This is a genomic window from Pseudomonas sp. FG29 (assembly GCF_057809355.1).
Map to the genome: position 1 here is coordinate 1 of NZ_JBMDJU010000003.1, position 115,343 is coordinate 115,343.

The window sequence follows — 115,343 nt, forward strand, 5'->3', positions numbered from 1 at the left end:
AACTGTTACCCATGTGCTTGAACCGATTTGTCACCTATGTGGGTGAGTCGTACCCCGGCAAGACCTTTTGGTTCCTTTTGGGGCGTTTGCCAAAAGGAACTCGCCCGAGGGGGCGAAACAAGATGGTTCAGGTAATGCCAGAGCGGCGCCGAAGTACAGAGCCTGAAACGCCCGAGTGGCTGCAAGCTCTTTCGCGGCTGAAGCCGCTCCCACAGGGTTATCTTCCGGCAACCACCTGCCCTGCCCGTGACAACGGCTATGGATGTTTCGCGGTTTCCGCTTACGCCTTGCAAGCAGCATAGGGGAGCGGTTCGGTGCAGGGTCTGAAACGTCCAAGTGGCTGCCGGTTCTTTCGCGGCTGAAGCCGCTCCCACAGGCTTATCTTCCGGCAACCATCTGTCCTGCCCGTGACAACGGCTATAGACGTTTCGCTGCTTCCGCTTACGCCTCGCAAGCGGCATAGGGGATGCGGTTCGGTGCAGGAACTGAAACGTCCGAGTGGCTGCCAGTTCTTTCGCGGCTGAAGCCGCTCCTACAGGGGTTCCGGTGTCTGCCTCGGCATCACGCGGCAGCAACGAAAAAGGCCGGTCTTGCGACCGGCCTTTTCATTCAACACCTCAGCTCACTCAGCCATTGCTGGGGAAGGCGAACTGCGCCGCTTCGTGGCTCTTGCGCGCCGGCCAGCGCTGGGTGATGGCCTTCTTGCGGGTGTAGAAGCGCACACCGTCAGGGCCGTAGGCATGCAGGTCACCGAACAGCGAGCGCTTCCAGCCGCCGAAGCTGTGGTAGCTGACCGGCACCGGCAGCGGCACGTTGACGCCGACCATGCCCACTTCGATCTCGTCGCAGAACAGCCGCGCCGCTTCACCGTCGCGGGTGAAGATGCAGGTGCCGTTGCCGTACTCGTGATCGTTGATCAGTTGCATGGCCTCTTCCAGGCTGCCGACACGGACGATGCACAGCACCGGGCCGAAGATTTCGTCGGTGTAGATGGTCATCTCCGGGGTCACCTTGTCGAACAGGGTGCCGCCGACGAAGAAGCCGTTTTCGTTGCCCGGCACCACCAGGTTACGACCGTCGACCACCAGCTTGGCGCCCTGCGCCACGCCGGCGTCGATGTAGCCCTTGACCTTGTCGCGCGCGGCGGCGGTGACCAGCGGGCCCATGTCCAGGCCGCAGGAGGTGCCGGCGCCGATCTTCAGCGCCTGGATCTGCGGGACGATCTTCTCCACCAACGCATCGGCGATCTGGTCGCCCACGCACACGGCCACGGAGATGGCCATGCAGCGCTCGCCGCAGGAGCCGTAGGCCGCGCCCATCAGCGCGCTGACGGCGTTGTCCAGGTCGGCATCGGGCATCAGTACGGCGTGATTCTTGGCGCCGCCGAGGGCCTGCACGCGTTTGCCGCGCTTGGTGCCTTCGCTGTAGATGTATTCGGCGATCGGCGTCGAGCCGACGAAGCTCAGGGCCTTGACCTCAGGCGCTTCGATCAGGCCGTCGACCGCGTCCTTGTCGCCGTTGACCACGTTGAGCACGCCCTTGGGCAGGCCGGCCTGGTTCAGCAGTTCGGCGATGAACAGGGTGGAGCTGGGGTCGCGCTCGGACGGCTTGAGGATGAAGCAGTTGCCGCAGACGATGGCCAGCGGATACATCCACAGCGGCACCATGGCCGGGAAGTTGAACGGGGTGATGCCGGCGACCACGCCGACCGGCTGCAGGTCGGTCCAGGCGTCGATGTTCGGGCCAACGTTGCGGCTGTATTCGCCCTTGAGAATTTCCGGGGCAGCGCAGGCGAATTCGACGTTCTCGATGCCACGCTTGAGTTCGCCGATGGCGTCCTCGATGGTCTTGCCGTGCTCGGCGCTGATCAGCGCGGCGATTTCGTTCTCGTTCTGCTCCAGCAGTTGCTTGAAGCGGAACATGATCTGCGCGCGCTTGGCCGGCGGGGTGTTGCGCCAGGCTGGGAAAGCGGCCTTGGCGGCGTCGATGGCCAGTTGCAGGGTGGCGCGGTCGGCCAGGCCGACCTGGGTGGTGGAGTCGCCGGTGGACGGGTTGAATACCGGAGCGGTGCGGCCGGTGCCAGCAACCAGTTCGCCGTTGATCAGGTGCTTGATTGTGCTCATTAGGTGCTCTGCTCGCTAAAACGGAAAGGGTTGGCGTTACCTGGGCCACCTGCGCGGCCCAGGACTCATGATGTTTTCAACTCGATCTCGATGAAGGCCACTTCGTGATCGCATGGATTGATGACGTTGTGCTCGGTGCCGATCTGCCGGGTGTAGCTCTGGCCCAGCACCAGTGGCGCACGCCGCTCGCCTTCAGGCGTCTCCAGCAGCAGTTCGCCGTTGGTGACCGGCACCACGACGTACTCCATACCGTGGCGATGCCAGCCGGTCTCGGCACCGGGGGCGAAGCGCCACTCGGTGACGACGACCTTGTCGGTATCGAGCTGAACCGTGGCGACAGCCTTCGCGCGCTCGCTCATCAGGCGATCCCGTTGAGGGCGTCACCGACAGCGTTGAATACGCGGTCGAGGTCTTCGATCTTGGCGTTGAAGGTTGGGCCGAACTGCAGGGTGTCGCCGCCGAAGCGCACGTAGAAGCCAGCCTTCCACAGGGCGATACCCGCCTCGTACGGGCGGATCACCGCATCGCCGTCACGCGGGGCGATCTGCAGGGCGCCGGCCAGGCCGCAGTTGCGAATATCGACCACGTGCTTGGCACCTTTCAGGCCATGCAGGGCGGCCTCGAACTTGGGTGCCAGCTCGGCGGATTGCTGGATCAGGTTCTCGCGCTTGAGCAGCTCCAGCGTCGCCAGGCCGGCGGCGCAGGCGACCGGGTGCGCCGAGTAGGTGTAGCCGTGGGTGAACTCGATCATGTGCTCCGGCGACGGCTGCTGCATGAAGGTGGTGTAGACCTCGCTGCTGGCGATTACCGCGCCGAGCGGGATGGCGCCGTTGGTGATCTGCTTGGCGACGTTCATCAAGTCCGGAGTGACGCCGAAGTATTCCGCGCCGCTCCACTTGCCCATACGGCCGAAGCCGGTGATGACTTCGTCGAAGATCAGCAGGATGTTGTGCTGGGTGCAGATTTCGCGCAGGCGCTGCAGGTAGCCCACCGGCGGCACGATGGCGCCAGCGGAGCCGGACATCGGCTCGACGATGACGGCGGCGATGTTGGAGGCGTCGTGCAGCTCGATCAGCTTGAGCAGTTCGTTGGCCAGCTCCACACCGCCGGTTTCGGCCATGCCCTTGGTGAAGGCCAGGTGCGGCTGCAGGGTGTGCGGCAGGTGGTCGGCGTCCATGAACTGGCCGTACATCTTGCGGTTACCGCCGATGCCGCCGAGCGAGGTGCCGGCGATGTTGACGCCGTGGTAGCCACGGGCGCGGCCAATGAACTTGGTCTTGGCCGGCTGACCTTTGAGGCGCCAGTAGGCTTTGGCCATTTTCACGGCGGTGTCGGCGCACTCGGAGCCGGAGCCGGTGAAGAAGACGTGGTTGAGTTCGCCTGGCATCAGGTCGGCGATCTGCTCGGCCAGTTTGAACGACAGCGGGTGACCATGCTGGAAGCCCGGCGAGTAATCGAGGGTGCCGAGCTGCTTGGCCACGGCCTCCTGAATTTCCTTGCGCGAGTGGCCGGCGCCGCAGGTCCAAAGGCCGGACAGGCTGTCATAGACCTTGCGCCCGGTATCGTCGGTCAGCCAGTTGCCTTCGGCGGCCACGATCAAACGTGGGTCGCGCTGGAAGGCGCGATTGGCGGAGAACGGCATCCAGTGCGCATCCAGCTTGAGCTGGCTGGCCAGGGACGGGGTTGCGGTCTGCGGCATGTTCATCGGGGTGGCCTCGGCAGTGGCGGCGTGATCAGGGGCAATGTGGGAGGGGCTTTAGCCGCGACTGTCGCCGCTGAAGCGCCTCCCACAGATACAACGTCTGTTGCCAGCAAAGGTGCCACGGGCATAGAGTCAGTAAAACAGTACTCTTCTTATCTTCAGTTCAAGGTTTACTAAACAAATGAGCAGCCGCCGTCCCGATACGCTGGCCCAGGTCAGCGACTTTGAAATCCGCCTGCTCAAGCTGTTTCGCAGCGTGGTGGAATGCGGCGGTTTTTCTGCGGCGGAAAGCGCCCTGGGGATCGGCCGCTCGGCCATCAGCCAGCAGATGAGCGATCTGGAGCAACGCCTCGGCCTGCGCCTGTGTCAGCGCGGCCGCGCCGGTTTCGCCCTGACCGAGGAAGGCCACGAGGTGTACCAGAGCACCCTGCAACTGCTGGCGGCGCTGGAGAGTTTTCGCACCGAGGTCAACGGCCTGCACCAGCACCTGCGCGGCGAGCTGAACATCGGCCTGACCGACAACCTGGTGACCATCCCGCACATGCGCATCACCAACGCCCTGGCGCGCCTCAAGGTGCAGGGGCCGGACGTGCGCATCAATATCCGCATGACGCCGCCTTCGGAGGTGGAACAGGGCGTGCTCGATGGCCGCCTGCACATCGGCGTGGTGCCGCAGGTCGGCGCCCTCTCCGGACTGGAGTACCAGGCGCTGTACGACGAGCGCTCGCTGCTTTACTGCGCGGTCGGCCACCCGCTGTTCTACGTCGACGACCAGCAGCTTGAAGATGAGAGGCTGAACGCTCAGGAAGCCATCGCCCCGACCTTCCGCCTGCCGCCCGAGGTGCAGAGCCACTACCAGGCACTGAACTGCACGGCCAGCGCCTCGGATCGCGAAGGCATGGCCTTCCTTATTCTCACCGGGCGCTATATCGGCTACCTGCCCGATCATTACGCCCAGGCCTGGGTGCAACAGGGCCGCCTGCGCGCGCTCAAGGCCAGCAGCCGCTATTACGACATCAACCTGGCGGCGGTGACGCGCAAGGGACGGCGCGCGCACCTGGTGCTGGAGAGCTTTCTCGAGACCCTGGCCGAGGCCTGAGCCTCGCACCAGCACAGGGCAACGCGCTGCAAAAAAGTGCAGCGCGCCCGGCAAGATCACTGCCGCATACAAAAGCGCGGTAGATCGTATCCAAAGCGTCCCGCGCATTGCGCCGCATCGATATAAAAACTGATCACCTGGACAGCTTCTTGCATTCGCGCCGTCAGCCGCTGCCGCCACCCCATAACCGGCAGCCCGACTCGACTCCCTGCCCCCTCCCGCAGGCCCACCGCGAGAATGCCATGAGTACCCAAGACACTCCCCACTCCGACCTGATCTATGGCCTGGATGATCGCCCGGCGCCGCTGCCGGCGTTTTTCGCCGCGCTGCAGCATGTGCTGGCCTGCTTCGTCGGCATCGTCACGCCGACGCTAATCATCGGCGGTGTGCTCGGCCTGCAGGAGCAACTGCCCTACCTGATCAGCATGGGTTTGATGGTGTCCGGGGTCGGCACGCTGATCCAGGCGCGCCGCCCATTCGGCATCGGTGCTGGGATGATCTGCGTGCAGGGCACCAGCTTCGCTTTCCTCAGCGCCGTGCTGGCGGCAGGCATGCTGGTCAAGGCGCGTGGCGGCAGCCCGGACGAGATTCTGGCGATGATCTTCGGCGTGTGTTTCTTCGGCGCCTTCATTGAGATGGTGCTGAGCCGCTTCATCGGTCGTTTGCAGCGTATCGTCACGCCGCTGGTGACCGGCATCGTCATCACCATCATCGGCATCAGCCTGATCAAGGTCGGCATCACCGACCTCGGTGGCGGCGTCAAAGCCGAGCACTTCGGCGCCCCGGCCAATCTGGCGCTGGGCGCCCTGGTGCTGGTCAGCATCATCGTGCTCAACCGCCTGAGTAATCCCTGGCTGCGCCTGTCGGCCATCATCATCGGCCTGCTGCTGGGCTCGCTGGTGGCCTGGCTGAGCGGCGTGCTGGTACCCAAGGCATTGCCGGATCTGCCACTGCTGAGCCTGCCGATCCCCTTTCGCTACGGTTTTGCCTTCGACTGGATGGCCTTCGTGCCGGTGGCGCTGATCTACCTGATCACCGCCATCGAAACCACAGGCGACCTGACCGCCAATTGCATGATCTCGCGCCAGCCGATCAAGGGCCCGCAGTACCTCGAACGCATCAAGGGCGGCGTGTTCGGCGATGGCGTCAGTTCGCTGATCGCCGCCGTGTTCAACACCTTCCCCAACACCACCTTCAGCCAGAACAACGGCGTGATCCAACTCTCCGGCGTGGCCAGCCGGCATGTCGGCTACTACATCGGCGCGCTGCTGATCGTGCTCGGGTTGTTCCCCGTACTGGGTGCGGTACTGCAGCAGATTCCCAAGCCGGTGCTGGGTGGCGCCACGCTGGTGATGTTCGGCACCGTGGCCGCCGCCGGCATCCGCATCCTCGCGCAGGCGCCGATGGATCGACGCAGCCTGCTGATCATGGCCACCAGCTTCGGCATCGGCCTGGGCATTTCCAGCCAGCCGGATCTGCTGAGCCAGATGCCCATCCTGGTGCAGAACGTGTTCGGTTCGGCCATCACCAGCGGCGGCCTGACCGCCATCCTGTTGAACCTGCTGCTGCCGCTGGAGCGCACCACAGCGCGGGCATGATGGCGCCATGGTTGGTCAATCCAACGTCGCCGGATTAATGACGGCAAGCTTCTTGCTGGCAACTGGCCAGAGCGTCGTTCACGGCGCTCGCCATCACCCAGGCGGTGCTCGTCTCGTCGTCAGGCGCCGTCATGTTTTCCAGGATTCCGAGGGGCCATGATGTTTTTCTTCAAACCGGTTCTGACCTTGATGAACCGCGCCCGCTACGCCCAGAAATTCCTGCTGATCTTCGCCGTGTTCATGCTGCCCTACTGCTGGCTGTCGACCAGCAAGCTGCTGGATGTCAGCCAGGTGCTGGAAGCTTCGCGCCATGAGCTGCAGGGCCTGAAGACACTGGAGCACTACCTGCCCGTCTACCGCCAGGCCCTGGAGATGGCAAGCATGCAGGTGGTCGGTTACGCCCGCATCAAGGACGACGCCAAGCAGGCCATCGAGCGCCAGACCCAAGCCTACCGGCAGCAGAGCCAGGCCCTCGACGCCTGGCTGCAGAACGGCCCGTTCGCCGACTTCGCCCTGGCCGACAGCGCCAACGGCGTAGAGCCGAACAAGCAGATCTCAGTGCAGGGCCTGAGCTCGCAGATGATGGAGCATGGCCGCTTCCTCAACGTGCTGACCGCCAACATGCGTGAAATCGCCGCCGTCTCGCGCCTGAGCCAGGACAGCGATCCGCGCGTCTACCGCAACCTCGACCTGCTGCTCAACGAGCTGCTGCCGCTGTACGAAACGCTCAATCAGACGCGCGCCTTCGCTGGCTACATGACGGCGTACGGCTTCCTCGAATCCTCGTCGCGGCCGACCATCATCAATCAGCTCAGCAGCCTCTCGCTCTATGCCGACAAGGCCCAGGGCAAGGGCAATGCCCAGGCGCGCCAGTTGATCGGCGAGGCCGCCAGCGCCGCCGCAGAGCGCTACAAACGCGAGATCGTCGACACCTACACACGCAGCGGTTACTTCGACCAGAAAGCGGTCGAGCAATGGTTGCAGCGCTACGATGCCTACGCGCCACAGATGGCCAGCCTCGACCAGGCCAGCCAGGTGCTGTTCGAGGACACCACCGCGCTGCTGCAGGCCCGCGCCGACGCCAACCTGCGGGCGCTGCTGCTGTGGGCCGGTACTCTGACCCTGGTCGTGGCGCTGCTGCTGTACCTGTTCATCGGCTTCTACCTGTCGGTGCGTGGCGCCATCCGCGACCTGACCAGCGCCACCCGGCGCATGGCCGAAGGTGATCTGCGCCAGCCGGTGAGCACCGCCGCCCGCGACGAACTGGGCGACCTGGCCAAGGACTTCAACGACATGCAGGCACGCATGCGCCAGCTCATCACCGAAGTGGTGCGCTTCTCGGAGACCACCCTGGGCAAGGCGCAGAGCGTTGCCGAAAGTGCCTCCACCAGCCAACGCAGTGTCGAACGACAGGCCAGCGAGCTGGAACTGATCGCCACCTCGATGAGCGAGCTGGTGAGCAACGTGCAGGAGGTCAGCCAGAACTCCCACGTCACCGCCGACAAGGCCAACACCGCCGGCGAGAAGTGCCGCGAGGGTCGCGTGCAGGTCGATCACGCCGTGGCGCGGATCAACCAGCTATTCACCGAGATGGATGAATCCATCGGTGCCATCACCTCGGTGGAGAAGGAAAGCCAGGAGATCGTCAAGGCGGTCGACCTGATCAAGAGCGTCGCCGAGCAGACCAACCTGCTGGCGCTCAATGCCGCCATCGAAGCGGCGCGTGCCGGCGAGCAGGGCCGAGGTTTTGCCGTGGTCGCCGACGAGGTGCGCAGCCTGGCGATACGCTCGCATGAGCTGACCGGCGAGATCGACCAGACCATCGGCCGCCTGCGCCAGCAGGTCGGCAATGCGGTGAAGACCATTCGCGGTAGCCACCAGAGCGCGGCGCAAAGCGTCGAGCAGGTGACGCTCACAGCGAATATCTTCGAGGCCATCACCGGTAGCATGGATCAGATCATCGATCACAATATCCAGATCGCGTCGGCCGCCGAGCAGCAGGCAGCGGTGGTACAGGGCGTGGAACAGAACACCCTGGAAATCAAGACGCTGAGCGAGAGCAACGCCCACGAGGCGCAGAGCACGGTACACGTCAGCGACGAGCTGAGCGGCATGACCCGTGACCTGCACGGGCTGATCGCTGCGTTCAGAGTCTGACGGCCGTACGGTTTTCCTGCCCCAACGCTTGTCACCCATGCGGCGCTGGGGTATCAGTGCACTCGCGCCGCCCCCTGATCAGTCCGGAAACGTCCATGACCTTTGAAGTCCACGCTCACACCGCCAACGGCAAACCTGCCGGTCGCATCCGCCAGAAGAACGAGGAGGCCATCATCAAGGCCGCCGAAGAAGAGTTCGCCCGGCACGGCTTCAAGGGCACCAGCATGAACACCATCGCGCAGAACGTCGGCCTGCCCAAGGCCAATCTGCACTACTACTTCAACAACAAGCTGGGGCTGTACCTGGCGGTGCTGAGCAACATCCTCGAACTGTGGGACAGCACCTTCAACAATCTGACCGCCGATGACGACCCGGCCGAAGCGCTGGAGCGCTACATCCGCGCCAAGATGGAGTTCTCCCGCCGTCAGCCGAAAGCCTCGCGCATCTTCGCCATGGAAGTGATCAGCGGCGGCGAATGCCTGTCGCAATACTTCAACCAGAACTACCTGGACTGGTTCCGTGGCCGCGCCGCCGTGTTCGAAGCCTGGATCGCCGCCGGCAAGATGGACGCCGTCGACCCCATGCACCTGATCTTCCTGTTGTGGAGCAGCACCCAGCACTACGCCGACTTCGCCTCGCAGATCTGCCGCGTCAAACAGTGCTCGCGCCTGACCAAGCAGGACTTCGAGGAAGCCGCCGACCAACTGGTGCACATCATCCTCAAGGGCTGCGGCCTGACGCCTGCAAACAAGGCTTCATAAGGGCGTCATATTCGCCCACTAGGCTGCCTCCACCTGTTGAGGAGAGCAGCCCTGATGGACAACAACCAAGAACTGACTGACCTGCAACGCCTGGTACTGAGCCGGCGTCGTTTCATCGGCACCGGCGCCCTGGCCGGCGCGGCCCTGTTCCTTGCCGGCAGCCCGCTGGGCCGCAGCGCCCTGGCCAATGCCATCAGCGCCAGCCCGCTGCTCGGCTTCGACAACATCGCCGCCAGTACCGCCGACACCATCACCCTGCCGCCAGGCTATCGCTTCGACGTGCTGATCAGTTGGGGCCAGCCGTTGCATGCTGACTCCACGCCCTATCGCGGCGACGGCAGCCACAACGCCAAGGAGCAACTCGGCCAGTTCGGCGAGAACAACGACGGCATGAGCTTCTTCCCCTGGCCGGGCGACGCCAACCGCGCGCTGATGGCGATCAACAACGAATACTGCAACTACCAGTACCTGCTGCAGCACGGCAAGCCGCCGCAGTCGCTGGACGACGTGCGCAAGGCCCAGGCTGCCGTTGGCGTCACCGTCATCGAGGTCAAACGTGATGCTGGCGGCGCCTGGCAGTTCGTCCAGGGCTCGCCGTACAACCGCCGCGTGCATGCCAACCTGGCCATGGAAATCAGCGGCCCGGCGCGTGGCCATGAGCTGATGAAGACCAAAGCCGATCCGTCCGGCATCGAAGTGCTCGGCACCTTCCAGAACTGCTCCAGCGGCATGACGCCCTGGGGCACCTACCTGACCTGTGAAGAGAACTTCACCGACTGCTTCGGCAGCACCGATGCCAAGCTGGCCCTGAGCCCGGCGCTCAAGCGCTACAGCGTCAACCTCGAAGGCGCCAGCGACAACCGTTGGCACCTGTTCGATGAGCGCTTCGACATCTCGCGCCATCCCAACGAGGTCAACCGCCACGGCTGGATCACCGAGATCGACCCGTTCGACCCAGACTCCAAGCCGATCAAGCGCACCGCGCTGGGCCGCTTCAAGCACGAGAACGCCGCCCTCACCGAAACCCGCGACGGCCGCGTGGTGGTGTACATGGGCGACGACGAGCGCGGCGAGTTCATCTACAAGTTCATCAGCCGTGACCGCCTCGACAAGCGCAACCCCAAGGCCAACCGCCACCTGCTCGATCATGGTGATCTGTACGTCGCCCACCTCGGCGGCGACGCCCAGCAGCCGCGCGGCGAAGGCAAATGGATCAAGCTCAGCTTCGGCGCCAACGGCCTGACCGCCGAGAACGGCTTCAGCGACCAGGGCGACGTGCTGATCCGCGCCCGCGCCGCCGGCAGCCACGTGGGCGCCACGCGCATGGATCGCCCGGAGTGGATCGCCATCAGCCCGAAAGATGGCCAGGTCTATTGCACCCTGACCAACAACGTCAAACGCGGCAACGAAGACCAGCCGGTGGACGGCGCCAACCCACGCGCCAACAACGTCTACGGGCAAATCCTGCGCTGGCGTGAAGCCGGTGACGACGCCGCTGCCGAGCGTTTCACCTGGGATCTGTTCGTGGTCGCCGGCAACCCCGTAGTGCACCCCGGCACGCCCAACGCCGGCTCGGCCAACGTCAACGCCGACAACATGTTCAACAGCCCCGATGGCCTCGGCTTCGACAAGGATGGCCGGCTGTGGGTGCTCACCGATGGCAACTACGGTGACAGCGGCGACTTCGCCGGCATGGGCAATAACCAGATGCTCTGCGCCGACCCGGTCAGCGGCGAGATCCGCCGCTTTCTGGTCGGCCCGCGCGGCTGCGAGATCACTGGTCTGGCCTTCGCCCCGGATCAACGCACGATGTTCGTTGGTGTGCAGCATCCGGGCGAAGACGGCAAGTCCAGCTTCCCGGATCACCGCGACGGCATGCGCCCGCGTTCCTCGGTGGTGATGATCCGCCGCGACGACGGTGGTGTGATCGGCGCCTGATAGCGAGCGCAATGAATGAGCGCCCGCCAGGCTTATACTGGCGGGCGTTTTCATTTGCAGACCCGGTTGCCATGCCCAGTACCCTGCTCGGCCCTTGCGAGTATCGCGAGGAAATCCGCAAGAGCCGCTTCCTCGCCCTCGCCGCCCCGGTGGCCAACGCCATCGAGGCTCAGGCCTTTATCGAACGTCACAGCGACCTGGCCGCCTCGCACAACTGCTGGGCGTGGAAGGTCGGCAACCAGTACCGCTTCAACGACGACGGCGAACCCGGCGGCACCGCTGGCCGGCCCATCCTCGCCGCCATCGAAGGGCAGGACTGCGACCAGGTGGCGGTGCTGGTGATCCGCTGGTACGGCGGCATCCAGCTCGGCACCGGCGGCCTGGCCCGCGCCTACGGCGGCAGTGCGGCCAAATGCCTGCAAGCAGGCGAGCGCCGCGAACTGATCGTGCGCCAGGCCTTCACTTGCCATTTGCAGTTCGCCGAACTGCCGCTGTTCAAGGCGCGCCTGCACGACTTCGACAGCCTGATCGAAGGCGAAGACTACGACGCCACCGGCGCCCGCCTGCACCTGGCCGTAGCGCCTACCGAGCGCGCAGAGCTGGAACGCCTGCTGGGCGATATCAGCCGTGGCCGCGAGAGCCTGAGCGCAGCTGAGTGACAGGTTGAGTGCGCTATGCTGACGTGTCCTTTTAATCCCTCAGGAGCCTGACATGACTGCGCCTCGATCCATCCTGATCATTGGAGCCTCACGCGGCCTCGGCCTTGGCCTGGCCAGTGAATTCGCCACCCAGGGCTGGGCCGTCACCGCCACCGTGCGCAGCGCCGCACAACAAGCGCCGCTGCAAGAGCTCGGCGCGCGCGTGGAACAACTGGAAATGACCGACCCGGCCAGCCTGGAACAACTCGCCGGCCGCCTGAACGGTCAGTTATTCGACGTCATCTTCGTCAACGCCGGTGTCGCCGGCCCCGACCACCACAGCACCGCCCAGGCCACGGCCGAAGAAATGGGCCAGCTGTTCCTGACCAATGCCGTCGCCCCGCTGCGCGTGGCCGAACGCCTGCTGCCGAACCTGAACGCCGAGCACGGGCTGATCGTATTCATGAGCTCGATTCTCGGCAGCATCGAGACTGGCGCCGGCATGGGCATGCCGCTGTACGGCGCCAGCAAGGCCGCGCTCAACCACCTCGTGCAGTGCTTCGTGCGTGGCCAGGACAACCCAAAACTCGGTGTACTGCTGATGCACCCGGGCTGGGTACGCACCGACATGGGCGGCGCCAACGCCCCGCTGGATATCGACAGCAGTTGCAAGGGCATGGTCGAACAGGTCAGCACCGCCGTCGGCCATCCGGGCCTGCGCTATCTCGACTACCAGGGCAATCTGCTGCCCTGGTAAGCATCGCCGTTCGATATCGGCCCGCGCCAGGCGGGCCGTACAGCTCTGCAGGAGAACAACAACGATGGAAGTTAGTATCGGTAATGACCCGGAGTTGATCCGCTTGGCTCAAGGTATCCGCTATCAGGTCTTCACCTGTGAACAACGGATTCCCGAAGAGTTGGATCTTGATGGATTGGATGAGACGTCCTTCCATGCGCTGGCAACAGAACAGGGTGAGCCTATTGCCACTGCCCGACTCACACTGAGAGAGGATGGGGCTTCTACCCTGGCCAGGGTGGCGGTCAGTGAGGCTTATCGGAGCGCAGGAGTTGCTTCGGCCGTTGTCCGGGCATTGATGCAGCATGCGCAAGAGATAGGCGCCACCTCCATTGAACTGCATGCCCACAGCCACCTGAAAGGCTATTACGAAAAGTTTGGGTTTGAGTTCATCAAAGAAGTTGAAATCGTCGGCGAACATCAACTCATTGAAATGCGGCGCCAACTCGCACGCACGTAGCGGCGTAAGGCGATAGCTCCCAGGCGCTAGTGTGAGGGCCATGCCGCCTCTCTACCGGGCCGGATAGGCTGTCGCCATTTCGCGGCAGCATGCGCAGCCAGAGAATACGTATACTTTGCGTGCTTCAAACACTCGCCGGACGCGAGCCTCCCACCACCGTCAATCGGAACCAGGTCAATGGACAACCTGTATAAGCCTCCCAAAGCCGAACTGCTGGACGAACAATCGCCCTCCCGTAACGCCTTCTTCGTTACCTCAGAGAACAAACTCTACCTGCTGAATTTCGCCACCTTTGGCCTGTACTCTCTTTACTGGTTCTACAAGCAGTGGGACAGCCAACGCGCCGCGATGCTGCCGCAACACATCATGCCGGCGGCACGTTCGCTCTTTCAGATTTTCTACACCCACTCGCTGTGCCGCCTGATCAGCGAGCACCAGCGACGCCAGGGGCTGGGATCTTGGGATTATTCGGGCACTGCCTGGCTCTATGTCCTGTTGCTCTTCGTCACCAATGGCCTGTCACGGGTGGATATCCAGAACAGTGCTCTCGACCTGCTGCTATTGCTCGGCTGCGTAATGGCGCCAGCCTTTCCTCTGGCGCAGATCCAGCGACAGGCCAACCAGGCCAGCGGTGATGAGGATGGGCAGAGCAATGCACGGATCAGCGGCCAGAACCTGCTGTTCATCATTCCCTGCGCCTTGCTGTGGATACTGGCTGTGGTGGGCATCTTTATCTGACGCCCGAATACAGTCAGTGCAGTTTTAGGGTGGATTGAGCGCAGTAAAAACCCTCATGACCACACCACTTGGGTATCGCGGCGCTTAATCCAGGCGACCTGCCGCCGGAAGGTCAGTCGCCTGGCTGGGGCGTCGCGCACCACATAAGGCTTTAGAACTGCGAATCACGGCTGAAGCCGCGCCTACACGAGTGCCGCCCACAACGTAGTAGCCGCACGCGCAAATACGGTGCATCTGCCACTGCGCACGCAGGAGCGCGCACCAATGGTGGGCGCCAAAACACTCGTGGTCGTAGGCGAGCCTCGTGCCAGCGCATTTTCTGACTCCATGGCCAGGTTTTTGCTTTAGCCCCGCTCAGTTCTATTCATGAGCGTTTTCCATGTCTGCCTCACCCGACTCCCCACGCTTGCAGCTCACTGCCATCAGCAAGCAGTACCCCGGCTGCCTGGCCAACGACCGTATCGACCTGGCCATCGCCCCCGGCGAGATCCGCGCCCTGCTCGGCGAGAACGGCGCTGGCAAGAGCACGTTGATGAAGATCATCTACGGCGTCACGCAACCCAGCAGCGGCGAGATTCGCTGGCAGGGTCAGGCCTTGAAGATGCGTGACCCGGCCATGGCGCGCAGCCTGGGTATCGGCATGGTGTTCCAGCATTTCTCGCTGTTCGAGACGCTGACCGTGGCCGAGAACATCGCCCTGGCCATGGGCGCGGAGGCCGGCACGCCCAAGCAGCTTGAGCCGAAGATTCGCGAGGTGTCGCAGCACTACGGCATGGCGCTGGAGCCAACCCGGTTGGTGCACAGCCTGTCCATCGGCGAACGCCAGCGGGTGGAGATCGTCCGTTGCCTGATGCAGGACATCCAACTGCTGATCCTCGACGAACCCACCTCGGTACTCACCCCGCAGGAGGCCGATGAGCTGTTCGTCACCCTGCGCCGCCTGGCCGCCGAGGGCTGCAGCATTCTGTTTATCAGCCACAAGCTGGGCGAGGTGCGCGCGCTGTGCCAGAGCGCCACGGTGCTGCGTGGCGGCCGGGTGTCCGGCCATTGCGTACCGGCCGAATGCTCGGATCTGGAGCTAGCGCGACTGATGGTCGGCGATGCCGAGGGGCTGGAGAGCACTTACCCGAAAGTCAGCGGCGGCCTGCCACGGCTGCGTGTCGATGACCTGAGTTGGCATAACCCCGATCCGTTCGGCTGCTCGCTGGAACGCATTCGTCTGGAGGTGCGCAGCGGCGAGATCGTCGGCATCGCCGGCGTGGCTGGCAATGGTCAGGACGAGCTGCTGGCCCTGCTCAGCGGCGAAACCCGCCTGCCGCGTGGCGAACGCGAGCGGGTCAGCCTGGATGCCGCGCCTGTGGCCAATCTGCACCCGGATGTACGACGCGCTCTGGGCCTGGCCTTCGTCCCCGCCGAACGCCTCGGCCATGGCGCGGTGCCGGAGATGAGCCTGGTGGACAACGCTCTGCTCACCGCCTTCGGCCAGGGCTTGGTCAAGGGTGGGCTGGTGCAACGCGGCAAGGTGCGGGCTCTGGCCGAGCAGATCATCCAACGCTTCGCGGTGAAGACGCCGGATGCCGACACCGCTGCACGCAGCCTGTCCGGCGGCAATCTGCAGAAATTTATCCTGGGCCGGGAAATCCTGCAGAACCCGAAACTGCTGGTGGCCGCGCACCCGACCTGGGGCGTGGACGTTGGCGCCGCTGCGGCCATCCACCGCGCGCTGATCGCCCTGCGCGATGCCGGCGCGGCGATCCTGGTGATCTCCGAAGACCTCGACGAGCTGTTCCAGATCAGCGACCGCATCGGCGCGCTGTGCAGCGGGCGGCTGTCGCCGCTGGCCGAGACCGCGCAGGTATCCACCGTGGAAGTCGGCCGCTGGATGGCCGGTGAATTCGATCAACCCGCCGCTGCTGCGGCCTGCTGACGGAGCCCGTCATGCTGTTATCCCTGGAACCGCGCGGCCAGGAGTCGCGCCCCATGCTCTGGCTGTCGCCGCTGTTGGCCGCCGTGCTGACGCTGCTCAGCGGCATGCTGCTGTTCACCCTGCTCGGCCATGACCCGCTGGAAACCCTGCACACCCTGCTCATCGCCCCGGTCAGTGACTGGTACGGTGTGTCCGAACTGCTGGTCAAGGCGCTGCCGATCCTGCTCTGCGCCCTGGGCCTGGCGGTGGCCTACCAGGCGCGTATCTGGAACATTGGCGCCGAAGGCCAGTTGCTGATCGGCGCCCTGGCCGGCAGCGCCATGGCCCTACAACTGATCGACTGGGAAAGCCGCTGGGCGCTGGCCTGGGTAGTGCTGGCCGGCACCGCTGCCGGTGCGTCCTGGGCCGGGCTGACCGCCTGGCTGCGCACCCAATTCAATGCCAACGAAATCCTCACCAGCATCATGCTCAACTACATCGCGCTGAACCTGCTGCTGTTCTTCGTGCATGGCCCACTGAAGGATCCAGCCGGTTTCAACTTCCCCGAGTCGGCGATGTTCGGCGATGCCAGCCGCCTGCCACTAGTCAGCGAGGACGGGCGCCTGCACGGCGGCCTGTACCTGGCGCTGCTGGCCCTGGTGGCGGTGTGGGTGCTGCTGCACAAGAGCTTTCTCGGCTTCCAGATCAAGGTGCTCGGCCTGGACAAGCGCGCCGCTGGTTTCGTCGGTTTTCGCGAGAAGCGCCTGGTGTGGTTCGCCCTGCTGGTCAGCGGCGCCCTGGCCGGTCTGGCCGGCGTCGGCGAAGTGGCCGGCCCCATCGGCCAACTGGTGCCGCAGGTCTCGCCCGGCTACGGCTATGCGGCGATCACCGTGGCCTTTCTCGGTCGTCTCAACCCGCTCGGCATCGTCGCCGCCAGCCTGCTGATGGCGCTGCTCTACCTAGGCGGCGAGAACGCACAGATGAACCTCAATCTGCCGCAGGCAATCACCCAGTTGTTCCAGGGGATGATGCTGTTCTACCTGCTGGCCTGTGACGTGCTGATCCTCTACCGGCCCCGGCTGAAGTGGAAATGGGCGAAACGCGAGCGCCTCGCTGAAGCGACCACCTGACTGAGGGAGGTGCTTTAGCCGCGACAAAAGCTCGCCGCTGAAGCGCCTCCCACAAAGCGCATGAATGCAAAGGAATCCCCATGGATCTCGATCTGTTGACCAATATCTTCTACGCCATGGCCCGCACCGGCACCCCGCTGCTGCTGGTGGCCCTGGGCGAGCTGGTGTGCGAGAAGAGCGGCGTGCTCAACCTCGGCCAGGAAGGCATGATGCTGTTCGGCGCGGTGATCGGCTTTATCGTCGCCTTCAGCACCGGTAGCCTGTGGCTGGGGGTGCTGCTGGCGATTGCCGCGGGCATGCTGTTGTCGCTGCTGTTCGCCGCCGTGGCGCTGGGCTTCAACGCCAACCAGGTGGCCACCGGGCTGGCCCTGACCATCTTCGGCGTCGGCCTTTCCACCTTCGTCGGCGCTGCCTGGGTTGGCAAGCCGCTGACCGGCTTCGAGCCCACCGTCATCCCGCTGCTGTCCGACATCCCACTGATCGGGCGCATGCTGTTCGCCCAGGATGTGCTGATCTACCTATCCTTCGCCCTCTTCGCGCTGGTGGCCTGGGTGCTGCTGAAAAGCCGCATCGGCCTGATCATCCAGGCCGTCGGCGAGAACCCGGACGCAGCCAGCGCCATGGGTCTGCCGGTGCTGCGCGTGCGGACTCTGGCGGTGCTGTTCGGCGGCGCCATGGCGGGCCTGGCGGGCGGTTACCTGTCGCTGGCCTACACGCCGATGTGGGCGGAGAACATGACCGCAGGGCGCGGCTGGATCGCCCTGGCGCTGGTGGTGTTCGCCAGTTGGCGCGTATTCCGTGTGCTGCTCGGCGCCTACCTGTTCGGCCTGGCCAGCATCCTCCACCTGGTGGCGCAGGGCATCGGCCTGTCGATTCCGTCGAACCTGCTAGCCATGCTGCCCTATGTCGCCACCATCGTGGTGCTGGTGCTGCTCTCGCGCGATGCGATCAAGACCCGGCTGTATGCGCCGGTGTCGCTGGGCCAGCCTTGGCAGCCGGGGCATTGAGGCTTAGCAGTTAATTAGTCGCGGCTGAAGCCCCTCCCACAGTGCCACACGCCCCCCGTGGGCGGGCTTCTGTGGGAGGGGCTTCAGCCGCGACAAGCTTTTTTCGGCTATACCTTTGTCACACCCTGATCGGTAGGCAAAGGAATGCCCCACTCATCCAGCTTGCGTGTCGGCCGTTTCTCGGAGCCGCAGCGTATCTACCTACTCACCGCAACGACAGAAGGCCGTAAAACACTGTTCACGGAATTCGCGCTTGCCCGCCTGGTCGTTGCCGAACTCAAAGCCACCCAGCAAGACGGCCTTGCTGATTCACTAGCCTGGGTGCTCATGCCGGATCACCTGCACTGGCTGGTCGCCTTGCAACAAGGCTCGATCAGCGACCTGATGCGGCGCATCAAGGGGCGCAGCGCCAAGCGAATCAACGCGTTGGTCGGCCATCAGGGAAAGCTCTGGCAGGATGGTTTTCATGACCGTGCGCTGCGCCGCGAAGAAGATGTTCTACCTGCCGCGCGTTACATAGTCGCCAATCCCTTGAGGGCGGGCCTGGTCTGCCGGGTTGGCGATTATCCATTGTGGGATTCGGTGTGGCTCTGAGATTGGGAGGGTCGCGGCTGAAGCCCCTCCCACAAAAGCCGATGCCACGGCGTCACATAACACCGTGGGAGGGGCTTTAGCCGCGACAGTTTTATTGCTCCTGATTTCTGAGTCAGCTACCTTCCCCAACACGTCGGACTCCGACGCACCTGGATCAGCAGACAGGGTCAACACTGAGCTGGCTTACCTGATATCAACCTCAGAGGAGCCTGCTCATGGCAGTTACCCGGATCTGGATCAAGAATCCCCTCGCCATCTTCACCGCCAACGACCTGGACGCTTCCGGCGGCCTGGTGATCGAGGATGGCTGCATCGTCGAAGTGCTCGGCGCCGGCCAGCAACCTGCCGCGCCCTGCCAGCAAGTGTTCGATGCCCGCGAGCACGTGGTGCTGCCGGGGCTGATCAATACCCACCATCACTTCTACCAGACCCTCACCCGCGCCTGGGCGCCGGTGGTCAATCAGCCGCTATTCCCCTGGCTGAAAATGCTCTACCCGGTCTGGGCACGCCTCACCCCAGAGAAACTGGCCCTGGCCAGCAAGGTGGCGTTGGCCGAGCTGTTGCTGTCCGGCTGCAGCACGGCTGCCGATCACCATTACCTGTTCCCCGGTGGCCTGGAGAATGCCATCGACGTGCAGGTAGAGGCAGTACGCGAACTGGGCATGCGCGCCATGCTCACTCGCGGTTCGATGAGCCTGGGCGAGGCCGACGGCGGCCTGCCACCGCAGCAAACGGTGCAGCAGGGTGAGGTAATCCTGGCGGACAGCCTGCGTCTGATCGGCCAGTACCACCAGCGCGGCGACGGCGCGCAGATCCAGATCGCCCTGGCGCCCTGCTCGCCCTTCTCGGTGACTCAGGACATCATGCGCCAGAGCGCCGAACTGGCCGAAGAGCTGGACGTGCGCCTGCATACTCACCTGGCCGAAACCCTCGACGAGGAAGACTTCTGCCTGCAGCGCTTTGGCCTGCGCACCGTGGATTACCTGGACAGCGTCGGCTGGCTCGGCCCGCGCACCTGGCTGGCCCATGGCATTCATTTCAACCCCGACGAGATCACCAGCCTGGGCGCTGCCGGCACCGGCATCTGTCATTGCCCCAGCTCCAACATGCGCCTGGCTTCGGGCATATGCCCCAGTGTCGAGCTGGAAGCCGCCGGTGCGCCGCTGGGCCTGGGTGTCGATGGCTCGGCCTCCAACGATGCCTCGAACATGATCCTCGAGGCGCGCCAGGCGCTGTACATCCAGCGCCTGCGCTACGGCGCCGAGCAGATCACCCCGCAACGCGTGCTTGGCTGGGCCACGCGCGGTTCGGCGCGCCTCTTGGGGCGTAGCGACATCGGCGAGCTGGCGGTGGGTAAGCAGGCCGACCTGGCGCTGTTCAAGCTCGATGAGCTGCGTTTCTCTGGCAGCCACGACCCTATCGCCGCGCTGCTGCTGTGCGGCGCTGATCGTGCCGACCGGATGATGATTGGTGGCACCTGGCGCGTCATCGACGGGCAGATCGAGGGGCTGGACGTGGCACAACTGATCGCCGATCACCGTCAGGCGGCGCGTGAGCTGATCGCGGGCTGAAATCCGCTAACTGCCTGAGTCGCGGCTAAAGCCCCTCCCACAAAAATAGCGCCGACCTGTGGGAGGGGCTTCAGCCGCGACTGTCGTTTCATCAATGCGAGCCCAGGAGCAACGCACCACAACACGGCACGCCATAGCAACGCGCACCAATCCAGCTCCAGCATCGAGCCAGACCGCTAGGCAGAACGGCAGCAGTGCGCCTATCTGTCCTGTTGGTCAGCTTTTTGCAGTCATGGGATCAGCCAACCAACAGCTATCCCAAACACAAGACTGGAGTTCCACCGACCATGTTCGAGAAGAGCAAGAAACCGCTGCTGCGCACCCTCGTCGCCGCCCTGGGCTTTGGCGCCATGCTCAGCGCCTCCGCCGCCGATCCGCTTAAGGTCGGCTTCGTCTACATCGGTCCCATCGGCGACCACGGCTGGACTTACCAGCACGAGCAGGGCCGGCAGATGCTGATGAAGGAAATGGGCGACAAGGTCAGCACCAGCTTCGTCGAGAACGTGCCGGAAGGCGCCGACGCCGAGCGGGTGATCCGCAACATGGCCAAGAGCGGTTTCGACCTGATCTTCACCACCTCCTTCGGTTACATGAACCCGACGATCAAGGTGGCCAAGCAGTTCCCCAAGGTGACCTTCGAACACGCCACCGGCTACAAGCAGGACAAGAACGTCGGCACCTACCTGTCGCGCTCCTATGAGGGCCGCTACGTTGGCGGCTTCCTCGCGGCGAAGATGACCAAGACCAAGAAGGTCGGCTACATCGCCTCCTTCCCGATCCCCGAGGTGATCCGCGACATCAACGCCATCCAGCTGGCGCTGGACAAGTACAACCCCGGCACCGAGATCAAGGTGGTGTGGGTCAACACCTGGTTCGATCCGGGCAAGGAGTCCGACGCCGCCAACGCACTGATCGACCAGGGCGTGGACGTGATGTTCCAGCACACCGACAGCCCGGCACCGATCCAGACCGCCGAGCGTCGCGGTATCTACTCCGTCGGCTACGCCTCGGACATGGCTCACTTCGGGCCGAAAGCCGTGCTCACCTCCATCGTCAACGACTGGGGCCCGCACTACATCAAGTCCACCCAGGCGGTGCTCGACGGCACCTGGAAATCCGAAGATTTCTGGGGCGGTCTGGCCGAGGACACCATCGAACTGCCGATCAGCGATCTGGTGCCTGCCGACGTGAAGAGCGAGGCAGAGCAGATCATCGCCGACATTCGCAGCGGCAAGTTCCACCCCTTCACCGGCCCGATCAAGGATCAGAGCGGCGCGGTGCGCATCGCCGATGGCGTGAGCGCGACCAATGCCGAGCTGGCCTCGATGAACTACTACGTGGAAAACGTGAAGGCCGAAATGCCGAAGTAAACGGTTGGCGGGTTGCACCCGCCCTACGGGCAGAACATTGTGGGAAGGGCTTTAGCCGCGATGATTTAGTCTGTAGGGCGGGTGCAACCCGCCACCAAGCCAATACCGATGCCGTCCCTGCTATTGGCAGAACCGCATCAAGGGGATCTCATCCGAGGTCTCTTTCCGCTGCCCTGGGTACGAGAAGACTCGCAGCAACGCCCACCCGAGGCTCAACATGAACGCATTACCCATCATCGATATAGCCCCGCTCTACAGTAACGACGCTTCGGCCTGGCCGGCCGTGGCCGAGCAGATCGACAACGCCTGCCGCACCTGGGGCTTTTTCTATATCGTCGGCCACCCCATCAGTGATGAGCGCATCGACGCCCTGCTCAGCGCCGCGAAAACCTTCTTCGCAACGCCCGCCGAGGAAAAACTCAAAATCGATATCACCCAGACCGCTCACCATCGCGGTTATGGTGCCATCGCCACCGAGCAACTCGACCCGAGCAAGCCGAGCGACCTGAAGGAAACCTTCGACATGGGTTTCCATATGCCGGCTGATCACCCCGAGGTGCTGGCCGGCAAACCCTTGCGTGGGCCGAACCGTCACCCGGACATACCCGGCTGGGCCGAGCTGATGGAAGCCCACTACGCCGACATGCAGGATCTGGCCAAGACTCTGCTGCGCGCCATGGCCATGGCGCTGGACATCGAGCACGACTTCTTCGACGCACGCTTTCATGAGCCGATCAGCGTGCTGCGCATGATCCACTACCCGCCGCGCCACACCGCCAGCAGCGCCGAGCAACAGGGCGCCGGCGCGCACACCGATTATGGCTGCGTCACCCTGCTCTATCAGGACGACGCCGGTGGCCTGCAGGTTCGCGCGCGCAGTGGCGAGTGGATCGATGCGCCGCCGATTGCCGGCAGTTTCGTGGTCAATATCGGCGACATGATGGCGCGCTGGAGCAACGACCGTTACACCTCAACGCCGCACCGGGTGATCAGCCCGCTGGGGGTGGATCGCTACTCCATGCCCTTCTTCGCCGAACCACACCCGGACACGCTGATCGACTGCCTGCCGAACTGTTCCAGCGCGGACAACCCGGCCAAGTACACACCAGTGACCAGTGCCGAGTACCTGCTGTCGCGCTTCGCCGATACCTATGCCTATCGGCGCGAGGAGGCACAAGGCTGATTGCCGCGTAGGGTGGATGACGCCTTTTTCATCCACCGCTTCAGCATCGGAGCCGGCACATCGGTGGACATGAAACGCGATGTCCACCCTACGCAGCCGGCCAGGTGGCGCAGCATGATCCTGTCCGAGCGGTTAAACTTTGCCGATCCCCAAGCCTGATAACGAGAACCCGACCATGCCCGAATGGCTCAACGCCCTGCCCAAGGCCGAACTGCACCTGCATCTGGAGGGCTCGCTGGAGCCCGAGCTGCTGTTCGCCCTGGCCGAACGCAACCAGATCGCCCTGCCCTGGGCTGACGTCGAGACCCTGCGCGCGGCCTATGCCTTCAACAACCTGCAGGAGTTTCTCGACCTGTATTACGCCGGTGCCAATGTGCTGCGCACCGAGCAGGACTTCTACGACCTGACCTGGGCTTACCTGCAACGCTGCAAGGCGCAGAACGTCATTCACGTCGAACCCTTCTTCGACCCGCAGACTCACACCGACCGTGGCATTCCCTTCGAGGTGGTGCTGCGCGGCATTCAGCAGGCGCTGTTAGATGGTGAGAAGCAACTGGGCATCAGCCACGGCCTGATCCTCAGTTTCCTGCGTCACCTGCCCGAAGAAGAGGCGTTCAAGACCCTGGAGCAGGCCATGCCGTTTCGCGATGCCTTTATCGGCGTCGGCCTCGACAGTTCGGAAAAGGGCTTCCCGCCGCGTCTGTTCGAGCGGGTATTCGCCAAGGCGCGCAGCGAAGGTCTGCACGCCGTCGCGCATGCCGGCGAGGAAGGCCCGCCCGAGTACATCTGGGAGGCGCTGGATCTGCTCAAGATCAAGCGCATCGACCACGGCGTGCGTGCCATCGAGGACGAGCGGCTGATGCAACGCATCATCGACGAGCAGATTCCGCTGACCGTCTGCCCGCTGTCGAACATCAAGCTGTGCGTGTTCGAGCAGATGAGCCAGCACAACATCCTCGAGATGCTCGAACGCGGCGTGAAGGTGACGGTGAACTCGGACGACCCAGCCTACTTCGGCGGCTACGTCGGCGAGAACTTCGAAGCCTTGCACGAGCACCTGGGCATGACCGAAGCCCAGGCCAAACGCCTGGCGCAGAACAGCCTGGACGCGCGCCTGGCCTGACCATCGCCCGCGGCATACCACCGATCCATCGGTGGATTACAGAGGCATGCCGGCAGTGGCACAATAATGGCATTGACTACGCCGTTATCTGCCACTGCCGAGCAGCAGCATGCCTCCTAGCCTTGCCCGTCTCACCCTCCTCTGGCTGTTTCTGCTGCCCTGCGCACTGTGCAGTGCGGAGCCTTTGCGTGTCGTGACCGAAGAACTGCCGCCCTACAGCATGACAGTCAACGGCAAGCCGGGCGGTATGGCCACCGAAGTGGTGCAGGCCGTGCTGGATGAGATGGGCGAGCCCAGCAGCATCCAGGTGATGCCCTGGGCACGGGCCTATGACATCGCCCTCAACGGCCGCAACGTACTCATCTATTCACTGGCCCGCACGCCGGCCCGCGAGCCGCTGTTCACCTGGGTGGAGCCCATCGCCTCGGGTCACTGGAAGCTCTACAGCCTGGATCCCAACCTGCGCCTGCACAGCCTCGACGAGGCACGCCGCTACCAGATCGCCACGGTGAAGGACGACGTCGGCGAGCAGTTTCTCCTGGATAACGGCTTCGAAATCGGCAAGAACCTGCAGTCGAGCAACCGCTACGACATCAACTACGAAAAGTTGCGCATGGGCCGGATCGACCTGTGGATCGTCAACGAAACCAACGCCAACTACATCGTCAAGCAACTGGGCCAGGATCCCGTCCAAACGCTGCACCCGGTACTCGATCTCGACAGCCTCGGCGGTAATGGCCTGAACATCGCCTTCAGCCGCAATACCGCGACCGAGACCGTTGCGCGCTTCCGCCAGGGGCTGGAGAAGGTGCGTGCCAGCGGCAAACTCCAGGCGATCTACGAGAAATGGCAATGAAGGAAGGCCTGATCGCCGTAGGGCAAGACTCGCTGGGTCGGCGCCTGGTGCTGGTCACCTTGCTGTTCTGCGTCCTGTTCATCCTGCTCAGCACCTCACTGCGCACCTATCTGGCCTGGAACAGCAACCTGAACAGCATGCGCAATGAGCTGCAACTGATCGATCAGGTCTTTCGCGCCACCCTGTCCAAGGCCATCTGGGAAATGGATCGAGACACCCTGCAGACTCAGCTCGACAGCGCGACCCGTGCCGAGGCCGTGGGATTGATCGAGCTGCGCATCCTGCGTGAGGGGCGCCCGCCCGAGGTCATCCGCCACGAAGCACCGGGCTTTCGCGAAGATTCACGTGCACCGGAACTGCAGCAAGTGCTGACCTACGCCCCTTACCCCGGCGCCGAAGAACGTATCGGCGAGTTGTGCCTGGTCGGACGCGAGTCCCGGCTGTGGGCGGAATTGATCGACGATGTCACCTCGATTCTGCTCGCTCAGTTGCTGCAAAGCCTGGTGATCGCTGGGTTGATCATGTGGCTGTTCAATCGCTCGGTTACCGTCCACGTACGCCATATCGCCCGCCATCTGAGCCAGCTTTCGCCAACCAGCCTGACGAAGCATCTACGGCTGGTGCGCTCACCCCGTCATGCAGACGAACTGAGCATGCTGGAGAGCGGGATCAACGCACTGCAGGACAAGCTCGCCACCTACCTCGAACGGCAGAATCACGCCGAACAGGCGCTGGCCGCGCACCGCGACAGCCTGGCCGAGCAGGTCGAGGAACGTACCGCCGAACTGCGCGCCGCCAACGAGCGTCTGCACGACCTCAATCGTCGTGACCCGCTGACCGGTCTGGCCAACCGCCGTCACTTCGACGAGACCAAGGAACTGGAACTGCGCCGCGCCCGTCGCCAGAGCCAGCCACTGTCCGTGCTGATGTGCGACGTCGACCACTTCAAGCTCTACAACGACAGCTATGGCCATGCCGCCGGTGATCGCTGCCTGTGCCAGATCGCCGACCTGCTCAGCAGCCTGTTCAGCCGCAGCGGCGAGCTGGTCACCCGCCTGGGTGGCGAGGAGTTCGTCATCCTGCTGCCTGGCGTCAACGCCGAACAGGCCCTGGAGTGTGCGCAGCGTCTGCAGGCAGCACTGGCCGAACTGCACATTGCCCACCGGGCGTCCGAGACGGCGCAGCACGTCACCCTGAGCATCGGCATTGCCCAGCTCGAGACCGAGCCGGATGACTTCGAAACGCTCATGCGCCGCGCCGACGACGCCCTCTACCGGGCCAAACGCCTGGGCCGCAACCGCATCATCTACTTCTGACCAAGGAGGCTGTCATGTCCCCATGCCGTGCCATCTGGATGACATTTGTGCTGGCGCTCAGCGCGACCGCGCAGGCGCAGGAAATACGCGCCGTCACCGAAGACAGCCGCTATGCGCAGATTCAAAATGGCCGGGTCGGCGGTCCGGCGACGGATGTAGTGGAGGCGACGCTGCAGGAGGCCGGGCTGGACTATCAGCTGTCGCTGTACCCCTGGGCGCGTGCCTATGACCTGGCGCAGCAGCAGCCCAATGTGCTGATCTACCTGATCGCCCGTACACCGGAACGCGAAGAGCGCTTCAAATGGGTCGGTGAGGTGATCCGCTACCAGTTCAACTTCTACAAGCTGCGCAGCCGCGAGGATATCCAGGTCAATTCGACGGACGATGCCCGACGCTATCTGGTCGGTGTGGTACGTGATGATGTGCGCCACGACCAGCTCATGGCGCAAGGCTTCACCAAGCTCGCGCTGGCGCCACAGAACCTCGACAACATGCGCCGTCTGGTCAATGGCCAGATCGAACTGCTGCCGTTGATCGAAGCCGACGCCCGGCGCTTGAGCGTGGAGGTCGGTAGCCAGTACAGCGACCTGGAAAAGCTCGTCACGCTGGATGTCGGCAGCGGCGGTTTGTACCTGGCCTACAGCCTGGCGACGGACGATGCCACCGTCGAGCGCACCCGCCAGGCTTTCGAACGCATCCGCAGCAGCGGTGAGCTACAGCGCCTGATGGCGCCGGTCATGAGCCCACCCGACACTCAGTGATCCAGTCGGCGGCGTTTGCCGGTGATCATCGACAACGGCAGGTTTTCACGTAGCCGGTGGCTCTCGTACAGGGCTGCAGCGATATGCAGGCCCACCAGGCCCATCAGGGCATTGGCGAAGAACGCATGAATTTCCTGCGGTAGATCGGCGCCCCAGAAGTAGTCGACCTCCTCCATCAGAAAGCCGGTCACGCCCAGGCCGAGCATCAACGCCATCATCAGGATCATCACCAGTGCGCCCAGGGGCGAATGGCCGAGGCGGTGGTAGGGCTCGCCGGAGACCAGTGCGCGCAGGTGGGCCCCGACGCGGGCCGGAGTCGGCCAGAAATCCGCCCAGCGCGCCGCCGGCGTACCGACGAAGCCCCACACCAGACGGATCGCCAGCCAGGCCACGGCGTAGTAGCCGAACCAGCGATGCCAGTTCTCGCCTTCTTCGGTGAAGAAGTAGTTGGCCAGGAAAGCGCCGGCCAGGGACCAGTGGAACACACGCACCACTGGATCCCACAAGCGCACGGTCGAGGTGCTCATCAGCCTTCCACGTTGCTCTTGACCGGCTTGCCGCTGACCGGATCGAAGTAGATCTCGACCTTCTTGCCATCCTTGTCATGGCCGTAGATTTCGTAGCAGTTGCCGCCGGTGACCTTGAACTTCTTGATCTCGTAACCCTGAGCTTTCAGGTCAGCCTGGAACTTGTCCTGATCCTGCCACTGCGCCTTGTCGGCGGTGGTGCATTCGGTGGCGGCGAAAGTCAGCGGGCTGGCCAGGGCCAGAGACAGCAAAAGCAGTTTGCGCATGATGAAGTCCTCTTGGGTGCAGGGGAAAGTGGTTCTGCGGGAACTACTTTCGCGCCGCAACCTTAAGGCCGTATTAGCACGCGAAAAATCGTAGCCCGGAGGCAATCCGGGAAGGTCGGCAGAACAACTCCCGGATTGCATCCGGGCTACGCAGTAACTGCAGGGGGACTGGGGCCTTGCCCGTCGCGGCTAAAGCCCCTCCCACAAGTAGAGGTCTCAGAAGTCGAAATCGACCTTGGCCCAGAGGGTGCGACCCGGCTCGTCGATACGGGTCTCGGCCGGGAAGCCAAAGCCTGCGTCGCCGGCCAGGTTGAGGTGCTCGGCGTAGCGCTTGTCGAGCAGGTTATCCACCCCCGCGCTGAGCTTGACCTGCTGGCTGACGCGGTAGGCCGCGTTGAGCGAGAGCACGCCGAAGCCGGCGCTGTCACCGAAGTCCTGCCCCACCACGTTGCCGCGCCCTTCGGCGATGCGACCCTGGCCGTCGACTACACGCCACAGGGCGCCGACGCTCCAGTCGTCGCGCGCATAGGTCAGGCCCAGGCGTGCTTCCAGCGGCGGCATCTGCGGCAGCGCTTCACCGTCACTGCTGTTCTTGCCCCAGGCGTAGGCCAGGGTGGCGTCGGCCTTCCAGTTGGAATCTAAGGCGTAGGCCACGCCCAACTCGCCACCCATGATGCGCGCGTCGACGTTGTCGGCCTGAGTGCTCATGCCACGGTAGTCGAACAGGATGTAGTCGCGAATCTGCCCGACATAGGCCGAGGCCCAGGCCTGCAGTTGCTCACCCTGATACTGGATGCCGAGATCGAGCTGGGTGGTCTTCTCCGGCTCGATGCCATCGAAGGCGTTATCCGCGCCGGCTGGGCCATTGAGACCGGCGGAGAACAGCTCCCAGTAATCGGGAAAACGCTGCACGTGGCCGAGGCCGGCATAGACGGTGGTCGGCGAGCCGGACAGGTCGTGCTCGTAGCGCACGAAACCGCTGGGCAAGGTATCGGCACGGGTCTCGCCCGCCGTCGGGTTGGGCGTGGTCATGCCCATCATGCTGGTGAAATTCTGCCGGTAGTCCTGGGCCGAGGCGCGATCCAGGCGTGCACCGGCGATCAGCCGATCACGCTCGGCCAGGCGCCAGGTGGCTTCGGCGAACACGCCGTAGTTGTGCATCAGCGCGTCCTTGTCCCAGGGGAAGCGATCAGCGTCGACATAGGGCATACCCATCATGCCGCCGCTGGAGCTGCGCTGACGGTGTTCGCTGCGCTGCGCATCGACACCGGTGATCAGCTCGACGTCGTCCCACTTCCAGGTCGCTGCCAGGCGCGCACCGAGGGTGCGACGGTCGACCTGTGCCGCCATCGGCCCGGCCATCATGCTGCTCGGGTCCGGCACGCGCAGGCGGAAGTTGTCCATGATGTGGTCGGCGTAGTTGTAGTAGACCTTAGCCTCGACCTTATCCAGTACACCGCCGAGGTTGCTGCGCTCGATGCGCAAGCCGAGGCTTTCACGCTGGAACTGGGTGCCGTCCATGCCACGGCCACCGTAGCGCGCTTCGCCGTCGCCACGGCCAGCCGTGAGTTCGATCAGGGTATCGGCATCCGGCGTCCAGCCCAGGGCCACATCGGTATTCCACTTGTTCCAGCGCGAGGCGATGGTGTCGCCGTCACCGTTGGCGTAATCGTCCGACTGCGAGCGGTTGCCCATCACCCGCAGGTAGCCCTGTTCACTTCCAATGGCGCCGTCGATCAGCCGGTCGAAGCGGCCATTGGAGCCCGCCAGCACGCTGGCATGCAGGCGCGCACCCAGCTCGCCGAAACGCTCCGGCTCACGCTCGAAACGCACCACACCCGCCGATGCGCCTGGCCCCCAGATCACCGTCTGCGGGCCCTTGGTCACGGTCAGCCGATCATAGGTTTCCGGCGCGATATAGGAGCTGGGCGCATCCATCCGCCCGGGGCAGGCGCCGATCATCTGCCCCCCATCGGTGAGCAGCAGCAGGCGCGAGCCGAACAGGCCGCGCAGCACCGGGTCGCTGTTGCTGCCGCCGCTGCGGATGGCCGAGAAGCCAGGGATGGTCTTGAGATAGTCGGCCGCATCGCTGGCCGGCACCGGCTGGCGCGGATCCTTGGGATCGGCCACCACGGTCAGCGGCGAGGCCTGCTGCACGGCGGTGATCACAGTGGGCGGTAGCTCGGCATCGGCCTCCTCGGCCATGGCCGGTGCGATGACACACAGACCACAGGCCATGGCGAAGGCCTGGCGCCAGCGCAGGCGGTCAGCGGACAGGGTGAAACGAAACGATGCGGAGCCTTGGCTCCGGATAGCAGGAACGAACATGGCAATACCTGAAAGTTGGCAGTTGTTATGGGAGGAGAGCCAGGCCTTGAAGGCCATCTTTCAGGGATGCGGAGAGGCTCTGGGATTGAGCGAGGGCCAGCGATGACGGCGATGAATGGCAAGTAGCAGGTCGGGTAGAGGGTTTAGTCCATCGCCGCTCAGCAAGCCGAACAGGCCAAAGAAGACAGCTAGCAGGATGGCGCTGAAGCTGGAGGCGATGACGCAGCCGCCGCCCAATAACGCCGTAGGTATGACGCCGGAACTGCCGAGATCCGCCCCCGCGCCGAAGTTGCCGTCAAAAGCGCAATACTGCGCATCCAGCCCGCTGAGCTGCATCCCAGCCATCTGCCCATGACTGATCGCGCAGGCGAGTGCTGCGAACAGAACGCTGAAATACAGCGCCCAGGCAATCAGTGGACGATGGTGGCGAGTCGATTTCATGGGGCGCAACTTTAGCGCCGTTGACTGCTCAATGACCAGCGGCGTAGCGCCGCATTAACAGCGAAACCAGCAGCAACTCAGGAAGCAGCAGGTATAGGTAGGCCAACCATGGAGTCCCCAGGTATAAACCCAGAATCAAGGTGGGCAGACCTATCAGCCAAAGACCTAGAGTGTCGATTCTGGCAATCAGTGAAAAATCTCCCTGACTCTGCCTGACAGCCCTCAGGAGATTGCAAATCACGCGCAATGGCAGAGAGGTGGCCAGCAGCCAGAGGTAGACGATCCACCATTCGCTCTGTTGGCCATACAGCCTTCCAAGCCATTGCGCCCCCAAGGCCAGCAGCACCGCAGCCCCTAGGGCGAACGGCAGGCATCTGCCGACCAGGATGGGGATACAGGCATGCAACTCATGTGCGCAGAGCCGAGCGAAGCGCATCGAGAGAAAGCGCAACAAGGCGTTGAGCGGCGCGAAAGCCAGCAGCATCAGGGTCATCCCGGCAGAGAAGGCGTCGAGCCGCGCCCGGTCAGGATTTGAGCCCCAGGCGGCAAACAAGGCCACCGCAGTAAAGCCGAAGAGCTGCATGGCTAGCACGCGCTGCCCCTCCCAGGATGTACTGCGTAACACCTCGACAATCCAAGCCGACGAAGGCAGCCAGGGCACACCTGCGTCACGGCGAGTCAGCCACCACAAAGCCCAGACAGTCGAACACAGATTCAGTACCAACCCGGCGAGAAAACACCCCCAGAGTCCGGTCTGAAAACCTTCCAGCAAGACCAACAGCAAGCAGATGCGTGCGCCCAACTCCAGCAGTTTCCAGCGCACCACCAGAGCACCTTCGCCGCGCGCGTGCAGAATGAACGCAGCCACCCCGTTGAGCAGGCGAAAAGGTACGGCCAGGATGAACCAGAACAGCGCCGAGCGGCCCACCTCGGCCAGTTCGGGGTCACCCTCGATCATCCAAGACAAAAGCAACGGATAGGTGAAAAACGCAATCAGCCCCAAAAGGCCTCCGGCCATAGCCGTCAGCACCAGCGCCTGCCGCGTGACACGGGGTTCTTGCTCCTGGCGCACAGCCTGAGCCACAGCAACAGACAGCGTTGCGCCCAATGCCATCGCAGCGACCAACTCGAATAGTGCCATTCGCGTCGTCAGCACATAGAGCCCTGGCAACCCCTGCCCGGCTCGCGCCAGCATGACCAGATCAACCTGGACTGCCAGTTGCGCCACCACGAAGCTCAGTACCAGCGCGAAGAATCCACGCCAGAAATCGGCAGGCAACGTCCGAGTCAACGCGGTATCTCTTGCCAGCCCGGGAACGCGTCGGGAAAGGTGTCCGAGGCCAGGACGAAGTAACCGAGATCCTGCCCTGACATCGGCAAAGGCTCCTCCAGAGCCAAGCGCTCGACCTGTCGTCCGGTGTCGACCGAACGGGTCTTCCAGGCGCATACAAGATCGGCAAGACCTTCAGCTCCCAGCACGATTCCTGGCGATCTGGAGCGATCACTGGTGGCCCAGCGAGCAGCGGAGGCAGCCATCAACGCGTAGCGCAGATCGGTATCGAGATGATCGCGGAATGACGACTGCCGCAACCAGACATCCACCCACAGGTAATACGTCCAGTTCAATGACAACCGCTGCTCGTCGGCCCAGGCCATGAACGGGCGAAAGATGGCCAAGCCATCAGGCCCGGACAGTCGCAACAACCCAGGGCAGATATCGAACAGGCTATGCCAGTAGACCCTCAGGCTGGTGTCGATGCGCACGAACGCCTTTGAGTCGCGGGGGTAGTCCGCCTGACGTGCAGGCACGCTGAGCGCATCGAGCAGCGCACTGTCGGTGCGTGGAGTGTCAAGCATTGGCATATGCCCTTCCCTCCGCCAGTCCGCGCAAGCGCGCCAGATCGGCACGAATCTCAGTCTCCTCGAACACGTCATCGCGTTCATAGGTCAACGTCGAGTCTGCCGTCTCGAAGCTCGACCAATAGCGCTGAAGGAAATCCAGCGTGGCATCGGACAGCGGTCGGTCATGGGTATCGAGCACCAAATGCGGTTGCAGGATCGACAGGTTATAGCCCGCCACATGAAAGTGTTCGGATGCCTCGATCACCGGCAACCAGGCCTCCAATTCGAGGCCACAATTGAGGTGCGAGCAGACGGCATTGGACACGTCGAACAGCACGCCAGCACCGGTATCACGCGACAGGCGCTCGAAAAACGCCGGCGCGTCGTGCCCACCGGGCATGATCGAGGGATAGTTTTCCAGCAACAGTCGGCGCCCCAGATACTGCTGCCAGGTTTCCACACGCCGACGTACCTGCTCGTAATCGGCGCGATAGTCGATCTCTGCCAGGTGATAGAGCTGGCGGCCCTCATGGGTGAAACGCGCCACATGATCGGAGACGTACAGCGGCTGTAGCCTGTCGATCAACAGACGCAAGCGCTGACCCAGATCACGTAACTCGGCCTCGTCACCTTCGATGAACTTGGAAAACATGATGTGAAAGCCGATGGGGGCCTGGAAGGCATCTGCCAGCTCATCCGGGTCGACAGCGAGAAAGTTGTCGATCAATAGCTCCACGTAATCGATGGCACCATCGGCCAGCAGTTGGCGAACCAGTGGTGCGGTTTCACCCAAAGTGAAATTGAATCCAAGTCGCATAGGCCCTCCTTGAGCGAGACCTACGCCAGCGTCGCAACGCTGGCGTAGACGTTCAGTACCGCGTTACGCGCCGATCGGCGCACAGCACGCGCCACAGCACGCGCCTGCACGTCCGGCTACAACGATGGTTTGCTTGCTAGCGATCTTGATCTTCATGGTGAGTTCTCCATAACGTTCTATGAATGATTCGACGGTCAAGCCGTCGGGTCTTGCATGACGACGGGTAACGTTCATTTCGATAGGCAGCCTCCTTTCAGGGTGTGGACGTCAATCGCGAATCCGCTCGCCAGGGATCTGAGCGAGTGGGGTCACGCAGCAGCGATTCATCGGTCAGGCTTTGGAGAAAGGCCAACAGGTCATCAATTTCCTGTTCGCTGAAACCGACACGTACGATCAGCCCGCTCTTGTAAGGGTTGAGCCGGCCATCGCCACGCCAGGGGCCATGCTCGACGTTGCGCCCTCCCTGCGAGTAGAAGCCCAGCACCTCGCGCAAGGTGGCTGCGCTGCCGTCATGGAAATAGGGTGCGGTCAGCGCCACGTTACGCAGGCTGGGGGCACGGAAAGCGCCCATGTCGCGCGGCTCGCCACTGAGCTCAAAGACACCGCGATTGGGGAAGGGATAAGCGCCCTGGCCGTCGAGGTTGTACAAGCCTGTGTTGTGAAAGGGCATCTCCACCTGGCGCGAACGGGCATGCACCACCTGATCGTTGAAGTTGAAACTGCCATGGCAGTGGTGACACTCGGCCTTTTCGCCGAAGAACAGATCCTTGCCGCGCAGCTCGGAGGCCGTCAGTTCGCCCTGCCCTTGCAGATAACGGTCATAGCGGCTGTCGACTGCAACTAGGCTGCGCTCGAAGGCGGCAATCGCCTTGATCACTGAGCCCATGCTCAGCGGCTCGCGTTGCTCCGGGAAAGCCGCCGCGAACAAAGGTGGGTAGCGCGGCTCGTCACGCAAGCGCTGCAGCACTTGAGCCCGGTTGCCATCGGTGATGCCCATTTCCACCGGGTCATCGCCGAACAATGGCACTTCCATCTGCCGTTCCAGGGTGACGATGGCCGGATTGGCCCAGTTGTAGGTGGCATGCCAGGCCACGTTGGCCAGCCCAGGTGCATTGCGGTGAGTAGTGCCGCTCGTGCTGCCGGTGGACAGCGCCTTGCCATCGCTGAAGGCTTGCTCCTGCACATGACAGGTGGCGCAGGACTGGGTGCCATTGCCGGACAATCGCGGGTCATAGAACAGGTGCCGACCCAACTCGACTTTCGCCGCACTCATGGGATTATCCTGCGGCACACGGGGCGCCGGCACGTGTGAAGGCAGTTGCCAGTCCCAGCCCTCGGCCGCCATACCCGACAAGCTCAGGAGCAGACCCGCCAGGCCACAGCAGATCCGCCCCAGTTTCATGGCCGCGCCCCGCGCGAAACACTCGGGGAATGCCCAGGCTGCAGCGGCTCGCCACTCTGCAAGCTCAGCCCCAGGCGCTCGAATACCGGGCCACACTCAGGGTCGTCCGGGCCGCTCATGCAGCCCACCGCCATGCCCTGGTCATGACCGATATCGCTGCCTGCCAGCAACGCGGACAAGTCGACCACGACAGCATCCCGCCGTGGATCGAAGCGTTCGAACTGCAGCGACAGGCGATTAGAGCGCAGGCAACTGACCGTTTCGCCCGTCACCGGATTGCCCGTGCAACCTGTAGAGCCCAAGTGCACATACCAGGTCGCCGAACGCGAGCCATCGACCTTGGCTACCCCGCCCTGCGGATCGACCTCGAGCTTGGCGAACTTGCGCCCAGCCTGCCAGCTCCAGCCCATGGCGGCGATATCCAGCGGTGGCGGCTCCAACTCGGTGCTGGTGTGATTGAGCGCTGGCGGTACGCCGAGGGTCAGTGCCAGGCCAACGTAATCGCCAGGCGGAATGCTGCCACGCACCTCATGATTGGTCTCGGGTGTGCCACCCACGCAGTGGCCACTGCCATCTTCGAAGTCGAGCAGCGCCACATTGGCGTTCTGCCAATCACTGGTTGTCAGTTGCAGCGGTACGTGGTGGCCATCTTTCGCGATCAGCGCGACGTCCTGCACGTAGAAACGCGCATCGTGCAACTGCGCCGGAATCTGATCACGCCCCAACGGCCCTAGCGGTGCGGAACAGCGCGCAGGCTGACCATTGGCCAGCAGCTCGAAGGCGATGTTCAGCGGTTGCGGCTCGTGCGTGATGGGGTGACTGCAAGCTCCCAGCAGGGCGGCAGCAGCGAGCAAGCCGAAACGCTTCGACATGTTCATGTCCACCTCCTAGAACCGTGTGCTCAACATGAGGTTGACGCTACGGCCTTCCTCGTAGCTGAAGGTGTTGGCCTGGGATTGCTGGTAAGTCGCGTAGGACTTGTCGAACAGGTTGCTCACGCCCAGATCGACACGGTACTGCCGGGTCTCGTACGCCACGCCGATATCGTGCAAGCCATAGCCGGCACGCTGCCGCAGTACGGTCGCGTCATAATCCTGGGCCTGAACGAACTGCCCCTGATAGTTCAGCGACCAGTTGTCATCCAGACGGTACTGCATGGCCAGGGTCAGCTTGTCCGGCGGCGAGTAGAGGTGATCATGGGTCTCGGCGTTGCGTGAGCGCATGCGCGAATAGCCGAGGCCCACCGACAGGCGTTCGTACTGGTAGGCAGCCTCGATCTCTCCGCCATGGCGCTCGGCTTCGGCAACGTTGCGGCGCTGGAAGACCAGGCCAAGCCCAGAGAACGGTGCCTGGCGGATGTAGGTGCCCACCACCTGTTGATCGATCAGATCCTTGACCTCTTCATCGAAGTAGGTGGCCTTGAAGCGCAGTTGATCACCGGCTGCCAGCAGGTTGGCCAGGTCGAGGGTGAAGCCCACTTCCTTGGTACGACTCAGTTCAGGCTTGAGATCGGGGTTGGGGCGGAAGTTGAACAGCGCGCGGTTGGTGCTGAGGTTGCCGAACATTTCGGTCAGTGTCGGCGCACGGAAAGCCTCGCCGTAACTGACGAAGACGCCAAACGGCTCCCAGGGCTGATACTTCAACGCGACCTTTGGCGACAACCGATTGTGGCTTGTGCTGTTCTGCCCTGGCGAAGTCAATTGGTAATCGTCGTGGCGCAACGCACCGATCAACGTCCATTTTTCCAGGAAGCTGATTTCGTCCTGCACGAAGCCGCCCAGCGAGCGCAGCTCGCCATCAGGCAGCACCGAATTGCCCTGGCCGTTGGAGGTGTTCTCGCTGGTGTCCTTGTAGAAGTCCACGCCATAGGTGAAGCGGTGCTGCACCCAGTCGCCCATGGCGAAGCGGCTGCTGTTCTGCAAGCTGCCGCCGACTGTCTCGGTCATGGTCGTGGTATCGGGCTGGCGAGGCACGGAGCGGCTCTCGCCATCGAGTTTGAAGCGCGTCTTGTACAGGCTCAGCTTGCCGTCGATGAGTGCCTGCTCGGCATCCTGAAAGCTCCAGCTGCCGCTGTATTGCTCCTGGCGGCGGCGCAGCTCCTGGTCGAAGGGGAACAACAGGTTGCCACCGGGATTGGTCGGCCCGACGAACTCGTCATCGAAGCTCTGATAAGCCAAATCGAAACGATTGAACTCATTGAGGTTGAAGCCGGTTTTGAACAGCGCGCTCTGCAGATCACCGTCATTGGGGTATTCGGCATGCTCGCCGCCCTTGCCGGTGTGAATGCTGTCGTAATTACGGTAAGTGACACTGGCTAGCGCATCGGCACGCGCGTCCATCGCCGCAGCCGTCAGGTTGCTTGAAAAGGCCTCGGTGGCGCTGCGGTATCCCGCCTTGAGGCGTCCACCGAACACCTCACCAGGCTCGACGAAATCCTCGGCACGAATGGTCTCGAAAGCCATCACGCCACCCAGGCCACCACTGCCGTAAGCAGCCGACATCGGCCCGCGCACCACATCGACCTGGCGGATGAAATCCGGGTCGAGCAACAACGGGGTATTGACCCCACCCTCGTTATTACGCCGTGCACCATCCACTGTCAGGATCACCCGTGGGCCCTGGAGGCCACGAATAGCCGGGCTCTGCGCCGCCGGGCGCGGGCCGCCGCCGTAGTTCACGCCGGGGACGTTACGTAATACCCGTGACAGCGTGTCGGCTTGGGCGTCGTCCAGTTGCTCACGGGTTACGGTGGAAACCGAAGCAGGTAGCTCGAAAGCACTGTTGCTGGTGCGCGTGGCAGTCACGGTCGTGCTTTCGAGTACCAGAGGCGCATTGGCCGTTTCGGCGGCCTGCACCACACCGCAACACAATGCGGGTAGCACGAGCGCGCGCTGTATGGCCCAAACCAATGGCTTGCGCTGAGCGCTGGACAGAGGGGAAAAATCGGACATTGCGGTGCATTCCTTCTCGTTGTTATCGGCAGACAGGAGGCGCAAACCACCGACCACAATCGAGAAATGCCGAGCGTCGACCCGCTCTTCCCTAGCCTTTTCGATCTTCCTGAACAACAACCTCATGGTTGCTGGCGGTCGGGATAAAGCCAAAAGCCCTTATTGAAAATGAGCCTTTACCTCTACCCACGATCCTAACAACCTAAGCCGAAGCAACCGCAGTGCGACAATCCACCACACATCAAAGCAAGAACCTCGCAGGTCTCAGGCTCAGCGAGACACATGAGGCCGAATGTCGCACCTGCATCACGGAACGTTATCGAGCCTCAACAACGCAGGCAGTTGCTCCATCAACTGCGCCTCACGCAATGGCCCGCGTGCGTATCCGACCTGCCGTCCCTGCGGGTCGATCAAGCCCAGATGGCCGCTGTGATCCACGGTGTAATTCTGCTTACTGGTATCGCCTGGGATGAAAGGCAAGCCCATGGCAGCAGACGCCTTCTGTACCTCCACCATCTCGCCTGTCATGCCGGTAAAGGTCGGGTCGAAATAGGTCACGTATTGCTGCATACGCTCAGGGCTGTCGCGCTGAGGGTCGACACTGACCATGGTCACGCCAAGCCGGTCGCGGACGTCGGCAGGCAGTGCCGCGCGAATCCGACGCAACTCACTGAGCGCGGTGGGACAAACATCCGGGCAAAAGGTGTAGCCGAACAGCACCAGCGTCCAGCGCCCCTTGAAGAAGTCCGCGCCAAAATGCTGGCCATTAGCGGTGCCAAGGTCGACATCAGGCAACGGACGCGCCTTTGGCAACAGTACTATCCCAGCACTCGTGAGTTGCAGTGCGCCCTTCCCGGTTTGGGGCTGTACAAGCCAAAAAGTCCCGGCAACAAGCAGCACCAGCGCCAAGACCAACAACAGCCATTTCCGTGAACCAGACATACGTACTCCGTTCAAAGCGACTCAAGAAAACGCAGCAATGCCTGACGACTGTCGGCATCCAGCGCGACGACCCGATCACGCGCTGGCTGGGCCTCGCCCCCGTGCCAGAGAATGGCCTCGAGCAGATTGCGCGCTCGACCATCATGCAGGAATTGGGTATGCCCGTTGACCGCCTGAGTCAGACCAATTCCCCACAGGGGAGGCGTTCGCCACTCGTGGCCGTCAGCGAGAAACTCCGGGCGACCATCGGCCAAGCCATCGCCCATGTCATGCAGCAGCAGGTCGGTGTAGGGATAGATGGTCTGCCCGGATAGCCCAGCCTGTTCGGCATGCCCGGTGACGTATGAGGGGCGGTGACAGGCAGTGCAGCCAACATCCTGAAAGACCGCCTTGCCGCGAAGCACCTCAGGCTTGTCGTGATTGCGACGAGCCGGTACGGCGAGATTGCGCGTGTAGAACAGCACGCTGGCCATGATCGCATCGCTGACCTCGGGCTGCCCACCCTGCGGCGCGCGGAAGCAACTCGACTGTCTGGCCGTGCAGTCATCCTGAGGATGCAGCGTGCTGGTCAGCCCCATGTCGCCGGCGAAAGCACCGGCATTCTGCTGATTCAGATTCGGCTGGCCGGCCTTCCAGCCGAAACGCCCGACGACCGTCTGGTTCTGCGCCGCATCCCAGACCCGATTAAGGCGACCACTGACCGCTCCCTGGCGCTGCAACTCGACGTTGGCACGCAAATCCGCCTCGTCGATGGCTTCGAGCAGGCCGAGCCCGATCATCGGCGGCGCTACGCGCAGAGACATCAGGGTTTCTGGGGGCAGCGCGCCATAGCCCAACTCACGGAGCTCGAAAACGGGTTTGCGCAACGCCACCTGCGTGCCATCGGCCAGTTGCACCGACTGCGTCTCGTAACGCAGCCATACGCGTCCCTCCGCAGCATGCCCCGCGATGGCGTTGTCCTGCAGCTGCCCGCCATAGGTCGGCTCTGCAACGCTGCCCGCGCGTTGCACGATGGCAGCATCGGCTTTGCGGGCCGGTATCGACAGCCTCACCAGCGACGACAGTGCTGGCTCAAGGACACCCTCACGCGGCGGATGCCCGCGCCCATCCTTGATATGGCAACTCTGGCAGGAGTCGGTATTGAGCAACGGCCCGACACCACTGCGATTTGCTGGGGACTGCCCCGCCGCGACCCAGGCATTGCGAAAGAAGGCATTGCCAACGGAGAAATCCATGCGTTGCGTGGGCGTCAGATTGCTGCCAGGCATCGAGAATGCGTTGCTGCCCGATACCTTCGTGGTCGTCGCACCACCCGGCATCGACTCACCTGGCTCGACGTCAGCCAGCCGATCCTGATCCTGGCAGGCACAGAGCAGTATCACCACCGCCCCGATAAAACCTTTAGTGGCCCATCTCACAGCCATGCATCGCCTCAATGAAAGCGGGCCAGACAACCGAGTTGCCTGACCCGAGAGTGGGTTGAAGTGCGCTTACTTGGCCATCCAGTCGATCACGGCCTTGTAGTCATCGGCGGTGCAATCCATGCACAGGCCACGTGGCGGCATGGCGTTGAAGCCCTCGGTGACATGCTTGACCAGGGTTTCCGAGCCCTGCTTCAGACGCGGAGCCCAGGCAGCGGCATCGCCTTTTTTCGGGGCCTGCGGCAACTGGCCGTTGTGGCACATGCCACAGGCGCGATTGAAAACCGCCTCCGGATCCTGCGCAGCCTGTACGGAGCCCATCGACAGCAAGGCAAACGTCAGCAAGACAACTTTCTTCATATCAAGACCTCATCGGTTAGGTGTTGTTATTGATTTCAGGTGCCCATCAACCCCTGGGCCTGGAGCAACAGGCTGTAGCCCACCCCCAACAATGGCCAGGCGCAAATGGGCCCCAGCAACAGGCTGAGGATTCGGTGACGTGGATCGAATCCGAGCCCATGCACGAAGCCCCCGCTGATACCGAGCATCACCAGCATCAGCAGGGAATGACTGTAACCACCCTGCGCGTCCAGGTAGGCGGCAGGGTGGATCAACAGCAAAAGTGCCAGCGGGCTGGCCAGCAACAGAGAGAGCGCGCAGCAAGCGACATGCTGCCGTCCCAGTACCCACGCACTCACCCCTGCACGTCCTCATCGAGGTTCTGGGTGGTTTCCAGCCAAAGCGCGTTGACGATGGCGAAGCTGCAGGCCAGCAGCACGCCGAGAATCCAGGTGAAGTACCACATCGTTCGGGCTCCTTTTCAGTACAGGCCGTGGGGGTTGGCTTCGATGCTGCTGTCATTCAACTTGCCCCACATCTTCACGTAGCCCCACAGGGTGTAGATGAGGATGATCGGCACGAAGATGCAGGCCACCACGAACATGATGCCCAGGGTCTTGTGGCTCGATACCGCGTCCCAGACGGTCAGGCTGGAAGCCGGCTCGAAGCTCGACGGCATGATGAAGGGAAACAGCGCGAAGCCAGCCGTGCACAGCGTGCCGGCGATGACCAGGCTGGAACCGAGGAAAGCGAAACCGCCCTTGCGTCCGCTCGCGGCGGCGAATGCCAGCGCAGCGCCGATGATGCCGGTCAACGGCGCCAGCTTGGTCAGTGGCCACTGCGCGTAGTTGTCCAGCCAACCGGGGTTGCCGATAGCCGCCTGCTTGGTCAGCGGATCGAGCGCACTGCCCGCTTCTTGCGGCACGCTCAGCACCAGCCCCTGAATGTCACCCAACCACAGCCAGGCACCAGCGCCGACAAAGGCCAGCAGATAGACCAGCGCACTGCCTTGCGCGGCTACACAACTGCGCCGCGCCACATCGCTTTCAGTGCGCATCATCAGCCAGGTCGCACCATGCAACAGCAGCATCGACAGACTGACCACGCCTGCCAGCAGGCCGAAGGGGTTGAGCAGTTGCCAGAAGCTGCCGTGGTAGCTGACCCGCAGGGTTTCGTCGAAGTGAATCGGCACACCCAGCAACAGGTTGCCGAAGGCCACACCGAATACCAGCGAGGGCACCACACCACCAACGAACAGCCCCCAGTCCCAGGTTTGCCGCCAGCGTGTGTTGTCCAACTTGCTGCGATAGTCGAAGCCCACAGGGCGGACGAACAGCGCGAACAGCACCAGCAACATCGCCCAGTAGAAACCGGAGAAGGATGCGGCATACACCAGCGGCCAGGCCGCGAACAATGCACCACCGGCGGTGATCAACCACACCTGGTTGCCATCCCAGTGCGGCGCGATAGTGTTGATCACCACACGGCGCTCATTATCGGTACGGCCAACGAAAGGCATCAGCGCCGCAGCACCAAGGTCGAAACCATCGGTCAGGGCGAAACCGATCAGCAGCACGCCGATCAGCACCCACCAGACGAGTTTCAAGGTTTCGTAGTCGAACATGACGAAGTCCTCAGGCGTGGGCCGGCTGCTGTTGTTCGAAGTGATAGCGTCCGCTGTGCAGGCTCGAGGGGCCGAGGCGGGCGAACTTGATCATCAGGTACATCTCCACCACCAGCAGCAGGCTGTAGAAGGCGATCAGCGCGGTCAGCGAACCCCAGATATCGCCGGTCGACAGGCTGGAGGTGGACAGGTGTACGGGCAGCACTTCACCGATCGACCAAGGCTGGCGGCCATGTTCGGCCACGTACCAGCCGGTCTGCGCGGCGATCCAGGGCAGCGGCAGGCTCCACAGCGCCCACTTGAGCAGCCAGGGTTTGCTTTCCTCGTTCTTCTTCGCCGAAGCCCAGAAGGCGCAGGCGAACAACGCCAGCATGAGGAAGCCGCTGGCGACCATGATGCGGAAGGTCCAGAACAGGCTGAACACGTTGGGGATGGTGTCCAGCGCCGCCTGCTTGATCTGCGCCTCGCTGGCATCGACCACATGCTCCGTGTACTTCTTCAGCAGCAGGCCATAGCCCAGGTCGTTCTTCACGGCGTTGAAGGCGGTGATGGTTTCGGCTGACTTGTCGCCACCACGCAGTTGCTCCAGCAGCGCATAGGCCTGCATGCCCGTGCGGATGCGCGCTTCGTGCTCGACGAGCAGATCCTTGATGCCCTTGACCTCCTTGTCCAGCGAGCGGGTGGCGATCAGGCCCAGCGCGTAGGGGATCTTCACCGCATAGTCGGTACATTGTTCTTGCTGATTGGGCAGGCCGAACAGGGTGAAGCCGGCCGGTGCCGAATGGGTGTCCCATTCGGCCTCGATGGCGGCCAGCTTGGTCTTCTGCACGTCACCGATCTCGTAACCGGACTCGTCGCCGAGGATGATCACCGAGAGGATCGAAGCCAGGCCGAAGGCCGAGGCGATGGCGAAGGAGCGGCGGGCGAAACCCTGGTCACGCTTCTTCAGCAGGTAGTAGCTGGAGATGGCCAGGACGAAGATCGAGCCGGTGACATAGCCAGCCGCCACGGTGTGGACGAACTTGACCTGCGCCACCGGGTTGAACAGCAGCGCGCCGAAGTCGGTCAGCTCCATGCGCATGGTCTCGAAGTTGAACTCGGCACCGACCGGGTTCTGCATCCAGCCGTTGGCGATGAGAATCCACAGTGCCGAGAGATTCGAGCCAATCGCCACCAGCCAGGTGACGGCCAGGTGCTGCACCTTCGACAGGCGATCCCAGCCGAAGAAGAACAGGCCGATGAAGGTGGATTCGAGGAAGAAGGCCATCAGCCCTTCGATGGCCAGCGGCGCACCGAAGATGTCGCCGACATAGTGGCTGTAGTAGGCCCAGTTGGTGCCGAACTGGAACTCCATGGTCAGCCCGGTGGTGACGCCGAGGGCGAAGTTGATGCCGAACAGCTTGCCCCAGAACTTGACCATGTCCTTGTAGACCTGTTTGCCGGTCATCACGTAGACCGACTCCATGATCGCCAGGAGGAAGGCCAGACCAAGCGTCAAAGGTACGAAGATGAAGTGATACATCGCTGTCATGGCGAACTGCAGGCGTGACAGATCGACGACTTCTTCCGAAATCATCAGAACCTCCCCAGAGGAATCAAGCGCTAATCGCGAATAAAGAAATGCTGATCGACTCGAACAGCACCGTTTTCCGGAATGACCGGCTCGGTGAACCAGACTTCCTTCAACGCAAGGAGAAAGATCGTTTTTAGAATGATGATGACGGTGAGCTCGACATGCAGTGGCATCTTGGGCATGCGAATGTCTCCCGTCGGCGAAACATGAAAAGTAGGCTCTCCCTTGCGGGAGAGCCGATTACCGAACACCGTCGATAAAGTGGACTTCGGGCTTAACCGTGGATGCCCAGACAAGACATATTCCAACCCGAAGCACGCACATGCTATGGGGCCATCCCTGCCCTCTCAACTGCGACAACCCGCCACGCCGCGCCCGGGAAACCCGTGCTCATGGCGCCTGACTCAAGCTGTGGCGGGTTGTCGCAGCGTTCTATTCGGCAATCCGCAGCCAACGATGGAAACCTGCCACACCGGCACGGCTCAGCGGCGACCAGGCGAAGTCGAAACGCGCCGGTGGCAGCACCTGAATATCGTCATCCAGCACCGCGCCTGGATCCTTCCAGTCGATCAGCGTCAACGGCCGCGCGCTGCAGGCCAGGAGGATGCCTTGCGCCAGGCTGGTGTCATGGGTGACCCAGCGCGCGGCGGCAGCCGACAGCAGGCTTTCCACCTGTGCGGTGGTGACGCGGGGTGCGTAGTCGGAGGCCAGCAGCCAGCGGCATACGCTGATATGGAAGGTCCAGTCCTGCGCCGGCTGGTGGCGGTAAGCCCAGATCATGAAGCTGCGAAACAGGTTCAGCCCTTCCGGTGGGTCGAGCTTGAGCAGGCCGGGGCACAGGTCGTAAAGCAAGTGCCAGTAGGGCAACAGTCCGGAGTCCAGCGCGATAAAGGAACGCGCATTGCTCGGGTAATCGGGAAACAGCGATTCGCCAGAGGCGCGCCGACGCGGCGGCATGGCCTTGAGATGAGATGAACGCATGGGTTCAGCCTCCTGTTCGTATTCAGCCTCGGCAAACGAGGCGACTGGAGCTCGATGAGCTCCGCCAGACGGTTATCCGGCGAACAGGGGCGGTGCGCGTGATTGCGCGGTGGGCAGGCGCGGCGCTGGCGGCGACTGCCAATGCAACAGCGGTGGCGCCACACCTGTGGCGGCCAAGGCGAACAGCGCCCAGTCCAGGCTGCCCAGCGCGGGGCTGTGGATCAGCAGCGAACAGTAGCCGCAGGCGTCGAGCACGAATGCCTGCTGCTGCGGTGCAGCAGGCGCAGGCGTTTGCGCGGGGCCATCGTGGCAGGCCAGTTCGGCCAGCCACGACCAGTCCCGAGGCTCGGCGCGTAGCTGTGAAGCCAGCGGCGCCAGGGCGATCAGAACGAGTGCCAGCAGCCCCAGTTGGGCGCCAAGCAATCGCCTGCGTGCCGTGAAGGTCATCAGTGCTTGTGCGCGCCTTCGCCGTGTTCCATGCCGTGTTCATGCCCGGCTGGAGCTTCCTTCTGTACGGCCACTTGCACCTCCACAGTGCCGGCCTTCTCGAAGTTCAGCGTCATCGGGAAGCGCTCACCGTCCTTGGCCTGCTGCTTAAGGTTGAACAGCATGACGTGGTAGCCCATGGGCTCGAACTTGACCTCGCCACCGGCGGGGATCACCACGTCCTGTACCTGCTGCATCTTCATCACGCCATCTGCATGCACATGCTCGTGCAGCTCGGCCTTGCCGGCCACCGGGCTGCTGACGCTGAGCAGGCGATCGGCCTCACTGCCCTTGTTGTGCACCACGAAATAAGCCGCAGCAGTCGGCGCCACCGGCGGCATCTCGCGCGACCATGGGTGGTCGATATGCAGTTGGCCAACTTCGTATTCATGCGCCTGGGCCAGCAGTGCCGGCAGCAGCAAGGTCAGGCCGAGCAGGGTTTTCTTCAGGGTCATGGGTGTTGCCTCCTTGTGGGAAAACGAAAACATCAGAAATCCAGGGTCAAACCGGCATACAGCGCGCGGCCATCGCCGGGGGCGTGCAGCGAATCCTGGGCGTAGTCCGGGTCGTACCACACATATTCGTAGTAGCGGTTGGTGACGTTTTTCATCTGCACGTCGACGCTGACCGTCTCGCTGACGCGGTATTCGGCGCCGAGGTTGAGCAGGGTGTAGCGACCATACTCGCCCTTGGTGTTGGTGCGTTCCAGGTAGTAATCGCTCTGACCGTTGACCCAGGCGCTCAGCTTGAGCTTGTCGCTGGCCTGGTAATCGGCGCCCAGGGCATAGAGATGATGGGGCACGTGATCCATTTCCTTGCCCTTGCTGGTGGGTAAGCGTGGCCCTGGCGTGAGGATTTCCGAGAACTGCCGCGAGTATGACAACCAGATGCGCGCTGGATCGCTCGGATACAGGTTGAGCTGCACGTCGTAACCACGGCGCAGGGTCTCGCCGACGTTCTCCGTGTCGCCTGACGGAGCATTCAGACGGCGCTGCACTTCATCGGTCGCATGCTGTTCCCAATAGGCTACACGGCCATCGAGCCAGGTTACCGGGTTGAACTTGATGCCGGTTTCCCACCCTTCGTTGATCGAAGGCTTGAGATCATCCTGCAGGCTGGCCAGTCGATAAGCCCCCGAACCGACACCTATCTGGAAAGTACGCCCCCAGTTGGCGTAGAAGCTGGCTTCCTTCCAGGGCGAGTAGACCAGGCTGAATTTCGGTTGTTTGATCGTCCCGAAGTCGTTGACAGTGGCGCGCTCACCGGAAAGCTGATCGTGGTAGTCGCCCTCGATACGGTCAACGCGATAGGCCGGGATCAGCTTGAGGCTTTCCCAGGGCTGAATCACGGTCTGCACATAAACACCGGTGGTGGTCAGGTCGAACACCTGATCACGTGTTTGCGCGGTTCGGACACGCTTGTCCGTCAGGTAGCGCTCGCTGACCACCTCCTGACGCTGGATATCCGCACCACCTTCCAGGGCGAAGTCATACAGGCCCTGCACCTCGGGGCGCCAGGTCAGGCTGCTGATGGCGCCGTACTGATCCTCGTCGTTGAAACGCTCCTGCTGAGGCGCGGTGATCCAGAATTGAGTCCAGCGGCGATCCTTGAAACGGTTGTAGTAAGCCTTGCTCGACCAGGCCAGATCCTCGGTCACGTCCGTATCCAGGTGCAGACTGAGCTGATCCATGCTGCGCTCGCCCTTGTCGGTGGCGTTGCTAGCATAGGACTGGCGCGGATGATCATGCGCATCGTCATGACTCAGGTAACCGGCCTCCAGCGCTTCGCCCTCGTAGTGGCGGGCGATCAGCCCGGCGCGCCAGCCAGCATCGGCGGTGTAGAACCACTTGCCGGCGAAGCTCTGCCGCTCGGCATCGGCATGATCGCGATAGCCGCCGCTCTTCTGGTAGGCGACGAAGTAGTTCTGCGACCAGTTGCCCGACTCGATGCCCTTGACCGCCTGCAACTCCTGGGTGTCGAAGCTGCCGCTGCGCAAGCGCAGCTTGCCGTCGTTGCCACCGATGCGGGTGTTGATGCTGGCGTTACCGGCGATATTGTGCAGGCCGTAGCGCGGGTCGTTGGTGCCGCGCACCACCTCGATGTCCTCGATATCCAGCGGGAACACCATGTCGATGAACGGCATGTTGCCGTCATTGGTGTTGCTCGGGATGCCGTCGATCAACAGCTTCACCGCGTTGACCTCACCCTCGCCGTTGAAGCCACGAAACGACAGCTTGCCGGAGGTGGTGCCCTGGTTGAACTGGGTCAGCATCACCCCAGGCACGCGGTTGAACAGCTCCCAGCTGTATTGCACCGGTTGTGTTTCCAGCACATCGCTGCCGACGTAATCCACCGAACTGAGGATGCTCTGGCTCGACAGCGGGCCTTTTTCCTCACCCGAAATGGTCACGGTACCCAGCGCCAGGCCACTGTCGGCCAGAGCGGGAATGGCCTGAAGGCCGAGGGCCAGCGCGGCCAGGTGAATCGAGTGTTGCAGCGTTTTTTTCGTCACTTGCATGTGTTCAATTCCAGTTGCGACCGCCCGCCTCGGCAGGCGCCGCTAAAATCGGTCACGGCCAGGTATCCGAGTCGCACCCGGCCATATAAGGAGGTCAGGCCGACGGTGCGCTGGCTGCCGACTGGCGGCGCCACAGGCCGAGCAGCCCATCCAGCGCCCAGACCAGCAGCAGCGAGGCGCCGACCAGGGGGAAGATCACGCCGAGCACGACCATCAGGCCGATAGCGGTCTTCCAGCGCGGCAGGTCGTGGCGCAGCGGCGGCACGCCGAAGCGGCCAGCCGGGCGGCGTTTCCACCACAGCACCAGGCCACTGATCGAGCTGAACAGGATCAACAGACAGATCGCCGCCATCAGCAACTGGTTGGGCAGGCCGAACATGCGCCCTTCATGGATCATCACGCCGGTTTCCACGGTTCTGGCGACCGGGCCGTAGTCCTTCCAGCGCACGTCGGCGAGCACCTCGCCGCTGTACTGATCGACATGCAGGGTGGCGTCGTTGCGGGGGTCGCTGGCGAACAGGGCGACGGTGTACACGCCCTGCTCACCCTTGGGCAGGGTGATGCTGTAACCGGGCTGCACGCCACGTGCCTCGGCGGTATCGACCACGTGCTGCAGCAAGTGCCCGGTGCTGCTCGACGGCATCCCATGGTCGCCATGACCAAGGTGCGCGGCATGCGCATCGGAAGCCGGTAGCGGCGCTGTCTCCACAGCCCAGGCCACGGTCTGCCGCGCACTGTTGTTGAGGCTGCCAGTCAATTGCCCGGACTTGGGCACGTCGTTCCACATGGCATCGGGAAACTTGTTCCACACCGCCGCGAACTGGTTGCCCCAGAAGCCGGTCCATGTCATGCCCGTCATCAGCATCACCAGCAGAATGGCGCTACCCCAGAAGCCGGTCACCGCGTGCATATCTCGCCACCACAGGCGCCCCCGCGCACTCAGGCGCGGCCAGAGAATGCCTGCGCCACTGCGCCCGCGTGGCCACCACAGGTACAGACCGGAGATCACCAGGACGATGCCCCAGCCAGCCGCCAGCTCGATCAGGCGGTCGCCGACGGTGCCGATCAGCAGGTCGCCGTGCAATTTGCGCGTCGCCGCCTGCAGGTTCCACAGGGCATCCTGAGTGCCGAGCACAGTGCCGCGGTAGGGGTCGAGGAACAGGTTGAGGTCGCGGCCAGCCTCAGTGAGGACGAACTGCGCACTGCGATCAGCGCCCTCCGGCGGCAGGTACTGCTTGATCGCCGCCTGCGGGTAAAGCTCGCGCACCCGCGCCAGTTGCTGGTCGGCACTCAAACGCTGCTCGGCCACCGGTACCTGGCGCAGATCGGCGTACATCAGCTGGTCGAGCTGCGGCTTGAACAGGTAGATCAGCCCGGTGATCGACAACAGGATCAGGAACGGAATGACGAACAGCCCGGCATAGAAATGCCAGCGCCAGGCCAGGTTGTAGAACGAAGGTTGCGGGCGCACGGCTGCACCTGCGGGGGTGTCGGAACGCGACGACATGAAGCATCTCCCAAGTCGGCTGCGAGTAGGCAGACGACGACTGCGCATGATGGAAACGCCCGGTTGCGGGCGAACGGATCAGGCAGTCAGCGGGGAGGCGCGAGGATTGGCCGGCGGCCAGCGATAGCGAGTAAGACGGGGAATGTGCAGCGTCGGCAAGGGCCGTACGCTGTCGCTGCTGAGAAGCCCCAGCAGACCGAAGAAAGCGGCGAGGATGATGGCGCTGAACAGGCTGCCCAGGGCGCAGCCGGTGCCGGTGGCCGGGTTCGGCGGAACGATGCCGGAACCATCGAGATCGGCGCCAGCGCCGAAGTTACCGTCGAAGGAGCAGTACTGGCTGTCCAGACCGCTGAGCTGCATGCCGGCCATCTGGCCGTGGCTGATCGCGCAGACGAACGCACTGAACAGGATGCTGAAGTACAGCAACCAGGCAGTCAGCGAGCGATGTGTGCGGGCCAGTTTCATGGGGCGCGACTCTAAACAGACGGTGGCGACGCGGCACTGCGGTCGATTGCCGCAGCGCTTCGAGACGGCAGTCTAGCAGAACCCATCGGCCTTGCCTGTATGACGCCACGGCGCCTCAGCCAGCAACACCTCACAGCGGCGCTGCAGGAACTCACGCAGCAGGTGCACCGCCTTGCTCAGTTGCGCACGGTGAGCACAGACCAGATACAGCGGCGTCGGCTCGCCGAGCCAGTCCGGCAGCAGCACCTGCAGGCGCCCGGCGCGCACGTCCTCGGCCACGTCCAGCCAGGATTTATACACCAGCCCCTGGCCTGCCACGGCCCAGCGCCGGGTCACATCGGCATCGTCGCAGACGCGGTTGCCCGCCGCCGTTACCAGCAACTCGCGCTTGCCCTGGCTGAAGCGCCAGCGCTCGTGCACGCGGCCGTGCAGCATGTACAGCAGGCAGTTGTGCCGGGCCACCTCCTCCACCGTTTGCGGCGCACCATGCCTGGCCAGGTAGTCGGGTGCGGCGCAGAGTACCCGGCGGTTGTCCGCCGCCACCGGCAGCGCCACCAGGCTGGAATCCTCCGGGGCGCCGTAGCGCAGGGCGATGTCCACTGGCTCGCGAAACAGATCGGCCACGCGATCGGCCAGCAAAAGGCGCAGGTGCAGTTGCGGGTGCGCGTCCTGGAAGGTATCGAGCCACTGCAGCAGGGTGTTGCGGCCAAAATCCGAGGGGGCCGACAGTTGCAGGACGCCGCGAATGTCCTCCTGGCTGCCAGCCAGTTGCTGGCGCCCCTCTTCCAGGCTCTGCAGCGCGGCACGGGCATGCGCGAGGTACAGCTCGCCTTCCGGGGTCAGGCGCAGGCTGCGCGTCGAGCGCGCCAGCAGGCGCACCTGCAGTTGCTGCTCCAAGCGTTTGAGTGCGGCACTGGCCACGGCGGGCGAGACGTCCAGCATCCGCGCTGCGGCAGAGAGGCTGCCGGATTCGGCGGTGCGAACGAAGAGTTGCAGGTCATCCAGGCGCAGCATGATTTTCAAATTCAAAGTGAAAGAGACTCTATTCCTACCCGCTTTTTCACCCTGGCGAAATAGCCGAGCATGGTCGCACCTTACTTCCCCGGAGCTTTTGCCATGAAAGCCATTGCCTATTACCAGTCCCTGCCAGTCGACAATCCCGATGCCTTGCAGGATGTCCAGTTGCCCGCCCCCACGCCAGGCCCGCGCGACCTGCTGGTGGAGGTATGCGCCATCTCGGTGAATCCGGTCGATACCAAGATCCGCCTGGGGGTCACTCCCGAGCCAGGCACGGCCAAGGTGCTGGGCTGGGACGCCGCCGGCGTGGTCAAGGCGGTCGGCAGCGAAGTCAGCCTGTTCAAGGCGGGTGATCGCGTGTTCTATGCCGGCGCCCTCGATCGCCCGGGCGCCAACAGCGAGCTGCATCTGGTCGATGAACGTATCGTCGGCAGCATGCCGCAGAGCCTGTCGTTCGCCGAAGCGGCCGCCCTGCCGCTGACCGCGATCACCGCCTGGGAGCTGCTGTTCGAGCGTCTGCAGGTGCGCGAAGGCAGCGCCAGCAGCGGCCAGAGCCTGCTGATCGTCGGCGCGGCCGGCGGCGTCGGCTCGATTCTCACGCAACTGGCACGACGCCTCACCGGCCTGACCGTGATCGGCACCGCCTCGCGCCCGCAAACCCAGGCCTGGGTACGTGAACTGGGCGCGCACCATGTGATCGACCACAGCAAACCGCTGAGCGAGGAACTGGCGCGCATCGGCGTCGGCCAGGTAACCCATGTGGCCAGCCTGACCCAGACCGATCAGCACTTCGAGCAGTTGATCGAGGCCCTGCAGCCACAGGGACGCCTGGCCCTGATCGACGACCCGCTGCAGCCGCTGGACGTGATGAAGCTCAAGCGCAAGAGCCTGTCGCTGCACTGGGAGCTGATGTTCACCCGCTCGCTGTACCAGACCGCGGACATGATCGAGCAGAATCGCCTGCTACAACGCGTGTCCAGCCTGATCGACAGCGGCGTGCTGAAGACCACCCTGGACGAACATTACGGACGGATCGATGCGGCCAACCTGCGCCGTGCCCATGCGCTGCTGGAGAGTGGCAAGGCCAGGGGCAAGATCGTGCTGGAAGGCTTCTGAGAACCTATTCACGATCTGCTGCGCGTCGGCCATGCTGCGTTGAAACCAGCCTCAAAATGCTCATTTACAGCTCGTAAACTGTGCTTTTTCGCCTGATTTCGCCTTGCCTGGCTCTAGCTCGCGAGCTCGTGAACAGGTTCTGAGCCGCCAAACGCGGCGGACAGCGCCTACGCCGGTTCAAGCGAATGATCCGACCAGCGGTCGAGGCCGCAGCGCGCCTGGCGCTGCGGCGCATGGCGCGGTGCCTCTGGCGGCCACAAGTCGGCAAGGTTGATCCACGTCAGGAAAGGGTCATCAACGCGATCTACCATACAAGCTCTCCCAGCAGGCGCAGGAGCGCCTAGGAGGTTGCCAGCATGAACATCGTCATCGAACAGCGTAACCAGGGCAGTGAAAGCCGTTGGCAGGTCAAGCTCGATCAGCACTGCGTGAGCTTTCGCAGCGAAGCCGAAGCGCGGGCGTTCGTCGCCACTCTGGAAGCACGCCTGCGCGCACCGCACCCCCTGCCCTGGCGTGCACCGCAGCGCCAGGCAAGCTGATCAACCCAGGCGCAGCGCCGGGCTGGTACGCAGCATGTCCAGCAGGGCCTCGACCAGCGCCGGTGCCTGAGTCGTCAGATCATAGTTGGGCACCAGCAGCCAATTGGCCTCGAGGCCTTCAATGTAGGCATGCAGGCAGATGGCGGCACGCTGGCAATCCAGGTCGGCGGGCAACTGGCCCTTGCTCACGGCATTGCCGAGCGCCTTGGCGATGCGCTGGTCGCACTCGATGCTCAGCGCCTGCATGCGTTCGCGCAGGCCCAGCAGCTCGCCGGTGTACTCGCATTTGTAGCGAAGAATGTCATGCGTGCGGCGGGTCTGCGGCTCGTTCGCCAGACGTGTGAGGGCCATGATCAGCAGATCACGCATGCACCCCAGGGGGTCTGGCTCGTCCTCGTCTTCGCTGGCTCGCGCCAACTCTTCGAGCGGCAGATGCAGACGTTCGAGCATTGCCTGAAACAGGTCTATCTTGTTCTCGAAGTGCCAGTAGATGGCGCCCCGGCTGACGCCGGCGGCCTTGGCTACCTCGGCCAGCGACGCACGGGAGACACCCTGAGCCTGAAACACCTGCTCGGCCGCGTCGAGAATCTGCACTCGCGTCGCTTGCGCCTCCTCTTTGGTTCGTCTGGCCATTTCGCACCATACTCCGTATTGCCTGAAACCCTTTGGGCAGTGCGTTCTCTAAGGCGGATCACGTCGCCGAACGCACAGGCCCACGATGAAGCGGCATCCGCGCCGCGACTTTCCAGCATGCCGGGCATGCCTGGAAGCACCCGTCCAGCGGGAGCGGGCCAGAGTATGAAGGCAGTTTTAGGCATTTACAAACATTCACGTACGTAAGTATATTTCGCCATCGCTTTCCCCTGCCTTCGCCCCCTTCGCCCTCCGGGCATAGATTCAATTACAACGAGGTTCCTTCAGATGCACACGAGGCCAGCCTTCGCCATCTTGGTTTCCGCCGTCGCTCTGGCTCTGGTCAGCCTGACCGGCTGCAAGGAAGACAGCGCTCCGCCACCGCAACAAACACCTCAGGTCGGCGTGGTCACGCTCAAGGCACAACCTTTCGCGCTAACCACCGAAGTACCCGGCCGTACGGCAGCCTTCCGCATTGCCGAAGTACGGCCACAGGTCGATGGCATCATCCAGAAGCGCCTGTTCACCGAAGGCAGCGAGGTCAAGGCCGGCCAGCAGCTCTATCAGATCGACCCGGCGACTTACGAAGCCAGCTACCAGAGCGCTCAGGCAACGCAGATTTCCGCCAGCGCCCTGGCTGATCGTTACAAGCTGCTGGTGGCCGACAAGGCCGTGAGCCAGCAGGCCTATGACGAGGCACGCGCCTCCGCCCTGCAGGCCCAGGCGGCACTGGAACGTGCACGCATCGACCTGCGCTACACCAAGGTGATGGCACCGATCAGCGGTCGCATCGGCCGCTCGGCCGTGACCGAAGGCGCTCTGGTCACCAGCGGTCAGGCGGCAGCCATGGCCACCATCCAGCAGCTCGACCCGATCTATGTCGATGTCACTCAATCGAGCAAGGATCTGCTGCGTCTGCGTAGCGATCTGGCCGAAGGGCGCCTGCAGAAGGTCGGCGACAACGCCGCCAAGGTGCAGTTGGTGCTGGAAGACGGCAGCCACTACACCCACGAGGGCACCCTGGAGTTTTCCGAAGTGGCCGTGGACGAAGGTACCGGTTCGGTGACCCTGCGCGCCGTCTTCCCCAACCCGGATCACCTGCTGCTGCCAGGCATGTTCGTGCATGCCGAACTGCAAGCCGGTATCAAGCAGCAGGCCATCCTCGCCCCTCAGCAGGGCGTGACCCGCAATCAGCGCGGTGAGCCGACCGCCATGGTGGTCAATGCCGAGAACAAGGTCGAACCTCGCGTGCTCAAGGCCAGCCGCACCGTCGGCAGCGCCTGGCTGGTCGAGGACGGTCTCAACGAAGGCGACCGCCTGATTACCGAAGGCCTGCAGTTCGTCCAACCTGGCGTCGAGGTCAAGGCCGTCCCGGCCAGTAACGTCAAGGGCGACGAGCCGGCAGCAGAGGCCAAGCCAGGCAACGGCCAGGGCTAACGGAGAATTACTGAATGTCCAGATTCTTTATCGACCGGCCCATCTTCGCCTGGGTGATCGCCCTGGTGATCATGCTGGCTGGCGGCCTGTCCATCCTCAAGCTGCCGATTAACCAGTACCCGAGTATCGCCCCGCCCGCCGTCAGCATTCAGGTCAGCTACCCGGGCGCCTCGGCGCAAACGGTGCAGGACACCGTGGTGCAGGTGATCGAGCAGCAGCTCAACGGTATCGACGGCCTGCGCTACGTCAGCTCGTCGAGCAACTCCGACGGAAGCATGGAGATCATCGTTACCTTCGAACAGGGGGTGAACCCGGATATCGCCCAGGTTCAGGTGCAGAACAAGCTGCAGTTGGCCACCCCACTGTTGCCGCAGGAAGTGCAGCAACAGGGCATCCGTGTGACCAAGGCGGTGAAGAACTTCCTCATGGTGATCGGGGTGGTGTCCACCGACGGCAGCATGACCCGCGAGGATCTGTCCGACTACATCGTCTCCAACCTGCAGGATCCGATTTCGCGCGCCAAGGGCGTGGGCGACTTTCAGGTGTTCGGCGCGCAGTACGCCATGCGTATCTGGCTCGACCCGGCCAAGCTCAACAGCTTCCAGCTGACCCCAGTGGACGTGAAAAGCGCCATCCAGGCGCAGAACGTGCAGATTTCCTCCGGCCAGTTCGGTGGTCTGCCAGCAGCGCCGGGCAATCAGCTCAACGCCACCATCATCGGCAAGACTCGCCTGCAGACCCCGGAAGAGTTCCGCAAGATCCTGCTCAAGGTGCAGCCCGATGGCTCCCAGGTGCGCCTGGGTGACGTGGCCAAGGTTGAACTGGGTGGCGAGAACTACTCGATCAACGCCCAGTTCAATGGTCTGCCGGCCTCCGGTCTGGCGATCAAGCTGGCCACCGGCGCCAACGCCCTGGACACCGCCAAGGCCGTGCGCGCGACCATCGATGACCTCAAGCCGTTCTTCCCGGCCGGTATGGAAGTGGTCTTCCCCTATGACACCACGCCGGTGATTTCGGCCTCCATCGAAGGGGTGGTACACACCCTGTTCGAAGCCATCGTGCTGGTGTTCCTGGTGATGTTCCTGTTCCTGCAGAACCTGCGGGCGACCATCATCCCCACCCTGGCGGTGCCGGTGGTGCTGCTCGGTACCTTCGGCGTACTGGCGGCGTTCGGCTTCTCCATCAACACCCTGACCATGTTCGCCATGGTGTTGGCCATCGGCCTGCTGGTGGACGATGCCATCGTGGTGGTGGAGAACGTCGAGCGTGTGATGCGCGAGGATGGCCTGTCGCCCAAGGAGGCGACGCGCAAATCCATGGGCCAGATCCAGGGTGCGCTGGTCGGTATCGCCCTGGTGCTGTCGGCGGTGTTCCTGCCGATGGCCTTCTTCGGTGGCTCCACCGGGGTGATCTACCGGCAGTTCTCCATCACCATCGTCTCGGCCATGGCCTTGTCGGTGCTGGTGGCACTGATATTCACTCCGGCGCTGTGCGCCACCCTGCTCAAACCCATCGATGGTGATCACCACGATGCCAAGGGCGGCTTCTTCGGCTGGTTCAACCGCAACTTCGACCGCACCAGCAACGCCTACCAGCGCGGCGTCAGTGGCATGCTCAAGCGCAAGGCGCCGTACCTGCTGCTGTACCTGGTGATCGTCGGCATCATGCTGTGGATGTTCACCCGCATCCCCACCTCCTTCCTGCCCGAGGAAGACCAGGGCGTACTCTTCGCCCAGGTGCAGACGCCGGCTGGCTCCAGTGCCGAACGCACCCAGGTGGTGGTCGACGAGATGCGTGAGTACCTGCTCAAAGACGAGGCGAGCACAGTCAAATCGGTGTTCACCGTGACCGGCTTCAACTTCGCCGGCCGTGGTCAGAGTTCGGGTATGGCGTTCATCATGCTCAAACCCTGGGGGGAGCGTCCGGGCGAGCAGAACGGCGTCGCGGCGCTGGCTCAGCGCGCGCAGATGCACTTCTTCAGCTTCCGTGATGCCATGGTCTTCGCCTTCGCCCCGCCGGCGGTGATGGAGCTGGGCAACGCCACCGGCTTCAACCTGTTCCTGCAGGATCAGGCCGGTGTCGGTCACGAGGTGATGAACCAGGCGCGCGACAAGTTCCTTCAACTGGCCAACCAGCATCCGGTACTCAGCCAGGTGCGCGCCAACGGCCTGCGTGACGAACCGCAGTACCAGTTGCTGATCGATGACGAACGCGCCCGTGCCCTCGGCCTGTCGCTGTCAGACATCAACAGCACCCTGTCGGTCGGCTGGGGCGCCAGCTACGTCAACGACTTCATCGACCGTGGCCGCGTGAAGAAGGTGTACCTGCAAGGTACCGCCGACTCGCGCATGAACCCGGAAGACCTGAAGAAGTGGTACGTGCGCAACGACAAGGGCCAGATGGTGCCGTTCAGCGCTTTCGCCAGCGGCGAGTGGGTCTACGGCCCGCCCAAACTGGCCCGTTACAACGGTGTCTCGGCGGTGGAGATTCTCGGCGCTGCGGCACCGGGCTACAGCACCGGCGACGCCATGGCTGCGGTCGAGGAAATCGCCAAGCAACTGCCGGAAGGTGTCGGTTATGCCTGGACCGGGCTGTCCTACGAGGAGCGTCTGGCCGGCTCGCAGAAAACCGCGCTGTTCGCCATCTCCATCCTGGTGGTGTTCCTCTGCCTGGCCGCGTTGTACGAAAGCTGGTCGATCCCCTTCGCGGTGATCTTCACCGTGCCTCTGGGGATCATCGGTGCCTTGATGTTCACCGAGTTGCGCAGTCTGTCCAACGACGTGTTCTTCCAGGTCGGTCTGCTTACCACCATCGGCCTGTCGGCACGTAACGCGATCCTCATCGTCGAGTTCGCCAAAGCCCAGTACGAGCACGGGATGACCCTGACCGAGGCCGCCATCGAAGCCTGCCGCATGCGCTTGCGGCCGATCGTGATGACCTCGCTGGCGTTCATCCTCGGCTGCTTGCCGCTGGCCATCGCCAGTGGTGCCGGCGCCGGCAGCAAGCACGCCATCGGTACCGGTGTGATCGGCGGCATGCTCAGCGCCCTGATCCTGGCGATCTTCTGGATCCCGCTGTTCTACGTAGTCATCTGTTCGCTGTTCGAGAGAAAGAAAACCGACTCGGCCGGCGAAAACGACAAGGAGGCGCTGCAATGAGGCAGTCCCTGTTATCCCTGGCCGTCGCCACTGCCCTGCTCAGTGGCTGCAGCCTGATCCCTGACTACCAGCGCCCGGACGCCCCGGTGGCGGCCGACTGGCCGCAAGGTGCGGCTTACGGCGACGCCGCCCGCGAAGGCAGCACGCCAGCCGCCGATCTGCAGTGGCAGGCGTTCTTCCGTGATCCCGCACTGCGCCAACTGGTGCAGACAGCCCTGGAGAACAACCGCGACCTGCGCGTCGCGGCGCTGAATGTCGAGGCCTACCAGGCGCTGTACCGCGTCCAGCGTGCCGATCTGCTGCCTTCGGTCTCGGTCGATGGCGCCAGCACGCGCCAACGCCTGCCGGGCGACCTCAGCCAGACCGGCCAGGCTCGCACCAGCGGCCAGCACAGCGTCACCCTGGGCATCAATGCCTGGGAGCTGGACTTCTTCGGCCGCATCCGCAGCCTCGGCGAGCAGGCCCTGCAGCAGTACCTGGCTACCGAACAGGCTGCGCGCAGCACGCAGATCAGCCTGGTGGCCAGCGTCGCCAGCGCCTACCTGCAATGGCAGGCAGATCAGTCCCTGCTCAAGCTGACCCAGGACACCCTGGAAACCTACGAAGCCAGCTACCAGCTGACCCAGCGCAGCTTCGACGTCGGTGTCTCCGATGCCCTGTCACTGAGCCAGGCGCGCACCGCCGTGGACAGCGCCCGCGTAACCCTGGCGCAGTACCAACGCCGCGTTGCTCAGGATCGCAACGCCCTGATCCAGCTACTGGGCACGGGGCTGCCGGAAAACCTGCCACAAGGCCTGGCACTGCGCGACAACGTGCTGGAGAGCGTGCCGGCCGGGTTGCCGTCGGATCTGCTGCGGCGTCGTCCTGACCTGCTGCAGGCCGAGTACCAGCTCAAGGCTGCCAACGCCAATATCGGCGCGGCACGCGCGGCGTTCTTCCCCAGCGTCAGCCTGACCGCCAATGCCGGCACAGCCAGCCGTCAGTTGTCCGGCCTGTTCGACGCCGGCTCCGGTACCTGGCTGTTCCAGCCACAGATCAACCTGCCGATCTTCAACGCCGGTCGTCTACGCGCCAACCTCGACTACGCCGAACTGCAAAAGGACATTCAGGTCGCCCAGTACGAGAAAGCCATCCAGACCGCCTTCCAGGAAGTCGCGGATCGCCTGGCGGCACGCACCACCTACCGGGATCAGCTCGACGCCCAGCGCGCCCTGCTGGACACCACCGAGACCTACTACGAACTGGCCGAGCGCCGTTACCGCACCGGCGTGGACAGCTACCTGACTCTGCTCGATGCCCAGCGCCAGCTGTTCAGCGTGCGCCAGCAACTGATCAGCGACCGCCTGGCGCAACTGACCAGCGAGGTCGAGCTGTACAAGGCACTCGGCGGCGGCTGGAGCGCCAGCGAGGCCACCCCCAACGAAAATTGATCGCGCGTAACCCGCATCAAGGAAGAATCTTATCTAACGCGCCGCCCCCGCAGTTTTTGCGGGGGCGTTTTTTTGTCCGCTCACAAACCCTCGGGGGATGCGCCTCCGGCGCCGGCACATAAGACCTGGGTACCGCTCCCTGTGCCTACACCACGAAGCGGCGGCTCCACCAGGCACAGCCTGTGGCAATGGCGCCGCAGCAGGCGATCACCAGCGCCATGGGCAGTGCCGTTCCATCGTGCAGGTAGGCCACCAACGCCGACGCGGCGGCAGCCACGGTGAATTGCAGGCTGCCCAGAAAGCCTGAAGCGCTACCCGCATGCGGGCCCTGCCCCGCCATCGCACAGGCGGTCGCGTTGGGCAGTACGCAGCCCAGGCTGGCCACGCAGATGAACATCGGAATCAGCAATGGCCAGAGGCTCGCCAGTTGCAGGGCAGCCAATACCAGCAGGCACACCCCACTGATCAGGTAGACCAGCACCATGCGCCGCAACCACAGGGCTGGGCCGCCTCTGCGCACCAGACGCGCATTGACCTGCGCCATCAGCACGAAACCGGCGGCATTGCTGCCGAACAACCAACCGTAATGTTCGGCCGGCACGCCATAGAGTTCGATGAAGACGAAGGGCGAGCCGGCGATATAGGCGAACATGCCCGCCATGGCCACCCCACCAGCCAGGCTGTAGCCCATGAAGGACGCATTGCCCAACAGCGCTCGATACTGGCCGAAGGCTCCGCTCAGGGGCGCCGGCTGCATATGCTGTGGGCGCGTCTCCGGCAACCACAGCCAGACTGCGAGCAGGCACAACCCGGCAAACAGCGCCAGGCTGTGGAAGATCCAGGGCCAGCCCAGCGTATCCAGCAGAAGACCGCCGCCCAGAGGTGCCAGGATCGGCGCCAGCCCCATCACCAGAACCAGTTGCGAGAACACCTTGGCCGAGGCCAACGGATCGCACAGATCACGCACCACGGCGCGGTTGATCACCATACCGGCACAGCCGCCCAGCGCCTGCACGAAGCGCGCGGCAATCAGCCAGTCCAGACTCGGCGCCAGGGCGCAGGCAAACGAAGCAGCAGTAAACAAGGCGACGCCTATCAGTAACGGAACACGCCGTCCATAGCGGTCGGCGATCGGCCCATAGAACAGCTGCCCCAGGGAGATACCGATGAAATAGGCGGCCAGCGACAGCTGCACGTGCTCCACATCGGTAGCGAACTCACGCGCCAGCGTAGGGAAGCTGGGAAGGTAGAAATCGATGGCGAGCGGGCCGAACGCACTGAGCGCACCCAGTATGAGCAAAAAGCGTAAAGGCATGACGATTCCGAGGTTTTGTTAGCCGGCTAATCATCTCATTGCGCGGTACGGCCATAAAGCCCAACACCACACTGCTCGCCTGTTACGCCTGGCGAATAGCGCACGATTCAGCCAACACCTGACTGCCTTTCGCCGAAGCAAACTCGGTAAAATGCCGACATCGCAAACCAGACCCCATCGGCCGCCATGCGCAGAACCAAAGAAGATGCGGAGAAAACCCGCATCGCCATCCTCGATGCCGCCGAGCATCTGTTCCTCGAGCGTGGCGTCGCCCACACCAGCCTCGACCAGATCGCCCGTCAGGCGGGCGTGACCCGTGGCGCGGTGTATTGGCACTTCCAGAACAAGGCGCACCTGTTCCACGAGATGCTCAACCAGGTACGCCTGCCGCTCGAGCCGTTGGCCGAGCAACTGGCAGCGGTCGACGACATGGCCTCGCTGCAACTGCTGCGTGACCTGTGCGTGGAAGCCATGGCCAATCTGGTGCTCGATGAAAAGCGCAGGCGCATTCTCACCGTATTGCTGCGCCGCTGCGAATTTACCGAGGAGCTGCGTGAAGCCGAAGAACGCCACGAAGCCTTCGTCAATCAGTTCATCGCCCTGTGCGAACAGCAGTTCGCCTTGCCGGCGGTGCAGGCACAACTGCGCGCCGGCATCACCCCACGCCTGGCCTCACGCGCCCTGCACGCGATGCTGGTGGGGCTGTTCAGCGACTGGCTACGCGACCCCAAGCTGTTCGACGCGCAACACGACACGCCGGCCATTTTCGACAGCTGCCTGCGCGGCCTGCTGCAGCAATGGCCCTGAGGCCAGCCGCTCAGGCCGGCTCGACAACGTAACCCTCCTCGCGAATCGCCGCCTGCACCTGCTCGCGGTCGAGCCCGTCGCTGACCTGTACCAGCCCACTGGCCAGATCCACCTCCACCTCGGCGCTCGCATCCAGCGCCTTGATCGCCTGGGTGATGGCCCGTACACAGTGCCCGCATGACATACCGCTGACCTTGAACGCTTGCATGGCTGACTCCTTGATCCGTTGCTCGATGGGTGTAGTCTCGACCTTGCCACGGTGGCAAGGTCAAGTCCTTGCCACCGATCATCCCACTGCGTTCGAGGATGCCGCCATGCGCCTGCCACACCTGCTGCTCGTAGCCGCACTGACCGCCACCGCTCAGGCCCAGCCCCTGGCCCCGTTGGTGGACAGCGCACAGGGCGAGGGCTATGCGGTGCTGATCATTTCCCGCGAGCGCCTGGAGGTCGCCACCACCTGCGAGGTCGCCCTGTACCTGCACGACCAGATGGCCGCCCGGCTGTTCCAGGGGCAGTCGGTGTCGTTCAACCTGCCGCCGGGGGAAGTCTCGCTGCGCCTGGGCCTGACCGGTACCGGCTCGTGCCAGGATGGCATCGCCCAGCTGAGCAACCAGTCACTGCAACTGCAGGCCGGTGAGATACGCCGCTACCGCATCGCCATGGAGCCTGATGGTCTGCGACTGCGTGATGCGCCGCCGATGAACTGAAGGCTTGACCTTGCCACGGGGTCAAGGTTGATCCTGTGCCGCATCGAGCGACAGGAGTCCGACCATGACCACTTTCGACCTACCGATCCAGGGCATGACCTGCGCCAGTTGCGCAGGCCGTGTCGAACGCGCGCTACGCAAGGTGCCGGACGTGACCGACGCCAGCGTCAACCTGGCCAGCGAACGTGCGCGCATCGAGGCCCCGGCCAACAGCCTGGAACAACTGATCGGCGCCATCGAGAACGCCGGCTACAGCGTGCCCAGCCAGCCTCTGGAACTGGCAATCGAAGGCATGACCTGCGCCAGTTGCGTCGGGCGCATCGAACGCGCGCTGGGCAAGGTACCTGGCATCAGCCAGGTCGCCGTCAACCTCGCCGACGAAAAAGCCCGCCTGCAGGTGGTCGCCGGTTTCGATCCGCAGCAGGTGCTCAAGGCCATCGCGGATGCCGGCTACAAGGCCAACGTGCAGAACGATTCGACCCAGCACGACGACGCCCAGCAGCGGCTGAAGCGCGAGCGGCTGACCCTGCTCGCCGCCCTCGCCCTGAGCGTACCGCTGGTGCTGCCCATGCTGGTCGAGCCCTTCGGCCTGCACTGGATGTTGCCGGCCTGGGTACAGTTCGCGCTGGCCACGCCGGTGCAGTTCATCTTCGGTGCACGTTTCTATCGCGCTGCCTGGCTGGCACTCAAGGCACGCGCCGGCAACATGGATCAACTGGTGGCCGTCGGCACCAGCGCCGGTTACGGCTTGAGCCTCTATCAGTGGGCGATGACGCCTGCCGGGCAGATGCCGCACCTGTATTTCGAAGCCTCGGCGGTGATCGTCAGCCTGATCCTGCTCGGCAAGTACCTGGAAAGCCGTGCCAAGCGCCAGACCGCCGGCGCCATCCGCGCCCTGCAGGCACTGCGCCCGGATCACGCCACGCGCCTGCTGGACGGCCGCGAGGAGCAGGTCGCCATCGACGCCCTGGCCCTGGGCGACCGCATCGTGGTCAAGCCTGGCGAGCGCTTCCCGGTCGACGGTGAGGTGCTCGAAGGCCGCAGCCATGCCGATGAAGCGCTGATCAGCGGCGAGAGCCTGCCGGTGGCCAAGCAACCGGGCGACAAGGTCACGGCGGGCGCGATCAACGGCGAAGGCCGCCTGCTGGTCAGCACCACTGCGCTCGGCGCGGAAACCGTGCTGGCACGGATCATTCGCCTGGTGGAAGACGCTCAGGCAGCCAAGGCGCCGATCCAGAAGCTGGTGGACAAGGTCAGCCAGGTGTTCGTGCCCACAGTGCTGCTGCTGGCCCTGGCTACCCTGCTGGTCTGGTTGCTGCTCGGCGCGCCGCTGGAAAGTGCCCTGCTCAACGCCGTCGCCGTGCTGGTGATCGCCTGCCCCTGCGCCCTCGGCCTGGCCACGCCCACGGCGATCATGGCCGGTACCGGCGTGGCCGCGCGCCACGGCATCCTGATCAAGGACGCGGAGGCGCTGGAGGTGGCGCATGGCGTAACACACATCGCCTTCGACAAAACCGGTACGCTCACCGAGGGTAAACCACGCATCGTCAATATCGGCCTGGGCGAGGTCGGCGAAGAAGAATTGCTGCGTCTGGCCGGCGGCCTGCAACAGGGCAGCGAGCATCCGCTGGCCAAGGCCGTCCTGCAGCGCTGCAGCGAGCAGCACATCACCCTGCCGACGCTAAACGAGAGCCATGCACTAGCCGGGCGCGGCATCGCCGGCGAGGTCGACGGTCGCACCCTACAACTGGGCAGCGACCGCCTGCTGCAAGAAAACCAACTGCAGGCCGGCGTCCTGGCAGAATCGGCACGCACCTGGGAGGCGCAGGGGCGCACCCTGTCCTGGCTGATCGAAACCGGCAACGCCCCGCGCCTGCTCGGCCTGCTGGCCTTCGGTGATCAGCTCAAGGACGGTGCCAGCGAAGCCATCGCCGAACTGCGCGCGCAGGGCATCACCAGCCACCTGATCAGCGGCGACAACGCCGGCAGCGTGGCGGCGGTGGCCAGTGCGCTGGGCATCGACGAGCCACACGCGCAGGTGCTGCCCGCGGACAAGGCGCGACTGGTCGGTGAACTGCGGGCAAATGGCTGTGTGGCCATGGTCGGCGACGGCATCAACGATGCGCCGGCCCTGGCCGCCGCCGATGTCGGCATCGCCATGGGCGGCGGCACCGATGCCGCCATGCACGCTGCCGGCATCACCCTGATGCGCGGCGATCCGCGCCTGGTGCCCGCCGCGCTGGACATCAGCCGGCGCACCTACGCGAAGATCCGCCAGAATCTGTTCTGGGCCTTCGTCTACAACCTGATCGGCATTCCGCTGGCCGCCGCCGGCCTGCTCAACCCGATGTTCGCAGGCGCCGCCATGGCCCTGTCCAGCGTCAGCGTGGTGAGCAATGCCCTGCTGCTCAATCGCTGGAGACCACGCGCATGAATATCGGCCAGGCCGCCCGGCATACGGGGCTCAGCGCCAAAATGATTCGTTACTACGAGTCCATCGACCTGCTGCCACGGGCTGGGCGCACGGAAAGCGGTTACCGCCAGTACAGCGAGCAGGATCTGCATCGCCTGGCGTTCATCAAACGCGCGCGGGATCTGGGCTTCTCGTTGGAGGAAGTGGGCCGGCTGCTGGCGCTGTGGCAGGACAAGCAGCGCGCCAGCGCCGATGTGAAGGCACTGGCCGAACAACATATCGCCGACCTGGAACGCAAGATCGCCGAGATGAGCGCGCTACGCGACACCCTGGCGGAGCTGGCGGCCAGTTGCCAGGGCAACGACCGACCGGACTGCCCGATCCTGCAGGGGCTGGCGCACGGCACCTGCTGCGCCGGCAGCCACTGAACGCCTGACTCAGCGCATCCAGGGCGGCGTCGGCTCGGCGTCCCTGGGTTCGTCCTCGGCATTGCGCAGAGCCTGCTTCTTCGCCTCTTCGGCCAGCGCCGCCTTGATTTCACGCATCACCGCGTCGATGTCGGCCGCATCCTCAGGCTCGGCAAACTCACCGGTCAACTGGCTGTCAGGCTGCAGTTTGCCGGCCTCGAACAGCGCCCACATTTCCTTGGCGTACTTGGTGTACTTCAGCTCCGGGGCGAACTGGCCGAAGTACTCGGCCATGTTGCGCACGTCGCGCTCGAGCATGCTGAAGGCGTGGTTATTGGCCGCCGCATCCACCGCCTGCGGCAGGTCGATGATCACCGGGCCATCGGGGCCGAGCAGCACGTTGAATTCCGACAGGTCGCCATGCACCAGGCCGGCGCAAAGCATCTTGACGATTTCCTGGATCATGAAGGCATGGAATTCACGCGCATCGTCCGGGTGCAGCTCGACATCGTTGAGGCGCGGTGCCACATCGCCTTCACCGTCGCCGACCAGTTCCATCAGCAACACGCCATCGAGAAAGTCATAGGGCTTGGGCACCCGCACGCCGGCACTGGCGAGGCGGAATAGGGCCGCCACTTCGGCGTTCTGCCAGGCTTGCTCCTGCTCCTTGCGCCCGTACTTGCTGCCCTTGGCCATGGCCCGCGCCTGGCGGCTACCGCGCACCTTGCGGCCCTCCTGATACTCGGAGGCCTGGCGAAAGCTGCGCTTGTTGGCCTCCTTGTACACCTTGGCACAGCGTAGCTCGTCGCCGCAGCGCACCACATAAACGGCCGCCTCCTTGCCACTCATCAGCGGTCGCAGCACCTCGTCCACCAGGCCGTCTTCGACCAGGGGTTCAATACGTTTGGGCGTCTTCATCGGTGTAAATGACGGATCCTGTCTAGCCGGGGATTGTCTTGAGGGCCCCATCCTCTCACAGCACGTCTTCGCTGCCGACAGTTGATCGGCCAAAACGCACGAAAGCGCTCGCTCAGCACAAACATCCGGCCCGAGGACACTTCACCTGTCGAGGCAAAAGCCCAGCGCACGAACAAGAAATCGTCTCATTTACAAAATTTACACCTGCCTGCAGGCCAGGCACGACGGGCGCTGGACGCCTGCCGTAAAGTATTGCGAATGATTCGCGATTGAACCTTACATGCAAATCACTATCATCCCGCCCCTCGCAATGATCTTCCCGTAAATCATCGTCAGGAGTCGTCGATGTTTGCCCTTCGCCCTCGTTCCGCCCTTGCCAGCGCCATCGCGCTGGCCGCCAGCTTCGGTGTCCATGCCGATGAGCCCACCACACTGGGCGAAGTCGTCATCAGCGCCTCGGGTTTCGAACAGAAAATCACCGAGGCGCCGGCCAGCATCAGTGTGATCAACCGCGAGGAACTGCAGCAGAAGCGTTACAGCAACCTGGGGCAGGCATTGGAGGATGTGGAAGGCATCGATGTGCGCCAGGGCACCGGCAAGACCGGCGGCCTGAATATCAGCATCCGCGGCATGCCCAGCGACTACACCCTGATCCTGATCGACGGTCGTCGCCAGAACACCGCGGGTAACGTCACCCCCAACGGTTTCAACGAGACCGCCACCAGCTTCATGCCTCCCATGTCCGCCATCGAACGGATCGAGGTGATCCGTGGCCCGATGTCGACCCTCTATGGCTCCGATGCCATGGGCGGCGTGGTCAATATCATCACCCGCAAGGTGGCCAAGGAATGGGGCGCCAGCCTTAGCCTGGATCACACCTTCCAGGAGAACCGCGATTACGGCGAAGCCAGCAACACCAGCCTCTACGCCAGCGGCCCGCTGATCGAAGGCTTGCTCGGCCTGGCAGTACGCGGCAGCCTGTATGACCGGGGAGAATCGGATCTGCAGTTCGACAACGACAGCACCGTCAGCAAGCGCGGCGCATCGCCGGTCGAAGGACGCAACAGCACGTTCGGCAGCCGACTGACCCTGACACCGAACGAAGACCATGATTTCGCGCTGGACTTCGAGCGTGGCCGTCAGGTCTATAACAACGATGACTGCCAGCTCGGCAACCTCGATGGCAAGAACGGCGGCAGTGCCACCGATGGCTGCACCACCAACGCCCCGCTGCGGGCCAACGGCTACAGAGACGAACTGCGCTTCGAGCGCGATCAATTCGCCCTCAGCCACACCGGTCGCTTCAGCCTGGGCACCCTGGAAAGCAGCATCACCCACAACACCACGGAAACCTTCGGCCGAACCATTCCAGGCACCCCCATCGGCAATGCCTATACCGGTTTCCCCTCGATCGTGATTGGCGATGATCGCAAGCTGAAGTCCACCGACCTGGTCGTCGACAGCAAATTCATCGCGCCGCTGGGTGAGTCGCATATCGCGACCGTCGGCGCCCAGTGGTGGGACGCCAAGGTCAGCGACGGCATCGCTGACGAAGATTTCCAGCAAACCTCCTGGGCGCTTTTCGCCGAAGACGAGTGGCGCCTGCGTGACGACCTGGCACTGACCCTGGGCACTCGCTATGAGCATCATGACGCCTTCGGTGGCCATGTAAGCCCGCGTGCCTATCTGGTCTGGAACACCAGCGACACCTGGACACTCAAGGGCGGTGTAAGCCGTGGCTATAAAACCCCGACGCTCAACCAACTGCACGATGGCATCAATGGCGTGACCGGCCAGGGCTCGACCATCACTATCGGCAGCCCTGACCTCGATCCGGAGATCACCACCAACACCGAAATCGGTGCGTACTACGACAACCTCTCCAACTTCAACGCCAACGTCACCCTGTTCCATAACAAGTTCAAGGACAAGATCGACGACGGCACGCCACTGGCCAACTGCTTCTATACCGCCAACCCGAACCAGCCAGGCTGCGTCAGCTATGGCCCGGGCTTCACTCAGGAAAGCTTCGCTCAGAGCGTCAATATTGGCGAAGCCGTCACCCAGGGTGTGGAAGTCGCGGGACGCTGGGAATTCGCGCCGGCCTGGGCATTGGCTCTCAACTACACCTACACCGATAGCGAGCAGAAGAGCGGTATCAACAAGGGCGCACCGCTGACCAATACCCCGGAACACATGGCTCACGCACGCCTGAGCTGGGCTGCCAATGATCGCCTCACCCTGTGGTTCAAGGGCGAGTATCGCGGTGAGCGTGCCCGCTTCACCGACCGCTACGAAAACCTGACGGCCGCCAACAAGGCGCTGTTCGACGCAGCCGGTGATCTGAAAGCCTATGAAGTGTTCCACCTTGGCGGTTCGTTCAAGGCCTCGAAGAACGTGACGCTCAACGCCACGATCTACAACCTGTTCGACAAGGACTTCACCAGCGGCAGCTACTACACCACCAATACAGGCACCACTGGCTGGGCCTCCGACTACACCCAGATCGGGCAATCCACCACCGGCACCCTGGAAGAAGGCCGCCGCCTCTGGCTGTCGACGGTGATCGAGTTCTGATCCACAGGCAAAAGAAAAGCCGCCACCCCGAAAGGGCTGGCGGCTTTTTTACGCCCGCGCGAAGCGGACGTTCTGGGCGAGCTTACAGGTAGTAGGACTTCAGCGGCGGGAAGCCATTGAATTCCACGGCGCTGTAGCTGGTGGTGTAGGCACCGGTGGACAGCCAGTACAGGCGGTCACCGCTGGCCAGGTTCAGCGGCAGACCATACTTGTAGTGCTCGTACATGATGTCGGCGCTGTCACAGGTCGGGCCGGCGATGACGACTTCTTCCATCTCGCCCTTTTTCTCGGTCCAGATGGGGAACTTGATCGACTCATCCATGGTTTCGATCAGGCCGCTGAACTTGCCCACGTCGGCATACACCCAACGCTCCACGGCGGTACGCGATTTACGCGCCACCAGCACCACTTCCGACACCAGCACGCCGGCGTTGGCGATCAGCGAGCGGCCCGGCTCGAGGATGATTTCCGGGAGGTCGTCACCGAAGTCTTCCTTGAGGAAGCGGGTGATTTCCTCGGCGTAGGTTTCCAGGTCGTTGGTGCGCTGGATGTAGTTGGCCGGGAAGCCGCCGCCCATGTTGATCATCTGCAGGGTGATGCCGTCTTCTTCTTTCAGACGCTCGAAGATCACCTTGACCTTGGCAATGGCGGCGTCCCAGACGTCGATGTCGCGCTGCTGCGAGCCAACATGGAAGGAGATGCCGTACGGCACCAGGCCCAGCTGCTTGGCCAGGATCAGCAGATCCAGGGCCATGTCCGGCTGGCAGCCGAACTTGCGGCTCAGCGGCCAGTCGGCGCTGGTGGAGCCTTCGGTGAGGATACGCACATAGACCTTGGCGCCCGGAGCGGCCTTGGCGATGTTGCGCAGGTCGGCTTCGGAATCGGTGGCGAACAGGCGCACGCCCTTTTCATAGAAGTAGCGAACGTCGCGCGCCTTCTTGATGGTGTTGCCGTAGCTGATGCGCTCGGGGCCGACACCAGCGCCCATGACCTTGTCCAGCTCGTAGATCGAGGCGATGTCGAAGTTCGAGCCCTTGTCGCGCAACAGCTCGATGATCTCGATGGCGGGGTTGGCCTTGACCGCGTAATAGGTCTTGGCGAACGGGAAGCAGTTGCCCAGTTGATCGTAGGCGTCGGCAATGATCTGCCGGTCGATCACCACGAAGGGCGTTTCGTGCTGATCGGCGAATGCCTTCATGCGCTGGAAAGTGGCGGGTGCGTAGTAGTCTTCGACCTTGATCGACATGCTGGGGACTCCAATGGCAAAACCAGGAACACATGGATTCGGGCAGCGAAACGCCTGACAGGTTCCGCTACGTGTAGGGGGTGGCCGCGCACGGAGCACTGGCCTGAACGTCTGACAGTTTCCCCACTTTGGTTCGCCTACTTCCCAAGGCATGTCGCCGAGCATCACTGATCGCGGTGGGCCACCAGCGATCTCTCGTCGTCAGTACTTGAGCCGGATGGATCGTTTCCAGCATGGACGTTCGGGCGCGGACTTTAAGACCATGCGCCCGTCAGATCAACCGGAAATTACCCCTAATTTCACCTCGACCGGTGAACGTTCCGGATATCGCACAAAACGGCCTGAAATGCTGAACGGGCGCGGCTTTCAGCCAGTCTGCAACAGGCAGATTACAGCGCCATTTCAGTCATTTTTTCAGTACACGTCGCGGCGGTAGCGCCCGGCTTCGATCAGCCCCTGCACCTCGTCCTCACCGAGCAGTTCACGCAGGGCGGCATCGACCCCGCCCGCCATGCCCTGCAGACTGCCGCAGACATAAATAGCAGCACCGTCGCTCAGCCAGTCACGCAGACGCAGGTGCTGCTCGCGTAGCAGATCCTGCACGTAGCGTTTCTCGGCCTGATCGCGGGAGAAGGCCAGATCCAGATGCTGCAGCTCGCCAGCGGCCAGCGCCGCTTGCAGCTCGTCGCCGCAGAAGAAGTCCTGCGCGCGGTTGCGCTCGCCGAACAGCAGCCAGTTGCGCGAATGCCCGGCCAGGGTGCGCGCATGCAGCAACGAACGCAGGCCGGCCAGGCCGGTGCCATTGCCGATCAGGATCAGTGGGCGATCATCCTCCGGCAGGTGGAAGCCGCTGTTGCGGCGTACCCGCGCCAGCACCTGCCCCTCCTCGGGCAGATGCTGCGTCAGCCAGCCGGAGCCCAGGCCCAGGCTGCCATCGGCCTGCACGGCCTGGCGCACGATCAGCGTCAGTACGCCATCGGCAGCGACCGAGGCAATCGAGTATTCGCGCGAACCCAGTGGCGCCAGCGCATCGACCAGCGCCTGCGCGTGCAGGCCGACCAGATGGGCGAAGCTGTCCGGCAACTGGCGTTCGCTCAGCGCATCGGCAAGGCTGCAGGCGCGCCCGTCCACCGTCACCGCCTCATCGCCACCTAGCCCGTAATGCTGCAGCCAGGCCTGAACGCGGGCGAGCGCATGGCGTGGCTGGATTTCCAGGATGTCGCCCGCCAGCCAGGTGCATGCAGCCGGTGGCAGCAGATCGAGCCGATAGACCGGCGCGCCCTGGCTACCCGGGTTGAGCAGCGTGCGCTGCTGCAGCGTCCAGCTCTGCCAGGGCGCGGCCTCGAAGCGAATCGGCGCGGCGCCGGTTAGGTCGCTCAGATGCTGCTGCCAGCGCTGCAAGGCGGCCTGGTCGTCACCATCGACCTCAATCGGGGCGAACAGCGAGCGCGCGCCCTGACGGCCCAACCAGTCGTTGATCCGTCGCGCGAAACCGCAGAAGTGCTGGTACTGTCGATCGCCCAGGGCCAGCACGGCATAACTGAGCTGATCGAGTGCGACGGCACCGCCAAGCACCTTGCGCTCGAAGCCCTGCGCGGCATCCGGCGCTTCGCCATCACCGAAGGTGCTGACCACGAACAACGCCTTCTGCGTGCGGCTCAGGCTGTCAGCGTCGAGGCGCGACAGCGGCTCGACCCGCACCGGAATACCAGCGGCCTGCAATTGCCCGGCACTCTGCCAGGCCAGTTGCTCGGCAAAGCCACTCTGGCTGGCAAAGCCCACCAGCCAGCCCTCGCCCTCGGCTGTCTGCCCCAACGCACCACGGGCAGCCTGCACCGCGCGCTTCTTGCGCCGGCGATCCAGATACAGCAGCCAACCGGTGATGAAGAACAACGGCATGGCGGCACTGGCCAGCATCATCAGGATGCGCCCCGGCAAGCCGAAATATTCACCGACATGCAACGAGTAGATGCTGGCGAGCAACTGCGCCTTGAACGACTTGTCGGCATAACGCTGATCGCTGAGCAGCGCGCCGCTCTTCGGATCGATGCGCATCTCATTGAACGCCCGCACGTGCTCGGCGTCGTCCAGCAGGTAGAACACCGTCGCCGGCTGCCCGGCTACCGGCGGCAGGCGCAGGTTCCAGGAAACCAGCCGTGGCCCGGCAGTGCGTTCGAGGGTTTGCCAGAGGGCCACGTAATCCACCTCGGGCAGCGGACCGGCCGGTGCTGCGCGGCCGCCACGGCCACCCCGACCTTCGCCACGCTGTTCGGCGGGGGCATCGGAGAGCAGGTGGGTCAGGCCGTCGCGGTACCAGCCGTAAGACCAATACAGCGCCGTCAGCGCGGCGCATAAATAGAACAGCAGCGCCCAGGTGCCAGCGACCGCATGCAGATCCCAGTTGAAGCTGCGGCCTTTCTTCTTCCAATCCAGGGTCAGCCAGGTACGCCAGTTCAACGCCTGGCGCGGCCAGCGCAGGTACAGGCCGGAGAGGCAGAAGAAGATCAGCGCCAGGGTACTGGCAGCGGTGATCTGCTTGCCCACCTCACCCATGGCCAGGAACCGGTGCAACTGCAGCATCAGCATGAAGAAGCCCTGCCCCATCGGGTTGCCAAGCACCTCGCCGGTATACGGGTCGAAGACGATTCGCGGGCCACGCCGCTCGCCCGGCTTGGGTGCCAGGAACGCCATACCCGGCCCTTCATGACGGCTGTCGAGCCACAGGCCGGAAACGCGATCACCTGTGCTCGATTCGATCTTCGCCACCAGCTCCACCGGGGCTAGCGGCCCCTGCTCGACCGGCTGAATCTGCCAACGCTCGGCATTCAGCGCCCGCAGGATCTCCCCTTCGAAGCTGTAGAGAGCACCGGTCAAGCCGACGATGGCCAACACCAGGCCAGCAGTGATGCCGAGCAACCAGTGCAATTGGAATAGGACTTTCTTGAACACGTCGATCACTCTTGCATCACGATTAAGAACGCCGCCCTAGGCAGACGAGAGCGGATTCTATTTGAGAGTTATTTTCAAGGAATAGCCTTTACATCTTTTTTACCCGCTTGCGGACGCACGAAATCCCCGGCACAGGCGAGCTGCACCGGGGAGTCGGTAATGGGTCAGAAGCTGTAATCAGCCGTCAGGATCGCAGCCCGCGCATCGCCGGGAGTCGCCCAGCCGTTGTTGCGAATGCGCGTCAGGTACTGCTTGTCGAACAGGTTGTTGACGTTCAGACGCAGGTTCAGGTTGCGGTTGACCTTGTAGCCGAGCATCGCCCGGTGCACGGTGTATCCGGCAGCAGTCGGCGCGTTGTCGGCACTGGCCAGGTACTGCTTGCTCTGGGTGGTCAGGCCATAACCGACCTGCAGGTTGTAAGGCAGGTCATAGGTAGTCCAGATGCTCGCCGCATGCTTGGGCGTGAAGGTCAGCGGTTTGCCCTTCTGCGCATCGACGCCAGTGTTCTGCAGGGTGTAATCGCTGACGCTCTGCAGCACTTCGGTGTGCAGGTAGGTGTAGTTGGCGAAGACCTTCCAGCGGTCGGTGATCGCCCCCATCGCCCCTAGCGCCACACCATCGACACGAGCCTGGCCATCGAGCGTCTGCTCGCCGGACAGGTTGCTCGGGTCGTTGCTGGCCACCTTGTAGTTGGTGCGGTCGTTGCGGAACACCGCTGCGGTCAGCGACAGGCGCTCATCGAGCAGATCCCACTTGGTGCCGATTTCATAGCTGACGGACTTCTCCGGCTCGGCATCGCAGTTGTTGCTGCTCGGGTTGCTGCCGCGCCCGGCACTGAAGCAACTGCCATTGACGGTGGCCTGCGAGGCGGTCTTGCTGTTGCCATAGGCCACGTAGATGCTGCCGTTCTCGGCCGGCTTGTAGACCACACCGAGGCGATAGGAGAGCAAGTCATCGCTGTTGTGATAACGCGCCCCGCGCGTGACGGCGCCGCTGACGGCATTGATCGCATCGGTCGCCGAGCTGCCTTCGTTGCGCTCGTAACGCAGGCCGCCGTTGAGCTCCCACTGCTCGTTGAACTTGAGAGTGTCGAAGGCATACACGGCGCGGTTGTTCAGCTCGCCGTCGATTTTCGCCGTCTTGATGAAGTTCACCGGGCCATCCCAGTGCGAATCCGGATCGCTGATGCTCACCGGCGGCGGTGTCACCAGCGCACCGGCTGCGTTGTAACGCCAGTTACCGGTGCTCGCCTCGTACTCCTCGCGGGTCAGCGCGACGCCGGTGACCAGAGTGTGGTCGATGAACCCGGTGGCGAAGCGGCTGGTCAGGTCGGTCTGGTTGGTAAAGATGCGGTTGTCGGTGTCGCGCGCATTGCCCAGCGAACCACCGCTGGGCTGGAAGAAGCCCGGAGTCAGACCACCGGTGCAGGCAGAGCCGTCTGGACGCGTACCGCTGGCCAGGCAAGCCGTGGAAGCCCCTTCCGGCCCGGACACCCAGGTTTCCTGACGCACGCGCGCCACCCGACTGAAGTTGCGCAGTGACAGCGCATCATTGAACTCATGCTCCAGCTTCAGGCTGAAGGCATCGGTGGTGATTTCCTGCTTGTTGACGTTGTGATAGCCGTAATAGTTATCCCAATCCGCGCCCGGCAGCAGCTTGCCGTCGTAGATCGGCACACCGAACTGCGGCAGGTTGTCGTCTTCCTGATGCTCGAAGGCGAGGGTCACGCGGGTCGGCGTGCCGAGGCCGAAGGCGATCGACGGGGCGATACCCCAGCGCTCGTAATCCTCGTAATCGCGCCCCGGCGCGTCGTTGCCGTGGGCCATCAGGTTGAGGCGCGCCGCCGTGGTGTCGTTGAGCTTCTGGTTGGTGTCCAGGGTGATGCGCTTGTAGTTGTCGGTGCCGACCGCCGTGCTGATCTTGGTGAAATCACGCATCTGCGGCGCCTTGGTCACCAGGTTGATGGTGCCGCCCACCGAGCCACCACCGGAGTAAACCGAACTGGCGCCGTTGACGACTTCCACCTGCTCCAGGTTGAACGGGTCGGTGCGACTGTACTGCGCGCTGTCGCGCACGCCGTCGACCTGGATGTCGTTGCTGGCCGAGAAACCCCGCAGGTTGATGCTGTCGCCATAACCACCGCCGCCCTCCCCGGCGCCGAAGGTGATGCCCGGTACGGTGCTGAGGATGTCGCGCATGGTCAGCAGGTTCTGATCTTCGATGACCTGCTTCGGCACCACGGTGATGGTCTGCGGGGTGTCACGCAGCAGCTCGGTGTACTTCGGCGAAGACGGCGCCTGCGGCTGATAACCGTCGGTTTCGGCAGAACCGCTCACCGACAGGCTTTCGAGCTCGAGTGGCGAGGTCTTCTGGGTATCCGACTCGGCAGCGACCACTGCGCCACCGTGAGAAACGATGGCAAGACCAATGGCGGATACCAGCAGCGATTTTTGCGACAGCGCGGCAGACAGTGTTGGCTCGTTGTTATGCATGAAAGTGTGCTCAGTGGAAATGCGTGCGAATCTTATTTGCTACAAATTGTATTTTTCAATACAAATGCGAATAATTAGCAAATATTTTCTCAACTGCGCATGGCAACCCTGACTCGCTGGTTATCCGCGAGGCAGAGACGCCCTGATTCCGCTGCGCAACCAACCGGACGCCCACATGCTGCTGCACATCCCCCAGCTCTTCACGCGCGAAGAAGTCCTCAACATCCGTCAGGCCCTGGAAGACACCGAGTGGATGGACGGCAAGGCCACCGCCGGCTACCAGTCGGCCAAGGCCAAGCACAACCTGCAGTTGGCCGACGACAACCCGCTGGCGGTGGAATTGCGCGAAGCCATCGTCCAGCGCCTGCAGCGCAATGCCCTGTTCATGTCGGCGGCGCTGCCGCGCAAGATCTTCCCGCCGCTGTTCAACTGCTACCGCACCGGCGATGCCTTCGGCTACCACATCGACAACGCCGTACGGGCGGTGCGCGACAGCGGCGAACGCATCCGCACCGACCTGTCCTCCACCCTGTTCTTCAGCGACCCGGAGGATTACGACGGTGGCGAACTGGTGATCCAGGACACCTACGGCACCCGCGAAATCAAGCTGCCGGCGGGTGATCTGGTGCTCTACCCGGCCACCAGCCTGCACCGCGTGCAGCCGATCACCCGTGGCAGGCGCCTGGCTTCGTTCTTCTGGACGCAGAGCCTGGTGCGCGAAGACAGCCAGCGCGCCCTGCTGTTCGAGATGGACGTGGCGATCCAGACCCTGACCCGCGACGTACCCGACCACCCGTCGCTGATCCAGCTCACCGGCACCTACCACAACCTGCTGCGCCGCTGGGTGGACGTGTGAGCACGGACAATCCGCGCGCCACCGCCAGCCTGCTGCTCGCCGCCGCTGGCCGCGGCGAGGCGGAAGCGCAAACGATGCTCGGGCAGATTCTGCTCGAAGGTCACGGTATCGCCCGCGATGCCAAACTGGCCTTCACCTGGTTCGGCATCGCCGCACGCCAGGGCCATGCGATGGCGCTGAACATGCTCGGCCGCTGCCTGGAACATGGCTGGGGCTGCCACCTGGATCTGCTGGCCGCCGCCCATCACTATCAACGCGCGGCGGCGCTCGGCCTGGACTGGGGCATGTACAACCTGGCCAACCTGCTGGGCACCGGGCGCGGCGTGGCGCAGGATCACGCGGGTGCCTTTGCCCTGTACCAGCGCGCGGCGCAATTGGGGCATGCCAAGTCGATGAACCTGCTGGGGCGCTACCTCGATGAAGGCGTGCAGGCCGCGCCAGATCGCCAAGCGGCGCTGCATTGGTTCGAGCGCTCGGCGCAGGCCGGCGACTTTCGCGGCCAGTTCAGTTATGCCCTGCGTCTGCTGGAGCTGGGCGAACCGGACACGGCCCGCCTGTGGCTGGAGCGGGCGCTGGCGGGCGGTAACCTGAACTTCCTGCGCGCCACACGTGCCCGCGTTCTGGCGCTGCCGGGCTGCGCCGACCTGGGGCTGGCCTACCATCAGCGCGCCGCCGAGCTGGGTGACGACGACGATCAGGCAGCCCTGGCCGCCCTGCCAGCATAAAGCGCATGCCAGGCGGCCAACGCCTCGCTGCGTTTTGCCGGTATAATCGCGGCTTTTTTCCGACAGCTCGACCGATCGTCGACAGGACCTCTCCGCCATGACCACCCAGGCCGCCGAAGTCGCCAAGCGCCGTACCTTCGCCATCATCTCCCACCCGGACGCCGGTAAGACCACCATCACCGAGAAGCTGCTGCTGATGGGCAAGGCCATCGAAGTGGCCGGCACCGTGAAGTCGCGTAAATCCGACCGTCACGCTACCTCCGACTGGATGGAGATGGAGAAGCAGCGCGGCATCTCCATCACCACCTCGGTGATGCAGTTCCCTTACCGCGAGCACATCGTCAACCTGCTCGACACGCCCGGCCACGAAGACTTCTCCGAAGACACCTACCGCACCCTGACCGCCGTGGACAGCGCGCTGATGGTGCTCGACGGCGGTAAGGGCGTCGAGCCGCGTACCATCGCCCTGATGGACGTGTGCCGCCTGCGCGACACGCCCATCGTCAGCTTCATCAACAAACTCGACCGCGACATCCGCGACCCCATCGAACTGCTCGACGAGATCGAAGCCGTCCTGAGGATCAAGGCCGCGCCCATCACCTGGCCGATCGGATGCTACAAGGACTTCAAGGGCGTCTACCACCTGAGCGGCGACTACATCATCGTCTACACCCCGGGCCATGGCCACGAGCGCACCGAAGCCAAGATCATCCAGAAGCTGGACTCCGACGAGGCGCGCAATCATCTGGGCGACATGTACGAGCGCTTCGTCGAGGAGCTGGAGCTGGTGCAGGGCGCCTGCCACGAGTTCGAGCCCGACGCCTTCCTCAAGGGCGAGATGACCCCGGTGTTCTTCGGCACCGCGCTGGGCAACTTCGGCGTCGACCACGTGCTCGACGCCGTGGTCGACTGGGCGCCGCGCCCGCTGCCGCGCGCCGCCAACGAGCGCACTGTGGAGCCGACCGAGGAGAAGTTCTCCGGCTTCGTGTTCAAGATCCAGGCGAACATGGATCCGAAACACCGCGACCGCATCGCCTTCATGCGCATCTGCTCGGGCAAGTACACCCAGGGCATGAAGATGCGCCACGCGCGCCTGGGCAAGGACGTGCGCGTCGGCGACGCGCTGACCTTCTTCTCCAGCGAGCGTGAGCACCTGGAAGAAGCCTATGCCGGCGATATCATCGGCCTGCACAACCACGGCACGATTCAGATCGGCGACACCTTCACCGAAGGCGAGAACCTGGGCTTCACCGGTATCCCGCACTTCGCCCCGGAACTGTTCCGCCGCGTGCGCCTGAAAGATCCGCTGAAATCCAAGCAGCTGCGCCAGGGCCTGCAGGAACTGGCCGAAGAAGGCGCCACCCAGGTGTTCTTCCCCGAGCGCAACAACGACATCATCCTCGGCGCGGTCGGTGTGCTGCAGTTCGACGTGGTCGCCAGCCGCCTGAAGGAGGAATACAAGGTGGAGTGCGCTTACGAGGCGATCAACGTCTGGTCGGCGCGCTGGATCGAATGCAGCGACGAGAAGAAGCTCAAGGAGTTCAAGGACAAGGCCTACGAGAACCTCGCCGTCGACGGCGGTGGCCACCTCACCTACCTGGCGCCGACCCGCGTCAACCTCAGCCTGATGGAAGAGCGTTGGCCGGAAGTGAAATTCCGCGCCACCCGCGAACACCACTGATGGAAAAACGGCCCGCCAAGCGGGCCGTTCTTTTTAGTACCGAAAGCGCCCGACGATGCCGCGCAAGCGCTGCGAGTTCTCACCGGCATGGCGCCCGCGCTGCAAGGTGTTCTCAGCCAGCGCCACGCTACGCCCGGCCTCCACGCCCAGATTCGCCACCCGCTGATTGATCTCGTCACTGACCTGCGACTGCTCGCGCGCCGCCTCGGCGATCTGCAGGCTGCTGCGCGATACGGTTTCCACCAGGCCACCGATGCTCCCCAGCGCTTTGCCGGCGGCCTCGGCCTGGGCAACCCCGTTGTCCGCGTGTTTCTGGCTGGCCTGCATGGCGTCCACGGCCTGGCGAGAAGTGCCCTGCAAACGCTGAATCATGCTGTCGATTTCCGCAGTGGAAGCCTGGGTACGGCTGGCCAGGGTACGCACCTCGTCGGCGACCACGGCAAAGCCACGCCCCTGCTCGCCAGCACGTGCGGCTTCGATGGCGGCATTGAGCGCCAGCAGATTGGTCTGCTCGGCGATGGTACGGATCACCTCCAGCACGCCGCCGATTTCCTGAGAGTGGGTTTCCAGCTGGCTGATCACCTGCGCTGCGCTGCCCACTTCACTGGCCAACTGGCGGATGTCGCTGATGGTGCCGTCGATCACCTTGAGCGCTGAACGCACTTCGCGGTCGGCTTCGGCGGTCTGCTCCGAGCTGCCACGGGCATGCTCGGCGACACCCTGCACGGTCACCGTCATCTGGTGCACGGCGGTGACCACCTGATCGATCTCTTCACGCAAGACGCCGGCACTGCGCTCGGAGGCCTGGGCATCGCTGACCAATTGCCCGGAAGAATGCTCCAGGGTGCCGGCCACCTCGCCAACACTGGCAATCTGCTCGCGCAGGTTGCGGCTGAACTGGTTGAAGGCATCGACCACCGCGCCGATCTCGTCCTCGGCCTCGCGATTGATCATCCGGGTCAGATCGCCGGAGCCGGACGCCAGATCCTGCAACGAGTGGTGAAGCCGACGGATCGGCGGCAACACGCGGCGGTTGATCAGCAACAACGCGCCGAACACCAGGATGAAAATGACCGTCAGCGCGGCCAGGGTCACCCAGTGCAGCTCGTCGAGTCGCAGCTCGTTATCGCTGCGTACGCGGGTGAACTCCTCACCCAGCGGCTGCTGTAATTCGTTGAAGCGGGCGATCACGGTGGCGGACTGGGCATCGAATGCCTCCATCACCTCATCACCGGCCTGTTTGCCCTGCTGGCTATAGGCCTGGAACATGCGCTGGCCGGTCTGGTCGAGCCGATCCACCGGTTCGTTGAGTGCCGCCAGCTGGCTGCCGTAGGCCGGCAGCAAGCCACGCAGCTTGTCCACCAGCATCTTGGCCTCGCGATAATGTTGCGCCGCCTCGGCGGCAGGTTCGTTTTCCTGGGTCAGGCTGGCATCGGTGTAGAACTGCTGCACCTGCGCCAGGTGATAGCGCAGCTCCTGGGTGCCCTCGCGCGCCTCGCTCAATTGCGCGGCCCGTCCTTCGCCGGCTTGCAAGGCGCGGATTTCGTGAGTGACCCAGCTCGCCAGGCCGATGGCCGTCAGCAGAATGAAAAGCGCACTACCCCACATCAAACGCGTAATACTGACGTTCACCTTGACTCTCCGGAGATTAGAACCACGCAGGATATCGGCCGGCATTGCACCGGCCTGAGCGTGCGTGCTCAGTATTACTCAGCCCCGTGTCGAGAAGTCAAATCCGCTACTAAAGAAGTAGGCCCGCCGCAGGGTCGGCGGGCCAGCATTCGATGCACGCAAGACTCACCTGGGCGCATCGTCCTCCAGTGTCCAGGCCACCAGCGAGTCGCCCATGCGTGTGCCGAACGAGCCATGCCCGCCAGCCATCACCACCACGTACTGCTTGCCGGTCTTGCTCGATACGTAGCTGATCGGCGTAGCCTGGCCGCCGGCCGGCAGGCGGTCTTTCCACAGTTCCTCGCCCGTGCGCAGGTCGTAGGCACGCAGGTAGTAGTCCAGCGTGCCACTGAGAAAGCCCAGCCCGCTGGCGGTGACCAACGGGCCGCCGAGATTCGGCACACCAACGGTCAGGGGGATGCCCAACGGTGCACTGTCACGGCTGGTGCCGTTCTTGTGCTGCCAGACCTTCTTCATGCTGCGCAGATCCACAGCTGTCACATAACCCCATGGCGGCGCCTGGCACGGCAGGCCGAGGAGCGACAGAAATGGCTTCAGGCTGACCAGGTAAGGCGCGCCGCGATTGGGCTGCAGACCGGTTTCGCTACCGCCGCTGAGGGTGTCCTGCACGTCTTCACGCTTGACCAGGCGCGACACGAATGCCAGGTAGTTGGGCGCGCCGAAGAGAATCTGCCGCTGCGGATCGACCGCCACCGACGGCCAGTTGAACACCCCGACGTTACCCGGATAGATCAGCGAGCCCTGCTCCGACGGCGGGGTGAAATCGCCCTCGTAGCGCAGGCGGTGGAACTGGATGCGACAGGCCAGTTGATCCAGTGGCGAGCCGCCCCACATGTCGCGCTCGCGCAGCGGCTCCTGTGGGGCATAGCTGAGCGTTGATGCCGGCTGGGTCGGCGCGGTGAAGTCGCCCTCCACCGTGCCCTGCGGCACCGGATGTTCGGTAACTGGCACCACGGGTTTACCGGTACGCCGGTCGAGGACGTAGAGATCACCGCGCTTGGTCGGCTGGATCAGCGCTGGCACCGGCCCATCGGCACCGTCGATCTCCACCAGCGTCGGCTGCGACGGCAGATCACGATCCCAGAGGTCATGATTGACCGTGCGAAACTCCCAGCGCACCTTGCCGGTGGCCAGATCGAGCGCCACCAAGGCTGCGGTGAAGCGTTCGGCCTCGGGGCTGCGCTGCACCGCCCATTGATCAGGCGTCTGATTGCCCATGGGGATGTACACCAGGCCGAGCGCCTCATCCGCCGTGGCGATAGTCCAGGAGTTGGGCGTGCTGCGCACGTAGGTTTCACCGGCCGGCAGCGGCTCGGTGGCGTCAGGACGGCCAGGGTCGAAATTCCACACCAGCTTGCCGCTGTTGACGTCGTAGGCGCGGATCACCCCACCGGGCGAATCCACCGAGCCGTTATCGGTGACCGCACCACCGATGATCACCAGATGCTCGGTGACCACCGGCGGCGAAGTGGGCAGGTACACACCCAGCGCACCGTCGCCCAGCCCCACCTTGAGGTCGACCTTGCCGCCTTCACCGAAATCCGCGCAGGGTTTGCCGTCGCGTAGATCCAGGGCATACAGGGTGGCGTCGGCGGTCGGCAGGAACAGGCGCCGGGTACAGCGCGGCTCGCCGTCGGCAGGCGCCGCTGCGCCATCGTCCGAGGACGGCTGGGCGTAGGCCGTGGCATCGTGATAGGCCAGGCCTCGGCAGGTCATGTGCTGGTAATACTCGGCGTCGCGATTGATCTTCGGATCGAAGCGCCAGCGCTCCTCGCCGGTGTCGGCATCCACGGCGATGGCGATGCTGTGCGGCGTGCAGATGAACAGATCGTCACCGATCTTCAACGGCGTGACCTGATTGGTCAGCTCGCCAGGGTCGCCCTCGCCCGGCAGGTCGCCGGTATGAAATTCCCAGGCCTTTTTCAGGCGCCCCACGTTCTCGGCATTGATCTGTTGCCCTGCGGCGTAACGCTCGCCACGCCGTGCGCCGCCATAGGCGGGCCACTCATCGGCCGGCTGCGGCGCGGTGGCGGCCATGCGCTCGGCATCGAAACTGCCGGGCAGACGGTGGTAATCCTGGGTCAGCGAATAAGCGGCCATGGCGGCGCCGAGCACCAGCCCCAGCGCCAGCAGACCGCTGGCGCCATCGCGCCACTGGCCATTCGCGCCGATATGCCGATTGACGAAAGGCAGCAGCAGCCACAGGCCGAACACGCACCACAGGTCGATGCGCGGCGCCAGTTGCCACCAGTCGAAGCGCACCTCGTACACGGCCCAGGCCAGGCTGGCCAGCAGCAACACGGCATACAGCCACAGCGCCGAACGCTGGCGCCGCAGCATGAGGGCTGCCACCAGGCCCAGGCCGAGCCCCATCAGCAGGTAGTACCACGAGCCGCCGAGCCAGAGCAGATAGCCTCCGCCCCCGATCAGCAGCACACCCAGCACAGCCGCCAGCCATGCGCTCAGCACCACGCGCAGCGGTTGCGCAGTCACTCCCTCACTCATCGCTCGTTCTCCTGACCATCGTCCCGGCGAGCCCGGCACCCTGATCAGTGGATAAGAACTGAGCGCGAGAGTTCAGCCCGATTGGGCGAAGAGCGTTATGCGGTCTCCACGGCCATTGGCTGGGCCTCGGGCTGCTTGATCAAGGCGTAGACCACGCCGGTGACCATACTGCCGGCGACGATGGCCAGCAGATACAACAGCGCATGGTTGATGGCGTTGGGGATCAGCAGCACGAACAGGCCGCCATGCGGCGCCATCAGCTTGCAGCCGAAGTACATCGACAGCGCACCGGTCAGGGCACCGCCAGCGATGCTGGCCGGGATCACCCGCAGCGGATCCTTGGCGGCAAAGGGAATCGCCCCCTCGGAGATGAAGCACAGCCCCAGCACGCCAGCGGCCTTGCCCGCCTGGCGCTCGCTGTCGGCGAATTTGCGCCGCGCCAGCACGGTGGCGATGGCCATGCCGATCGGCGGCACCATGCCGGCGGCCATGGTCGCGGCCATCGGCGCGTAGCTGCTCGACGCCAGCAGGCCGACGGAGAAGGCATAGGCGGCCTTGTTGATCGGGCCGCCGAGATCCACGCACATCATGCCGCCGAGCAGCACACCCAGCAGGATGGCGTTGGAGCTGCTCATGCCGTCGAGGAAGGTGGTCAGCGACTGCAGCACACCGGCCACCGGGGTGCCGACTACGTAGATCATCACCAGACCGGTGAACAGGCTGGCCAGCAGCGGGATGATCAGGATTGGTTTGAGCGCCTCGACGCTGGCTGGCAGGCGCACCCAGTGCGCCAGTGTCTTGGCCGAGTAACCGGCGAGAAAGCCGGCAACGATGCCACCGATGAAGCCGGCACCCAGCGAACTGGCCAGCAACCCGCCTATCATCCCAGGCGCCAGGCCGGGACGGTCGGCAATCGAGTAGGCGATATAGCCGGCCAGCACCGGCACCATCAGCTTGAATGCGGAGTCGCCGCCGATCTTCATCAGGGCGGCGGCGAGGGTGCCCTCCACCTCGTACGCCTTGATGCCGAAGACGAACGACAGGGCGATCAACAGCCCGCCGGCCACCACCATCGGCAGCATGTAGGACACACCGGTGAGCAGGTGCTTGTAAGGCCCGCTCTTTTCACCACTCTTGGCCGGCGCGCTACCTTCCACAGGCGCCGCCTCAGCCAATGGGCGCGCCTCGCTCAGGGCGCGCTCCAGGGTTTGCTGCGGCTGTTTGAGCGCCACGCCGGTGCCACAACGGTAAACCTTCTTGCCAGCGAAGCGGCTGGTGTCCACTTCGATGTCGGTGGCCAGCAGCACCGCATCGGCAGCCGCGATGGCGGCCTCGTCGAGCAAATTGCGCGCGCCCACCGAGCCACGGGTTTCCACCTGCAGGTCGATGCCCATGCGCGCAGCGGCCTGCTGCAGCGCCTCGGCCGCCATGAAGGTGTGCGCCACGCCGGTCGGGCAGGCGGTGATGGCGACCAGGCGACGCGTGCCATTTGCCACCGGCTCGGCAGACGCCTGATACGGCTCGGCGCGTTCGGCCGCCTCACGCAGAAAGCGCTGCGGGTCGGCCAGCGCCTCGGCGGGGGTGGATTGCACCAGGCGCTTGCCGGCAAAGCGAGCCAGCGGCAGGTCGCCGGTCTTGACCACCAGCACCCAGTCGGCGGCAGCGATATCGGCCTCGCTCAGCGGCGAACCGATGGCGCGGGCGTCATGCACCTCGACCTTGGCTTTCCAGCCCAGGCGCTCGGCGGCGGCCTGCAGCAGGCGCGAACAGAGCACGCTGGTGACCTGGCCATTGGGACAGGCGGTGACGATCAATAGATTCATGGTCGGGGCCTCTTATTCTTGCAAGGGCTGTAGCTGGACACCGGCCTGTAGCCGCGCCAGTTGGTCGATGTCGTGGATGCCGAAGCCGATCTGGGTGACCGCCTGCGCGGCTACCGCCGTGGCCAGGCGCAGGGTGCGCTCGGCCGGCCAGCCTTCGAGCAGGCCATGCAGGCTGGCGGCCAGCAGCGAATCGCCGGCGCCCACCGTGCTGGCCACCTCGACCCGTGGCGGCAGCGCGCGCAGGGCGATGTTCGGGCCGTGCCAGTCGACGCCCTCGGCACCACGCGACAGCAGGATGTGCTCGATGCCCTGCCCGCGCAGACGCGTCACCGCCGCCTGCAGGTCGGCACCGCAGGCCTCGGCCAGCTCTTCTTCATTGGGTTTGATCAGCCAGGGCGTAGTGCCCAACGCCGCGCTCAGCGCCGCGCCGCTGCTGTCCACGGCCAGCGGTACACCGGCGGCTTTGATCCGCTTGAGCAGGCTGGCGAACCATTCGGGCGATACGCCACGCGGCAGGCTGCCGGCCACCACCACGGCGTCATGCCCGGCCAGCAGCGGATCGAGGGTTTCCAACAACTGCTGCAGATGACTTTCCTCGATCTGCGGGCCAAGGCCGTTGAGGTCGGTGATGCGTCCGTCGGCTTCGGCCAGCTTGATATTGCTGCGCGTCTCCCCCGGCACACGGACGAACAGATCGCGAAAACCGCGCTTGTGCATCAGCGTCTCGAACGGCGCGGCATTGGCGCGCCCGAGAAAGCCGCTGACGCTCAGCGTATGGCCGAGGTCGGCCAGCACCTGGGCGACGTTCAGCCCCTTGCCGGCGGCGTGGCTGGCAAAATCCCGGCAGCGATTGACCGCACCGGGCTGCAACTGGTCGAGGCGCAGGGTCAGATCCAGCGCCGGGTTCAGGGTCAGGGTGAGGATGCGCGCCATCAGTGCAGCCCTCCGGCCAGGGCGCGCACGGCGGCGGCGCTCTCCAGGTCGAGCGCCTGCTGCGCCAGGGTGCGTACCTCACGGCTGTCCAGCTCACGCACACGCGCCTTGACCAGGCCGATGCTACGCGGCGACACGCTCAGTTCGTCCACACCCAGGCCCACCAGCAGCGGCACGGCCAGACGGTCGCCGGCCAGCTCGCCGCAGACACCAACCCATTTGCCGTGGGCATGCGCGGCCTCCACGGTCATGGCGATCAGGCGCAGCACCGCCGGGTGCAGGCCATCGGCCTGGGCCGAGAGTTGCGGGTGGCCACGGTCGATGGCCAGGCAGTATTGCGTCAGGTCGTTGGTGCCGATGCTGAAGAAGTCCACTTCGCGCGCCAGCAGCGGCGCCAGCAGCGCAGCCGAGGGCACTTCGATCATGATGCCCAGTTGCAGATCCTGCACCGGGATTTCCTCACGCAGGCGCTGCGCCAGGTCGCGTGCGGCGCGCCACTCCTCCACCGTGCCGACCATGGGGAACATGATGCGCAGCGGGCGCCCCTCGGCTGACGTCAGCAGGGCACGCAATTGGGTTTCGAGAATCTCCGGGCGCTGCAGGCTGAGGCGAATGCCGCGCACACCGAGGAAGGGGTTCTCCTCGGCCGGCATCGGCCAGTACGGCAGCGGCTTGTCACCGCCGACATCCAGGGTACGCACCACCAGCGGTCGCCCGGCCAGGGCATCGAGTACGCGGCGGTATTCGAGTTCCTGAGCAGCCTGGCTCGGCGCCTGGGCGTGTTCCATGAACACCAGTTCGGTGCGCAGCAGGCCCACGGCTTCGGCGCCCAGTTCGACGGCATCGAGGGTTTCGCCGGCCGCGCCGATATTGGCGGCGACCTCCACCTGCACGCCGTCGCGGGTCAGCGCCGGTTCGAGACGTGTGGCATGCGCCAGCTCGCGGCGTTGCTGCGCCGCCTCGCGCTCGCGCAAGGCCTGCTGGCGGGTGGCGGCGTCCGGGTCGATGCGCACCAGGCCGCTGTCGCCATCGAGCAGCAGCGGCGTGCCCTGCGACAACGCCAGGATCGCTTCGCCAGCACCGACCACCGCCGGGATGCCCAGGGCACGGGCGATGATCGCGCTGTGCGCGGTGGCGCCGCCGTTGGCGGTGAGGATGCCAGCCACGCGCTGGCGATCCAGCCCGGCGACGTCCGACGGCGCCACCTCGCTCATCACCAGCACATAGGGTTCGTTCGGCTCGCTGGGCAGCTCGATGCCGCACAGGTGCGCCAGCACACGCCGGCCGATGTCACGCAGATCAGCCGCGCGCTCGGCCAGCAGCGCGTCGTGCAGGGCTTCCTGGCGCTGCGCGGCGGCTTCGATTTCCTGCTGCCAGGCGGCTTCGGCGCTGGCACCGGTTTCCAGGCGGGCGTCGACATCCTCGCGCAGGGCCGGGTCGTCGAGCATGGCCAGGTGCGCGCTGAATATCTCGCGAATGCTGGCCACGCCGGCGCCGTCGACCAGACGCTGAATCTGCGCGGCAATGGCGGCCAGCGACGCGTCCAGACGCTGCCGCTCGGCCGCCGCACCGGCGCCCTGCTCGGCAAACTCGAACGTCGGCATCACCCGCACCAGTGCCGGCCCCATGGCGATGCCGGGCGATGCCGCCACCGCCTGCAGTTTGCTGCCCGCTGGCGGCGCCAGTACCGGCGCTTCGGTCAGCATGGCGGGCGCGGCGGAAACTTCGTTCAGTAGCGGCTCGACCGCTTCCCCCAGGCCACTTTCCACGGCAGCACGCAACGCTGGCAGGGCATCGTCAGCAATCTCTGGCGCGGCACTGAACTCCAGCACCTGCCCACGACGTGCGCCGAGGGCCAGCAGACGGCTAAGGCTCTTGGCGGAGACTCCGGCGCCTTCGTCACCGAGCAGGCGCACGCGTACCTCGCCGGCGAAGCGCTGCGCCAGCTCGCTCAGCGTCTTGGCCGGCCGCGCGTGCAGACCATGGGCATTGAGCAGCGGCACCGACACGCTGGGCCAGTCCGGTGCGACCTCGCCGCCGAGGGCTTCGATCACCCGACGACTGTCATTGGCCTCGCTCAACTCGGCGGCGCGCCCACCGATCAGCACGTCGCACAAACGCTCCAGTGCCTGGCGGTGAGCCTCGCCCTGGCTGGCCAGGCAGAACAGGCCTTTGAGCGGTTCTCCGCGAAAACTCAGGGCCTGCGCCGGGGTGACGAAGGCCAGACCGGGGCGCTGCACGCTCTGCTCACTGTGCAGCCACCACAGGCCATCACCCAGCGGCAGTGCCTCGCTGCGCGCCAGACCCAGGGCGAAGCCACTGCTGGCGCAACCGGCCTGGCGCAGCAGGCGCGCGCCCTGCCACAGCAGTTCGTCGAAATCTTCGGCGGCCAGGCCCAGGCTGACCAGTTGCCCGTCCAGCGCCAGCGCCTGCGGCGCCCCTTGCAGCAGCTCGACGATCTGCTCGGGCTCGCGCGCCTCGCGCAGCGCCTGGCTCAGGTCGCCCTCGCCGAGGGCACGGGTAAGCAGTTGCAGCAGGTGCAAGTGTTCGTCCGACTGCGCGGCGATGGCGATGGCCAGGTAGACCTGCTGGCCGTTGCCCCAATCCACGCCCTCGGGGAACTGGATCAGGCGCACGCCGGTGTTGAGCACCTGGTCGCGGGTTTGCGGCGTGCCATGGGGAATGGCGATGCCCTGGCCGAGGTAGGTCGAGCCCTGCGCTTCGCGCGCCTGCAGGCCGCCGAGGTAGGCAGCAGTGGCCAGGCCACCGGCGGTCAGGGCCTCGCCCAGCAGGGCCAGCGCCGCTGCCTTGTCCACCGCCTGGCGGCCCATCTGGATCTGGCTGGCATCGAGTTCGAGCATGAAAACCTACCTCCGGCAGCATCGGCCAGCGGCGACTCGGTCGCACACCGGCAAGGGCATCTTGTTATGAATGGGCTAACGATCCGATAAGACTAGGCGCTGTGGGCAGAAAAACCCGCAGCGCGCAGCAGACAGACAAATCTCCTGCTGAATCGTTTCACCTAAGACTTGGCACCTTAGCTGATAATGAGTGATCCTTGAAGCCTGACACGTCGTGCTGCATCGAGCGGCATGCTTATCCACCTGCAGGACTTGCCCGTGAAACTCAGCGATATCGCCCGCCTGGCCCAGGTTTCGGTGACCACCGCCAGCTACGTGATCAATGGTCAGGCAACCCAGCGCCGCATCAGCCAGGCCACTATCGAGCGCGTGCTGGCGGTGGTCGAGGAACATGGCTATCGCCCGGATCAGCAGGCCGCCGGCTTGCGCCGCGGGCAGAGCCGCTGCCTCGGGTTCATCCTTCCGGATCTGGAAAACCCCAGTTACGCGCGGCTGGCCAAGCTGCTGGAGCAGAAGGCGCGGGCCGCCGGTTACCAGATGCTGATCGCCAGCTCCGACGACGATCCGCACAGCGAGCGGCAGTTGCTCGACCTGTTCCGCTCACGCCGCTGCGATGCGCTGATCGTCGCCAGTTGCCTGCCCCAGGACGATCCGCTCTACGCCGAGCTGGTCGCCGGCGGCCTGCCGATCATCGCGGTGGATCGCGCGTTGTCGCCACAGCACGTCCGCTCGGTGGTCAGCGATGACGAAGGCGCCGGCTACCAGCTCGCCAGTAGCCTGCTGCACGGCAAGCCCAAGCATATCGCCCTGCTCTCGGCACGCCCGGAGCTGGTCATCAGCCAGGCCCGTGAGCGTGGCTTTCGCCGGGCGCTGGAGGGCTTCGACGGGCGCGTGAGCATCTGCTACGGCGAACAGTTCAACCGCCGCAGCGGCTATGAGCAGATGCAGGCCCTGCTTGCCGAAGCCGGTTCGCCCGACGCCCTGGTCACCACGGCTTACGTGTTGCTCGAAGGGGTATTCGACCGCCTGCAGCAGCAACCGCAGTCGAGCTGGAATGCACTGCGCCTGGCCACCTTCGGCGACACCCAGTTGCTGGATTTCCTGCCCCTGCGGGTCAACGCCATGAGCCAGCAGCACGAGCGCATCGCCGAGCGCGTGCTGGCCTGGGCGCTGCTGGCGGTGGAACAGAACGATTACCGCCCCGGTATCGAGGCCATCGACCGCAGCTTCAAGGCCCGCGCCTGATCAACGCCCCTGGATCTGCCGCAGCAACGGCGCGCACTGATCCGGCTCGCCACCGCTACTCGGCGCCACCAGCGCCAGCAGGCCGGCAGCCGGCGCCACCGCCACGCCCAAGGCCACCAGGCCGAGGCCGCGCAGCGCCAGCGGGGTGGCCTCCACGCCTGGCGCCGGTTGTTTGAAGGTGCCACGCACATAGAGCGGCGAACGCAGGGAGAAGATGCGAAAGCCCTTGGTGGCCGGGGTGACGGTGAAATCCAGCCGCTCGCTGGCGAAGTTGGCGCTGCCATCAACCTTGATCACCGCGTTGTCGGTATCGATGACGAACAACCGCGTGCTCATCAGCCCCTGCTTGATGCCGAGATCAGCCGCCGCACAGTGGATCTTCACATCCTCGTCACCGAACAATTGCCCGACCAGGTAGTTGCCGACATTCAGACCAGCAATCTCCATCAGGCTGCGACTGACCGCGCCGTCGTTGATCAGCATCTTCAGCTCGCCGTCGGCACTGCCCAGCAGCGCCGCCACGGAATTGCCCCGGCCGCTGAGCTGGGTGTCGCCGTTGAGCGCACCGAGGCTGGTCTGCATCGGCGCGAAGGTCGGGAACAACTGCTTGAGCTTGAGTTCACGCGCCCGCACCCGCATCTGCCCCTGCAATGGCGTGGTCGCGCCATTCAGGCGGATCTGCGCATCGAGGGCACCACCGGCCATGCCGAAGCGCAGGGGTTCGAGGCTGAGTACGCCGTCGTTGAGCACCACATGGGTGTCCAGATCGGTGATCGGCAAGCGCTCACCGTGCACGATGCGCTGGCCGATGAAGCGCACATCGGCGTCCATCGCCCGCCAGCGCTCGGTGCGAAACGCGGAGACGGGCAGCACCTTGTTCGCCGGCTGCGCGTCACGCTCGCCGCGCTCACGCTTTTCCGCGCTGGAATCGGCGCCAATCAGCGGCGCCAGATCGCTGAACAGCAACTGTTTGGAGGTCAGCTGACCGGACAGCTTCGGCCGCGGCTGGCGTGCGACGAAAGTCAGGTCGCCATGAATGTCGCTGGCGCCGATGCGGCCGTTGAACCCCAGGTAACGGAAGATCGCCCCATCAGCATCACGCAGGTTCGCCTGCAAGCGGCCGTCGGTGCTGTAGGGCGGCGTGTCCGGCAGGGTCACACCGGTCAGCGGATACAGATGACCCAGGCTGGTACCGGACAGACGCAGGCGCAGATCCAGCGCGCCCAGGTTCTGTGGATCGGTCAGGCTGCCGGCCAGCACGATGCGGGTCGCGCCGATACGCAGATCGGCCTGCAACGGGAAAGGTTGGGTGCCATCCTGCAGCGCCAGCAAGCCACCGACCTTGCCACTGCCGCTCAACGGCTGGCCACGGAAGCTGCCCTTGGCCTGCCAGGCGAAGGCGTAATCCTGCGCACGGGCATTGCTTTCGGCCAACCGCTCGGAAGCGCTCTTGCCAACGATCTCGGCGAAAGGAATCGGCTCGCCCAGCGGCTCGATGACGGCCTCCAGGCGAGTCTTGCCGGGTTGATCATCCAGCTTCACCTGACCCTTGTCGAAGCCGATGGTGCCGATATCCAGCGTCCAGGGGCTGGGCTGTTCGGCTTCATCCGCCTGCTGCTGGCCCAGATCGAACACCCAGTTGGCCCGTCCATCGGCCAGGCGCTGCAGATCGACCTGCGGCGCGCCAAGCTCGATGCTCGGAATGCTCACGGTCTTCCACAGCAGCGGCAGGGGCGACAGGCGAAAGCTCACCCGCTCGAGGCGGACGAAGGTATCGCCCTGCGCCCAGTCGGGGTTGCCCAGGCGCAATTTCTCGGCGACGAAGTGCGGCCAGGGCACCCAGGCTCCCACACCCTGCTCGCCCGCCTCGCGCTGCCAGGCAACACGCAGGTCGCCCTCGATGGCGAACGGCCGGTTGAGCGCCGCCGACACCTGTTCGTTGATCAGCGGCCTGGCCCGATTCCAGTCGAACAGAGCGAGGAACAGCATGAGCGCCGCCACCAGCAGCAATACCAGGGCGAGTGACCAGGCCAGGAAACGGCGAAGGATGAGCAAACGGTGTATCTCCCTTCAGGTATTCGGTGCATAGAGTCTAGGACTGAAAAAATCCGCCAACGCTCCCCCGGCGTTGGCAGTAAGCTGAGCCTTCGCTCTCAAGCTCCGTTACCCATGCGCCTGATCGATACCCATACCCACCTGGATTTTTCCGAGTTCGACGCCGACCGCGCCGAAGTGCTGGCACGCAGCCGCGCTCAGGGCGTCGAGCGCCTGGTGGTACTCGGCGTGTACCAGGCCAACTGGCAGCGCCTTTGGCAACTGGTGGAGAACGATGAAGGGCTGTACGCGGCGTTCGGCCTACACCCGGTGTACCTGGACGAGCATCGCCCCGAGCACCTCGACGAGTTGCGCGACTGGCTCGCCAGGCTGGCCGGGCATCGCAAGCTATGCGCGGTGGGCGAGTTTGGCCTGGACTATTACCTCGAACAGCTGGATCGCCAACGCCAGCAGGCGCTGTTCGAAGCACAACTGCATCTGGCGGCGGAGTTCGACTTGCCGGCGCTGCTCCATGTGCGCCGCGCCCATGCCGCCACCATCGCTACGCTCAAGCGCATCCGCCTGACGCGTGGCGGCATCATTCACGCCTTTGCCGGCAGCTACGAGGAAGCCCGCGAGTACATCAAGCTGGGCTTTCGCCTGGGCCTGGGCGGCGCTGCCACGTGGCCGCAGGCCAATCGCCTGCGCCAGGTGGTGGCAAAGCTGCCACTGGAGGCCATCGTGTTGGAAACCGACTCTCCGGACATGGCGCCCGCCATGCATCCTTACCAGCGCAACAGCCCGGAATACCTGGCGGACATCTGCCGCGAACTGGCCCAGCTACGCGGCATCAGCGCCGAGGGACTGGCGAGCGTCAGCAGCCGTAATGCCCGTGAGCTGTTCGGCTGGGCATAAGACAGCTATACGCGGAACGCGCCGATCAACTGCCGCAAGCGCCCCACCAACGCACTCAGCTCGCGGCTGGCCTGCTCGGTCTGGCCTGCGCCCTCGGCCGTGCGCTCCCCGGCCTGGTTGATCTGCACGATGTTGTGGTCGATGTCATGTGCCACCGCCGTCTGCTGTTCGGCAGCGGCAGCGATCTGCTGGTTCTGATCGACGATCATGCCCACCGCGCCGAGAATGTTTTCCAGCGCCTGCTGCACTTTGCCCGATTCGCTGACGGTACTGTCCGCCTTGGCGTGGCTGGCATTCATGGCTTTCACCGCCGCCCCCACGCCACTTTGCAGACGGGCGATCATCGCCTCGATCTCTTCGGTGGACTGCTGGGTACGCTTGGCCAGGTTGCGCACCTCGTCCGCCACCACGGCGAAGCCCCGCCCCTGCTCTCCGGCACGTGCCGCCTCGATGGCCGCGTTGAGCGCCAGCAGGTTGGTCTGTTCGGCAATGCCCTTGATCACGTCGAGCACCTGGCTGATCGACGCGCTGTCGCTGGCCAGTTGGTTGATCACACTGACCGACTGATCGATCTCATCCGCCAGGCGCTGAATATTGCCGACCTGCGCCTCGACCAGGGCACGGCCGCTCACCGTTTCCTGGTTGACGCTCTGCGCGCTGCCCACCGCAGCCGCCGCACTGCGCGCGACCTCCTGCGCAGTCGCCGACATCTGATTCATCGCCGTGGCCACCTGCTCGATCTGCCCGCGCTGGCTGGCAACCGCCTGGTTGCTCTGCCCCGAAACCAGCTCGACACGATCAGCCTGACCTTCCACCTCACCCACCGTATGGCCGACGCGCTCGATCAGGTCATGGATACGCGCCACGGTCTGATTGAACACCTGCCCCAGCTCACCCAGTTCGTCACGGCTCTGCGCCTGGAAGCTCACCGTCATGTCACCGGCGGCGACACGATCCATGACCTGTCCCAGATCCTTCAGCGTGGTGCGCGTCGACACATAGAAGCCGCTGTACAGGTAGACGATCGCCAGGAATACCACCATCAGGGCAACCACCAACAGCACCATCTGCGCCCGATTGGCCTGCAGGCGCTCGACCAGTTGCGTATCGAGGAAAGCCAGCAAGCCATCGTTGAGCGCATAGGTCTTGGCCATCTGCTGGCTGACCTCATCGAAGAACTGTGCCCAGGGCGTGTCGAGGCTATCGGCGATGATCACCTTGTCCTCGAACAGCGCCGCGCTGTCCTTGAGTGTCTGCTGGCTGGCCGACGCGAGGTTACCCAGGCCATTCTGTGCAGAGAGGTTGCCTGCCAGCGCTTCCTGCAGGTTGAGCCCATATTCGGCATGCAGCTTTTCCATCTGCTGCAGCAACTCATCAAAACGGGTACTGGCCGACGAGTTGAGAAAACCCTGCCCCAGCGAGTAGGCCCCGATGGCCCGCCCCTGACTCAGCACGCTGGTAACCTGCGGCGTGACAGACGTGACCAGTTCGGTGATCTGCCGCACTTCGCGCTGCGGATCCTGGCTGAGCCCGGCCTGGCTGGCGATCAACTTGGTGAACACCTGGGAGCCGTTGAGCAGCTTCTCGACCATCACGGCCTTACTCTGCAGTGAGGTCTCGGCTTCGGCATGCTTGAGGTCGGCCAACAGCTTGTCACGCATGCTGACGAACTCGTTGGCCTGCTCGGCGTCGCGAGCCGCCGGCTGAAAGCCCTGCAACAGGCCGGCGACACTCGTCTGCAGCGCACCGATGCGCGTCTCCAGATCACCGGCCTGGCCGGACTGACCGATCATGGCATTGATCTGCACCAAATCGTTGAGGCTTTCCAGATCGCGGCGCAAACCCAGGCTGCTACCGAGCAGCTCGAGGCTGTCCAGCGCGCTCTGGGTTCCGTTGAACTGGCGATAGGAGTCGCGCACCAGAAAGAAGTTGGTGACCAGCATGGGCAGGAAGAACAAAACGCTGATCAGGCTGAACTTCATGCCGAAACTGAGGCGATTCATCAGCGCGATGGCTGGATACAACACAGTCTTCACTCGACGTCTCCATTGGCCATTATTCTTATTCGAATCATAGAAGGCGCTCAGCCTCCATCGGCAGAGCGTCGCATCCCATGTAGCGCCCGCGCCGGCCTGGCATCTAGCAGGCAGCCAGCCGATGACCGCAACGGGTAACGCCTTTATAGCCGTTATCGACGATGTTCTCTGTAACTTAAGGTTAAGCGAGCGCCCGTGATCAAGCGGGCGCGGCTTGCGGTGAAGGCAGGACGCCTCGACTCAGACGAACAGCACCCACACCGCGTAGCCCGCGTACCAGACCACCGCAGCGCGGATCAGCAACTGCCAGAGCTGATCCAGCGTCGCGACGCCCTGCTCGCCCAGTACCGGCTCCGACACCTCCCCTGCAGCGCGCCCGGCCTTGCTCACCAGTTGCGCGGCGGAAATGTCCCAGCTCAGCAGTTCATGCAACAACGCACGACTGACAGCAACGAAATTCCCCACCAAGGCGAAGCTCGATGCCAGCACGCGCGCCGGCAGCCAGTCGAAGGCATGCCGCAGTTGCCCGGCGCGCTCACGCAAGGCCGGCAATTCGGCGTGCTCGGCGACCAGCGCGAGCAGACGATAGGCGAGCGCCGCAACCGGCCCCAGCAGCAGGTACCAGAAGATCACCGCGAAAAAGCTCTGGTACGCCTGCCACAGCAGATAGCCCTGCACCTGGCTGAGCAGCTCCGTCCCATCCTCGGGCTGCAGACCGAGATCCCGCTCCACCACGTGATAAGCGGCCTGGCCGTCTTCACGGCGCCAGGCATCGCGAAATGGCCCGAGCGCCTGCAGCAGATCGCCACGCCCCAGGCTGTAGATCACCACCAGCAGATGGATGGGCAGCGCCAGCAGGCCGTACAACACCGGCTCCACCAACAGCAGAAGCAGACCGACGGCGACCACAGGCAGCAGAACCATGAGCGTCAGAATCAGCCAGGGCGACTGACGCAAATTGCCGCGCTGCATTACCTGCAACTGCGCCAGCCAGGTCGTATCACGCTGGATGCGCCGGCGCAGCGCGGAAAATTTCTCCACCCAGAGCACCAGCAGGATCACCAGAAAACTCATGCGTTCACTCCTTCACAACCGCGTAGTTCGGCATGCAGCCGCGCCCAGTCGAAAGCGCGGCCCGGATCGGTCTTGCGCCCGGGTGCGATATCGCAGTGCCCGGTAATGCGCGCGTCAGTCAGGGCCGGATAGGCAGCCATGAGCTGCCGCGTCAGTTCGCCCAGGCAAGCATATTGCGCATCGCTGTATGGCAACTCGTCGGTGCCTTCGAGCTCAACGCCCAGCGAAAAGTCGTTGCAGTTATCCCGCCCCTCGAAGCACGACACCCCGGCATGCCAGGCTCGCTGCAGACAGGAGACGAACTGAGTCAGGGCACCATCGCGCTCGATGAAGAAATGCGCGGACACGCGCATCTCGGCAATCTCGGCGAAAAAGGGATGCTCGTCAGGAGCCAGCCGATTCTGAAAGAACTCCAGCACCTTGCCCGTACCGAACTGACCAGGTGGCAAGCTGATGTTGTGCACCACCAGCAGCGAAATTTCGCCGCACGGGCGTTCATTGAAATTGGCCGAGGGGCAGTGGCGAATGCCCTGGAACCAGCCAGTTGCGGGATCAAGCTGCATGAGGCGCTCCTGAACGAGCCACCACTCTAGAGCAGCCGAGCGAGACGGCCAAGGGCAACGGCTATATCGATGCTCCAGGCCCGGATGCAGAATGCAAAACCCTTGAGGCAGGAAAGGCCGCTTGCACGGCTCTTCCCTTGGCAGGCTTCTACTGGCGCGTCTGATTCGATCAGGCGTTCTTCAGGCGCCTGAGGTTGCCAATCACCGACTCCAGCGCGCGATCGAACAGCAACGCGTCATCCAGCAGGCGAATGCTGTTACGGCGAAACTCAACAGCCAGCCCGGTGCGGGTCTTTTCCAGCACCTTCATGCCGGTGCGATTGACGAACACGTACTTGCCGGTCGGTTTGATGATCGCCGCCAGCTTGCAGCGCAGCTTGTGCTCCTCGTCCTCCTGGAACTCGACCCAACTGCCGACACGCAGGTTGTCGACTTGCTGAACGGCCTCATCATCCAGATCGAGAGCCACTTCAGGCTCTTGCGGACGACTTTGCCCTGGCGCCAGCAGGACGATCTCCTCGACCACCTCGACCATAGCCGGCTCGCCACTGGCAGGTTCGGGCTCGATCTCCAGCAGCGGCGCATCGAGCAAGGACTCGGCTGCTAACTCATCGGCAGGCACAGGCTCCGGCGCCGGACGCTTGAAGCGCTGGAAGGCCTGCACATGCAGCACCTCCAACTGACTGAAGAATTCACTGGTGGAGAACGGATCGAAGGCGGCACTGCTCATGCCTTCACGCAAGGCCTTGAGCAAGCTCGGCACCAGCTCCAGCAGACGCTGGCGATCTTCCGGCTCCTCGTGCGGCTCCACGCTCCACACCAGTTCATCCATGGTCTGCAGGGCAGCCTGCCACTCGGGCGAATTCACTCCATGCTTGAGGCAGGTAAGCATCAGCACCTTGCTCCAGGCCTCCTGCAGCAAACGCACCACCACTTCGGGCAGGGTCTTGCCCAGCAGGCGATCATTCAGCGCCTGCTCCACCTCACGGCGCGCCAGCTCGGCCTTGGCACTGCCCTCTTCGGCATCACGGGTGCGCTGTTCGAGCAACTCGCTGCGGCGACGCTCGTCGCCGGTGAAGGCCATGAAATCGGCCAGCAACTCGGAGAAGATGGACGGGTCATCGACGAAATCATTGAGCAGACGCTGCACCACCTGCTCGATACGCTGATAAAGGCTGTCGCGTTGCACATCGTCCTGATCGACCCAGCCCAGAGCCGCCGAAGCGATCTCGTTGAGCAGACGCCGCGCGGGGTGGCTGCCGCGACTGAAGAAGGTCTTGTCCAGTACCGCGACCTTGAGCATCGGGATCTGCAGGCGACCGATCAGTGCCTTGAGCGAGTCCGGCAGCGTGCGGTCGTCGAGGATGAACTCGAACAGCATCGACACCAGGTTGATCACGTCCTCATCGACTTCGCCGACCACACGGGTCTTGCCCGTCTTGGCACTGGCCCGCGCGAGCAACTGTTCGAGCTGAGGACGAAGATCGAAGTCGTCCACATCGACCTGAGCGGGAGCACGTTGCTGCATATGAGAAAGCAGACGCATCAGGTCGTTGCTGGAAATCGGCAGCGCGTCGCCAGCCACAGTACGACGGGGCATTGCGCTGCCGCGAACCTCTGCCAGCAACTCCTGCAGCACACCGAACACTTCCTGTACGCCCTCGTCAGCACCGGCCAGCAACGGCATGCCACCGTCACCAGCTGACTGCGCCGCAGAGCTTGCAGGACGGGGCTGGCGGCGCGGCGGAGCGGATTTGAGCTCAGGCAGCACGCCCACACTCACCAGCACCTGATTGGCTTCGGCGTAGAGGTTCTCGCAACTGCCGAGCACATACTTCTCGAACAGCTTGAGGATAATCAGCTTGACCTTGATCTCGACACCCAGACCGCTGCAGGCGTCGAGGAAATACTCACAGAGCAGACTTGGACCGAGCGGGTTGCTCTTGTCGTCGAGCTTGCGGCTGATCACCGCATTGAGACGAGTGGTCAGGTGCCCGAGGGCAACGCCATCACGATTCATGACCCGCGCCACCATGGCATCCATGGCCACGGTTTCTTCCAGCTCGTCGTTCTGAACCAGGCTCAGGCTGTCGAAGGAAACGGCATCCAGCGTCGGCTGCGGTTTGCCGATTTCGTACTGGTTGAGCGTAGCGAATGCCTCGAAAACCTTCTGCAGGAAACCACGCTCGATGCTCTTGCGCTTGAGGCGCAGGTCGCGCATGGCTTCGAAGAAGGCATTCTGCTCGGCATTGCTGGTCGCCCGATCCGCCATCTCGAAGAGGGTGTCGTCGGCGTTGTCGAACAGGCTCTGCAGGCTCTGCTTGAGCTGCTGCGCCGCTTTGTCACGCACCTGTATCAACGCCACGGGCAATCTTCCTACCGGCGAGGTTGGCGATAGCTCAGCGGTGGCCTTGTTCAAAGGCACCACGTTCGCGTCGGTCTTCATTCTAGTCTCCCGCAGACTGCCCGAAACTCAGGCTTCCTGGTCTGCACAGCGTCAACCGAGCGTCATCCCTAACGTCAAAGGCCTGGCGTCAATAATGAAAAAAGTAAAGCCATTATAGGGAGCCTGTGTGACATACCAAGCCCATTTTTCCCGCATCCATGAAGCAGATCACAGATAGTTGGCTGACATCCCGACGCCCGGATAGTGCCGCTGCAGCGACCAGGGGCTGCATTTCCTCGCCATCTCGACGAGAAGGCTGCACCGACGCCCAATACCCCACTTATAATCGGCGGCAATTCACTCCGGAGGCGCCCATGCCCAACCTGATCCTCGCCGACCTGCACAGCGAAATCGAAGCGAACGTCCGCCGCGCCCTGGCCGAGGACATTGGCAGCGGCGACATTACTGCCCAGTTGATTCCTGCCGAACGCCTGGCCAGCGCCCGGATCATCACGCGCGAGGCGGCTGTCGTGTGCGGCACCGCCTGGGTGGATGCCGTTTTCCGTCAGGTCGACCCGCGCGTGACCGTGCACTGGCAGGCGCAGGATGGTGATCGCGTGAGCGCCGACCAGACCCTGTTCACCCTGGAAGGCCCGGCCCGTGCCCTGCTCACCGGCGAGCGCAGCGCGCTCAACTTCCTGCAGACCTTATCCGCCGTCGCCACCCGCTGCCGCCACTACGCCGACCTGGTCGTCGGCACCCAGGTGAAACTGCTGGACACTCGCAAGACCCTACCCGGCCTGCGCCTGGCGCAGAAATACGCCGTCACCTGCGGCGGCTGCCACAACCACCGCATCGGCCTGTACGACGCCTTCCTGATCAAGGAAAACCATATCGCCGCCTGCGGCGGCATCGCCCAAGCCATCGCTGCCGCTCACGGCATCGCCCCCGGCAAACCGGTGGAAGTGGAAGTAGAGAGCCTGGAAGAACTGCGCGAAGCCCTGGAAGCCGGCGCCGATATCGTCATGCTCGACGAACTGTCACTGGAGGACATGCGCGAAGCCGTACACCTAAACGCAGGCCGCGCCAAACTGGAAGCCTCGGGTGGGATCAACGACAGCACACTGCATATGATTGCCGAGACGGGTGTGGACTATATCTCGCTGGGGACGCTGACCAAGGATGTGAAGGCGGTGGATTTGTCGATGAGGCTGATGCTGTAGGCCACCGGCCTCCGTTAGCCCTGCTGAGCGTCCTTCAACAAGATACATCTGGAATAATCGAGAAACTCATCCAGATGCCGGGTAATCACCGCCACGGCAATCGACACCTGCAGCGCCTGGTATCCATGCACGGCAATATTGCGATACCCCACCATGTGCTTGAGCGCCTCGACCAGACCATTGTCGATCCAGCCACCTATGGCGAGTAGCGCGAACACATCGCGCGCACTCTGAGGATACCGAGACGCTCACACCGAATCAGATGCTGCCCCCATATTCAGTGTCGCTTCACAAGCGCGCTGAATATTCAAAATGGCCGCATCCTGGCGGGTAACATCCTCGGCCAAGCTCGCCGAATCACGTTCGTATTCTTCCCGCTCCCGCCGGACGCAACGCTCGATGCTGGAAGTCTTGTTCAACAACACATCATCCGCCATAGAGACGCCCATCTTGTTCGATATTTCGGAGCAGCGCAGCCCTGGCACGACCCAATTCGAGCTTCTCGCTCAGTACGGCGCACTCGAACAAACCGGCCTCATCGCCATGGACACCCCCTGCACTCACCTTTAGTCAGCACCTGCTGAATCACGCTAGAGGCTCTGCGCAAGTCCAGCAGATCAACCGGGCAGCCAGCAATCTCCGCCGCCTAGCTCGCTAACGCCCACAGCACCAGCGGGTCAAAATAGCTTTACACCAACACAGCCAGATCGAGGTGACTGTGCTCGTCCGCCGTACCCTGAACGCGACTACCAAAAGCGTAAATAGCCATAAAACCATCTAGCCGCGAGCGTAACAACTCGACCAGAGCTGCATCATTTATGATAAACCTCCGTCTACCTAGCGAGCAGTCTATCCCCCTGCCACTCCTGCATCACGCAGAATGATCACGGGTTTCGCGTTGCCCTACCCGAGCTACTCGCTGGTGACGTTATTTACGTTATGAAATATATAGATGACCCGTCGATATTTGCTCGCACATATAGTATAGGTGCGCATATGATGACCGACGCTAGGCAATTGCGACATTAAAAACACCAAAGCAGGGCGATTTAATAGCTTCTGATCAACTGACTAAGCTCCAAGCGAGCATGACTTGATATCAACTAAAAATGCATGCCCCTAGAGTTTAACGAACTGACCAACCAATAGCTCCACATTCCAAAGATAGCCCATCAAAAAACCATATAGCAAGACATAAAACCCACCAAACAAGCAGCACTCACACCCTATCTAATCTTGAGCTTAATATAAGAAACCTTAGAATCAACAAAAATTTTGTCCTTCTCCCGCTGATCAAACATTGGCGGAGCGTGATCACCCACAACTATCACATCAAGCTTTGAAGTCACACCGGAAAGTAAACCTGCTAAGCCTTTAAAAAACTGAGCTTGCAGCTTGAGATTTCTACAAGCCTCACCACCAACTAAAACACCATATTCGGCACAGTCAAAAAAATCACCTCGCAAGTCACGAGAGTCATAAAACGAATGAGTATTGAGCGTTAGCCAATATATAAAATCCTTACCCTTCCGATTCAACAAAGGCTTGAGTTGCACCGTCATCAACTCAAGATCACACGCCCCGGGAAAGGAGTAGCAGCGCTCTTTCCACGACCCACTCTCGAAAAAAACCCTTTCATCAAAACCTACCCGAGGATACCAGTGAACACGATCATACATCAGCCCAACCGCACCATGCACAGCGTGCGTGGCGTAACCCTGCCTTTTAAAAAACCCAGGCAAGCACCCTTCAAATCCTTCTGAAACATTGGATAAGTTAAAATGATTAGGCTGAAGGCGACACAACTCTCTCAACTCTCCAGCTACGGTGGCCCCTACAAAATCTTTTGAACCAGACTCCACCACATCAACATTCTTGAGCTCGAGAAGAGGACTTATTAGGCGCTCAAAAATCAGAGGATTTGAAGTAGCCCCCCAAGACTCATTAACAATAAGCAAGACCTTATCTTGAAACTCAGCACCCACATCAAACCACGCATCAGAGGCCCCTTTATAAGCTGCCTTGGCAAATGGCTGCCCTTCCTCGAAATACTTCTCAAGAAACGCACCTTGGCGATATGTATAAAAATAAACAACCTGACTCGAAACAGGAACGCCTTCAGGCACACGCCAAAACTTTCCGCGTTCTACATCTCCTCCGTACACTGAAAACACATAGAACAGCAACGAAGAATTCAATAACGCCAGACAACCTAATAACGTAGAACGCCTAACTGAAAGAAAAAAGAACCAGAACACAAATAACAACAACACCACCAGCACACAAAACAAAACCTGCCAACCTAAAGCAGCGACAGGGATAAAACCCATAAGATAAGCTATATCTTGCAACCTAACAAAAGGAAACACCTGACCAACCAGGACTATTGAGTCCACAAAAACACAAATCAAGAGCAACGGATAAAACAAAAAACGCAACGGAGTAAAAAAAACAACAGCACAAAATATATAATCAAAATTCACATAAGGCCGACCCAACCCAAAATAAGAAGCAAGCAGTCCAAATACAATATTTGGAAAAACAACCACACCAATCAACCAAAGAAAAGAAGAAGTACTTCTCAATACATCACCCCATATAAAAACGCCCCGCATTGCGGGGCGTAATTGAATCGCAAGCAGTTAAGAACCAGCAGCACCGCACTTGCTAGCATACTGCTGAGGAACCGTAGTTGCACAGTTCCACAGGCCGGTATCGCGAGTGTATGTGTAGGTTACGGTGTCACTAGCAAGATTAGCATTAACACCAGTAGTGCCGAAAGTATAAGTCAGCACATAGCTTCCGTCAGTCCCGTTGTACGCCGGCGCTGTTACTGCACCGTACTCACCGGTAAGCTGCAAGCCTAAAGCGTTAGTGGTGGCGTTAGCAGCGCCTGTCGAAGCGGCGAATGCTTCTCCTTGATCAATGCGTTCCTGGATAGCAGTACGAGCACCGCCAAGCAAAGCATGGGACTCGGAGAACTGACTACGAGCGATATAATTTTGATACTGAGGAATCGCGATGGCAGCCAAGATGCCGATGATGGCAACCACGATCATCAATTCGATAAGGGTAAAACCCTTTTGCATTTGAGCTTTCATTTTTTTCTCCAAATTGAATAGGCCCATTGACCTACCTGACACAAAAGCACAGGACGTGCCAACTCTCAAACACGCTCCGTAACAGGCCTTTCCCGGCTCCCAGAGTCACCGACCAGCACAAGTCTCGCCACTAACTGTCATTTTTTGTCACCTTCAATTGCGAGGTTTGGCAGCGCCCCTGCAACTGGGCTATAAGGCAAAGATTATGTGTGGAGCCCGTGATGAACGACAGCATTTCTCTTTCCGGCCTGGCCAGGCAATTAGCGCAAACCGGGCTACTGGACGAAAAAGCCGCCCAACAAGCCCAGCAGCAAGCCCAGCGCAACAAGCTGTCACTGGTGACCTATCTGGTACAGAACAAGCTGGTCAAGAGTCGCGCCCTGGCGGAATTGGCGTCCGAGCAATTCGGCGTCGCGTTCTTCGACCTCAACACCATCGATAAGGAAAGCCAGCCGCGTGAGCTGGTCAGCGAGAAACTGGTGCGCCAGCACCGCGTGCTGCCGCTGTGGCGGCGCGGCAACAAACTGTTCGTCGGTCTTTCCGACCCCACCAACCACCAGGCTGTCACCGACGTTCAGTTCAGTACCGGGCTCAATACCGAGGCCATTCTGGTCGAGGACGACAAACTCGGCGATGCCATCGACAAGTTCTTCGAATCGTCCAATAGCGGCATGGATGATCTGGCTGACGTCGATCTGGACGGTTTGGATGTCGAGGCGGTCAATGACGACAAGCCAATAGGCGAAGCAGGCGCCGATGCGGACGATGCTCCAGTGGTGCGCTTCGTCAACAAGATGCTGCTGGATGCCATCAAGGGCGGCTCCTCCGACCTGCACTTCGAACCCTATGAGAAGACCTATCGCGTCCGTTTTCGTACCGACGGCATCCTCCATGAGGTGGCGCGCCCACCGATCCAGTTGGCGCCACGTATTTCCGCTCGCCTCAAGGTAATGGCCGCGCTGGATATTTCCGAACGGCGCAAGCCGCAGGATGGGCGAATCAAGATGCGCGTATCCAAGACCAAGGCCATCGACTTTCGCGTCAACACCCTGCCTACCCTATGGGGCGAGAAGATCGTGATGCGGATTCTCGACCCTACCAGCGCGCAAATGGGTATCGACGCCCTCGGCTACGAGGAAGAGCAGAAAGAGCTCTATATGAATGCTCTCAAGCAACCGCAGGGCATGATTCTGGTCACCGGCCCCACTGGCTCGGGCAAGACGGTATCGCTCTATACCGGCCTGAATATCCTAAACACGCCAGATGTGAATATTTCCACCGCCGAAGACCCGGTGGAGATCAACCTCGAAGGCATCAACCAGGTCAACGTCAACCCCAAGCAGGGCATGGATTTCACCCAGGCGCTACGCGCCTTCCTGCGTCAGGATCCGGATATCATCATGGTCGGTGAGATCCGCGACCTGGATACCGCCTCCATCGCTGTCAAGGCCGCCCAGACCGGGCATATGGTGATGTCTACCCTGCACACCAACAGTGCTGCGGAAACCCTGACGCGCCTGCGCAATATGGGTGTTCCGTCCTTCAACATCGCCACCTCGGTAAACCTGATCATCGCCCAGCGCCTGGCGCGCAAGCTGTGCAGCACCTGCAAGAAAGAAGTGGACGTGCCACGCGAGACGTTGCTGGCCGAAGGCTTCCCCGAAGACAAGATCGGCACCTTCAAGATTTACGGCCCGGTTGGCTGTGATAACTGCAAAGGCGGCTATAAGGGCCGTGTCGGTATTTATGAAGTGGTTAAAAACACGCCCAACCTGCAGCGCATTATCATGGAGGAAGGCAATTCCATCGATATCGCCACCCAGATGCGTAAAGACGGCTTTAATGATCTGCGCACCTCCGCTTTGCTCAAGGCCATGCAAGGGGTTACCAGCCTTGAGGAAGTCAACCGCGTAACCAAGGATTAACCATGGCGGCAAAAGCTCTGAAAACCAGTGTATTTACCTGGGAAGGCAAGAACAAAAGCGGCGCGGTCGTCAAAGGCGAGATTAGTGGACAAAATCCCTCGCTGGTAAAGGCGCAACTGCGCAAGCAAGGCATAAACCCGACCAAGGTGCGCAAGAAATCGGGCCTTTCGCTCGGTGGCAAAGGCAAGAAAATCAAGCCCATGGACATCGCCCTCTTCACCAGGCAGATGGCGACCATGATGAAGGCAGGTGTGCCTTTGCTGCAGTCCTTCGACATCATCGCCGAGGGCTTCGACAACGCCAACATGCGCAAGCTGGTGGACGAAGTGAAGCAGGAGGTCGCCGCCGGTAACAGCTTTGCGGCAGCGCTGCGCAAGAAGCCCGAATACTTCGACGAACTCTATTGCAACCTGGTGGAATCGGGCGAACAGGCCGGCGCCCTAGAAAACCTGCTGGATCGTATCGCCACCTACAAGGAAAAGACCGAAGCGCTGAAAGCCAAGATCAAGAAGGCAATGAACTACCCCATCGCGGTAGTCGTCGTGGCGATCATCGTCTCCGCCATTCTGTTGATCAAGGTAGTGCCGCAGTTCGAGTCGGTATTTTCCAGCTTTGGCGCCGAGCTTCCCGCTTTCACTTTAATGGTCATAAATATTTCTCAAGTTTTGCAGGAATGGTGGTTCATTTTCTTGATCGCGATATTCGCCGCCGCCTTCGCTTTCAAGGAAGCGCTGAAACGCTCGCAGAAGTTCCGAGATTCGGTGGATCGCTTCGTGCTCAAGCTGCCTATTATCGGTGACATTCTCTACAAGTCTGCCGTAGCTCGCTTTGCCCGCACGCTATCAACCACCTTCGCTGCAGGCGTACCGCTGGTCGATGCATTGGACTCCGTATCCGGGGCAACCGGCAATATCGTCTTCAAGAACGCGACCAACAAGATCAAGGCCGATGTTTCTACCGGCATGCAGCTCAACTTTTCGATGAAGACCACAGGCATCTTCCCCTCCATGGCTGTGCAAATGACCGCCATCGGCGAGGAATCCGGCGCTCTCGATGAAATGCTGAGCAAAGTTGCCTCCTTCTATGAAGAAGAGGTGGACAATATGGTCGACGGCCTGACCAGCCTGATGGAGCCCATCATCATGGCTGTGCTGGGTGTACTGGTTGGCGGCCTGATCATCGCCATGTACCTGCCGATCTTCCAATTGGGCGCCGTGGTTTAAATGCTCGTTCTCGACTTTCTGGCCAGCAACCCGCTGGCCTTTGTTTTCTGTATCGCCTTGATCGGCCTGCTGGTAGGTAGCTTCCTCAACGTCGTCATCTATCGCCTGCCCCTGATGCTGCAGCGTGACTGGCAAAGCCAGGCACGCGAGGTGCTGGAGCTACCGGCCGCACCCAAACAGGCCACCTTCAACCTGATTCTGCCCAACTCGAGCTGCCCTCACTGCGACCACGAAATTCGCCCCTGGGAGAATGTTCCGGTCATCAGCTACCTGTTTCTGCACGGCAAATGCGCAAGCTGCAAGGCGCCCATCAGCAAGCGCTACCCCTTGGTTGAACTGGCCTGCGGCCTGCTCTCGGGCTATATCGCCTGGCATTTCGGCTTCACCTGGCAGGCCGGCGCCATGCTGATTCTGAGCTGGGGCCTGTTGGCGATGAGCCTGATCGATTCGGATCACCAGATCCTGCCGGACGTGTTGGTACTGCCGTTGCTGTGGCTGGGGCTGATCGTCAATGACTTCGGGCTGTTCACCAGCCTCGAAGAGGCCCTGTGGGGGGCGATTGCCGGTTACCTGAGTCTGTGGTCGGTGTACTGGCTGTTCAAGCTGATCACCGGCAAGGAAGGCATGGGCTATGGCGACTTCAAGCTGTTGGCCATGCTCGGTGCCTGGGGGGGCTGGCAAGTGCTGCCGCTGACCATCCTGCTGTCGTCACTGGTGGGCGCGGTGCTCGGGGTGATCATGCTGCGTATGCGCGGTAGCGCCACCAGCACACCAATTCCCTTCGGCCCTTACCTGGCCATTGCTGGCTGGATCGCCCTGCTCTGGGGTGACGCCATTACCACTCGCTACCTGCAGTTCGCCGGATTTTGACTGATGCGGCTCGGGTTCTCCGAGCCGCCTTCCGGACAATAAGCCTGCGCTACTTTCCCCGCATCGCAATCCGCTCTACCCTTGCGCCACTTCAATCCCCAGGATGCTTCCATGCCGCAATGGATAACCCGCCCGGGCTGGCCCGGCCATCTGCTCGCGATGGCGGGCGGCGCGCTCACCACACTGGCGCTGGCGCCCCTCGATATCTGGCCGTTGGCCGTCATTTCCATCGCCTTGCTCTACTTCGGCCTGCGTGAGCTGCGTCCCGGCCAGGCAGCCTTGCGCAGTTGGAGCTATGGCTTCGGCCTGTTCGCCTCCGGCACCAGTTGGGTGTACGTCAGCATTCATGACTATGGCGCGGCCTCGCCAGCACTGGCGGGCCTGCTGACGCTGGGCTTCGTTGCCGGGCTTGGCTTGTTCTTCGCCCTACCCGGCGCGCTATGGGCACGCTGGTTCAGGCGCAGCGAGGCGCCGCTACCGGATGCCCTGGCCTTCGCCGCGCTGTGGGTCGCTCAGGAGGTATTCCGCGGCTGGTTCCTGACCGGCTTCCCCTGGCTCTACGCGGGCTACAGCCAGCTCAGCGGCCCGCTGGCTGGCTTGGCGCCAGTGGGCGGGGTCTGGCTGCTGTCGTTCGTGCTGGCGCTGTCGGCGGCGCTGATCGTCAACCTCAACGCGCTGCGCCCGAAAAAGCCGTTCTATGTCGCGGCGGTAATAATTCTGCTTGCGCCCTGGGGTGCAGGGCTGGCGCTGCAGGATCACGCCTGGACGAGTGCCAAGAACCAGCCGCTCAAGGTGGCCGCCATCCAGGGTAACGTCGCGCAGAACCTCAAATGGGATCCGGCACAACTCAATGCTCAGTTGGCGCTGTACCGCGACCTCAGCTTCAGCGCCAAACCGGTAGATTTGCTGATCTGGCCGGAAACCGCCATCCCGATCCTCAAGGATCAGGCACAGGGTTATATCGGCGTGATGGATCGTTTCGCCCGTGAACGCAACATGGCGCTGATCACCGGTGTGCCGGTACGCCAACCCAACGCGCGCGGCGAGATGCGTTACTACAACGCCATCACCAGCTTTGGTGAAGGCCAGGGCACCTACTTCAAACAGAAGCTGGTGCCCTTTGGCGAGTACGTACCGCTGCAGGAAATCTTGCGCGGCTTGATCGCCTTCTTCGACCTGCCGATGTCCGACTTCGCGCCAGGCCCTTCGGATCAGCCTCCGCTTTTGGCCAAGGGTTACCGAATAGCGCCCTACATCTGCTACGAGGTGGTGTATCCGGACTTTGCAGCACAGCTCGCCGCGCAGAGCGACATCCTGCTGACCGTGAGCAACGACGCCTGGTTCGGCACCTCCATCGGCCCTTTGCAGCACCTGCAAATGGCACAGATGCGCGCACTGGAAGCCGGTCGCTGGATGATCCGTGCCACCAATAACGGTGTGACCGTGCTGATCGATCCCCACGGCCGCGTAAAGGAATGGCTGCCCCAGTTCGAGCAGGCCGTGCTCTATGGCGAAGTACAGGCCATGCAGGGGCTGACGCCTTATCTGCAGTGGCGCAACTGGCCATTGGCAATCCTGTGCGCGTTGCTGCTGGGTTGGGCGCTACTGGCCAGTCGCATGGCCAAGACGGTATAGGGACGGCTTCAATCGTCGCACCACGACTCCCGGATTGCATCCGAGCTACCCGCTGTAGGGCGGTCTCGCGAGCGAAGCGAGCAGCCCGCCAGTGTTCGGGACGAAAAATCCGCAGGCGTAATGCCTGCGGCGAGTAGGCCCTACTGCTTACCGTAGACGATGGGATACGCCATCAAGCCGATGACTTCATTGAGCAGCATGCTGCTCTGCCAGATCGCCCGCGACTCCGGCAACCAGCCGTCCAGCGGGCGTTCGTAGCTGGTGCTGAAGTAGCCCATCGGCGCTGTGATCACTTCGAACCCGGCCTGCTCGAAGCTCCAGCGCGCCCGCGGCATGTGCCAGGCCTGGGTGACCAGCACCACGCGCTTCACCCCTTGAGGCTGCAGCAGCCTGGCGCTGAATTGCGCGTTTTCCCAGGTGGTTCGGCTCTCCTCCTCCAGCCAGCGAATGGGCAGGCCATAATCTTGGCTCATGCTTTCGGCCATCAACGCGGCCTCGCTGGGTGGCTGGCCGTAATGCAAACCGCCCGTCGCGGCCAAGGGCAAGCCCGAGGCACGCGCCAGACGTGCGGCATAACGCAAACGCTCGAGCGCCCAGATGCCGGGCTGATCCGTTCGGCCCCAGCCCGGATCGTTCTGTTCCCGTCCGGCGCCCAGGATGACGATGGCATCGGCTCGCTGCGCCAATGTCGACCATTGCTCTGGCGCCAGCACGGGCTCACGCTCCAGCCATTGCGCACTCAACTGCGTCACGGCCGGCAAACTCATCAGCCACAGGCCGCCCAGACCAGTGACGAAGCACACCGCAGACAACCGGGGAAAGCGGCGGCGCAGCCACCAGGCCAGCACAATCAGGATCAGCAGGATGCCGGGCGGCATCAGCAACTGCTTGAAGATGAAGCGAATCGGCATCAGGCACCTCCAGGGCGCCCAAGCCTAGCGGGGATTGCCGCTGCGGAACAGCTTCGATCCACAGGCCTGGCATGCCTGCGCATCCTGGCCACGGTGCCAGCTCACGGAGGCACCACAGAGTGCACAGCACAATGCCTGACGCCGCTTCATCATGGGTTTGACCTTGCCGACTCGGCGACTCGCCGCCGGCTTCACACCGCGCAATGGCTGCCGCTGAATCAGCGCCAGCTCTTCGGCCGCCGCGTGCCAGCCGCGCAACCAGTGCAAATCACGATTGAGATAAGCATGGATGAGTTCCAACTCGGCCTGGCTCAACCCATCCAGCTCGAGCTCACGCCTGGGCTCGGCATGCAGACGACTGGCGGTATCGGCCTCCTCGAGCGCCAGGGCAAGCCGCTGCAGCAACCGCTCGTAAAGGCCACTGCGTTCCCCTTGCTGTACATCGACCATCGAACACCTCGTGAGCCCCAATTACGCAGGGGCTTCGAGTAAAGAGTAGCGGAGGCACTGCAGGTGGCCTGGCACCGCGACAAACGGCGGGCCCGGCGTAATCTGGGTTTCCCTCGATAGACGGCGCTCATGTATGCTACGACGTTTTCCGCAAGCCCCATTCCTTCAGCGCCAGAGCCATGCACGAACAGTACTCGCCCCGTGAAATAGAAGCCGCCGCGCAGTCCCACTGGGACGCGCAGAAATCCTTCGTCGTCAGCGAACAGCCCGGCAAGGACACCTTCTACTGCCTGTCGATGTTCCCCTACCCCAGCGGCAAGCTACACATGGGGCACGTGCGCAACTACACCATCGGTGACGTGATCGCCCGCTACCAGCGTATGCAGGGCAAGAACGTGCTGCAGCCGATGGGCTGGGACGCTTTCGGCATGCCGGCCGAAAACGCCGCGATGAAGAACCAGGTGGCGCCGGCCAAGTGGACCTACGAGAACATCGCCTACATGAAGTCCCAGCTCAAATCGCTGGGCCTGGCGATCGACTGGACGCGTGAAGTCACCACCTGCAAGCCGGATTACTACCGCTGGGAGCAGTGGCTGTTCACCCGTCTGTTCGAAAAGGGCGTGATCTACCGCAAGAACGGTACCGTCAACTGGGACCCGGTTGACCAGACCGTACTGGCCAACGAGCAGGTCATCGACGGCCGCGGCTGGCGTTCGGGCGCGCTGATCGAGAAGCGCGAAATCCCGATGTACTACTTCAAGATCACTGCGTATGCCGAAGAGCTGCTGAGCAGCCTGGATGAGCTGGATGGCTGGCCCGAGCAGGTCAAGACCATGCAGCGCAACTGGATCGGCAAGAGCTTCGGTGCCGACATCGTGTTCGACTACGACGTCGCCAGCATCGGCATCGACGGCCAACTGAAGGTCTACTCGACCCGCCCCGATACCCTGATGGGCGCCACCTACGTCGCCGTGGCCGCCGAACACCCGCTGGCCCAGCGCGCAGCCGAATCCAATCCGGCGATTGCCGCTTTCATCGCCGAGTGCAAGTCCGGCTCCGTGGCCGAGGCCGATATGGCCACCATGGAGAAGAAGGGCCTGGCCACCGGCCAGTTCGTCATCCATCCGCTGACTGGCGACAAGCTGCCGGTGTTCGTCGCCAACTACGTGCTCTGGGGTTACGGCGAAGGCGCGGTGATGGCCGTGCCGGCCCATGACGAGCGTGACTTCGAATTTGCCAACAAGTACGACCTGCCGATCACGCAGGTCTACGCCGGTGAAGGCAAGGACTACGACGCCAGCACCTGGCAGGACTGGTACGGCGACAAGGCCGGCCTGGCCACCATCAACTCCGGCAAGTACGACGGCCTGGACTTCAGCGCTGCCTTCGACGCCATCGTCGGCGACCTGGAAGCCAGCGAGCACGGCGCGCGCAAGACCCAGTTCCGCCTGCGCGACTGGGGCATCAGCCGCCAGCGCTACTGGGGCTGCCCGATCCCGATCATCCACTGCGACACCTGCGGTGACGTACCGGTGCCGGAAGACCAGTTGCCGGTGGTGCTGCCCGAAGACGTGGTGCCGGATGGCGCTGGCTCGCCGCTGGCCAAGATGCCCGAGTTCTACGAGTGCAACTGCCCGAAATGCGGCGCACCGGCCAAGCGCGAAACCGACACCATGGACACCTTCGTCGAGTCGTCCTGGTACTTCGCCCGCTACGCCAGCCCGAACTACGACAAGGGCATGGTCGACCCGGCTGCAGCCAACCACTGGCTGCCGGTGGATCAGTACATCGGCGGTATCGAACACGCCATCCTGCACCTGCTCTACGCGCGCTTCTTCCACAAGCTGATGCGCGACGAGGGTTTGGTGTCGTCCAACGAGCCGTTCAAGAACCTGCTGACCCAAGGCATGGTGGTCGCCGAAACCTATTACCGCACCCTCGAAAACGGTGGCAAGGACTGGTTCAACCCAGCCGACGTCGAGGTCGAACGTGATGCCAAAGCCAAGGTCATCGGTGCCAAGCTGAAGAGCGACGGCCTGCCGGTGGAAATCGGCGGCACCGAGAAGATGTCCAAGTCGAAGAACAACGGTGTCGACCCGCAGGATATGATCGACGCTTACGGCGCCGATACCTGCCGCCTGTTCATGATGTTCGCCTCGCCGCCCGATCAGAGCTGCGAATGGTCGGATGCCGGCGTCGAGGGTGCCAACCGTTTCCTGCGCCGCGTCTGGCGTCTGGCTCACGGTCATGTTGCTGCGGGTCTGCCGGGCAAGCTGGCTGTCGCCAGCCTCAACGATGACCAGAAGGCCGTGCGCCGCGCCATCCACCTGGCGATCAAGCAGGCCAGCAACGATATCGGCCAGCACCACAAGTTCAACACCGCCGTCGCCCAGGTGATGACGCTGATGAACGTGCTGGAAAAGTCCGCTACCGCGACCGAACAGGATCGCGCCCTGCTGCACGAAGGCCTGGAGATCGTTACCCTGCTGCTGGCGCCGATCACCCCGCACATCAGCCACGAGCTGTGGCAACGCCTGGGTCACAGCGATGCAGTGATCGACGCGCAATGGCCACAGGTCGATGAAACCGCCCTGGTGCAGGACAGCCTGACCCTGGTGGTGCAGGTCAACGGCAAGCTGCGTGGGCAGATCGAAGTGCCGGCCTCCGCTTCCCGCGAAGAAGTCGAGGCTGCCGCCCGCGCCAACGAGAACGTGCTGCGCTTCACCGAAGGCCTGAGCATCCGCAAGGTCATCGTGGTACCGGGCAAGCTGGTCAACATAGTCGCCAACTGATGTAAGCTCGGCGCCACCGTCGTGTGGCGCCGTGATCCGCCAAGGGGATTTGATAATGATGAAACGGAATCTGCTGGTCATCGGCCTGGCCGCACTGCTCAGCGCCTGTGGTTTTCAACTGCGCGGCACGGGCAGCACCCACTTCGCCCTGACCGAACTGAGCGTCAGCGGCCGCAATGCCTATGGGGAAAACGTTCAACAGGTGCGTGAGGCGCTGGAAAACAACGGTGTCAAGGTGTACCCCGGCGCCCCGTACAAGCTGGTTCTCGCCCGAGAAAGCGAAAAAACCCGCTCAGCCAGCTACACCAGCAACGGGCGCAATGCCGAGTACGAGCTGACCATGGGCATCGAATATGAGATCCGTGGCGCGAACAACCTGCTGCTGACCAGCAATGAACTCGAAGTTCAGAACTACTATCAGCAGGACAGCAACAACCTGATCGGTTCCGACCAGCAAGCCGCACAGTTGCGTGGCGAGATGCGTCGCGATCTGGTACAGCAACTGGTCACGCGCCTGAGCCTGATCACTCCGGAGCAACTCGACCAACTGGAGCAGACTGCCGTCGCCCGCGCACGGGCCGAGGCCGACGCAGAAGAAGCCGCGCGCAAAGCACGCGAAGCGCAGGTCGCGCCGCAGCAATCGCCCATCGAACTGCCGCGTCAGTGATGCTAACGGGCCGCTCAGCGCGGCCCGACTCCCTCGCCCATGAAACTGTCCCCCGCCCAGCTCGGCAAACATCTGCAAGGTGCGCTCGCACCGGTCTACGTCATCAGCGGTGACGAGCCCCTCCTGTGTCAGGAGGCTGCCGATGCGCTACGTAGTGCCTGCCGCCAGCAGGGTTTCGCCGAGCGCCTGGTGTTCAATGCCGAAGCCAACTTCGACTGGGGCAACCTGCTGCAAGCCGGTGCCAGCCTGTCGCTGTTCGCCGAGAAGCGGCTGATCGAACTTCGCCTGCCCTCAGGCAAGCCGGGCGACAAGGGCGCAGCGGCCCTGCTCGAGTATCTTGGCCGCCCGCCGGAAGACACCGTGCTACTGCTCAGCCTGCCCAAGCTCGATGGCAGCACGCAGAAAACCAAGTGGGCCAAGGCCCTGATCGAAGGCGCCAGCTCGCAGTTCATCCAGATCTGGCCGGTCGATGCCCATCAGTTGCCGCAATGGATTCGCCAGCGGCTCGCCCAGGCAGGACTGAGCGCCAGCCCTGACGCAGTGGACATGATCGCCGCACGCGTCGAAGGCAACCTGCTGGCGGCCGCCCAGGAAGTGGAAAAGCTCAAGCTGTTGGCAGAAGGCAGCCAGGTGGATGCCGAGACTGTCCAGGCGGCAGTGGCCGACAGTGCGCGCTTCGATGTCTTCGGCCTGATCGATGCGGCCCTCAATGGCGAAGCCGCGCACGCCCTGCGGATGCTCGAGGGGTTACGTGGCGAAGGCGTGGAAACGCCGGTGATCCTCTGGGCACTTGCGCGCGAACTGCGCCTGCTGGCCAGCCTGGCGCACCAGCATGCCCAGGGTGTGCCCCTGGAAAAGGCCTTTGCCAGCGCGCGCCCCCCGGTCTGGGACAAGCGCCGCCCGCTCGTGTCCAAAGCCCTGCAACGACACAGCAGCAAGCGCTGGGGGCAGCTATTGCTGCAGGCGCAACAGATCGATGCACAGATCAAGGGCCAGGCACCCGGCAACCCCTGGAGCGAGCTGGCCCTGCTGACCCTGCAACTCGCCGGGCAACGCCTGCGTCTCACCCAGTAGGGCGAGTGCAACCCGCCATTAACCAGACGGCCGGTTACACCCGCCCTACGGCCTGGACATTTTCTGTACAGCGGCGCATAGTCCGCGCCGCCTGCATCAGCGCAGGCAGCCTGCATGAGGACACGCCATGAGCAAGAAAACCGGCAAACGGCCGAACAAGGCCAAATCCATCGTCGCCCAGCCACTGTTCCGCTGCCGCCAGGAGCGACCACAGAAAGGCAAAGGCAGCTACCGCCGCGAAGCCTCCCACAACTGGGAGGCTTCTTGCTTTATGCGTCCTGCGATTTCGCTGATGGCCCTGTACCAGGCCCGAGCATGCTAAGGTAACTGCCTGCTTAGATCCCCTGAGATAGACATGCCATCCCAGTTTTCCCGTTCGCCCCTGGCCCTGCTTCCCCTCCTCCTGCTGGCAGCCTGCGCCCAGGCGCCTGCCGAGAATCTGCCGACCGCGACCAGCGTGCCGACGGCTCAGGTCAGCGACGTACCGACCCTTCTCAGTTTCGCCGACTGGCGCCAGGCGCTACGTGCTGAAGCACTGGAGAAAGGTATCGACGCCGCCGTCTTCGACCATGCCTTCAGCGGCATCATCCCTGACCCTGCGGTGATGAAAGCCGACAGCAGCCAACCGGAATTCACCCGCCCCGTCTGGGAATACCTCGACGGCGCCGTCTCGGCCAGCCGCATCGGCCGTGGTCGCGTGTTGCTCGCGCAGCACAACGTCATGCTGCGCCAGATCGAACAGCGCTATGGCGTCGATGCACCGATCCTGGTGGCGGTCTGGGGGCTGGAGAGCAACTTCGGCAACAACATCGGCAGCAACAGCGTGATCCGCTCCCTGGCCACGCTGGCCTTTGAAGGGCGTCGCCAGGGCTTCTGGCGCAACCAGTTGCTGGCTGCATTGCAAATCCTGCAGCACGGCGACATCCCCAGCGAGCGCATGGTCGGCTCCTGGGCCGGGGCGATGGGGCAGACGCAGTTCATGCCCACCACCTACAACGAACACGCCGTGGACTTCGACGGCGACGGCAAACGTGACCTGTGGACATCCTCGGGCGATGCCCTGGCCTCGGCAGCCCACTACCTGCAATCCTCGGGCTGGCAACGCGGTCAGCCTTGGGGCTTCGAGGTGCGCCTGCCCAAGCAGTTCGACTACTTCCACGCCGATCCGGATCAACGTCGCACCCTGGCCGAGTGGCAGGCACTCGGGGTGACGCCAGCCAGCAGCAGCAAAGGCGCAAGCCCGGACAGCCGCGCCACGCTGGTACTACCAGCCGGCCATCGCGGCCCGGCCTTCCTGCTGCTGGATAACTTCCGCAGCATCCTGCGCTACAACAACTCCACCTCGTACGCCCTGGCCATTGGCTTGCTCGCCGACAACTTCCTCAAGCCCAGCGAGATCCAGGCCAGCTGGCCGCGCGACGAACGCCAACTGGGCCGCAGCGAACGCATCGAGCTGCAGGAGCTACTGGCCAAGAACGGCTTCGATCCAGGCCCGGCCGACGGCATCATCGGTGCCAATACGCGCAAGGCCATCCGCCTGCTGCAACTGCAGCAGGGCGAAGCCGCTGACGGCTATCCGAACCTGGAATTGCTGGAACTGCTGCGCACGCGCTGAGCATCCCTGCCACGCACTCAGCGTGGCAGTGCGGCGACGATCAGCCGGCATCGGCCTTCCTGCCGCTGTGGTAAACTCCCCGGCGGCCAAAAGCCGCCCGCCCCATGGAG

The 115,343-nt window shown here is 63.3% G+C and carries 94 protein-coding genes and 5 pseudogenes; 46 read left to right on the forward strand and 53 right to left on the reverse strand.

The features are described from left to right. Positions 1-626: 626 nt before the first annotated feature. The 3 genes from ACODS1_RS05260 to aptA all read right to left on the reverse strand — a co-directional run bounded on the left by ACODS1_RS05260 (position 627) and on the right by aptA (position 3,828). Complete coding sequence (locus tag ACODS1_RS05260; protein ID WP_489084813.1) at positions 627-2,123, reverse strand: CoA-acylating methylmalonate-semialdehyde dehydrogenase; 1,497 nt, start codon at positions 2,121-2,123, stop codon at positions 627-629. Positions 2,124-2,188: 65 nt separating this feature from the next. Next, on the reverse strand, positions 2,189-2,482 hold the full coding sequence (locus ACODS1_RS05265; RefSeq protein ID WP_322980133.1) for a cupin domain-containing protein: 294 nt from the start codon (positions 2,480-2,482) through the stop codon (positions 2,189-2,191). Further along, the gene (aptA, locus tag ACODS1_RS05270) at positions 2,482-3,828 is read right to left on the reverse strand and encodes an omega-aminotransferase AptA (protein ID WP_489084814.1); all 1,347 of its coding nucleotides are present in this window, start codon (positions 3,826-3,828) and stop codon (positions 2,482-2,484) included. The genes ACODS1_RS05265 and aptA overlap by 1 nt, the downstream gene beginning before the upstream one ends. 178 nt (positions 3,829-4,006) lie before the next feature. On the opposite strand from aptA, the gene ACODS1_RS05275 reads away from it, so the two are divergent. The 21 genes and pseudogenes from ACODS1_RS05275 to ACODS1_RS05375 all read left to right on the forward strand — a co-directional run bounded on the left by ACODS1_RS05275 (position 4,007) and on the right by ACODS1_RS05375 (position 26,827). Then, a complete protein-coding gene (locus ACODS1_RS05275; protein WP_489084815.1) occupies positions 4,007-4,924 on the forward strand; it encodes a LysR family transcriptional regulator in 918 nt (305 codons plus the stop codon). 242 nt (positions 4,925-5,166) lie between these two features. Then, the gene (locus ACODS1_RS05280; protein WP_489084816.1) at positions 5,167-6,522 is read left to right on the forward strand and encodes a nucleobase:cation symporter-2 family protein; all 1,356 of its coding nucleotides are present in this window, start codon (positions 5,167-5,169) and stop codon (positions 6,520-6,522) included. A 1,008-nt stretch (positions 6,523-7,530) separates the two neighbouring features. Next, positions 7,531-7,824: pseudogene (locus ACODS1_RS05285) on the forward strand (HAMP domain-containing protein); the annotation flags it as partial. 141 nt (positions 7,825-7,965) lie between these two features. Then, on the forward strand, positions 7,966-8,679 hold the full coding sequence (locus ACODS1_RS05290) for a methyl-accepting chemotaxis protein (protein WP_489085015.1): 714 nt from the start codon (positions 7,966-7,968) through the stop codon (positions 8,677-8,679). Positions 8,680-8,774: 95 nt separating this feature from the next. Then, positions 8,775-9,440 (forward strand): TetR/AcrR family transcriptional regulator, encoded by a 666-nt coding sequence (locus tag ACODS1_RS05295; protein WP_322980138.1) that lies wholly within the window; start codon positions 8,775-8,777, stop codon positions 9,438-9,440. 54 nt (positions 9,441-9,494) lie between these two features. Continuing rightward, on the forward strand, positions 9,495-11,378 hold the full coding sequence (locus ACODS1_RS05300; RefSeq protein ID WP_489084817.1) for a PhoX family protein: 1,884 nt from the start codon (positions 9,495-9,497) through the stop codon (positions 11,376-11,378). Between the two features lie 71 nt (positions 11,379-11,449). After that, positions 11,450-12,037 carry an IMPACT family protein gene (locus tag ACODS1_RS05305; RefSeq protein ID WP_489084818.1) on the forward strand — a complete coding sequence of 196 codons (588 nt, stop codon included), beginning with the start codon at positions 11,450-11,452 and terminating at the stop codon, positions 12,035-12,037. Between the two features lie 52 nt (positions 12,038-12,089). Beyond that, positions 12,090-12,773, forward strand: a complete 684-nt coding sequence (locus tag ACODS1_RS05310; protein WP_489084819.1) for an SDR family oxidoreductase — start codon at positions 12,090-12,092, stop codon at positions 12,771-12,773. Positions 12,774-12,837: 64 nt separating this feature from the next. Continuing rightward, on the forward strand, positions 12,838-13,272 hold the full coding sequence (locus ACODS1_RS05315) for a GNAT family N-acetyltransferase (protein ID WP_489084820.1): 435 nt from the start codon (positions 12,838-12,840) through the stop codon (positions 13,270-13,272). 177 nt (positions 13,273-13,449) lie between these two features. Next, complete coding sequence (locus ACODS1_RS05320; protein WP_489084821.1) at positions 13,450-14,010, forward strand: MFS transporter permease; 561 nt, start codon at positions 13,450-13,452, stop codon at positions 14,008-14,010. A gap of 379 nt (positions 14,011-14,389) precedes the next feature. Then, positions 14,390-15,937, forward strand: a complete 1,548-nt coding sequence (locus tag ACODS1_RS05325; protein ID WP_489084822.1) for an ABC transporter ATP-binding protein — start codon at positions 14,390-14,392, stop codon at positions 15,935-15,937. 11 nt (positions 15,938-15,948) lie between these two features. After that, positions 15,949-17,046 carry an ABC transporter permease gene (locus tag ACODS1_RS05330; protein ID WP_489084823.1) on the forward strand — a complete coding sequence of 366 codons (1,098 nt, stop codon included), beginning with the start codon at positions 15,949-15,951 and terminating at the stop codon, positions 17,044-17,046. A gap of 80 nt (positions 17,047-17,126) precedes the next feature. Further along, a complete protein-coding gene (locus ACODS1_RS05335) occupies positions 17,127-18,053 on the forward strand; it encodes an ABC transporter permease (protein WP_489084824.1) in 927 nt (308 codons plus the stop codon). Between the two features lie 144 nt (positions 18,054-18,197). Then, positions 18,198-18,647, forward strand: a complete 450-nt coding sequence (locus ACODS1_RS05340; protein ID WP_489084825.1) for an REP-associated tyrosine transposase — start codon at positions 18,198-18,200, stop codon at positions 18,645-18,647. Positions 18,648-18,862: 215 nt separating this feature from the next. After that, positions 18,863-20,218: an 8-oxoguanine deaminase gene (locus ACODS1_RS05345; protein ID WP_489084826.1), complete on the forward strand. Its 1,356-nt coding sequence runs from the start codon at positions 18,863-18,865 to the stop codon at positions 20,216-20,218. A 287-nt stretch (positions 20,219-20,505) separates the two neighbouring features. Then, positions 20,506-21,588 carry a BMP family ABC transporter substrate-binding protein gene (locus tag ACODS1_RS05350; protein ID WP_489084827.1) on the forward strand — a complete coding sequence of 361 codons (1,083 nt, stop codon included), beginning with the start codon at positions 20,506-20,508 and terminating at the stop codon, positions 21,586-21,588. 217 nt (positions 21,589-21,805) lie between these two features. After that, on the forward strand, positions 21,806-22,771 hold the full coding sequence (locus ACODS1_RS05355; protein ID WP_489084828.1) for a 2-oxoglutarate and iron-dependent oxygenase domain-containing protein: 966 nt from the start codon (positions 21,806-21,808) through the stop codon (positions 22,769-22,771). A gap of 175 nt (positions 22,772-22,946) precedes the next feature. Beyond that, entirely contained in the window at positions 22,947-23,894 is a 948-nt protein-coding gene (locus ACODS1_RS05360; protein WP_489084829.1) for an adenosine deaminase, read from the forward strand. 109 nt (positions 23,895-24,003) lie between these two features. Beyond that, positions 24,004-24,750 (forward strand): substrate-binding periplasmic protein, encoded by a 747-nt coding sequence (locus ACODS1_RS05365; RefSeq protein ID WP_489084830.1) that lies wholly within the window; start codon positions 24,004-24,006, stop codon positions 24,748-24,750. Next, on the forward strand, positions 24,741-26,066 hold the full coding sequence (locus ACODS1_RS05370; protein WP_489084831.1) for a GGDEF domain-containing protein: 1,326 nt from the start codon (positions 24,741-24,743) through the stop codon (positions 26,064-26,066). Before ACODS1_RS05365 ends, ACODS1_RS05370 begins: the two co-directional genes overlap by 10 nt. 14 nt (positions 26,067-26,080) lie before the next feature. Next, positions 26,081-26,827 (forward strand): substrate-binding periplasmic protein, encoded by a 747-nt coding sequence (locus ACODS1_RS05375; RefSeq protein WP_489084832.1) that lies wholly within the window; start codon positions 26,081-26,083, stop codon positions 26,825-26,827. On the opposite strand, the gene ACODS1_RS05380 is transcribed toward ACODS1_RS05375, so the two are convergent. From ACODS1_RS05380 to ACODS1_RS05505, 26 genes are all read right to left on the reverse strand, one after another. Then, positions 26,821-27,354, reverse strand: coding sequence for a cytochrome b/b6 domain-containing protein (locus ACODS1_RS05380; protein WP_489084833.1), 534 nt, complete (start codon positions 27,352-27,354; stop codon positions 26,821-26,823). The two genes, ACODS1_RS05375 and ACODS1_RS05380, sit on opposite strands and share 7 nt — an antisense overlap. Continuing rightward, a complete protein-coding gene (locus ACODS1_RS05385) occupies positions 27,354-27,620 on the reverse strand; it encodes a PepSY domain-containing protein (protein WP_322980158.1) in 267 nt (88 codons plus the stop codon). Before ACODS1_RS05385 ends, ACODS1_RS05380 begins: the two co-directional genes overlap by 1 nt. 216 nt (positions 27,621-27,836) lie before the next feature. After that, complete coding sequence (locus ACODS1_RS05390) at positions 27,837-29,948, reverse strand: TonB-dependent copper receptor (protein ID WP_489084834.1); 2,112 nt, start codon at positions 29,946-29,948, stop codon at positions 27,837-27,839. A gap of 60 nt (positions 29,949-30,008) precedes the next feature. Further along, positions 30,009-30,389, reverse strand: coding sequence for a DUF2946 domain-containing protein (locus ACODS1_RS05395; RefSeq protein WP_489084835.1), 381 nt, complete (start codon positions 30,387-30,389; stop codon positions 30,009-30,011). 28 nt (positions 30,390-30,417) lie between these two features. Continuing rightward, entirely contained in the window at positions 30,418-31,680 is a 1,263-nt protein-coding gene (gene mbnM / locus ACODS1_RS05400) for a methanobactin export MATE transporter MbnM (RefSeq protein WP_489084836.1), read from the reverse strand. After that, a complete protein-coding gene (gene mbnC / locus ACODS1_RS05405) occupies positions 31,677-32,252 on the reverse strand; it encodes a methanobactin biosynthesis protein MbnC (RefSeq protein WP_489084837.1) in 576 nt (191 codons plus the stop codon). Before mbnC ends, mbnM begins: the two co-directional genes overlap by 4 nt. Next, the gene (gene mbnB, locus ACODS1_RS05410; RefSeq protein ID WP_489084838.1) at positions 32,239-33,048 is read right to left on the reverse strand and encodes a methanobactin biosynthesis protein MbnB; all 810 of its coding nucleotides are present in this window, start codon (positions 33,046-33,048) and stop codon (positions 32,239-32,241) included. The genes mbnC and mbnB overlap by 14 nt, the downstream gene beginning before the upstream one ends. A 63-nt stretch (positions 33,049-33,111) precedes the next feature. Next, complete coding sequence (gene mbnA, locus ACODS1_RS05415; protein ID WP_489084839.1) at positions 33,112-33,204, reverse strand: methanobactin; 93 nt, start codon at positions 33,202-33,204, stop codon at positions 33,112-33,114. Between the two features lie 97 nt (positions 33,205-33,301). Continuing rightward, complete coding sequence (locus ACODS1_RS05420) at positions 33,302-34,450, reverse strand: MbnH family di-heme enzyme (RefSeq protein ID WP_489084840.1); 1,149 nt, start codon at positions 34,448-34,450, stop codon at positions 33,302-33,304. Continuing rightward, positions 34,447-35,328 (reverse strand): MbnP family copper-binding protein, encoded by an 882-nt coding sequence (locus ACODS1_RS05425; protein ID WP_489084841.1) that lies wholly within the window; start codon positions 35,326-35,328, stop codon positions 34,447-34,449. Before ACODS1_RS05425 ends, ACODS1_RS05420 begins: the two co-directional genes overlap by 4 nt. A gap of 9 nt (positions 35,329-35,337) precedes the next feature. Continuing rightward, the gene (locus ACODS1_RS05430) at positions 35,338-37,401 is read right to left on the reverse strand and encodes a TonB-dependent hemoglobin/transferrin/lactoferrin family receptor (protein WP_489084842.1); all 2,064 of its coding nucleotides are present in this window, start codon (positions 37,399-37,401) and stop codon (positions 35,338-35,340) included. Between the two features lie 306 nt (positions 37,402-37,707). Then, positions 37,708-38,343 carry an SCO family protein gene (locus tag ACODS1_RS05435; protein ID WP_489084843.1) on the reverse strand — a complete coding sequence of 212 codons (636 nt, stop codon included), beginning with the start codon at positions 38,341-38,343 and terminating at the stop codon, positions 37,708-37,710. An 11-nt stretch (positions 38,344-38,354) separates the two neighbouring features. Further along, positions 38,355-39,767: a di-heme oxidoreductase family protein gene (locus ACODS1_RS05440; RefSeq protein WP_489084844.1), complete on the reverse strand. Its 1,413-nt coding sequence runs from the start codon at positions 39,765-39,767 to the stop codon at positions 38,355-38,357. Between the two features lie 66 nt (positions 39,768-39,833). After that, a complete protein-coding gene (locus ACODS1_RS05445) occupies positions 39,834-40,124 on the reverse strand; it encodes a c-type cytochrome (RefSeq protein WP_489084845.1) in 291 nt (96 codons plus the stop codon). Positions 40,125-40,159: 35 nt separating this feature from the next. Further along, positions 40,160-40,462 (reverse strand): cyd operon YbgE family protein, encoded by a 303-nt coding sequence (locus tag ACODS1_RS05450; protein ID WP_489084846.1) that lies wholly within the window; start codon positions 40,460-40,462, stop codon positions 40,160-40,162. Further along, positions 40,459-40,569: a cytochrome bd-I oxidase subunit CydX gene (cydX, locus tag ACODS1_RS05455; protein WP_395273980.1), complete on the reverse strand. Its 111-nt coding sequence runs from the start codon at positions 40,567-40,569 to the stop codon at positions 40,459-40,461. The genes ACODS1_RS05450 and cydX overlap by 4 nt, the downstream gene beginning before the upstream one ends. A 15-nt stretch (positions 40,570-40,584) precedes the next feature. Next, a complete protein-coding gene (cydB, locus tag ACODS1_RS05460) occupies positions 40,585-41,727 on the reverse strand; it encodes a cytochrome d ubiquinol oxidase subunit II (protein ID WP_489084847.1) in 1,143 nt (380 codons plus the stop codon). A 10-nt stretch (positions 41,728-41,737) separates the two neighbouring features. Beyond that, the gene (locus ACODS1_RS05465; protein WP_489084848.1) at positions 41,738-43,303 is read right to left on the reverse strand and encodes a cytochrome ubiquinol oxidase subunit I; all 1,566 of its coding nucleotides are present in this window, start codon (positions 43,301-43,303) and stop codon (positions 41,738-41,740) included. Positions 43,304-43,329: 26 nt separating this feature from the next. After that, positions 43,330-43,482: a cytochrome oxidase putative small subunit CydP gene (gene cydP / locus ACODS1_RS05470; RefSeq protein WP_489084849.1), complete on the reverse strand. Its 153-nt coding sequence runs from the start codon at positions 43,480-43,482 to the stop codon at positions 43,330-43,332. A gap of 250 nt (positions 43,483-43,732) precedes the next feature. Continuing rightward, positions 43,733-44,281, reverse strand: a complete 549-nt coding sequence (locus ACODS1_RS05475; protein WP_489084850.1) for a putative natural product biosynthesis protein — start codon at positions 44,279-44,281, stop codon at positions 43,733-43,735. 72 nt (positions 44,282-44,353) lie between these two features. Next, positions 44,354-44,728, reverse strand: a complete 375-nt coding sequence (locus ACODS1_RS05480; RefSeq protein ID WP_489084851.1) for a DUF2946 family protein — start codon at positions 44,726-44,728, stop codon at positions 44,354-44,356. Continuing rightward, complete coding sequence (locus ACODS1_RS05485) at positions 44,728-45,222, reverse strand: copper chaperone PCu(A)C (RefSeq protein ID WP_489084852.1); 495 nt, start codon at positions 45,220-45,222, stop codon at positions 44,728-44,730. Before ACODS1_RS05485 ends, ACODS1_RS05480 begins: the two co-directional genes overlap by 1 nt. A 32-nt stretch (positions 45,223-45,254) precedes the next feature. Continuing rightward, complete coding sequence (locus ACODS1_RS05490; RefSeq protein WP_489084853.1) at positions 45,255-47,285, reverse strand: TonB-dependent receptor; 2,031 nt, start codon at positions 47,283-47,285, stop codon at positions 45,255-45,257. Between the two features lie 94 nt (positions 47,286-47,379). After that, positions 47,380-48,792: a PepSY-associated TM helix domain-containing protein gene (locus tag ACODS1_RS05495; RefSeq protein ID WP_489084854.1), complete on the reverse strand. Its 1,413-nt coding sequence runs from the start codon at positions 48,790-48,792 to the stop codon at positions 47,380-47,382. 78 nt (positions 48,793-48,870) lie between these two features. Further along, on the reverse strand, positions 48,871-49,257 hold the full coding sequence (locus ACODS1_RS05500; RefSeq protein WP_489084855.1) for a DUF2946 domain-containing protein: 387 nt from the start codon (positions 49,255-49,257) through the stop codon (positions 48,871-48,873). A gap of 72 nt (positions 49,258-49,329) precedes the next feature. Continuing rightward, positions 49,330-50,271 (reverse strand): LysR family transcriptional regulator, encoded by a 942-nt coding sequence (locus tag ACODS1_RS05505; RefSeq protein WP_489084856.1) that lies wholly within the window; start codon positions 50,269-50,271, stop codon positions 49,330-49,332. A gap of 102 nt (positions 50,272-50,373) precedes the next feature. Between ACODS1_RS05505 and ACODS1_RS05510 the strand changes: the two genes are divergently transcribed. Both ACODS1_RS05510 and ACODS1_RS05515 read left to right on the forward strand, forming a co-directional pair. Beyond that, positions 50,374-51,390 (forward strand): zinc-binding alcohol dehydrogenase family protein, encoded by a 1,017-nt coding sequence (locus ACODS1_RS05510; RefSeq protein ID WP_489084857.1) that lies wholly within the window; start codon positions 50,374-50,376, stop codon positions 51,388-51,390. Between the two features lie 356 nt (positions 51,391-51,746). After that, positions 51,747-51,929 carry a hypothetical protein gene (locus ACODS1_RS05515; protein ID WP_489084858.1) on the forward strand — a complete coding sequence of 61 codons (183 nt, stop codon included), beginning with the start codon at positions 51,747-51,749 and terminating at the stop codon, positions 51,927-51,929. Here the strand turns inward: ACODS1_RS05515 and ACODS1_RS05520 are convergent, their stop codons facing one another. Next, a complete protein-coding gene (locus tag ACODS1_RS05520) occupies positions 51,930-52,562 on the reverse strand; it encodes a TetR family transcriptional regulator (RefSeq protein ID WP_322980171.1) in 633 nt (210 codons plus the stop codon). Positions 52,563-52,850: 288 nt separating this feature from the next. Between ACODS1_RS05520 and ACODS1_RS05525 the strand changes: the two genes are divergently transcribed. Genes ACODS1_RS05525 through adeC form a run of 3 tightly spaced genes read left to right on the forward strand, consistent with a single transcriptional unit; the run spans position 52,851 to position 58,587 of the window. After that, a complete protein-coding gene (locus tag ACODS1_RS05525) occupies positions 52,851-53,999 on the forward strand; it encodes an efflux RND transporter periplasmic adaptor subunit (RefSeq protein ID WP_489084859.1) in 1,149 nt (382 codons plus the stop codon). Positions 54,000-54,013: 14 nt separating this feature from the next. Then, a complete protein-coding gene (locus tag ACODS1_RS05530; protein WP_489084860.1) occupies positions 54,014-57,157 on the forward strand; it encodes an efflux RND transporter permease subunit in 3,144 nt (1,047 codons plus the stop codon). Then, positions 57,154-58,587, forward strand: coding sequence for an AdeC/AdeK/OprM family multidrug efflux complex outer membrane factor (gene adeC, locus ACODS1_RS05535; protein ID WP_489084861.1), 1,434 nt, complete (start codon positions 57,154-57,156; stop codon positions 58,585-58,587). Before ACODS1_RS05530 ends, adeC begins: the two co-directional genes overlap by 4 nt. A gap of 145 nt (positions 58,588-58,732) precedes the next feature. On the opposite strand, the gene ACODS1_RS05540 is transcribed toward adeC, so the two are convergent. Continuing rightward, positions 58,733-59,902 (reverse strand): Bcr/CflA family multidrug efflux MFS transporter, encoded by a 1,170-nt coding sequence (locus tag ACODS1_RS05540; protein WP_489084862.1) that lies wholly within the window; start codon positions 59,900-59,902, stop codon positions 58,733-58,735. Positions 59,903-60,088: 186 nt separating this feature from the next. Between ACODS1_RS05540 and ACODS1_RS05545 the strand changes: the two genes are divergently transcribed. Beyond that, positions 60,089-60,709 carry a TetR family transcriptional regulator gene (locus ACODS1_RS05545; RefSeq protein WP_489084863.1) on the forward strand — a complete coding sequence of 207 codons (621 nt, stop codon included), beginning with the start codon at positions 60,089-60,091 and terminating at the stop codon, positions 60,707-60,709. A gap of 10 nt (positions 60,710-60,719) precedes the next feature. Here ACODS1_RS05545 and ACODS1_RS05550 read toward each other — a convergent pair whose 3' ends face one another. Further along, positions 60,720-60,917 carry a heavy-metal-associated domain-containing protein gene (locus ACODS1_RS05550; protein WP_489084864.1) on the reverse strand — a complete coding sequence of 66 codons (198 nt, stop codon included), beginning with the start codon at positions 60,915-60,917 and terminating at the stop codon, positions 60,720-60,722. Positions 60,918-61,023: 106 nt separating this feature from the next. Between ACODS1_RS05550 and ACODS1_RS05555 the strand changes: the two genes are divergently transcribed. The 3 genes from ACODS1_RS05555 to cueR all read left to right on the forward strand — a co-directional run bounded on the left by ACODS1_RS05555 (position 61,024) and on the right by cueR (position 64,257). Next, a complete protein-coding gene (locus ACODS1_RS05555; protein ID WP_322980178.1) occupies positions 61,024-61,416 on the forward strand; it encodes a hypothetical protein in 393 nt (130 codons plus the stop codon). A gap of 64 nt (positions 61,417-61,480) precedes the next feature. Continuing rightward, positions 61,481-63,850, forward strand: coding sequence for a heavy metal translocating P-type ATPase (locus tag ACODS1_RS05560; RefSeq protein ID WP_489084865.1), 2,370 nt, complete (start codon positions 61,481-61,483; stop codon positions 63,848-63,850). Continuing rightward, entirely contained in the window at positions 63,847-64,257 is a 411-nt protein-coding gene (gene cueR / locus ACODS1_RS05565; protein ID WP_489084866.1) for a Cu(I)-responsive transcriptional regulator, read from the forward strand. Before ACODS1_RS05560 ends, cueR begins: the two co-directional genes overlap by 4 nt. 9 nt (positions 64,258-64,266) lie before the next feature. Here cueR and ACODS1_RS05570 read toward each other — a convergent pair whose 3' ends face one another. Beyond that, positions 64,267-65,154, reverse strand: coding sequence for a PA4780 family RIO1-like protein kinase (locus tag ACODS1_RS05570; protein WP_489084867.1), 888 nt, complete (start codon positions 65,152-65,154; stop codon positions 64,267-64,269). A gap of 345 nt (positions 65,155-65,499) precedes the next feature. On the opposite strand from ACODS1_RS05570, the gene ACODS1_RS05575 reads away from it, so the two are divergent. Further along, complete coding sequence (locus ACODS1_RS05575; protein WP_489084868.1) at positions 65,500-67,731, forward strand: TonB-dependent receptor domain-containing protein; 2,232 nt, start codon at positions 65,500-65,502, stop codon at positions 67,729-67,731. Between the two features lie 82 nt (positions 67,732-67,813). Here ACODS1_RS05575 and ACODS1_RS05580 read toward each other — a convergent pair whose 3' ends face one another. From ACODS1_RS05580 to ACODS1_RS05590, 3 genes are all read right to left on the reverse strand, one after another. Further along, positions 67,814-68,977, reverse strand: coding sequence for a type III PLP-dependent enzyme (locus ACODS1_RS05580; protein WP_322980183.1), 1,164 nt, complete (start codon positions 68,975-68,977; stop codon positions 67,814-67,816). 414 nt (positions 68,978-69,391) lie between these two features. Next, positions 69,392-71,926: a PepSY domain-containing protein gene (locus ACODS1_RS05585; protein ID WP_489084869.1), complete on the reverse strand. Its 2,535-nt coding sequence runs from the start codon at positions 71,924-71,926 to the stop codon at positions 69,392-69,394. Positions 71,927-72,090: 164 nt separating this feature from the next. Continuing rightward, entirely contained in the window at positions 72,091-74,418 is a 2,328-nt protein-coding gene (locus ACODS1_RS05590; RefSeq protein ID WP_489084870.1) for a TonB-dependent receptor, read from the reverse strand. Between the two features lie 175 nt (positions 74,419-74,593). Here ACODS1_RS05590 and ACODS1_RS05595 point away from each other — a divergent pair, with 175 nt between their 5' ends. The 3 genes from ACODS1_RS05595 (at position 74,594) to ACODS1_RS05605 (ending at position 77,680) form a co-directional block, all read left to right on the forward strand. Further along, positions 74,594-75,274 (forward strand): Fe2+-dependent dioxygenase, encoded by a 681-nt coding sequence (locus ACODS1_RS05595; RefSeq protein ID WP_489084871.1) that lies wholly within the window; start codon positions 74,594-74,596, stop codon positions 75,272-75,274. Beyond that, on the forward strand, positions 75,271-75,999 hold the full coding sequence (locus ACODS1_RS05600; RefSeq protein ID WP_489084872.1) for a tetratricopeptide repeat protein: 729 nt from the start codon (positions 75,271-75,273) through the stop codon (positions 75,997-75,999). Before ACODS1_RS05595 ends, ACODS1_RS05600 begins: the two co-directional genes overlap by 4 nt. Before the next feature lie 97 nt (positions 76,000-76,096). Beyond that, positions 76,097-77,680, forward strand: coding sequence for a peptide chain release factor 3 (locus ACODS1_RS05605; RefSeq protein ID WP_489084873.1), 1,584 nt, complete (start codon positions 76,097-76,099; stop codon positions 77,678-77,680). Between the two features lie 33 nt (positions 77,681-77,713). Here ACODS1_RS05605 and ACODS1_RS05610 read toward each other — a convergent pair whose 3' ends face one another. The 6 genes and pseudogenes from ACODS1_RS05610 to ptsP form a co-directional block, all read right to left on the reverse strand. Continuing rightward, positions 77,714-78,418 carry a methyl-accepting chemotaxis protein gene (locus ACODS1_RS05610; protein ID WP_416340184.1) on the reverse strand — a complete coding sequence of 235 codons (705 nt, stop codon included), beginning with the start codon at positions 78,416-78,418 and terminating at the stop codon, positions 77,714-77,716. Positions 78,419-78,568: 150 nt separating this feature from the next. Further along, a pseudogene (locus ACODS1_RS05615) lies at positions 78,569-79,357 on the reverse strand (HAMP domain-containing protein); the annotation flags it as partial. Positions 79,358-79,477: 120 nt separating this feature from the next. After that, on the reverse strand, positions 79,478-81,877 hold the full coding sequence (locus tag ACODS1_RS05620; protein ID WP_489084874.1) for a membrane-bound PQQ-dependent dehydrogenase, glucose/quinate/shikimate family: 2,400 nt from the start codon (positions 81,875-81,877) through the stop codon (positions 79,478-79,480). A gap of 95 nt (positions 81,878-81,972) precedes the next feature. After that, positions 81,973-83,700 carry a fructose-specific PTS transporter subunit EIIC gene (locus ACODS1_RS05625; protein WP_489084875.1) on the reverse strand — a complete coding sequence of 576 codons (1,728 nt, stop codon included), beginning with the start codon at positions 83,698-83,700 and terminating at the stop codon, positions 81,973-81,975. A gap of 12 nt (positions 83,701-83,712) precedes the next feature. Next, positions 83,713-84,633, reverse strand: a complete 921-nt coding sequence (pfkB, locus tag ACODS1_RS05630; RefSeq protein WP_489084876.1) for a 1-phosphofructokinase — start codon at positions 84,631-84,633, stop codon at positions 83,713-83,715. Further along, positions 84,633-87,494, reverse strand: coding sequence for a phosphoenolpyruvate--protein phosphotransferase (gene ptsP / locus ACODS1_RS05635; protein ID WP_489084877.1), 2,862 nt, complete (start codon positions 87,492-87,494; stop codon positions 84,633-84,635). The genes pfkB and ptsP overlap by 1 nt, the downstream gene beginning before the upstream one ends. Before the next feature lie 258 nt (positions 87,495-87,752). Here ptsP and cra point away from each other — a divergent pair, with 258 nt between their 5' ends. Then, positions 87,753-88,739, forward strand: a complete 987-nt coding sequence (gene cra, locus ACODS1_RS05640; RefSeq protein WP_489084878.1) for a catabolite repressor/activator — start codon at positions 87,753-87,755, stop codon at positions 88,737-88,739. On the opposite strand, the gene ACODS1_RS05645 is transcribed toward cra, so the two are convergent. Beyond that, positions 88,740-90,794, reverse strand: coding sequence for an AsmA family protein (locus ACODS1_RS05645; protein WP_489084879.1), 2,055 nt, complete (start codon positions 90,792-90,794; stop codon positions 88,740-88,742). Between the two features lie 114 nt (positions 90,795-90,908). Between ACODS1_RS05645 and ACODS1_RS05650 the strand changes: the two genes are divergently transcribed. Further along, positions 90,909-91,688: a TatD family hydrolase gene (locus ACODS1_RS05650; protein WP_489084880.1), complete on the forward strand. Its 780-nt coding sequence runs from the start codon at positions 90,909-90,911 to the stop codon at positions 91,686-91,688. 5 nt (positions 91,689-91,693) lie between these two features. On the opposite strand, the gene ACODS1_RS05655 is transcribed toward ACODS1_RS05650, so the two are convergent. From ACODS1_RS05655 to ACODS1_RS05675, 5 genes and pseudogenes are all read right to left on the reverse strand, one after another. Continuing rightward, on the reverse strand, positions 91,694-92,407 hold the full coding sequence (locus tag ACODS1_RS05655; protein ID WP_489085016.1) for a methyl-accepting chemotaxis protein: 714 nt from the start codon (positions 92,405-92,407) through the stop codon (positions 91,694-91,696). A 141-nt stretch (positions 92,408-92,548) separates the two neighbouring features. Further along, positions 92,549-93,691 (reverse strand): annotated as a pseudogene (locus ACODS1_RS05660) (HAMP domain-containing protein); the annotation flags it as partial. Between the two features lie 273 nt (positions 93,692-93,964). Further along, positions 93,965-94,798 (reverse strand): regulatory signaling modulator protein AmpE, encoded by an 834-nt coding sequence (gene ampE, locus ACODS1_RS05665; protein WP_489084881.1) that lies wholly within the window; start codon positions 94,796-94,798, stop codon positions 93,965-93,967. Continuing rightward, positions 94,795-95,361 (reverse strand): 1,6-anhydro-N-acetylmuramyl-L-alanine amidase AmpD, encoded by a 567-nt coding sequence (gene ampD, locus ACODS1_RS05670; protein ID WP_322980199.1) that lies wholly within the window; start codon positions 95,359-95,361, stop codon positions 94,795-94,797. Before ampD ends, ampE begins: the two co-directional genes overlap by 4 nt. 169 nt (positions 95,362-95,530) lie before the next feature. Next, complete coding sequence (locus tag ACODS1_RS05675; protein WP_489084882.1) at positions 95,531-97,807, reverse strand: DUF1631 domain-containing protein; 2,277 nt, start codon at positions 97,805-97,807, stop codon at positions 95,531-95,533. 314 nt (positions 97,808-98,121) lie between these two features. On the opposite strand from ACODS1_RS05675, the gene nadC reads away from it, so the two are divergent. Next, positions 98,122-98,970 (forward strand): carboxylating nicotinate-nucleotide diphosphorylase, encoded by an 849-nt coding sequence (gene nadC / locus ACODS1_RS05680; protein WP_489084883.1) that lies wholly within the window; start codon positions 98,122-98,124, stop codon positions 98,968-98,970. A 14-nt stretch (positions 98,971-98,984) separates the two neighbouring features. Here the strand turns inward: nadC and hepT are convergent. From hepT to ACODS1_RS05695, 3 genes and pseudogenes are all read right to left on the reverse strand, one after another. Further along, a pseudogene (hepT, locus tag ACODS1_RS05685) lies at positions 98,985-99,407 on the reverse strand (type VII toxin-antitoxin system HepT family RNase toxin). 789 nt (positions 99,408-100,196) lie between these two features. Continuing rightward, a complete protein-coding gene (locus ACODS1_RS05690) occupies positions 100,197-101,555 on the reverse strand; it encodes a sulfatase-like hydrolase/transferase (RefSeq protein ID WP_489084884.1) in 1,359 nt (452 codons plus the stop codon). 57 nt (positions 101,556-101,612) lie between these two features. Beyond that, positions 101,613-102,098, reverse strand: coding sequence for a pilin (locus ACODS1_RS05695; RefSeq protein WP_489084885.1), 486 nt, complete (start codon positions 102,096-102,098; stop codon positions 101,613-101,615). A gap of 194 nt (positions 102,099-102,292) precedes the next feature. Here ACODS1_RS05695 and pilB point away from each other — a divergent pair, with 194 nt between their 5' ends. From pilB to lnt, 4 genes are all read left to right on the forward strand, one after another. Continuing rightward, positions 102,293-103,996 (forward strand): type IV-A pilus assembly ATPase PilB, encoded by a 1,704-nt coding sequence (pilB, locus tag ACODS1_RS05700; protein ID WP_489084886.1) that lies wholly within the window; start codon positions 102,293-102,295, stop codon positions 103,994-103,996. Between the two features lie 2 nt (positions 103,997-103,998). Then, complete coding sequence (locus tag ACODS1_RS05705) at positions 103,999-105,219, forward strand: type II secretion system F family protein (protein WP_489084887.1); 1,221 nt, start codon at positions 103,999-104,001, stop codon at positions 105,217-105,219. Further along, positions 105,220-106,089 carry a prepilin peptidase gene (locus ACODS1_RS05710; protein WP_489084888.1) on the forward strand — a complete coding sequence of 290 codons (870 nt, stop codon included), beginning with the start codon at positions 105,220-105,222 and terminating at the stop codon, positions 106,087-106,089. It begins immediately after the preceding gene. A gap of 111 nt (positions 106,090-106,200) precedes the next feature. Next, positions 106,201-107,724: an apolipoprotein N-acyltransferase gene (gene lnt / locus ACODS1_RS05715; RefSeq protein ID WP_489084889.1), complete on the forward strand. Its 1,524-nt coding sequence runs from the start codon at positions 106,201-106,203 to the stop codon at positions 107,722-107,724. A 140-nt stretch (positions 107,725-107,864) separates the two neighbouring features. Here the strand turns inward: lnt and ACODS1_RS05720 are convergent, their stop codons facing one another. After that, complete coding sequence (locus ACODS1_RS05720) at positions 107,865-108,635, reverse strand: YdcF family protein (RefSeq protein WP_489084890.1); 771 nt, start codon at positions 108,633-108,635, stop codon at positions 107,865-107,867. A 24-nt stretch (positions 108,636-108,659) separates the two neighbouring features. Next, positions 108,660-109,085 carry a hypothetical protein gene (locus tag ACODS1_RS05725; RefSeq protein WP_489084891.1) on the reverse strand — a complete coding sequence of 142 codons (426 nt, stop codon included), beginning with the start codon at positions 109,083-109,085 and terminating at the stop codon, positions 108,660-108,662. Between the two features lie 179 nt (positions 109,086-109,264). Here ACODS1_RS05725 and leuS point away from each other — a divergent pair, with 179 nt between their 5' ends. From leuS to ACODS1_RS05750, 5 genes and pseudogenes are all read left to right on the forward strand, one after another. Further along, a complete protein-coding gene (gene leuS, locus ACODS1_RS05730; RefSeq protein ID WP_489084892.1) occupies positions 109,265-111,877 on the forward strand; it encodes a leucine--tRNA ligase in 2,613 nt (870 codons plus the stop codon). Between the two features lie 55 nt (positions 111,878-111,932). Beyond that, complete coding sequence (locus tag ACODS1_RS05735) at positions 111,933-112,544, forward strand: LPS-assembly lipoprotein LptE (RefSeq protein ID WP_489084893.1); 612 nt, start codon at positions 111,933-111,935, stop codon at positions 112,542-112,544. A 39-nt stretch (positions 112,545-112,583) separates the two neighbouring features. Next, complete coding sequence (holA, locus tag ACODS1_RS05740) at positions 112,584-113,618, forward strand: DNA polymerase III subunit delta (protein ID WP_489084894.1); 1,035 nt, start codon at positions 112,584-112,586, stop codon at positions 113,616-113,618. A 127-nt stretch (positions 113,619-113,745) separates the two neighbouring features. Further along, positions 113,746-113,892 (forward strand): annotated as a pseudogene (gene arfA / locus ACODS1_RS05745) (alternative ribosome rescue factor ArfA); the annotation flags it as partial. 81 nt (positions 113,893-113,973) lie between these two features. Further along, on the forward strand, positions 113,974-115,233 hold the full coding sequence (locus ACODS1_RS05750) for a lytic murein transglycosylase (RefSeq protein ID WP_489084895.1): 1,260 nt from the start codon (positions 113,974-113,976) through the stop codon (positions 115,231-115,233). The last annotated feature ends 110 nt before the right edge of the window (positions 115,234-115,343 follow it).

Bases quoted from the DNA above. Each gene is read 5' to 3' on its own strand.
- ACODS1_RS05260 (WP_489084813.1), bottom strand. From the start codon at position 2,123: ATGAGCACAATCAAGCACCTGATCAACGGCGAACTGGTTGCTGGCACC.
- ACODS1_RS05265 (WP_322980133.1), bottom strand. From the start codon at position 2,482: ATGAGCGAGCGCGCGAAGGCTGTCGCCACGGTTCAGCTCGATACCGAC.
- aptA (WP_489084814.1), bottom strand. From the start codon at position 3,828: ATGAACATGCCGCAGACCGCAACCCCGTCCCTGGCCAGCCAGCTCAAG.
- ACODS1_RS05275 (WP_489084815.1), top strand. From the start codon at position 4,007: ATGAGCAGCCGCCGTCCCGATACGCTGGCCCAGGTCAGCGACTTTGAA.
- ACODS1_RS05280 (WP_489084816.1), top strand. From the start codon at position 5,167: ATGAGTACCCAAGACACTCCCCACTCCGACCTGATCTATGGCCTGGAT.
- ACODS1_RS05290 (WP_489085015.1), top strand. From the start codon at position 7,966: ATGAGCGAGCTGGTGAGCAACGTGCAGGAGGTCAGCCAGAACTCCCAC.
- ACODS1_RS05295 (WP_322980138.1), top strand. From the start codon at position 8,775: ATGACCTTTGAAGTCCACGCTCACACCGCCAACGGCAAACCTGCCGGT.
- ACODS1_RS05300 (WP_489084817.1), top strand. From the start codon at position 9,495: ATGGACAACAACCAAGAACTGACTGACCTGCAACGCCTGGTACTGAGC.
- ACODS1_RS05305 (WP_489084818.1), top strand. From the start codon at position 11,450: ATGCCCAGTACCCTGCTCGGCCCTTGCGAGTATCGCGAGGAAATCCGC.
- ACODS1_RS05310 (WP_489084819.1), top strand. From the start codon at position 12,090: ATGACTGCGCCTCGATCCATCCTGATCATTGGAGCCTCACGCGGCCTC.
- ACODS1_RS05315 (WP_489084820.1), top strand. From the start codon at position 12,838: ATGGAAGTTAGTATCGGTAATGACCCGGAGTTGATCCGCTTGGCTCAA.
- ACODS1_RS05320 (WP_489084821.1), top strand. From the start codon at position 13,450: ATGGACAACCTGTATAAGCCTCCCAAAGCCGAACTGCTGGACGAACAA.
- ACODS1_RS05325 (WP_489084822.1), top strand. From the start codon at position 14,390: ATGTCTGCCTCACCCGACTCCCCACGCTTGCAGCTCACTGCCATCAGC.
- ACODS1_RS05330 (WP_489084823.1), top strand. From the start codon at position 15,949: ATGCTGTTATCCCTGGAACCGCGCGGCCAGGAGTCGCGCCCCATGCTC.
- ACODS1_RS05335 (WP_489084824.1), top strand. From the start codon at position 17,127: ATGGATCTCGATCTGTTGACCAATATCTTCTACGCCATGGCCCGCACC.
- ACODS1_RS05340 (WP_489084825.1), top strand. From the start codon at position 18,198: ATGCCCCACTCATCCAGCTTGCGTGTCGGCCGTTTCTCGGAGCCGCAG.
- ACODS1_RS05345 (WP_489084826.1), top strand. From the start codon at position 18,863: ATGGCAGTTACCCGGATCTGGATCAAGAATCCCCTCGCCATCTTCACC.
- ACODS1_RS05350 (WP_489084827.1), top strand. From the start codon at position 20,506: ATGTTCGAGAAGAGCAAGAAACCGCTGCTGCGCACCCTCGTCGCCGCC.
- ACODS1_RS05355 (WP_489084828.1), top strand. From the start codon at position 21,806: ATGAACGCATTACCCATCATCGATATAGCCCCGCTCTACAGTAACGAC.
- ACODS1_RS05360 (WP_489084829.1), top strand. From the start codon at position 22,947: ATGCCCGAATGGCTCAACGCCCTGCCCAAGGCCGAACTGCACCTGCAT.
- ACODS1_RS05365 (WP_489084830.1), top strand. From the start codon at position 24,004: ATGCCTCCTAGCCTTGCCCGTCTCACCCTCCTCTGGCTGTTTCTGCTG.
- ACODS1_RS05370 (WP_489084831.1), top strand. From the start codon at position 24,741: ATGGCAATGAAGGAAGGCCTGATCGCCGTAGGGCAAGACTCGCTGGGT.
- ACODS1_RS05375 (WP_489084832.1), top strand. From the start codon at position 26,081: ATGTCCCCATGCCGTGCCATCTGGATGACATTTGTGCTGGCGCTCAGC.
- ACODS1_RS05380 (WP_489084833.1), bottom strand. From the start codon at position 27,354: ATGAGCACCTCGACCGTGCGCTTGTGGGATCCAGTGGTGCGTGTGTTC.
- ACODS1_RS05385 (WP_322980158.1), bottom strand. From the start codon at position 27,620: ATGCGCAAACTGCTTTTGCTGTCTCTGGCCCTGGCCAGCCCGCTGACT.
- ACODS1_RS05390 (WP_489084834.1), bottom strand. From the start codon at position 29,948: ATGTTCGTTCCTGCTATCCGGAGCCAAGGCTCCGCATCGTTTCGTTTC.
- ACODS1_RS05395 (WP_489084835.1), bottom strand. From the start codon at position 30,389: ATGAAATCGACTCGCCACCATCGTCCACTGATTGCCTGGGCGCTGTAT.
- mbnC (WP_489084837.1), bottom strand. From the start codon at position 32,252: ATGCCAATGCTTGACACTCCACGCACCGACAGTGCGCTGCTCGATGCG.
- mbnB (WP_489084838.1), bottom strand. From the start codon at position 33,048: ATGCGACTTGGATTCAATTTCACTTTGGGTGAAACCGCACCACTGGTT.
- mbnA (WP_489084839.1), bottom strand. From the start codon at position 33,204: ATGAAGATCAAGATCGCTAGCAAGCAAACCATCGTTGTAGCCGGACGT.
- ACODS1_RS05420 (WP_489084840.1), bottom strand. From the start codon at position 34,450: ATGAAACTGGGGCGGATCTGCTGTGGCCTGGCGGGTCTGCTCCTGAGC.
- ACODS1_RS05425 (WP_489084841.1), bottom strand. From the start codon at position 35,328: ATGAACATGTCGAAGCGTTTCGGCTTGCTCGCTGCTGCCGCCCTGCTG.
- ACODS1_RS05430 (WP_489084842.1), bottom strand. From the start codon at position 37,401: ATGTCCGATTTTTCCCCTCTGTCCAGCGCTCAGCGCAAGCCATTGGTT.
- ACODS1_RS05435 (WP_489084843.1), bottom strand. From the start codon at position 38,343: ATGTCTGGTTCACGGAAATGGCTGTTGTTGGTCTTGGCGCTGGTGCTG.
- ACODS1_RS05440 (WP_489084844.1), bottom strand. From the start codon at position 39,767: ATGGCTGTGAGATGGGCCACTAAAGGTTTTATCGGGGCGGTGGTGATA.
- ACODS1_RS05445 (WP_489084845.1), bottom strand. From the start codon at position 40,124: ATGAAGAAAGTTGTCTTGCTGACGTTTGCCTTGCTGTCGATGGGCTCC.
- cydX (WP_395273980.1), bottom strand. From the start codon at position 40,569: ATGTGGTACTTCACCTGGATTCTCGGCGTGCTGCTGGCCTGCAGCTTC.
- cydB (WP_489084847.1), bottom strand. From the start codon at position 41,727: ATGTTCGACTACGAAACCTTGAAACTCGTCTGGTGGGTGCTGATCGGC.
- ACODS1_RS05465 (WP_489084848.1), bottom strand. From the start codon at position 43,303: ATGATTTCGGAAGAAGTCGTCGATCTGTCACGCCTGCAGTTCGCCATG.
- cydP (WP_489084849.1), bottom strand. From the start codon at position 43,482: ATGCCCAAGATGCCACTGCATGTCGAGCTCACCGTCATCATCATTCTA.
- ACODS1_RS05475 (WP_489084850.1), bottom strand. From the start codon at position 44,281: ATGCGTTCATCTCATCTCAAGGCCATGCCGCCGCGTCGGCGCGCCTCT.
- ACODS1_RS05480 (WP_489084851.1), bottom strand. From the start codon at position 44,728: ATGACCTTCACGGCACGCAGGCGATTGCTTGGCGCCCAACTGGGGCTG.
- ACODS1_RS05485 (WP_489084852.1), bottom strand. From the start codon at position 45,222: ATGACCCTGAAGAAAACCCTGCTCGGCCTGACCTTGCTGCTGCCGGCA.
- ACODS1_RS05490 (WP_489084853.1), bottom strand. From the start codon at position 47,285: ATGCAAGTGACGAAAAAAACGCTGCAACACTCGATTCACCTGGCCGCG.
- ACODS1_RS05495 (WP_489084854.1), bottom strand. From the start codon at position 48,792: ATGTCGTCGCGTTCCGACACCCCCGCAGGTGCAGCCGTGCGCCCGCAA.
- ACODS1_RS05500 (WP_489084855.1), bottom strand. From the start codon at position 49,257: ATGAAACTGGCCCGCACACATCGCTCGCTGACTGCCTGGTTGCTGTAC.
- ACODS1_RS05505 (WP_489084856.1), bottom strand. From the start codon at position 50,271: ATGCTGCGCCTGGATGACCTGCAACTCTTCGTTCGCACCGCCGAATCC.
- ACODS1_RS05510 (WP_489084857.1), top strand. From the start codon at position 50,374: ATGAAAGCCATTGCCTATTACCAGTCCCTGCCAGTCGACAATCCCGAT.
- ACODS1_RS05515 (WP_489084858.1), top strand. From the start codon at position 51,747: ATGAACATCGTCATCGAACAGCGTAACCAGGGCAGTGAAAGCCGTTGG.
- ACODS1_RS05520 (WP_322980171.1), bottom strand. From the start codon at position 52,562: ATGGCCAGACGAACCAAAGAGGAGGCGCAAGCGACGCGAGTGCAGATT.
- ACODS1_RS05525 (WP_489084859.1), top strand. From the start codon at position 52,851: ATGCACACGAGGCCAGCCTTCGCCATCTTGGTTTCCGCCGTCGCTCTG.
- ACODS1_RS05530 (WP_489084860.1), top strand. From the start codon at position 54,014: ATGTCCAGATTCTTTATCGACCGGCCCATCTTCGCCTGGGTGATCGCC.
- adeC (WP_489084861.1), top strand. From the start codon at position 57,154: ATGAGGCAGTCCCTGTTATCCCTGGCCGTCGCCACTGCCCTGCTCAGT.
- ACODS1_RS05540 (WP_489084862.1), bottom strand. From the start codon at position 59,902: ATGCCTTTACGCTTTTTGCTCATACTGGGTGCGCTCAGTGCGTTCGGC.
- ACODS1_RS05545 (WP_489084863.1), top strand. From the start codon at position 60,089: ATGCGCAGAACCAAAGAAGATGCGGAGAAAACCCGCATCGCCATCCTC.
- ACODS1_RS05550 (WP_489084864.1), bottom strand. From the start codon at position 60,917: ATGCAAGCGTTCAAGGTCAGCGGTATGTCATGCGGGCACTGTGTACGG.
- ACODS1_RS05555 (WP_322980178.1), top strand. From the start codon at position 61,024: ATGCGCCTGCCACACCTGCTGCTCGTAGCCGCACTGACCGCCACCGCT.
- ACODS1_RS05560 (WP_489084865.1), top strand. From the start codon at position 61,481: ATGACCACTTTCGACCTACCGATCCAGGGCATGACCTGCGCCAGTTGC.
- cueR (WP_489084866.1), top strand. From the start codon at position 63,847: ATGAATATCGGCCAGGCCGCCCGGCATACGGGGCTCAGCGCCAAAATG.
- ACODS1_RS05570 (WP_489084867.1), bottom strand. From the start codon at position 65,154: ATGAAGACGCCCAAACGTATTGAACCCCTGGTCGAAGACGGCCTGGTG.
- ACODS1_RS05575 (WP_489084868.1), top strand. From the start codon at position 65,500: ATGTTTGCCCTTCGCCCTCGTTCCGCCCTTGCCAGCGCCATCGCGCTG.
- ACODS1_RS05580 (WP_322980183.1), bottom strand. From the start codon at position 68,977: ATGTCGATCAAGGTCGAAGACTACTACGCACCCGCCACTTTCCAGCGC.
- ACODS1_RS05590 (WP_489084870.1), bottom strand. From the start codon at position 74,418: ATGCATAACAACGAGCCAACACTGTCTGCCGCGCTGTCGCAAAAATCG.
- ACODS1_RS05595 (WP_489084871.1), top strand. From the start codon at position 74,594: ATGCTGCTGCACATCCCCCAGCTCTTCACGCGCGAAGAAGTCCTCAAC.
- ACODS1_RS05605 (WP_489084873.1), top strand. From the start codon at position 76,097: ATGACCACCCAGGCCGCCGAAGTCGCCAAGCGCCGTACCTTCGCCATC.
- ACODS1_RS05610 (WP_416340184.1), bottom strand. From the start codon at position 78,418: ATGACGGTGACCGTGCAGGGTGTCGCCGAGCATGCCCGTGGCAGCTCG.
- ACODS1_RS05620 (WP_489084874.1), bottom strand. From the start codon at position 81,877: ATGAGTGAGGGAGTGACTGCGCAACCGCTGCGCGTGGTGCTGAGCGCA.
- ACODS1_RS05625 (WP_489084875.1), bottom strand. From the start codon at position 83,700: ATGAATCTATTGATCGTCACCGCCTGTCCCAATGGCCAGGTCACCAGC.
- pfkB (WP_489084876.1), bottom strand. From the start codon at position 84,633: ATGGCGCGCATCCTCACCCTGACCCTGAACCCGGCGCTGGATCTGACC.
- ptsP (WP_489084877.1), bottom strand. From the start codon at position 87,494: ATGCTCGAACTCGATGCCAGCCAGATCCAGATGGGCCGCCAGGCGGTG.
- ACODS1_RS05650 (WP_489084880.1), top strand. From the start codon at position 90,909: ATGCGCCTGATCGATACCCATACCCACCTGGATTTTTCCGAGTTCGAC.
- ACODS1_RS05655 (WP_489085016.1), bottom strand. From the start codon at position 92,407: ATGAATCAGATGTCGGCGACTGCGCAGGAGGTCGCGCGCAGTGCGGCG.
- ampE (WP_489084881.1), bottom strand. From the start codon at position 94,798: ATGAGTTTTCTGGTGATCCTGCTGGTGCTCTGGGTGGAGAAATTTTCC.
- ampD (WP_322980199.1), bottom strand. From the start codon at position 95,361: ATGCAGCTTGATCCCGCAACTGGCTGGTTCCAGGGCATTCGCCACTGC.
- ACODS1_RS05675 (WP_489084882.1), bottom strand. From the start codon at position 97,807: ATGAAGACCGACGCGAACGTGGTGCCTTTGAACAAGGCCACCGCTGAG.
- nadC (WP_489084883.1), top strand. From the start codon at position 98,122: ATGCCCAACCTGATCCTCGCCGACCTGCACAGCGAAATCGAAGCGAAC.
- ACODS1_RS05695 (WP_489084885.1), bottom strand. From the start codon at position 102,098: ATGGGCCTATTCAATTTGGAGAAAAAAATGAAAGCTCAAATGCAAAAG.
- pilB (WP_489084886.1), top strand. From the start codon at position 102,293: ATGAACGACAGCATTTCTCTTTCCGGCCTGGCCAGGCAATTAGCGCAA.
- ACODS1_RS05705 (WP_489084887.1), top strand. From the start codon at position 103,999: ATGGCGGCAAAAGCTCTGAAAACCAGTGTATTTACCTGGGAAGGCAAG.
- ACODS1_RS05710 (WP_489084888.1), top strand. From the start codon at position 105,220: ATGCTCGTTCTCGACTTTCTGGCCAGCAACCCGCTGGCCTTTGTTTTC.
- lnt (WP_489084889.1), top strand. From the start codon at position 106,201: ATGCCGCAATGGATAACCCGCCCGGGCTGGCCCGGCCATCTGCTCGCG.
- ACODS1_RS05720 (WP_489084890.1), bottom strand. From the start codon at position 108,635: ATGCCGATTCGCTTCATCTTCAAGCAGTTGCTGATGCCGCCCGGCATC.
- ACODS1_RS05725 (WP_489084891.1), bottom strand. From the start codon at position 109,085: ATGGTCGATGTACAGCAAGGGGAACGCAGTGGCCTTTACGAGCGGTTG.
- leuS (WP_489084892.1), top strand. From the start codon at position 109,265: ATGCACGAACAGTACTCGCCCCGTGAAATAGAAGCCGCCGCGCAGTCC.
- ACODS1_RS05735 (WP_489084893.1), top strand. From the start codon at position 111,933: ATGATGAAACGGAATCTGCTGGTCATCGGCCTGGCCGCACTGCTCAGC.
- holA (WP_489084894.1), top strand. From the start codon at position 112,584: ATGAAACTGTCCCCCGCCCAGCTCGGCAAACATCTGCAAGGTGCGCTC.
- ACODS1_RS05750 (WP_489084895.1), top strand. From the start codon at position 113,974: ATGCCATCCCAGTTTTCCCGTTCGCCCCTGGCCCTGCTTCCCCTCCTC.